Below are 86,690 nucleotides of genomic sequence, written 5' to 3'. Positions count from 1 at the left end.
ACTGAAATTGAGCAAACAATTTTTCTTGGTAATCTTTCTTGCCTTGCATATAACAAAATACGAATTTTATCTATCTTTAGCATGATTTTGTGCAACAGACACAATGGGTACAAGAAGGCTTGTAAAAATAGTTTGAAGTCATGAAAATCAAAAATCTCGAAGTTGTACCTGACTCGGCTCTTTTGTAAGATAGCTTATCTTTCTGATTTTTCGATTTCATGCATAAAGCTCATGGAAAGTTCATCTAAAAATCGGGTTCTACTTTTTTTTCTGGATTTGATTTCGGAATGTATTTTATAAAAATCGCCTAAATCAAAATTGAAGAGTTTTTGAAATGCCATGACAATTTCTCTTTTATCTGTATTTCCATTATTGATGACTCGACTGTAATAAAGAGCATATATGAGCTCAGTAAGTGCAGTTTTGCTTGAAGTCCATTTTAAATTATACTGTTTAACTAAGTCATCTATGTTTATTTTTTGTTCTTGCTTTTCAAATCGGGCTTCCAAATATTTAATAAAACGTTTATAGGCATTTAGTTTACCTAATAGAATATCATGTGATGTATTAAATTCTATTTCTAAAGTATAATCCTGTATAGGGATAATTTTTATTTCATTATTGTACAGTCTAGTAAAATACCATGAGTCTAAATGATTGTGATTTTGTTCTATATAGTTAATAAAATCTAAATGTCTTGCAAAGAAGGTTTGTATTTTATGTTTTGATTTTGTGATGAATTTTTGCTGTTTCTTTTTTCCTATTTTGGGATAATGTATTTCAAAATTGTAACATTCTAAATGATAAATGAGGCTTTTTAAAGGTATTTGTTTAGTGTTTTTAAAGAATTGAACTTCATCACCTATAGAATTAAAGCTATTTTTAGATACTTCTTTTTTAAGATTTGAAAGCACCTTTCGACTTAGTAAAATAACTTTTCTGGATTGTCGTATAGCATCATATTCAAATTGCTCTATGTCTTGTAATTGTCTTTTAAATTCACTTATAATTGAGAGAGTTTCCATTTTATATTTTCCACTTAACAAATAAGGCTTTATATAGATTTGCCATGATTTGTTTAAACCTATTCTTTTTTGTTAAAATTCGTTATAAAATGAAGTTTTAAAAAACAGTCTCTCCCAAGATTTATAAATACAACCTCTTGATTTATAAAATTCTATAGAAAAATTTACTTTTTGTATTTTACAAAAAAATGGAGAATATCAGAATGATACTGATTTACCCATTTTAATTAATATCTTAACCCCTTTATTTTAACTGATAATCAGGATGTCCTGTTTGCCAGAAAATAAATGAGAAGATATTCGCCCAATCTTTGTATATTTTAAGTTCATTTGAGTTATCTCCATGCCCAGTTTCATAATCTGCTAACAATAAAACAGGATTTTTAAGTTTATCATTATTTTGTAATCTAGCAACAAATTTACCTGACATCCAAGGCTGAACTTGAGGATCGTTCATACCTGTAGTCAAATAAACCGCAGGATAATCCTCATCATTCTTGAGATTCAAATATGGATCCATGTTAATTAAAGACAAACATTCCAAAGAATCTTTTGCAGATCCAAACTCTTCAGAATTTGTACCTGCGGAACCGATAACCTCACTTCTAAAAGGATTTAAGTAACCATATTGAGAAATAACAACCTTAAAAAGGTCTGGGCGTTCAATCATTGCTCTTCCGACTGTTATTCCTCCTGCACTTGCGCCATATAGTGCTATATTTTCTTTAATTGTTAATTTTTCTTTCAAAAGATATTCAGAACAAGAAATCAAGTCTTTCCACGAATTAGATTTAGTAGTTTTATATCCTCCCTTATGCCATTTATCACCTTTTTCTCCTCCACCTCTAACATGAGCAATAGCATAGATACCTCCTTTTTTGATAAAACTTAACATTAAACTCGAAAAATATGGACTTTCAATATCTCCATACGCTCCATAACTGTACAAAAAAACAGGAGCTTTATGATTTTTATCAAAATCAGTATTTCTAATGATTGATAGAGGAATTTCTTCTCCATCATGAGCTTTAACAAGTACCTCTTCAGCAATTATATTATTAAATTCAGGATATTCTACACTTGAGGATAGACTATATTTTGAAAATGTATTCGATTTGATATCATAAAAATATTCGATATAGGGACTTGTCCACCCTTCGATAGCTACCCACAATTCACTAGAATATGGTGATTTATTATTTAAAGTTATTCTACCTGCCTTTTTTGGGGTTTTTAATTTTTCTTCATTCCCATCAACCAATTTATATAAATTGGCATCTACTCCATGTTTTAGAGTTGAATAAAATATGGCATCTTTAGTTATTTCAAAATCATCGATAACTTCTTCTGACTTTTCACTTACTAAGGTAACTGCCTCATCAAAATTTAATTCTGAGGTCTTAACTGACATTATTTTTTTATTGTCAGCATCTTTAGCTGATAAAAAAATGAAGTCATTATCAACAAAATATCCTTTTTGAGTTAAAACTTTGTCTTTTTTATCATACAAAGGTTTCCAATCATAGTTTCCAGATTTTATATCTGAAATATTAGCATAATATGCTTTCCAATAATTATCTACTTCTGAAAGGTAACCTATGATGTATTTATCTTTTTCGGAATGAATTTTAGTAGTAGGGTAAAGCGTTTCAGAAATATTTAATTTAGGATGTGTTTTATTACCAAAAATATAATCAACCTTACCATTTTTATCTTTTAGCAAATGCAAAACAGATTGAGAGTTTCGCTTAAATTTTGGATTGGTTATGTCAGTATCTTGAAACCTTAAGTAAGTAAATCCAGAGTTATCAGGTAACCAATTAACTCCTAAAAAACTAGTTGGCCAAGCATTAGCCAAAATCTGTGGCAGTAATTTTTCATTAGTAACGTCTAATACCACTAATTCAGATAAGTCCCTCCCTGAATAAGTAAGTGAAACGGTTACATATTTACCATCCCAACTTGGTTTGATATAATTTATGACGTAATCATTTCTATCATTAATATTTAATTTCTTAGGATCTAATAGAATAACAGTATCAGATTGCAAGTTTTCTTTATAAAATAGTTTATAATAACTTTCATCTGCTTCTTTCTTTAGAAAAAAGTATTTATCATTAGGAGTAACATTAACCCTTCTTATACTAAAAGATTTTCTACTACTTATTTCGTATAGTTCTTTAGTTAAATTATCTCTTCCTGAGATACTATCTAAAATTGATTTAGCAAAATTATTTTGATTTCTATACCAGCTATCAACCAATGAGTCCTTTGTATCTTCTAAATTTCTATAGATGTCATTTACATTTGCACCAAAATATTTTTCCAAAGCTGGTTTTTCCTCAATTTTTAGAGTCAAATATTTTTTATCAAAATTATTTTTTTCAGTACAAGCTACTGTAGAAAATATAGTCAATATAAATAACAGTCTTTTCATATTTTTTAAATTATTTAATCTCTTAAAAGGCTTTTAAATTCCTTTAAGGGATGTAAAGGAAATGATTAAGAAATAATTTTATCCAGCACTAGGTACTTTTAATTTCTTTCTATCTATTGGATCATCAGTTCCACCTATTACTAGTTTAGAATTGTTTAATTTAAATTTAGAAAAATCTCCTAGACTTTTGATGATTTGTTTTTTGTTTTTTTTCATTTTTTTAAAAATTTAATTAGTTATCAAACTTACATCAAAATTCTTCAAACCATCAATGTAACAACCTGATTAATCTCTTAATTTATAAATTTAGACTATTAAATTTATAGTTTTTTTGATGTTTGGTTAAGTTGCTTTATAAAATATGAAGGATAAATACCTGTTTTTCTATAAAATGCTTTAGAAAATGATTCTGAGTTATTAAATCCGATTTCTTTTGCCATGGCCATTACTGTATAATTTCTAAATGTTTTGTTATTTTTCAACTCTTTTATAGCGTATTCTATTCTCAAACTACTCAAATAGCTGGAAAAAGATTCCTTTTTGTAATGATTTATAACTTTAGATAAATAGGCAGTGTTAGTCTTAAATTCTTTGGACAATTTATTCAAAGTAATATCATTTTTTGTAAAATAATCTTTAGATTCAAAAAATTCTAATTGCTTCAAAATATTAGATATTACTTCGTTAGAAATCCCAATTTCATTATTTTCATTATTTAATGTGTTTTTTTGGAGCTTATGATTATTTTTTTTCTGTTGGTTAATAATTTCATTAAATCTCTTTTTATATCGTTTCTGTTTTCTATAAAAGTTTAACAATAAAAAAGTAAAAAACAATGTTGTTATGATTGCAGTATATATTATCCCTTTATTATTTAATTTATACTTAATTAATTCTTTTTCTAATTTAACCTTTTCGTTTTTAAGTTTAGGAACTTCATAATTTTTAATAATCCCATCATTAATATTTTTGAAATCAATGTCCAGTATACTATCTATTTCTATCAATTTGTTAACTGAATTCAATTGCTCTTTTTCAGTTCCATTTTGAGAATAATAATCAAACATTGATTTATACACATCTCTTAATTCAAGAAAAGAAACATTATTTTTTTTATATATTGAATCGATTTTTTCAAAATATTGAATCGATTTTTGTTCATCATTCTTTTGAAAAACTTTAGCTTTATAATACATACAAATTGCCAGACTAGTATTGTCTAACATTGATTCTACTTTGTTTAAGCTATCCAAAGCTTTGGAATTATCCTGTTTATAATAAAAAGAAATAGCACTATTTAATAAAAAACGACTATACATTTCATTATCATTATTTAGACTAAGCTTAATTCCTTTAATAGTATATATGAGTGCCGAATCAGTTTTCTTACCTCTTAAATAAGACTTAGACAAGTCATCTAAAACTAACAAATAATCAGCTTTATTTTTTATTTTAAACTCTGGTTTAGATTCAAAATAAGAATATTGATTTTTAAAAATTTTTATAGCTTCGTTATAATTTCCCGAATTATAATGCATTCCTCCTATGAATTGCTGTATTTCAATTTGTTGATTTATGTTATTTCGTTTTAAGGCATAGTTATAAGCTGCTAAATAATCATCTAATGCCTTTTTATCTTCTCCTATTGAATAATGATGATACCCTCTTATCATATATCCTAAAGCAGGGAACTTTTCATTTAAATAATCTCTGGTCAAAAAAAGAACACTATCTGAATATTTTACGGCTTCTTTATATTCTAAAATATACGACTTATACAAATAAGCACTAGCTAAGTTAAAAGTATCCTTTTCCACTTTAGCTTTATTTATCCATACGTCAACATAGATTGAGGCTAACTTAGGATCATGTTGATTTTTAAAAAATTTCTTTTCTAGGTATTTATAAGTTTTACCTTTTAATGAATCCTTTCTATAACCTTGACAATTAGCAGAGTTACAAATTAAGATCGTAAAAAGTACAGAAAACCAACTAGAGAATAGATTCATAACATTTTTGTAAGCCCAAATTTACAAATTTAGACTCTAAATTTATAAAAACAGAGAAACTTAGTTTGCAAAAACCTTACATACGTTGCAGATTTGACCTGTCCTAAAACTTGTACAGATATGAATCGTTTTGGGATAACTATTAATTAGCTTTTAATTTTTATTAAATCCATTTGGCCAAGTCTAACTATGAAAGAAATATTTTCCTTCCCTGAAATCAGAAAACACATATTGAAGCATTCCAGCCGTAAAACATTACAAGTAATCACCTGATTAAAACATATCTATTTACACTAATACTTATTCAAAAATATTTTATGAAAGCAATAAAAAATTTGTGGTTTATTCTTCTATATATAAACTTTCAGTCAATTTATTCTCAAAATCTTTTAAACACCAACACATGGACAGTTGGTTCAGGCAGTGTGACTGGATTTAGCCAAAATGGTTCAACAACTGAAAACATTAGAGAATTAGGAAGAAACCACGTAGGAGAAAATGTTATTCTATGGAAAGCAATTCCTGATGCCTCTAGTAATGCTGATGGTGGCTGGAATTCAAGCTACCATAATATAAATAATGCTAGAGATTATCGATTCAGCGTTTGGATAAAAAAGACGAATTCTAAATCAGGTAATACGTATTTTGGATGCCAACAATGGCAACCTGATTCAAGTATTCATGACTACACAATCTTAAATTTTGATAATATTGCTATTAGAAATCCTTATTTTTTTGTTGGCGATTTACCCAAACTCGATAGATGGTATCTGTTAGTTGGTTTCATTCGAAGTAAAAACTTTCCTTTTGGTTTTAATGAAGGGGGAATATATGATGGCTTAACTGGTGAAAAAGTACTGAGTACAACTGATTTTAAGTTTAGCCCATCTACCACTCGTTTAAGACATAGAGCTTATTTATATTACGATACTAATACTGCGGATAGGCAATACTTTTATAAACCTAGATTGGAACAAGTCAATCATAGTATTATGCCTTCAGTAAATGACTTATTAAGTTTAAACCCAGATTCTCAACTAACTTTTACTTACGATACTGCAGGAAATCAAACGGAACGTTTTTACTGTCCAGATGCATGTGGTTCAGCAGGAAAAAAAACCAACAAAAAAGAAACAGACGAGATAGTGGAGTCTATAGAACCTGAAGTTGTTAATTTTGAAGAACAACTATCTATCTTTCCAAACCCAACCAAAGGTTTTGTGTCTATAAATATAGGAGTTTCACTACTTAAAAAAATATCTTCAGTAAACGTTTATAGCTCAAATTCTTCATTGATTAGAACATTAAAAGTTAACTCTCAAGACTTAAAAGTTGATTTAACGGATATGCCTTCTGGAATTTATTTTCTTCATATACATATGAATGATGGAAGCAACAGTATTACAAAAAAAATAATCAAAAACTAATAAATTAAAGGGGAATGCAATTAAAAAAATACTTTTTAGGTTTTATATTAACAATCACAAGTTTTTTAGGTTTTTCACAGACACCTAATAATTTATTGGAAGATCCATCAAATACAGTTAAGATGGATTATGAAAAAATTGTCATTAAAAAAAATGATAAAGCAAAGCTTCAAACCCAACTATCAAAAAGTACTCAATCAAAATCAGCAAGCCAATTAACACCAAGACTACCAGATCCATCAATCCCATGTAGGATTGACCCAGATACTGGAGAATGTGTTGAAGAGGTTCTCCCTATTCCTTGTATAGATTGTGATGGGATTTGTGATACTACAACAGGAGAGTGTATTGAAAGAGTAGACCCTCCAGGTGGAGGAACAGCATCTTCTGCAACCGCAGGAACTACTCCTGGTTTATTTAATGTTTCATTAAACGGAGCTGCGAATTATGCAGTTCCCATTAGCTTGCCTCCAGGTATTAAAGACGTTGCTCCAAATATAAGTCTCGCCTTTAGTAGTCAATCTGCTAATGGTTTGGCAGGATGGGGTTGGAATATTGCTGGCTTATCAACAATTACAAGAATTCCTTCTACATTACAACATGATGGAATAATAGATGCTGTAGATTTTGACTCTTATGACAGGTATGCGCTGGACGGTCAACGATTATTGCGTAAAAGTGGCACATATGGAGCAGCAAATTCTGAATATCAAACAGAAAATTATTCAAATTTAAAAATAAGAGCATATGGAACACATCCTTATGGTGCTTCATATGGACCTTCTTATTTTATTGTATTCTATCCTGATGGAACAAGAGCCTATTATAATAGTATAGGTTCTTCTCGCTTAGAATGGGTTTTACACAAAAGACAAGACCCACAGGGAAATTACGTTCAATATGATTATTTGCAGAGTAATGGTTTACTTCGTATTAACACAATTAAATATGGAGCGAGAGCAAGTGCTACTTCCCCAAATGAAATAAAGTTCTACTACAAGACCAGAACACGTCCTGAACTATCATACATTAACGGTAATTCTTTCAAAAGAACAAATATACTCGATCGCATTGAGGTCAAAGGAGGCGGGCAGCTTTACCGCAAATATCAACTCACACATAGCACTACATCTTTAGGATACCAAAGAATAACTTCTATAAGGGAATACAATAGATTGAATCAATCATTCCCTGCTATTTCTTTTTCATATGATTACTCCTCTAGTGGAGTTTCCAGAAATGGTAATTCATTAACAATATATCCTGGAATTGATTATCGAAATGATGCCATGACAGCTGGAGAATTTGATGGTGATGGAAAAATGGACATCATCACATATAACAAAGATTCCAGAAATAAGCTTAATGTATTCATGGATATGTTTAGCAACCAAAATGTTAGTATTGGCTATTCTGTTAATACCGAAAAATTTGATGGCGTTTTTGCGAGTACTATTTTGTCTTGGAATGGAAAAATTTTGCAGCAACAAGGAGTTACCACCGCAAGTGAAACAATAAATAGCTCTAATTCTACAGTACGTTTTAGAACATTTGCAATGGCTGCCTATGGAGCTGTTTTTCAATATGATAAAAATGTTAATTTCCCGATAGGACCAGCACCTTTTGGTACTGGTGCATCAAGTTGTTCACAGCCAGAAGATAGAAAAATAGAAAAAGTCTATATAAATGGAGATTTTAATGGAGATGGTTTAACCGATGTATTGGCTATTCCTAAAAAATACTACAGAAAATTTTATGGCATGAGAAGAAACTGTAACTTCTCATCCAATTCCAATGTCTCACAAGGAAATTCTGAAGTTTATTTTATTAATTTAAAACGTACCGCAAGTACAAGTGCTTTAAATATTGGTTCATTAGCCAATCGCATTGAAGATAGTAAGGATAAATTGTATGGCGTAGATTTTGACGGAGATGGTAAGACTGACCTAATGCATATTCGTGACGGATCGGTAAGAGTTTATTCCTTAAACACGTCTAACAATCAATTAGTACAAATTGCATATTTATCCAATAGCTACATTGATCAAGATAAACCAATTCTTTTGGGAGATTATAATGGAGACGGAAAAACAGACTTCACTATTCCGTCTTCTAACAATAGTTCAACTTGGCGATTCTTTCTATCTAGAGGAAATAGTGTTTATTACTATTCAAAAAATATAGGAGTTACTTATACAGAAAATTACGTACACAACGGAACTCGCAATGTAAATGGTGTTAGCATGAGTAACCCTTTATATGAGTATCACTATATCGCTCAAGACTATAATGGAGATGGAAAAACAGACATCCTAAAACACGAAGTAATATCTCCATATTCTTCAATAACCCAAGTTAGTGATAGAATACAATTGTATGCAAATAAACATAATACCTCCGATAGCACACCTACATTCTCTTTAGTTACAAATTCCGTAAGAACAAATAATGGATTAAGTAAATTTGGTATTCCAATTTTTTTAGGAGCTAACCTTTCTAATAATGCACACCCTGAATATGCATATATTGTAGCTAACGATGTTTACACTTATGAGTTTAACCAGGACCATAAAAAAGATATCTCTTTAAAAAGAATTACTAATGATGGTCTGGTTACGGACATTTTTTATGAGAGATTAAATTCAAGATATGGCTCAGACACTTATTCATTCGACTACAATGAAAACTATCCATATGTAAACGTCAATATAGCTCCTTCTTTAAGAGTCGTAAAAGAAGCTAAAAATACTGGATCTGGTTATACCCAAAGGCAACTATATCAGTATACGGGTGCAGTTTCTCATGCGCAAGGGTTAGGTTTCTTAGGCTTTAAAGTGGTAAAAAAATCCAATTGGTTTGGGACTGACGTTGGGCAACTTTGGAATATATCTAAACATGATATGCAAAAAAGAGGGGCTATTAAACAACAATGGGTTGCTACTTATGCATCCGACTCTCCCCCTTCAAGTTTTGTAACAAAATCTGATTATACATATTCAACACAAACGCTTTCTAATAAGGTATTTATCAATATCCCAACTCGTATTGTAAAAACAGATGGTTTACAAAGTATTAGTTCAACCGAAAACTACACTTATGATGGATATAAAAATCCTTTATCAATAAGCACTACTTTTTCTGGAGGTTCAAAAACCGTAACTTACCAATATGCTAATAACCCCTCCTCAACTAGTCAATATTATCATATAGGAAGACCTACAAAAAAGATTGAAACAAGCGTTATTGGAGGAAACTCTTTTAGTGTAGAGACTCAATATACTTACAGTAATAACCTGCTTACACAAACTAGGAAGAAAGGTGCTGGCACACCTTGGTTAACTGAAAATTTCCTATACGATGCTTTTGGTAATAATACTCGAAAAACTATTAGTGGTAGCGGCATTACCAGTCGTATTGAGTATTTTAAGTACGATTCTAGCGGTCGTTTTATGATAGAAAACACTGATGTACTTGGGTTGAAAACAAAATATACTTTCAATACTAGTACAGGTACTCCCCTTACAAAAATAAACCCCTATAACCAGACGACTAGATTTGCTTACGATGAATGGCAAAGATTACTCAAAGAAACTGATTACTTAGGAAAAGAGACTAATTATTCATATAACAGAGAGAATGTATCGGGGATTGGTTCGTGCCTTACTACTAGTATTGATTACCCTGAAGGAAAAGACACAAAAGCATTTTATAATAGTTTTGGATGGGAGGTCCAAAATCAAATATTAGGTCTTAATAATAAATGGAGAACAAAACGATTTGAGTTTGATGCTATAGGACGTCAAATTAGAGAAAGTGAGCCATATTTCAATGGAGGTAATCCTACTCAATGGAACCAAGTTTATTATGACCAGTATGGCCGTCAAATATCCCAATCACTCTACACGGGAAAAACTATTAATATTAGCTATAGTGGACTTTCCTCAACTGTAAATGACGGTACAAAATCCATAACGACTACTAAAGATGCTTTAGGCAATATAACTAAACTACAAGATATTGGTGGAACCATTAATTATCAATATTATGGTAATGGCGTTATGAAATCTGCTAATTATGGTAGCCATACTGTTACTACAACTATTGATGGTTGGGGAAGAAAAGCATCTTTATCAGATCCATCGGCAGGTACTTACACATACACTTATAATATTTTAGGAGAAGTTACCAAGGAGACAACTCCAAAAGGTTTTACAGAATATACTTATGATAACTACGGTAGAATATCCAATAAAAAAATATCTGGAGACAATACTAATACTAATATCAATTATACTTTTAATGCCACCTCTAAATTATTAGAAAAAATTAGTGGCACTGCTCAAGGAAGAGCTTATGTATATGACTATTTCTATGATTCTAATAAGAGACTTAATAAAGTAAAAGAATCAAATGGGGGATCTGCAGCTTTTGAAAAACAAATGAGCTACGATAGCTTTGGTAGAGTTTCTTCCAATACTTTTATAAGCTCTCGTTCAGGTGTCAGTAGCACTGTCAAAGTCAAAAATATTTATGACCCAGCAGGAATTCAGAAAGAAATTAGAGACTTTAATTCAAATAATCTTCTATGGAAATTAAATAATGAGGATGCACGTGGAAATATATTAGAGGTTGATTTAGGAAATGGCATAACAAAAGCTAGACAATATGACCAATATGGTTTCTTGACTAACATTACAGATAAAGACGATTCTAGTGGAGGTGCTCAAGCCCTAAAAATGGATTATAGTTTTGATGCTTCACGAGGTATTTTAAACAGTCGAAAAAACTACGCTTTTAATAATTGGGATGAAAGTTTCACTCATGATAATTTAGATAGATTAACACAAATCAGTGGTGCAACTTCACATACCAAATCGTATGACGGAAGGGGTCGAATTACAAATAATTCTTTTGTTGGAGATTATAGCTATGACAACAATTCTATTTATCAATTGGATAATATAGATCTAAACAATCAAGGAGATTTATATTACCAACAGCATAGTCTGCAACAAATAACCTATAATGCATACAAAAAGCCTGTAGAAATATACGAAAAAGACAAAGGGCGGGTAACATTTGAATATGGTCCCATGCAAAATAGAACTGTTGCTTTGTATGGTGGTACAGAAGTAGATAAATACTCAAGGCAATACCGCAAAATATATTCTAGTATTATGCCAGTTGAAATCATAGATGATACTGAAAATAATGCGATTAAAATAATTACATATATTGGAGGAGATGCTTACTCAGCTCCAATCACCCATATCAAGCAATCTGGACGAGAACCTATTGATGGATACCACTATTTACATCGTGATTATTTAGGAAGTATTTTAGCCATAACAGATGCAAATGGAATAGTTAAAGAGCAACGACAATTTGGAGCTTGGGGTGCAACGGATAAGTTTATTGATTCTCAAGGCAATACCTATTTTAACCATACTTCTTTAGTAGGCAGAGGCTTTACAGGTCATGAGCATTTCTTTGAGGTCTCATTGATACATATGAATGGTCGTATGTATGATGCTCAATTAGGACGTTTCTTATCTCCTGATAATTATATACAGGAGCCTTACAATACTCAAAGCTTCAATCGTTACAGTTATGTATGGAATAACCCTTTAGTTCTTAATGATCCAAATGGAGAATTTATCATAACTGCTTTAATAGGTGCAGTAGTTGGCGTACTAACAAATGGTATTATTAATACAATAAATGGAGAAGGTTTCTTCGTAGGAGCAGGAAAAGCTGCATTATTTGGTGCTATTGGAGGAGCCGCCAGTTTTGGAATTGGTGAATTGGCTGGTGCAATTTCTTCAAGCTTAACAAGTTCTGGAGTTACAGCCGCAACAGCATCCATAATAACAACAGGGTTTCAAATAACTGCACATGCTATTTTGGGTGGAACAATGTCAGCTGTTCAAGGAGGAAAATTTGGAGCTGGTGCCCTATCTGGCGCATTTGGTTCTGCTTTGGGAGGAGCTACTAACAAATGGCTAAGTAAAGCTAGTAACTTTTTAAGAGCTGTTGGCACAACATTTTCTGGTGCTATGTCTGGTGGATTCGGTAGTGTAATTGCAGGTGGAAATTTTTGGCAAGGGTTTAGAAATGGAGCTATTAGCGCTGGTTTAAACCATGTCGCACATACGATATCTCATAAAATCGAGATAGAAAAGATTATTAAAGAATATGAGGCTAACGAAAAACGAATGATTGACAATACTATAAAAATTAGTGCTTTACAAAATTTCACAGAAATGGGGCAACTAAGAAAGCTTATTGAAGCATATGCCTCGACATGGGCAGATACGGCTGAAACTAGTAGTGTTGACACTATTTGGTCAGAAGTTGAGGCTGCAATGCTTGCATTAGGTGTTGGAGCCAGTGCAGCTTCAGGTGGTTATAGTGATACTATTGCAGGAATCGTAATGACCAGATATATGGCCGAAAACTTCTATCTAACCGCTGTAAATTCAAGTTACAAACCATTAATTGTTAAATACGCCCCTCATTATGCTTTAAATCATAGTATGATGACATATGAGCAAGAACAAAATTATTATAGAGAATGTAATTGTGGTGGCGGTTTTGGCGGCGGCGGTGCTGGTGGTCGATGGTAAAAAATAATCATATATAAACTATACATCATGGAAACAATTCTTTACGCAATTATTATTGCGATTTCAGGTAATTTTACAACAGACATTGAAGTCTCTAAGGAAGAAACCAAATATAAAATGACCGCTACTGCTGCCTCAAAAAAGAAAGGTGGAAAATTTAACGGTAGTGGAGCTTCTGGTAGCTGGTAAAACTTTTAAATCATTAAACATTAGAATGAACTTTTATAAGTTTTAAAACTTATAAAAGTTCATCTAAAAAATTTACATACCTTAGTATTATAAATAATAAACTTACTTAAAAATGAGACGGCTTTTTTTATATCTAGTAATCTTCTTAACACTTATTTCGTGTAAAAAAAATGAAAATTCTAAGCATGAAAACTCTAAAGTCGAAATTATTTTTAGTGAAGATATTAATAAATATAATTACTTAGACAAACCGCATGATTTAATGTTTGTTTATGATTTTGACACACTCTTTTTAAAGAATCAATTAGATAATTTAAAAGATAATATCCTTAAACTAAAAGAAGATCAAAATCTTACTTTCATTGTCGTAACTGACGCTAAACCAAAAAAGAAAACCATAGTTGAAAGTGCTAAAATTACAAATGGCATATTCAATTCCAAATATAATTTGGACAAGGTAGTAACGTTTAAAATTAGTAAAGCTTCGAGAGAAGTTGGAATTGCTTATTCTAGAAACTTAGAATCCAAACTTAACGATAGTATATGCAATATGGTCATTAAAGATATTTTAGTCCCAAGTTTCAAAAACAAGGAATATTATAATGGAGTAAATTTATCTATTAATTCTTTAGTTAATTATATTAATTCAAATTGATGTGCTAGATTTTATTGTAGTGATTTATGACTTAATTAAAAGTATCAAATATATACGCAAGGATAAGAAGCGTAAAAAAACTAGATCCAAAAAAAATAAATAGACTTCTTATCATCAATTAAGCAATCCCAAAAGTATTCTAAAAATGAAAGAAACAATATTAGTGACAATGTTTGTCATTTTATCTGCTTGTAGTTCATCTGATGACTCTAATAAACCGAATGATAACAATTCAAATTTTTTAATTGAATTAACTGGAAAAGCCACAAATGTAATTGATGAAACCATTGCTGTTGATATCAAAGGGAATGAAAATATCATGACCTTACAGGCTTCTCTTGATGATTTTCAGACTACGTTATTAGATCGTACTATTACACCTCTAGGTTTTGGTAGCTCTACAACACTTTATTTTAGTTTTGATAATGTAGGAGAAAAAACTATCTACATAAAAGCAATTAATAACAAAGGGGATGAGACCTTAAAGAGTTTTACAACAAATGTTACAAGAGGCGGTGCTGTTAAAATTAATTCGGTTAAAGTAATTTCCTTTTCCAATATTAATGGTACTTGGGATAGTGAATTTTCAAATAATGATGTTAATCGTTTAGCAGATTTACTATTTAATTTACAAAAACCCGAAGTAGGTATAACTGAAAATACTTTTGGTTTTCAAAATTGGTTTAAGTCTGAAATTAAAGAGAACCAAGGAGACCTTACTTGGGATGTTTCTTCCGAAAACTTGTACCTAGACCCACAATTCTCATTACGTTTTAGTATGGGCGATGATGATGGAGGAGGTATAGCACAAGACATTATGCTAGGTCCTCCTTTTGAAAGAGAAATTACTTTTCAAGAGCATATTGGTAGTAAACCAAATACAATAACTTTGAAAGTGGACGACATAGATTTAGAAGTACAGTTTGCTTTAGAGTGGCCTAATTAAATTGAGTTATTGAAATATAAAATCATTAAAATATTTTTTATAGCCCTACTGCTATCAAATGTTGGTTTCGCACAAAATGAAGCCAACATTTGGTATTTTGGGAATAATGCTGGACTAGATTTTAATAGTGGTAACCCAGTACCTTTATTGGATGGTGCTTTAGATACCGAAGAAGGTTGTGCTACTATTTCAGATAGTAACGGCAACTTACTATTTTATACAGATGGAGTAACTGTGTGGAATAGAAATCATGCTGTAATGTTCAATGGTACAGGTTTAAATGGACATCCATCAAGTACACATTCGGCTATTATTGTTCCGCAACCAAACAATCCGAATATCTACTATATTTTTACCGTAGATGCATTAGAATCTGAAGATACTGTAAACCCTACCCTAAATAAAGGTCTACAATATTCTGAAGTTGATATGTCGTTAGATGGAGGCTTAGGAGGTATAACATCTAATAAAAACATTATACTAAATCAACCTACTACTGAAAAATTAACAGCTGTAAAAAGCTCTTCCTTTGAAGGATATTGGGTGGTTAGCCACAAGTGGAATAGTAATGAGTTTATAGCTCATGTTGTTTCAAATGTAGGTGTTGGTGTTATTCCTGTTGTAAGCAACACTGGAACTGTAGTTAATGATGTCCCATTATTTCCTGGTTTTGCTGTTCCCGCTGGTAGAGGTATTGGACAAATAAAAATATCACCAGATGGCACTAAATTGGCTGTAGCTAGATCTGAAGGTCTGTCTGAAGCACAACTATTTGATTTCGATGCGGCCACAGGTATAGTCTCAAATCCAATTACACTTATTGATTTTAATCCAGATAATGAAGAAGTTTACGGTATAGAGTTCTCTCCTAATAGTAAAATTTTATATATCAGTATAGGAGGTAATGGTGTTTATCAATATAATTTAGAGTCGGGATCTCCAGCTGATATTATTAATTCTCAACTTATTATTACACCACTTCCTAGACCTTACAGCGCTTTACAATTAGCTACTAATGGAAAAATATATGTCGCAAAATTTGGAGACCAGTTAATTGATGTTATTGATAATCCGAATGTAGTAGGGATAGGTTGTAATTATCAATTTGAGCATGTACCATTAGGTGGGAGATTTAGCCAATTTGGATTGCCCCCTTTTATACAATCTTTCTTTATAGTTGGTTTTGAATACGAAAATCTTTGTTTAGGTGAAACCACAGAATTTAAAGCCAATATTTCTCAAGCCTACGATTCCCTTACTTGGGATTTTGGAGATGGTAATACATCAAGCGTTGAGAACCCTGCGTATAACTATTTAAGTGCAGGAGACTATGATGTTACTTTAAGCGTAACTTCTGGAGGGCAAACATCTACCGAAACCAAAACAGTTACCATATATGAACAACCAACAGCTACTCAACCGCAAAATATGTTGGTTTGTGACGATGATAATAATGGTTTTTATAATTTCGATTTAACAACTCAAAGTATTGATATTTTAAATGGACAAAGTAACTCAGATTTCAGTGTTACTTATTACGCATCAATGACTGACTATAACAATGGAAACGCTATTTCATCTCCAAGTAGTTACATCAATTCAGGTGCTTATACAGTTCAAAGCATTGTAGCTAGTGTACGTAATATAGGTAACACCGCCTGTGAAGCCACCACAACATTCAACATTGAAGTATTTGAAACTCCCGTGCCAAGTTTAAACGTTCCTAAATTGTCGTTTTGTGATGACACCAGTGTTGGAACAGACGATGATGGCAGGATTCAATTCGATTTAACTCAAAATGAAACCACTATTTTAAATGGACATCTACCTTCAGATTTCATAATTAACTATTATAGGGATTCAGGTCTAACAGACTTTATAAATACACCATCTGCATATCAAAACACCAATAGACAAGAAACGATATACGTGGAGGTAGTAAATAATAGCAATACTAACTGCAAAGCTCAAACTAGTTTTGATATTGAAGTTTTTGAATTACCAACGGTTTCATCAATTGTAGAACTGAAACAGTGTGATGATGACCTTGATGGCTTTAGCTTGTTTAATTTAACAGAGGTATATGCTGAGCTATCAACGAATCATCAAACCGAAACCATTACCTTTTACGAAACACAGGCAGAAGCAGATAATGGTAACAATCCCATAATAAATGAAACGACTTATACCAATCAAACGGTGAGCACCGATGCTATTTGGGCTAGAATAGAGAGCTCAAATGATTGCCATAGAACGGCACAGGTAAATCTTATTGTATCCACTACCCAAATACCTAATACCTATACAAGAAATTTTTATGAATGTGATGATGGTACGGATATAACCGATGGTATTGCTACGTTTGATTTTAGTTTAGTTAATACGGAAATAGAGGCCTTGTTTCCAATAGGACAGCAACTCATTATCAAGTACTATAGAAATCAGGCTGATGCATTATCAGAAACAAATCCGATTGCAGATATTACCAATTACCAAAATATAGGTTATCCTCATGCACAAGATGTTTTTATACGTGTAGATAGTGCCTTAGATAACGACTGCTTAGGTTTAGGTCATCATATTACGCTTCGTGTAGAACAGCAACCTATAGCATATCCTGTTACAATTTCAGAGCAATGTGATGACAATGGTGATGGAATGTATGCTTTTGATACTTCTTTAGTGGAAATGACATTATTAGATGGACAGAATAATGTAATAGTAACCTATACCGATGAAAATGGAGATGCCTTACCAAGTCCATTGCCTAACCCTTTTCTAACGGCAGCGCAAACTATAACGGCTAGGGTCACTAATCCAACATCTCAAGATACAAATGGTGCTTGTTTTGATGAAACTCAAATTACGTTCAATGTAGATGCAGCTGCCGTAGCTTATCCTGTTAATCCGATCGTAGTCTGTGATGATGACCAAGATGGGCAATACCCGTTTGACACTTCTTTGATTGAGATGACCGTTTTAAATGGACAAAGCAGTATGATAGTAAGTTATATAGATGCAAATGGTAATGATTTACCTAGCCCCTTGCCTAATCCATTTTTAAGCGAAACACAAACCATCACTGTAAAAGTAGAAAACCCGCTTAGTAATATATGCTTTGACACTACAACAATTGATTTTGTTGTTGTAGACAAACCTAAACTATTGATGAACGACACTTGGCTTATCTGTGAAAATGATACTGTGGAGATTGTAGCTGATGTAGGATTTGATGAATATCTATGGTCAACAGGTGAAACCTCACAGTCGATTACAGTCGAAAGCGTTGGAAGCTATGAAGTAACGGTTACTAATATTTATAATTCTGTTAGATGTAGTACTCAAAAAACCGTACGTGTGATCAATTCTGGCATCGCTAAAATTACAGATATAGAAATCAAGGACTGGAGTAGAAGTGAAAATGAAATAACCGTTTTTGTTGAAGGAACTGGAGATTATGAATACTCCCTTGATGATGTAACATATCAAGATTCCAACGAATTTAATAATCTTAGCGTTAATGACTATACAGTCTTCGTTAGAGATAAAAATGGTTGTGGCGTTGTATCTGAGGATATTTACTTGATGTATTATCCACACTTTTTTACTCCAAATGGCGATGGTTATAATGATACCTGGCAGATTATAAATGCAGATAAAGAACCATTAAATAAAATTTACATTTATGATAGGTATGGAAAGCTATTAAAGCAATTAAGTCCTACAGGCAGTTGGGATGGTACTTTTAATGGTTCTAAGCTTTCTTCCGATGATTATTGGTTTGTGTTGGAGAAAGAAAACGGGAAAATTTATAAAGGGCACTTTACTCTAAAATTGTAGTCCATTTAAAGTGTTTACAAATTTGCAATAAAAGTATTTCACTCTTTTTAATTGAATTAATGATTTTATATGTTTACTGATTCTTTTTTTTAAGAAAAACTTTACTTTTGACTTTTCGTAGCTATTATTAAAGATGAAATTCCCGCATTACAAACAATATGATAGTAAAGATTGTGGTCCTACCTGCCTAAAAATTATTGCTAAATATTATAAAAAAACCATTCCTCTACAGGAACTGCGGAATCTGGCAGAAACCACACGTTTAGGGAGTAGTTTAATGGGGTTAGGTGAAGCCGCAGAACGTTTGGGTTTTCGTTCTATAGGTATAAAAATTTCTTTAGAAAAACTATTAGAAGTGCCTTTACCATGCATTGTTCACTGGAACAAGAAACATTTTGTGGTGCTGTACAAGATTGAAAAAGAAGTGTTTTGCGTTTCAGATCCTGCACATGGACGTCTTAAATATTCCAAAGAGGAATTTTTAAAGTTCTGGATTGGCAATAATGCTAATGACCAAACAGAAGAAGGCGTAGCATTACTTCTAGAAACCACCCCTAAGTTTTATAGTTCAAACTATGAGGACAAAGAAAAAAGTTTAGGGTTTTCTTTTCTATCCAAATATGTTTTAAAGTATAAAAAATTCATTTGGCAACTAGTTATCGGCCTTATTGCCGCTAGTATTTTACAGCTTATCTTTCCTTTTCTAACACAAAGTATTGTAGATGTTGGTATAAAAAATCAAGACATTCATTTTATCTATTTGATCCTTTTTGCGCAACTAGCCTTATTTATTGGAAAAACAGCTATTGAAATTATAAGGAGTTGGATTCTTTTACATCTAAGTACACGTATTAATATATCTCTGGTTTCAGACTTTTTTATCAAACTCATGAACCTTCCTATAGCGTTTTTTGATTCCCGAATGACTGGGGATATATTACAACGTATCAATGACCATAAGCGAATTGAACAAGTGCTTACTTCATCGTCTTTAAATGTGTTGTTTTCAGTGGTAAATCTAATAGTATTCAGTTTTGTGTTGGCATTTTACAACTTACAGATTTTCGGCATTTTCAGTTTAGGAAGCATTCTGTATTTTCTCTGGATACTCATATTTCTAAAAAAACGTGCTGATTTAGATTATAAACTGTTTTCTGAAGTGAGTCAAGAACAAAGCAAGGTCATTGAACTTATTAATGGCATGCAGGAAATAAAACTTCATAATGCAGAAAAACAAAAACGCTGGAGTTGGGAGTACATTCAGGCAAGACTCTTTAAGGTCTCTATTGATGGTTTAAAATTAGAGCAATACCAAAGTGTAGGTTCTGGGTTTATCAATGAACTAAAAAATATTTTGATCACCATTTTAGCAGCCAAACTAGTCATTGATGGTAATATAACCCTTGGTATGATGTTGGCCATAAGCTATATTGTGGGGCAGTTAAACTCCCCTATTGCACAACTCATCAACTTTATAAAAGAAGTACAAGACGCTAAAATTTCGTTAGAACGTTTATCTGAAATACACACTAAAGAAGATGAAGACAATTCCAGTGACAGCATAAGTGATATCCCTAAAAATAGCAGCCTTAGTTTGCACAATGTATCTTTTAAATATACTGGTGCCGATAAAAAGGTATTAGAACATTTAAATTTGGAAATCCCTTCAAACAAAACAACAGCCATTGTTGGTGTCAGCGGTAGTGGAAAAACAACGCTCATGAAGCTTTTGTTAAAGTTTTATCAGCCTGATGAAGGAGACATAAAAATAGGGCATCATGACCTAAAACATGTGTCTCATAAACATTGGAGAGATTACTGCGGTGTGGTAATGCAAGAAGGGTATATTTTTAGTGATACTATAGCTAACAACATAGCTGTTGGAGAAGATTATATTGATAAAGAGAAGTTGGCTCATGCTGTTGATATAGCAAATATCAAAGATTTTATAGAAAGTTTACCGCTATCTTATAATACAAAAATAGGAATGGAAGGAATCGGTTTAAGCACTGGTCAAAAGCAACGTCTTTTAATAGCAAGAGCTGTATATAAAAATCCTGATTTCTTATTTTTTGATGAAGCCACAAGTGCTTTAGATATCAATAACGAAAAAGTAATCATGGAGAAACTAAATGCGTTTTTCGAACATAAAACAGTGGTAGTTATTGCTCATAGACTAAGTACTGTTAAAGATGTACATCAAATTGTTGTTTTAGACAAAGGACTTATTGTAGAAGCTGGAAACCATAATACCTTGGTTAAGCAAAAAGGACAGTATTACAACTTAGTTAAAAATCAATTGGAGTTAGGGAAATAAATGGCAGATAATAGTTTAGATAATATAGAATTAAGAAGCGAAGAGGTACAGGACATACTTACCAAAGTGCCCAATTGGATGATACGTTGGGGAAGCACTCTGTTCTTTGTCTTAATTATTTTATTACTGCTTATTTCCTGGTTTATTAAATACCCTGACATTATTCCTTCTGAAGCTCTTATAACAACAGAAATCCCCCCTCAAAAAGAGTATGCGAAAATAACGGGGAAACTGGAAATTATTCTAATTAATGACTATGATGAAGTAACAATAAACCAGCCACTAGCAATTATAGAAAACACGGCTAGTTATAAAGATGTTTTTATATTAAAATCTATTATTGACACCTTAAAAATTGACACAAAATCGTTCAAATTTCCTTTTGATAATCTGCCTGTCTTATTTCTAGGCAATATAGATGCTCAATACGCCCTTTTTGAAAATAGTTATATTCAGTATAAACTTAATAAAGAGCTACAACCTTTTTCTAACGAATCGATTGCTAATAAAATTTCTATTTCAGAACTCAAAAGACGGTTGAAAAACTTAGAATCTCAAAAAGCGATCAGTAAAACGGAATTAGAGTTCAAGGCTAAAGACTTAAAACGCAACGAAACCCTCTTTAAAAAAGGAATCATTTCTGAGCAGGATTATGAAAACAAACAATTAGATTATGCCAGAACCAAACGCAATTACCAAAGTTTTGAAGCTTACATATCTCAAATAAAAGAAAACATAAGTAACGCCAATAAAAACTCCAGAGGTACAGAAATAAATAAAGTGAAAGAAGACATGACCTTGCTTAAGAACGTTATTCAGTCTTTCAACCAATTAAAAAAAGCACTTAAGGATTGGGAGCAGCAATACGTACTACAATCAAATATAAATGGTAAGGTATCCTTTTTAAATTACTGGAACGAAAATCAAACCGTAAATCAAGGTGATTTGGTGTTTACCATTATCCCTAGTAAAAGTTCGTCATTTATTGCCAAATTGAAAGCGCCTGCGCAAAATTCAGGAAAGATTAAAGAAGGACAACATGTGAATATAAAATTAGAAAACTATCCAGAAACTGAATTTGGCATGCTCAAGGGGACCGTTAAAAACATCTCCTTATTACCCAATAAGGAAGGGCTGTACGTTATTGATGTTTCATTGCCAAAAAAACTCATGACCACTTATAATAAAGAAATCGACTTCAAACAGGAAATGAGAGGCGCTGCCGAAATTATTACGGAAGATTTACGTTTAATAGAGCGTTTCTTTTATCAGTTTAGAAGTGCTTTTGAGCGTTAAACCAAATACAATATTAGCTTTTATATTTAGTTAATAGGTTCATGATATAAACGTTGTCCCCAAAGTTGTATGCTTCTTTCTGGATAATTATTATCATAAAAAAGTGTATTGAACTCTTCCTCGATTTTTTTAACCGCTTCTCCATCTGTAGTCCTAATTCTAGTTTCATAGTTGTTTTGCGTCCCGTTTCTGGTAAAGTTCAAAGACCCCAAATAAGCAATCCTAATCATTGATGATATACATTTTACTATGAAAATAAGTATAGCTATCATAATAGCTTTTAGGCGAAAAAAAGACCTTAAAAGGGAACAATTGCTTATAGGAATAAGTGAATATTCGTTTATTTTTAATTTTAACAGATAAGAACCAACCTATCAAAACACCTATACTCATTATTAAAGTTATATGTCGAATGGTTTGAACCTCCTTTGCATTGTAAATATGCCAAACGATAAACCCAGCTAATAAAAAGACTAATAGAAAGACAATAAGCCTTGCTGTTTTCATTCGTTTTCTGGTTAAACGTGCTTTTTCATTGGTATGCTTTTGTTGAATGATCAGTTTGTGAATGTTCTTTTCCTTATCCCTTTGATAGTCTTCTATATCATCTGTGGTAATCAATTCTACATAAATGTCTCTATTATGTAAGTTAATCAATTTTTTGATAAGGAAAGGCGCTAGAAAAGGTGATATAATCTTTACAGAACGTGTTGCATTATCAATATCTTGCATCAATTTTTTGCCTACACCTTTACCAATATATGTCGCATTTCGCATTATTATAAAACATATTTCCATGAAATTAATCGACTTTAAGATACACTTTTTTAATGAGTGACAAGCATTTCATTTACTTAAATATCGATCTTATTTCATCATGGATTTTAACAAAGTTTGCTTCTAGATCTTGGGCCGTCATAACTACTGGGGATGGCAATTCTCTTTGTATTTCTGGGCGTTTAAATCGTACCTTTTTATCCTTACCATCAGCAAAGACCACAAACTCACCTTGTTTCAATTTAAAAAAGATTTCCGCCCTCCGTTTAGGCACTTCCCGTTCGCCTTTGGTAACTCGTGCTTCCAATGAAAACCACGTTCCTTTACTTATACTTCTCGTTGGATTTTTGATGATTTCAAAGAACCGCTCATAATATTTTGCGGTGTCGGGATCGTTTACCTTTCCAAAAAATTGATATGACAAATTACTAAGGATGGCCTTGCTAGCCTTTTCACCATAGAGCATATCGTTCTGTATCTTATCTTGCATCACATAGACCGTTGCTATATCATAGCTTCTTAGTGTTACCAGTACACGGTGCATATTCAATAAACGGATGGTAGGAGCTTCCTCCATAAGTATAAATGAAGGCTCTTGATTGCGTATGCTCATTTGTTTGATAACGGTATGGATTACCGTTGCAATTATTGGTGAGTATGCCGACTCATATTGGGGTTTGTTTACAATAGATATCACTGCCGGGTTTGCTTTACTGTTTATGTTAAGTGGTAGTTAATCCGCTGATAGTATCATAAACAGTTTTTTTGAGCTTATTTTTTTGAAGGCGTTGGTCAAGGTTATTTTCAGCACAAGGATAATCAGCATATTTCTCCAAAATCTCCTTAGCTTTATCTAATAACGGTAACCTTACAGGTGTCTTTGATTTTTGATATGTCCCTTATCAAACACATACCCGTTTGTGTTATGGAAAGATTGTACATTGTATCAATTTCGCACTGCTCTAAAAATGGGTAATCAAACTCTTCAAACTTTAGTTCATACAGAGCAAAAGGGTTAATCTTAATCCAACCATGTTTAAAAGCCAAAATAGTATGCTTTTGCATACGTTCAAGATGTTTCATTATCCCATTATTTTTTAAGGGTTGTGATTTTTTTAATGGAGGGCAGGTTCTGAGGTAATTTTCAAATTTGACAACAAAAGAATAATTGATTTGGGTTAAATGTATATCGGTTGAGTTGAATTGCTTTTTGATAAATCGGTCAAGGTATTTCTCTGTTGAACTATAATTCTTTGTAGTTCCTGGAGCTAATTTTCCCAATTCGTTATCTTTATGATAATCCAAAAGATTTTTGAATGTCAAAACAGCCTTGTCTTTTCCTAAATAACGAAGTTTTACAGCTTTTATTCGTGATTTTACCCGTTTTGCTTCAGAATTCCAGTGTTCCTCAAAAATTGCCTCTTTTGTGCTTAAATCAACAGGGATACTGTCTATCCAAATACTTGCATAAATAGGAATCCTTCCATCACTTTTGATTGAGCTCTTTTTCAACCAAAAATGGACATTGAATGTGTGTGTAGTAGTCATTACTTTCGTTTTAAATTGATAAATCAGTTAAACGAAAGCCAAATCGCTCACAAAAGTCAAATACTGAGCGAACACTAAATTTAGAAATTTATTTTCTAAAAACAGGACACGAAATAGGACACTAATGAATATGCTCCCAAATGGAAACAAAAAAAACCAGTAAAATTTTATTTTACTGGTTTTCATTAATTTACATATTAAAAGTTTTCTTTTAATATCCTATCAGTCGGGATGACAGGATTAACTTAAGATTTTCAAACTACTGTTTATCAGCGCTTTAAACATGTAAATTCAGTGCGATTCACCGAACTGTACACTAAAGTCAAAAAGAACAATTTAAAAACAAAAATTATTTGTCTTTGTTAATATAAAGATACAAATTACATAAATAATAATGAACTTTACTCAGCATAAGTTAAATTATTACACAGATGACACGCCGGTGGAATTGTAATGTTTAGTACTTATCACTCTATTTATAAAAAAATGATAACTATAATTCTATATTATATAAAATGATTAATTCAATTCGGAATATTTGTCACCAATAATAAAGCGATTAGATTTAGTAAATATAGCTCTAGCATAATCATGTATATCAAAATCTAGAAACTCTATTGATTCTTTATCGTCTAATTTATCACTATTTAATGTTAAAATGTATTGAAAAGAATCAGGGTTTTCAATTGAATATAAAAAATTTAAACTCCTCAATAATGTATCTTGGTCGACATCAAATATGTTATCATGAACTAAAAAACCAGGGTGTTTGATTTTAGTATACTCGTTTAATAATAGAGACATGTCATAAATAAAAACTTTTGCTCTCTCCACACTATGACTTCCACCATAATCTATTGACATATTAAATTTGACAATATCCTTATATGAATCTCTATTTATGGTAAGGATATCAAAAGCACAACCTCTATTTCCCATTATATACTCATGTATGTCGGAAATGGTACTATTAAAGCTTCTAATCTTTTCTTCATTAGAAACTATCGATTCATCAATTCTTGTGACAAAAGTGGACTTATTAGATTTTAAAGCATTTTTTTGCTTGTTATTTGAATCATAGCTTTTTAATTGTGCTCGAATTACACTAGACTCTTCACTCCTTTGATGATAAATAGATAGACTTTGTTTCAAGTTTTTAAATATTCCTTGTTTATCAAAAACCTGCATTATTCTTGACCTTTCGTCATCTAAAGTCTTTATTTTTTTATTTATTTTTTTATGTTCTGCTATTAATGTTTTTAGTTTTTCATTTACAATATGGTTTTGAAAATTTTCTATTTTTTCTTTAAATTGGTTTACTTGATCAAAAGACTTCTTTAATTGGCCACCTAAACCTTCTTTAAATTGTTCATATATAAATAATACATCAGTCTCATCAATCTTTTGAATTTCAGGAAGTGATCGAATCTTCTGAATACTAAACTTAAGGTATGATTGCTGTGACCTCATTTCGTTTAGTGCTAAATTTATATCCACTAACTCATCTTCTATCGTTTCAAAAGATTCATATGTTTTTAGCTCTTCTAATTCACGCTCTAATTTTTCTAATTCTCCATCCAAAGAATTTACCTCTGCTCTGACGTCGGTTAAACTTGTCATATTATTACGAGTTAAACTCTTTTTTAAATCACTAATAATTCCAGTTAATTTATCAATTTCCTTTATTGTCGATTTTGCTAATCTATATGAAGCAATGTCAAAATCTAACATGTATAAAGTAGGAGTATAATCAGACGGAACACGAGTTTTTGTGTCAAAATAACTTACAATATCTTTGAATTCAGATCTTTCGTCCCTTATTGAAGGGTTAATTAATTCTCTAAATGAAGGGTTGAGATTAATATTTGATTTGTTAGTATAATATAAATCATTTAAATAGTGCAAAGCATTATTTAAATTATCAAAAGTTACTCTATTATCATAAAAAATTATTTCTGGGTTATCATGATTTTTTGGTGTTCTAATAATCGTTAATTCCTTGTTATTTATCACAAGATCTAAACAAATTTGTGTTTCAGGGTTAAGAATAGTTTTTGGTATTTTTAAAACACGACTACCTACTTGACTTCGTAATAAACAAAAGTTCAGAAATTCAATGGACATGGACTTACCTACTCCATTAGTTTTATTTGAAGATGTATCCTTTTCTCCCAAAATGAAGTTCAAACCTTCCTTGAATTCAATGGGTTTCGTGATTTCTGGATAAGTATATAGTTTTTTTAATCTTATCATTTCACATAGATATATGGTTCTTGAAAATCAACAATATCTGTTGCGTAAAGAAACATTAAAGAATAATTTAATTGTTCACCATTCAATAAGTTTTCTTTTTTTAATAAACCTGCAATATCATAAATAGACATTTTTCCTTCTTTTCTTAAGCTTAACTCTTTTAAGATAACATATCCAATATACACTATTGAGTTTTTTATATTTTCATCTTTAGATATTAAATTCATATTAATTAGGAAATACGTTGCATCTAATCAACTGATGTATCAAATAAAATTTTATTGCCATTTCATCAAAAGGCAAGTTTTCTTTTAAAAAGAAAGAATTAAAATATTCACACAAATTTTCTAATGCTTCTTCAGGGTCATTATTACTACTTCTTAAGTATTTGTTACTAACATCTTTTAAGTAAGTCCCAATCTTTCTAATTTGTACAGATGTAATTTCAGAACTATATTCCGCGATCACTAACGCATAGTTATAATCAATATATAATTCTGCGTATAAATTTTTAAGAAAAGTAGCATAATCTTTAAATCTAGTTTCAATTTTTAATTTAGGGTCTGGTTCATCTTCAATTTCAAACTCTCTATGATTATCTTCATCACTAATAATATCAATTAAAGTCATAAACGTTTTAACTTCATTTGGTTTTGAGTTAATTCTGGCATCATAATGTTTTTGTACTAATTCACCATTTAACCATTTTTCAATTTTTTCTAATCTCTCTACATCGTCTATATCCAGAATATTAGAAGTTATGTTGTTTATATCTATAACATCATCTTTCATCTTAAAAGAAAAATCATCATACTCAAGAACATCATCTCTTTCTGTTTTATCTTTTATTATAAGGATTTTTAATTCGTCATAATCTTTAAAAAGCTCTTTGTTATTAAAAGCTTCTGCAGTCTCCTTTATTTTCTTTTTAGAGTTATTCGAAGTGACTTGAATAGCTATTCTCTTTTTTTTATCTGCTAAATCTATTACTGCAGCATTTTGTTCTACAATATTTATATTTTCTAGATTAAGCTCTAAAATATCGTTCAACAATATCTTATAAAATTGTTCTGCATGGACATTAATATCTTGAAGATTTACTTTACTTCTTAACCCAACTTCCGCTTTTAAAACTGCAAAATGGCTTATGATATTAGTAATAATTAATTCTCTATTCCTCATTAATTAGTTGTACAGATAACCCCAGTTTTTTCAATTTTCATTCAGTTCAAATATGCAAAACACATTTAAATTTCATATCAATTTTGCTATAATTATATTATAATTATTTCTATAAAGGGAGAGTCTAAATATACAAAACTGATGAGCAATTACAACACAAAATTGAAATTATAAATTTGCTTCTGCATCAACTAAATTATCCAATAAACTATCGGTTAAATTAGCACCAATTTGAACTAAAACTTTATTTCTTTCATATTGCATTAAATCTAAATCAATTTTACGGCCATGAAACAAATTATCTCTTATTTGCTTAATAATTGCGAATAATGCGCTAAAACTATCACTAGTCCAATTATCTGCATGTTCAATTTCATTTTCATTAATTTCAATCTCATCATCTTCGAATAAATCCGATCGATATTTCAAAAAATATGTTGCTCTTAAAATATTAGGTGTAGGATTAAAATTATTATTTGACGCACCAACAGGTCTTAATTTTGTCAGCTCCTTTGCTATATTTTTAATATTATCAATTTGCCAATAAAATTCAGCATGATTATTGCAGAATCGTTGATCACCATTATTACCAGCGAATTTTCTTTTCCAGTATGATTCTAACCATTCGTAGTTTTCATGGAATCTTCTTCTTATTTCTTTATTTTCTAAATCTACATTTAATCTCTCTATAAAATCATGTATTTCGTATGATATCATAATTGTTCTTTTGGTTTAAAACAAATATAACTAAATCCATTCCACACATATTACGCTTTTACTCAAGCGTCAATTCTTTATCAAAGATTAAGAGCAAAAATTATTTCAAATTATTCATTATAGTAGTCTTCAAAAGGTCATAATTGCTTTACGAATAATTAAGTTACAAGTTTCATATCGTAGATGAAACTTGTAGGGTAAATTTTTTAAAGAAACTCTGGTGTCATCTTTCACTTTTATCTAAAGCTCAAGTTACGTGACACGGTACATTATATAGTAAACTTTATAACGTATCCATGATTTATGTATTTTTGAGTATTCTTCTAAATTTTACAAGTTCCTCTATAGTAAGTTCCAACTTTAAATAATCTTTCCCGAAGTTGCTTTTTACTGGTTTGACCTTATCCAATACATATTCAAAATCGCTTTTAACAGAATTCATTTTATCCTCCAACCTTTCATATCGAATTCTGGGCACCGTAGTTTCCATATCAAATTCCTTTTGATTCTGATCATTAGCAAATTTTCTCTCGACAAACTCAAAGTCTTCTTCAAAGTCATTACTTTCTTGCTTAATTTGTTGGTCAAATAGAGACTGTAACATGGCAACAGTTGGTAGTGTTTGGCTTTTTTCGATATCCTTGATAATAGCAATTATCGCGTTAGTTCTTTTATTAATCTTACCTTCCAATTTAGCAAAGGAATCTCCTAAATGATCCGTTGGCGCAAGACCGTTGAATTCGAAGAACTGAATCATTTGAAGTAAACACATTGATTGAGATACTCCATTATGCTTGCAGAATATTCTATACTTATTAGCAATTGTTGTTTTTATCTTTATCGTCACAAAAGCTTCTTTTTCACGACCTTTATCCATTTTTTTACTAAAAAATTAGCAGTTTTACTTGTCTAAGAGCATTTTTTAGTAAAAACCAAAAATGACCTAAAATTAGAATTTTCAAAAAACTCTTCATTCATGGGGCTTTGCAGAGCAAATCAAATACGTAGCGTTGCGTTAGCACGCTACCCTCTTGCTTTACAAATCTCGCCACGCTTTAGCTTGGCAAAATTTCCAAACAACCTTATTAAAATCAGTTGCCCTTTTACTAGATAACCAGCTTTATAAATGTATTTTTTTTAATGATATAATAAAAACAGGACTTGATTTCAGATGATATGTTTTGGTAGTAAAAAATATTATTTTACAAAAAGTTGAAGTTTGAAACGCCAGATTTCAAAATTGCGTGCTGTAATAATTCATAAACTGCCCTGAACTATTTAAAAGTGGTTTACTTATTATATCCAGAGTGTTTTCCTTTTTTTTTTGATTTTTTAATGGCACTTCCTTTTAGAGTATTTTGATACGAATACATCCTTGAAAATACTTTGATTTACTTTTCATAGTGCCTTCGTTGTTACCTTTTTTTGATGCCCTAGTGATTCAATATTCAGAGTTGATAAGACTTATAAAAAAGAGCGAAGAATGAGCCTGGTTTATGCAGTCGTTCAAAACTGAATATTGTTTTTTTGCCATTAATAAAAGAGTAATAACGAAAGACTTATAACATGGACTAAAACATCTTGTTTTTAAACTAAGTTCTTTGTTGGCAATAGCGGATATCTTATCTATGAAAATGGCAATTCCCTCTATATGTCTTAATGTCACATGGCTTTCCTGCTAATTCCCTACTTCTACATGGAGCACCACATCTATGAGTCTGTCCCCTTCTGTATGCACTATATAATCCCATTCTTGAGAATACTTCTTCCTCAGACATAAATCTTTCGATTTGTTTATCAGAACCATTCTTTGATTTAACAATAATAATTCCATCTATATCAAGGAATAATGATTTATTTTTAAATTCTTGTTTTTTTTGTTTCGATGAATATTGGTAAAGAAATTCTTCATCTTTTCGGTTGATTGCATCGATGACATCTTTATCAAGACCAATAAAAATTTTAGTTTTTCCTATTTTTTTAGTTAGTGACTTAAAATAACCTTTTGCCGTTCTAGCACTGGAATTTAAATTTTCAATATTGCCTTTTATTAATCTATAATCGAAATATTCTCCTAAATACTCATTGCCTTCAAAAAGATATTTACCAAAAAATTTATTTTCATTTATCTGAACCTTATCTAAAGTATCATTCTGAATTGGTCGAATATATTTGTTATAATATTTTGATTCAAAAATATGACTTAGAAAGGAAGCATAGGTTAGTAGTTGAGTTTTAAAAGTATCATCTCTTTCATTAATTATATTTTCTGGAGGATCATCTACAATTACACATTTAGATGCTCTTTTATCGCCTTTATTACAAAACATTGCAATTGTTCCCATTCGAAGGTGGACTTTCTTTGATTCGCTATCTTTTTTTTTGGAAATTATATCATCTTTAAAAGATGTATAATATTTGTTGGTAGTGCCTTTAGTTTCAATTTCATACTCTTTATTTCCTATAATAGTAGAATAGTCAAGGTATTTACCATCTTTTATTGGCTCAATTTTTTTAAATTTATTCGGATTTGTTTTCAATAATTCCACTGCATATTTTAATCCAATTCCAACTCCCAATGCTTCAGAGACTATTTTTTTAACTCTATCATCCACAGAAAGATTATTTATTTGGTCTTCATCAAAATTTATAAAATCCGTTAGCATTGCTTCCAAATGTGGAACTTTAGATTGCAAGTGGTCAAAATCAGAACCTACAACATGGGAAGGAACTTCCCACATCATAATGGCATATTTAAACAGTTCTGATTTTTCAAGTGTAATACTTTTTAGAGACTTAAATAATTCTACATCCTTTGCAGTTTCATCTATTTCGATTTTTATTTTAGCCATTTTTCTTGAAGATTTTACTGCCAACTTGTTTGTATAAGATTAGTTACGTTATTTAAGCAACTAGTCTTATATGGTGCTCGCAAATGTTTTTTTTAGTCTTTTATATCAAATACACTCAATCCAAAATCATATCTTTCATTATGTATCGTTGGATAAACAGAACTTTCTCTAATTTCAAAAACAGGTAATCCAAAATTGTCAACTGTATTATGAATTGTTGGATAAATATCTTTATCTCTAATCTCATATACAGGCAATCCATAAGAATGAATTTTGTCATTATGTATAGTAGAATATAATTCTTTTCCTTTATACTCATATGCAGGAAAACCGAATTCTTCAATTTCATTGTGTATAGTTGGATATAATTTTAACATATTACTTCAAGATTTTTATTGCATTTTTATAATCAGTCAGACATTTTTCATCTAATTCCACTTTCGGATTATAAGTTGTATTTCCTTCTCTAATAAATTTATTTACATATATTAAATCTAAGGTTTCTAAATCAACTAAGATTTTATAACCATAATTCACATCGTTGTCGTGAATGTTAAAAATCAGATAATATGGCATAATTTCCTTTGAATGATACCAAGAAGCTAAGAAATTTATTTTTGGGTTTTTGTGTTCCTCAAAGTAATAATTCAGACATTTTGGGAAGACAATTTCTTTGTCATTAATTCTCAATTTTTTTTCGTTTAAGCCAAATTTCGCAGGACTAAACTCTTTGGGTAAACCAATTATATTTCCGTTTAAGTCAATTTGCAATGGTGTATCTTGGTGCATTACATTTGAATTGATCAAAAGTAGAAATGATATTAAAATCAAAAATATTTTCATTCTTAACGATTGTTTTTTTAATGTTTGCTCAAGGCTTCTCATAAGAATAGCGCGGTCATGTGTCCAAGTATTTTACTGTGGAAAAACCGAGTGACAAAAAAACCTAACCTTTATATTTAGGAATAAACTTACGCAATATTTTTATACAATGTTGTATGCACTAATTATTACTTCTTGTATTTTCTCCAAATTCTTCTTAGAATATCAGCGATATCAGATAAAATGTACTTTGGTTCGGTATGATCCATATCAAATGTCAATTTTCTATATTGCACATCTGCTAAGCCTGATCCGACTAAGAATTTTAAGTTGCCTTTCGGAGTTTCATTTTCAATTACATCAATTAAGTCATCAGTAAATGAATTATTAATTGTATGACACAAGAGTCGCAAGTCACTTTCAGGGAATTCATTATTAAGAAATGCCTCAAATGCTAATGCTAAATATTCAATTTTGATAAGTGAGTCGCTTTTTTCTATTGTGGTAAATAAAGCGTTACCAAATTTCACTCTTCTTTTTGCATCTTTTTTCGACTCTTCAATTAGTTTGTTTTTTTCTGATTCAGATAGTTCTCCGAGATTATCAATAAAAACTTTTACTTTCTTTAAGTAGGAATTATCGCGAATACTTCGAATTCCGCGAATAATATTTATTGAATTTCCAAGTATCGGAATTTCCTTTAATATTTCATTGTCAATTAGTGAATCGAGAATGATTTCACCATTATCTGTTAATATGTTTGTCAGGTTTTCGTTCATTGCATACAATGGTTTGGCTATGGTTTCGTTGAGGAATCGTTCAGTATCAGTAGAACTATTCCGCCGTAAACCAAAGTTAGCAAACATTCAGGAATTTCAGAGAGGAAATTCAGCCACAATGAATTATAGCCGTTGTTATGGGCGACCATTTAATTCTTTTTCAGTCCGATAATCCAATGGAAATGGATAATAAGTCGGATATTTATTTAAAATGATAGGTAATTTATCCACCATTTTTATTTTTTCGTAATGCTTAAAGTTCGTTATTTCTGATAATTGCATTATTCTTTTCGGATTGTCAATGCTCAAAACAAATCCAAAAGGTCTGTATGTGAATTCGCATACTGTTCCGAAAAGATTCGTAAAATGAATGTGTCCACTTCTATTTTGTCCCTCATTGTTCAAGTACATATAAAATCTAAATCTTTCTGATAATTTTGTGGATTTTTCGTTTTTTACGAATTCTAAAAGTTCTGGATAACTTTCGATAAATGAATGCTTATTCGAGGCTATAAATATTGCTGTTATTTGCTTTAGGAATTTAAGCAGGTTTATGTCCGAAATGTCAAATTCAAATGCTTTAGCGTTATTATTATTCGATAGAATAATATTCATTGCTATTTGCGCAAACTTTTTATAAGTCCGAACATAATTTGAACCTAAAAAACCATTACAATCAAAACAAAAGCTGAATTGTCCAATTCCACCTTGTTCCTTTCGTGATTTAGGTTTGAGATTCTCAAAAGTATACTCTTTGGCTTTTTGATAATATTCAGTTCGGTCAAGAATATAATATTTAGTGTCTTTATTGAAGGCAGAACGCGGTGGAATATGCTCGAAATTCAATTCTTTCGTTTCGAGACATAATTTACATTTTCCAATTTTTATTCCTTTGCTCATTTTTGGTCTGGTTGCACATAACGGTCATCTAACCATCAGTTATAGGTTTTAAGTTACTAATTTTTTTAGTACAGAGTTTAGCAATTCCGGAGGATTCGACTACGCACGAATCCACCCGGAATTGCTGTTATACATCTTTGTTGTGTACAGTACTTTTTCTTTCCATTTTTTTAAGTCTGTTATCTTCAAAATAGACGCGATACGTTTTTGTTTTTTTAGGTTGAATAAATTGCTGAATCGCCACATCGTAATTTTGGTCAGTAAACAGTCCGTAATATATTCCAGTTAATGACTCTTTAATATTTAAATAACAAAAATTGTCTGAAATTATTAATAGTCGTTTTTCATATTCCTTTTTCCAATAATGAGACTTTGAAAGGAAAAGTGCTTCATAATCACGTTTTATATGTTGTTCAATATTTTCTTCTTTAGTCATATTTCTATTCCAATAAACCCATTCATTTTTTTTCGGACTATAATTTATGTTCTGAAATTTGAAAATATCTATTCGGTCATTTTCTTTAAGGAATAGGTCAGTATCTATTTCAAGGCAAACACCTTTATGATTTTCCGAATATTGAGCCCACATCATTTCGTTTTCATATCCTTGATATTTGTCAGAGTAAACAAAACAGGTCGCTTGGATTTTTGATTTGATTTCTTCTCCAAACTTATACATACTATCAAAATGAGCTTTATCCAAATCTGTCTCGTAGTCTAAATCGGCATACAGAGTTTCATATGGAACATTTATTCCACCAAAACTCCATTTCTGATTTTCTTTAGGACCATTCATTTTATTCAAAAAATTCGTCCGTAATGTCATTGATGGCAAGATAAATTCTATTGCTGTACTTAATTTAGTGTAATGGTAAATCTTTGACATTTAATAATTTACAGATTGTTTCTTCGTATTGTACACAACGGTCTTTGCTATGAGTAGTTGCGTGGGTTAGCACTTAACTTTGTCAGTATACACCAAACTGAAAATCCTGATGGATTTTGAGGTTAGGCGAGAACCAGCAATTACTTATAGCCAATATTGTGCTTTAGTTAATTTTTTGTTATCGACTTTATTTTATCAAATTCCTTGTTAATATGTAATTCCAAAATCGATTTTGTTTCTTCAAAATTTTTTGATTGATATTGAAACTCTTCTTCCCCAAAGATTAAAGATAAATTCAAATCCTTATTAACTTCTACTACCATTTCTTCATCCTCCTCATTTAGTATAGAAATCCAAAAAGCTCCGTGTTCCTCGTCCATTTTTTTAATATCTTCTAGAGCCTTTGTAATGTCATTAGAATTTACATCTTCTTTATTGTAACCACCCGCATATTGAATATATGAGTCAGATAGTGAGACTCCTTTAGATTGAGAAAAATATAATTCAAGGCGTTTACTAAATTTATCGAATTGGGGAATTTTTCTTTTTGATAAATATTTTGAAAGTCCAGTTTTATTATTTATCAAAAAATGATAATAAATAGCATAAGTTATACTAAATCCTTTACTCAATCCTAGAGTTTCAGAAGTTTCCTCTGTCGATTGATTTTTGTTTTTATGGTAATTTTTTTCTTGATGATAACTGTAACAAATAAATTTTATCAGATCCTCATTAAACTTTTCAAATACAGATAGTATTGATTCAGAATTTATTCCACTCTGTTTTATTTCTTCATCAGAAAGTCGTTTGATTATTTCTTGGTCAGAGGTAATCAAATCAACCTTTATAAGTCCCGTTATTCTTTCATCCATTTGCGAAACAAGAGGATGATTAAATAAATCTATGTTCTTTTTTCTTTTAAACCACATTTTTATTTTAATGAAGCACAACTTTTTTTATGCAAGAGTTTTATTCATATAGCCAACCATATTATTAGGTTATGAGGAATTTTCTACTAATTTTATGTTTTATAGTTTCCATTCTTTACGATTATAAAATACATATTTTCTCACAATTTACGCAAGTTATATAAATTCCCAAAGTAAAAATGTTTAGTTTTTGCAATCAGATATTTCAATGCAGGCATTCTTTACAAATAAGTTTGCCATACCTCCTTTTGAATAATCCAAAGTAGCACTTCCTGTCAATTGAAGTTCTACTTAAGCGAACTTTAGCCTAAAATGTATCGTAGTAATGTCATGTTCCATTCCAATGTAAACTGAATCGGATAACAATTGAAGAGCACATATTTTAGGCTAATGTTCAAGATCTTTTTAATGAAGCGCTTTTCCCGAAATGGAGTGTTTATGTAATGGAGTGGAATGGGCTAGAATGGATTTATTTGTTTATACCCTTTCTGGCAGCAACTCTATTGGTAATTATGGCTATTTTATTATTTCTAATTTTCTTATCAAAAATCCTTGGTACTTTTAGTATCTTAGTTTCTCAAATCTGAAACCCCTATAGGTTTTCACACAAAAAAACAATTACTTAAAACCTTGAATAGAAAACTGGTAATTGTATAGAATCGAGGAATTAAGTTAATTAGCTTACGCCTCCAGCGTGAGCTGTTTTTTTAATAGCCATTATAAACCTAATATTTTAGCCGAAGATATTTTTTATTACTTTGGTATTCAGTACATACGGCGATTTTACTTTTTTCCAACGAGAAATTTCATCTTGTGTTAGTGGTTTCACAGAAACTATTTTTAATCTTTTCGGAACACCTCCTTTGTCATCCATTACTTGTTTTCGAGTGTTGATATTAAATAAATCTAATTTTATTCTAACCAAATCATTTTTTAAAACTTGTTTAGGGAAGAGCTTGTTGTAAGAATCCAAATCCAAAGCTAAAGCTATACGAGATAACATTCTAGTATTTGCTTTTGATTTATTTTTTATATTTTCAATATTACCTATATAACCTTCCGAGACACCTAACTTCTGGGCTAATTCAACTTGATCAATTTTTGCCTTTATTCTTTGGATTCGAATATTCTCTTTTATCCAAAAGTCAAATTCTGATATTATAATCTCTATAATCATACGTATAAATTATATGACAATGAAAGAATTACAAAATTTATAATCACATACTCTTGAGTGTGTGGTAAATTTTTATATATTTGTCTCATATTCATTTATGAATTGTAATTTTGCGATTCTTCATTTAAAATATTGAAGCATTCGCTTTGAATCTCGTACTGGAAAACTGGTAATTTAATAGAAACGAGATGATAAGTAAGATGCTCACGTCTACCGGCGTGGGCTCACTTATTGTTTCCAGGTATACCAGTACCTCCAGTGCAATAAGCTGAGTTCCACGCCTTTTTGTTTGTAGAAAAAGGTAACTCTTCTCAACCTTTTTCAAAGCTATCTTCTCTTTAATAAATTATAAGAATACGCATCAGCTATTTAATATCAATCAAATTTAATTATGGTGGAAGCTATCACCAGTTTAAACGAGGTCTGTTATGCCACATAGTAATTTTAAATTATTAAAAAAAGGAGATCCCTCTGCTTTAGAACAAATTCATGCTCAATACAACAGAAGTATCTTTTGGGTCGGTAAGCAAATGATTAATGATCATTTTGCTATAGAATCCTTGGTTCAAGATACTTTTTTAAAATTATGGGTTCATAGGGACCGAATAGAATCTCCTAAACATATTTTCTATTTCTTAAGGTTTGTGATGAAAAGAGAATGCATTTCATACTATAGTAAACCTAAAAATAAGTTCTTTAGGAATGTCCATTCGTTAGAGAATTACGACAATTACCAAGACTATATGGTGGGGTATGATCCCGTAAATGCATTTGAAAATCTGAAAGACCATGAATCGGAACAAAAAAACTTCAACCGAATCAAAAACGTATTACCTCTATTGAACGCTGAAAGAAGGCATTTGATTGATCTCTGTTTAAAATATGAGTTTCAATATAAGGCTATTGCTGAGGTTATGGGAACAAGTATTAATGAAACTAGTAACGAAGTGAAACAAGCTATTGAGGATATTAAAACGATTATTAATCAAGGAAGTTCGCTTGAAATTGAACAAAAGCCCACTGTTGAAATTAAGGTTCAAGGTGTTATGACCAAGGAACAAGCAAGAGTATTAAAGCTCCGATGTGAAAAGAAATATTCCTTTACGTCCATTGCTACAGAGCTTAATTTATCCAAAAAGAAAGTTCACAATGAATTTATGATAGCGTATAAACTCATGCAACAATTAGAATCCGCTTGATATGGAAAAGCCTACACTCAAACTAACCCGAAAGGTTCAGATATTGGTCGACCTTCCTACCCAAGAAGAACGCAAGGAAGCCTTGGACAAACTTTATCAGTGGCAAAACAGATGCTTTAGAGCCGCCAACCTTATTGTTTCTCATTTGTATGTACAGGAGATGATCAAGGATTTTTTTTATTTGTCAGAGGAGATAAAGTATAAATTGGCTGATGAAAAAAAAGATGAGTACGGAATCTTGCAACGCTCCCGAATGAATACAACCTATCGTGTAATATCAAATCGCTTTAAAGGTGAAATCCCCACGAACATATTATCCAACCTGAACAAAACTTTAATCGCTTCTTTTAATCAAAATCGTCCTGAATACTGGAAAGGTGAACGTTCCCTTAAAAACTTTAGGAGGGATATGGCTTTTCCTTTTGGTTTGGAAGGCATAAGCAGATTATCATATAATGACGAGAAAAAGGCTTTTTGCTTTCGTTTATTTCAAGTTCCTTTTAAGACGTATTTAGGAAAGGATTATACAGACAAAAGAGCGTTATTGGAGCGCGTAATAAAAGGAGAAATCAAACTTTGCACTTCTCATATTAAATTGAAAGATGGTAAAATCTTCTGGCTACCGGTTTTTGAAATTGAAAAAGAAAAGCATTTCCTAAAACCGGAGGTGATTGCGGAGGCATCCCTGTCTTTAGAATACCCCTTAGTCGTGAAAACTAGTAAAGCCAGACTTTCTATAGGAACTAGGGAAGAATTTCTCTATAGAAGGTTGGCTATACAAGCAGCCCTAAAAAGGGCACAAGTTGGGGCTACTTATTCCAAGTCGGGCAAAGGAGTTAAAAGAAAATTAAAAGCAGTGGACAGGCTTCGCAAAGCCGAAAGTAATTATGTATCCCATCGTATTCATGTATACAGCAGAAGGTTAATCGATTTTTGCATTAAACATCAGGCTGGAACACTAATTCTATTAAATCAGGAAGACAAGATTGGGATAGCTAAACAGGAGGAGTTTGTATTAAGAAACTGGAGTTATTATGAGTTAATGATCAAAATAAAATATAAAGCCAAGAAAGCTGGCATTGAAATTATTATAGATTAACCAATTTGGTTACGAGGGTGCTTGTACACCCGTAAGGTGAGGTTGAAAATGACACTCACTAAATGTGAACAGCATATACAACGCGTGGGCTCTCTTATTTTAATCTCTCTTAATTAGTCTTATAAAATTAGTATTCCTGATTTTTAAAATTTAAAATTTCCTTTCCATACACTTCCGTAATTTTTTGAGAAGCGTATGGAAAGGAAATCTTTTTTAGACCTTAAAAATTTGTTTTTTATTCTCTACTTGAGATTGTTTCTTTTTAGCCTCAAATCGTTTAAGCAAGTTTTGGAAATCCTCGCTGATTTTAGTTTCTACGACTCTAGCATAAATTTGGGTTGTTGACAATTTAGTATGCCCTAATAGTTTTGAAACGGTTTCTATAGGTACACCATTAGATAACATTACGGTCGTTGCAAAAGTATGTCTAGCCACATGAAATGTTATATGTTTATGTATTCCACAAGATTCAATTATTTCCTTTAAATAACTATTTATTTTTTGATTTGAATAAAGAGGTAATATTTTTTTTGACCTTATCGATTCAAAACCATTCTTATACTTATCAATGATTTGTTGTGCTCTTGGTAAAATTGGAATTTTGACCGCTTCACTCGTTTTTTCTCGTTTGGTAAATATCCAATAATTATTATCAATCCCCCTGACTATTTGATTTGGTGTTAGCTCCTTTAAATCAATATAGGAGAGCCCTGTATAACATGAAAATAAAAAACAGTCCTTGACCCGCTCTAAACGTTGTTGACTAAACGACGTGTCCTCTATTAACCGTAACTCTCTTTCAGTAAGATACTGCCTGTCATATTTATTAAACTTTAATTGAAACTGTTGAAATGGATTTTTAATTAACCATTCTAGTTTACACGCAAGATTTATCATTTTCTTAAATCTTTCTAAATGTTTCATAACACCATTATTGGTTAAAACATTTTCATTTTTTGAATTCTTATAATTCCTCAAATACTGTTCAAAATCACAAATGAATCGATAATTTAATTCTTTCAAATAGATATCATCTGCTTCTAATATTTCACTTAAAAATTTATATAAATATTTCTCCGTAGTGTAATAATTCTTCATAGTACCAAACTTCAATACATTAATCATATTGGTATTATGATAGGTAATAATCTCTCTTAATGTTTTCCTGTCATCATCTTCACCGAGAAACCTCCCTTTTATTGCGCTGGCCGAAATCATTTTACCTTCCTGAAATAATTGCTTATGGCAATCGAGTATTTGATTATAGACTTCATCTAAGTAAGCATTTAAAAACCTTACTTTTGTTGTATTTCCCCTACATCTAGCCCTGTTATTGTCCCAATCGTTCACCAGAACGCTTCTTTTTAAACTAATTTCAGAGCGTTGTCCATCGACTGTAATTCGAGCATAGATTGATAATTTATCTGCCTTGCTTGATGATTTTCTTGTGAAGAAAATGATTGTAAATGTACTGTTTGTCTTCATTTCACGAGTTTTAAGTTAAACAAATTGATTTGTAAAACAAAAGTCAAATTGTTCTTAAAAGCTCTTTAAATTTACGACAATTCTATAAAGAAATGACTCACCGAATAGTACACCTTTTAGTTGATTTCATATGATTTCAATTGATATCATAAAAAATTAAAACACTGAAAATCATACAATTAACAGTGTTTTGTTTTTACCTAAACTAGGTTCGTCGGGATGACAGGATTTGAACCTGCGACCACACGGCCCCCAGCCGTGTACGCTAACCGGACTGCGCCACATCCCGTTGAAATTTTGGTTTTCAAAGAAAACACTTTTTTATATAACTGCAAAAAGAAAAACCAAAGCTTTATACTTTGGTTTTTCTTTTTTTATTAATAACTCAGATATTAGTTATATGTTGATGTAGATACATCGAAAGTAGCATCTTTAGCAGCTAAATAGCGTTCTGCATCCAAAGCAGCCATACAACCAGTTCCTGCTGCAGTAACAGCTTGTCGGTATACATGATCTGCGGCATCACCAGAAACAAAAACCCCTTCTATATTCGTTTTAGAGGTTCCAGGTACATTAATTATATATCCTGTTTCGTCTAAATCTAAGAACCCTTTAAAGATGTCCGTATTTGGCTTATGTCCTATAGCCACAAAAAAGCCAGTGGCTGGAATCTCATGTCTTTCATTTGTTTTATTATTGAAAACCCGAACACCAGTAACTACCTGGCCATCTCCTAGAACTTCATCTGTTTCTGTATTATAGAGTATTTCTATATTTTCGGTATTCTTAACCCTAGCGGCCATAATTTTAGACGCTCTAAATTCATCCCTACGAACTAGCATCGTCACTTTTGTACAAAGCTTGGACAAGTAATGAGCTTCTTCACAAGCAGAATCTCCAGCACCAACTATAACAACTTCTTGGTTTTTATAAAAGAACCCGTCACACACTGCACACGCCGAGACACCTCCTCCTAATTTTAAATATTTTTGTTCAGAATCCAACCCTAAATATTTAGCGGATGCTCCTGTAGAAATTATTACAGTATCGCAATGAATTTCTTTGGTTTCGTTAACCCATACTTTATGGGTATCGCCTGAAAAATCGACTTTAGTTACCCAACCATTGCGCACATCTGTTTCAAAACGTTCCGCTTGTTTTTGTAATTCCATCATCATTTCTGGTCCAGTCACCCCTTCTGGATATCCAGGGAAATTTTCAACCTCGTTTGTTGTTGTTAACTGTCCTCCTGGTTGCGTACCCTGATAGAGTACAGGTGACATATTGGCTCTTGCAGCATAAATAGCGGCTGTATAGCCTGCTGGTCCAGAACCTATAATTAAACACTTTATTCTTTCTATCTCTTCTGACATAACCTTAATTGTTTAGTAAGACAAAAGTAGAATTTTTGACGCAAAACTTACATAGAAGTTATTAACAGTTATTATGGTTCTATATCTAAAATCTATAATACTTCAATTCTTTTATAATGAGCAATATGCTTACCTGAAATGAATAATATTCTTTTTAATTAATGAGATTTTATAAAACATTTAAACTACCATTAATAGATTATTTAAGTTTATCTAATTCCTTTTTACGTTTTAATGCTTCTAAAAAGTAGTAATCGGCATAAACAATTGGCACATCCAATTCTGAATTTCTTGGCCAGTTTCCTGTAGAATGATCTAATAGGAAACCTTGCTTATCTCCTACTTTAATGAGATAGTTTTCCGTAGAAAGTGTTTCTATAATCTTATCGGCAGCTTCTTTATACACTTCTTTATTTGCTTTAGAGTGTGTTGAGAGTTCATACAATGCAGAAGCTGTTATAGCTGCAGCGGAAGCATCTCTAGGTTCATCTGGAATATTTGGCGCATGCATATCCCAATATGGAATATGATCTTCTGGCATCTTATCATAAGATAGAACAACATGTGCTATTTTATTAGCTTGATCTAAATATTTTTGATCACGTGTCTCTCGATACATAACTGTAAATCCATATAAACCCCAGGCCTGACCTCTTGCCCAGATCGATTCATCGGCATAACCTTGGTTTGTTACTTTTTTAATTACCTCTCCAGTTTCAGGTGAATAATCTACCACATGATATGAACTATTGTCTTTTCTAAAATGGTTTGTAATAGTGGTATTGGCATGGTTAAGAGCTATCTCTTTAAAGGTATTATCTCCTGTTTCTTTACTTGCCCAAAGCAACAATTCCATGTTCATCATATTGTCTATAATGACTGGGTATGTGTATAGGTTTGTTGTATGGTCCCATGATCTAATACATTTAATAGTATCATTGTATCTACTTGCCAAGGATTTAGCTGTTTGAATAAGTATTTTTTTGTACTCAGGATTTCCAGTCGTACGATAGCCATGTCCATAACTACAATACATCATAAAACCAACGTCATGGGTGCCTGTATTATACTGCTCTTTTTCAAGCAATTTAGTGTATTGAATCGCTTTATTTTTCCATTTTTCATGTCCTGTTAAATCGTACATCATCCACAACTCTCCAGGAAAAAAACCACTTGTCCAATCACTCGAAGATACCATTATAACATTGTCTCCTTTTATTGACCTTGGAAGTATTTTTTTCCCTTTGGTATTGGCTTCAACAACTTTACATGCATGTTCTAATTGTGATTCGGTCTTAGAAATAACGGCATCAATATCATACTGATTCGAAACTTGTTTTTTGCAACTATTGGTTGTTAATACAAGTAAAATCATTAATATGAAGCTCTTAATTAATTTGTTATACGTAATCATATTTTATTATTTTATTTTCTTTGGTTGAATTTATAGTACTTAACCTTCTATTATTTTGGTTCTTCTTCAACTAATTTTGCTGAATTAAAACGTTTTTTTGTCCCTGGGCGACCACTCGGTATACCTTTGAAAAAAGCCTTTACCTCCTTGCGATATTTTTCTTTATCTGGTACTTGACTTCTATACGCATCAATATACAAACCTATTTTATCAAATGGGATTTTTGGATGCTCAGTTTCATTCTTAAACTTAAAATTCATGTTTTTATAATCTTTAAAATCGTCCGGTGACACATGCTTATTGTTTTTCACGCTAGATTTTGCAATAACCTCAGACGGTACACGGTAATCAATAATCTTATCAATGGACCTCTTGTTTTTATAATAAAAATTGTTTTCAATAGTGTGATGTATAGGCCACAGACGACCATACTCCAGTGTATCGCTCAATATGGTATTCATAAGTGGGTATTTATCTTTCCACGGTGATTTGCCCCAGCCATCAACACCTGTATAATCTTCTACTCTTCCAATATAATCTTCTTTTGTTCCGCGTCGGTGATGGTTTGGATCTGCTTTTATTTCTTTTTGAATTCCAAACATCTTATGCCCTAAGCTTACAACATAATAGGCTCCTCTATCGCCTTCTAAAAACACATTATCTTTTAAAGTATGCCCAGCTCCTCCAAACATAAAAATGCCTTTGGATGCAGATTTATAAAATACATTCCCAATACAGGTAGCTCCCGATTGCCCATCGTCCAAATGCAAACCAGCACGCTCTACTTTTTTTGGAACATGCATTAAATGATGAAAAAAGTTATGTCGGTATGTATTTCCAAAACCACCCAAATCGGCTCCTGAATAAATAGCACCTCCATCTCCTTCATCATACCCTATGTTAAAAAGCTCATTAAGTTCAATTAAATGATCGTTTCCTTTAACAATCATGGCCTGACCCAAAGAATTGTGTATTAAGTTATTTCGAAAAATGTTACCAACGCCATTCATACCAATATTTACTTTTTCATGCTCAAAATTCTTTTGATATATATGGCAATTTTCTACGCTATTGTTACCTGCTGTAATTTCAGTTGGTGTTCTAAGTCCACCATTTAGTTTTATATGGGTATCTAAATCCACAAAATCGCATCCTTTAACACTGTTATTTTTTCCATTTATTTCTATACCCGTAGCTGTAGAATTTGTTATTCTGGCAGAAGCAACCAAATTGTGGTCTCCACCAATTTTGTAAACACTTCCGCTACCTACGTTTTTAACAGATAAGCCAATAATATGAACATAACTAGTAGCATCTAACTTTAAGAATCCATCGGCAACCGCCAATCCAATTTCAGTATGTTCAGTCATTGGTTCTGGCGGATAAATAAATAATCTATTTGTAAGTGTATCAAAATGCCATTCTCCTGGCTGATCTAACTCGCACAATAAACCAAATACCCTAAAAGGTTTATCATTTTTCCTCCAAGCCCAGCCATAGCCTAATGCTCTACTCAAGTGAACAGACTCTGTTTTTGCGCTAGCTGCATATATTGGCTGAGAACTTAACAACCAACTAGCTTCTATAAAACCTGTAAGTTGATTTCGAGTATTATTTCTTGCTATTTCATTCTCCCATTGCAACCAAGTACCTGCCATTTGGTCTTTCTTATTTGAAAAATTGGCTTGGGCACCCCTGGGTTCTTGTAAGGAACCTTTCCACGCTCTTGGCTTTCCTTCTTCTAAAAAAGGTACATGTCCAGCTCTTATTCCATACCCTTCTTTTCCTACTGGAATTCCAGGCGGCGAAACTTCTGGAGCTACTGTTTCTTCTTTAAAACTAGCATAGCCTTCATTAGGAAAAACCGACGGTAGGTATTCTTTGCCTTCATAACTTAGATTAAGCATCAGGCTTTTATTGAATCTGGCAATCATCAGTGGATCAGTTATGGTAGTTACTTTAATTTTATCTACAACAGACGCAGCCAGTCTATTTTTTTCTGCAAGGCCTTCAACACTACTAAATACTTGGGGATCTATTAATATACTCCCATCAAATAAAACAGCCTCGCCTTCAACTGCTTTGATAACAATTGGTTTTTTGGCAGTTCCTTTAAACTCACTTCCCAATACAATAGGTTTACTAAAATGGTAAACACCTCCTAGTAAATTAATGTTTATTCCCTGATCTGGGAGCCCCTTCTCTTTTAATAGTTTTGATGCTCGATTTATTGCTGCCTCAAAAGACAAGGGATCTGATTTAGTTCCTGCATTATTATCTCCACCTGATTGGGAAACATAGATTTTTGAGCTTGTACAGCTGGCAAAAACCAATAGAAACACACTAATAATTGAAATTTTTCCGAGTATACTTTTCATGGTAATAATTAATCTATTGTTTTTCTATATTCATCTACATACAATCCCATTTTATTAAACGGGATAGGTTTAAAATCAGGTAATTTTTTATACACTTCAGAATCTTGGCGAAGCGTAAAGTTTTTATTTTTAAAATCTACAAACCCTGGGTCATCGTTCGTTTGAAAATTGTTTTCGTTCTTAAAAACACCATATTTTCCACCCCGAGTCCGTATGGGGTTTTCTTTCCCTCCTATAATAACATTTGTAGATAAAATGTTTCGACGCGAACGCATGCCCTCCCATTCTTTGCCTTCCTCTATAACATCCATATAATTATGTAGTTCTGGGTAGCGTTCGCTATAAGGAGGTTTTAATATATTTAAATCTTTAAACAAGCGTTGTTCAAAAAGTTTACCTTTTCCAAAAACCAATGGTGCTTTACCTTTATACCACGTATAGTAATGTGGGCTCAACACTACGGTATATGAACGCGGATTAATAATAATATTATTCTTCATGGTTAAATCCCATCCTGTGTTACTATATAATACACCGTGTGCTGTTTGCATATTATAAAAAACATTCCCAAAAACCGTTACGCCCGTCGTGGAATCATCACAATAGATTCCCATATTCATACGGTTTTTGTTTCCGCAATCATGAAAGTAATTATAGCGAATCAAGTTTCCTCGATCACTGGGGTCACGCCCCAAATACCATACTGAAACATCATCTGAATGCTGTGTAACATGGTGAATATTGTTATATTCATATACATGCTCGTTTCCATGCGCGTAGATTGCCTGAAAATCGGAATTATATATTTCGCAATGTCTAATTTTGTTTGCTACACCGTCTATATTAATTCCTGACCACAAAAACTTATTTCTACGGTTGTAATCATGAACTTTGCAATTTTCAACGATATTGTTCCCTGGGGTCAATGACTTTTTATCACCTCCACTTAAATAAATACCTCCACTTCCTGTATTGTAAACATCGCAACTTAATATTTTATGGTTTTTACCCGCTTTACGGTTCCAGGTAGTGTACTTATAAATATGTCCCTGAAGGTTCCCTATGTTTCTTGAAATTGGTACGCCTTCGTAGTCATCGTGAGTAATATGTGGAAAGGTTTGTTTAGCGCCTTGCCCCATAAAAATGCCACTTGTACCTACATTGCGTACTGTACATCCCGCAATCGTATTATTTGTTCCGCCTTCTAAATATATTCCTATGCCTCGGCCAACTTCAACAATAAAATCCCTAAACACCACATGGCTGGCATTTTCGAGGCTTACAATAGGTTCTTCCAAAATGGAAATCTCTATCTGGGAGTCTTCAAAATTTGACATGGGCCACATATACAATATCCCGGTTTTTCTATCTAAATACCATTCACCTGGCATATCCAATTCCTCTAAAATATTTAAGGCTACGTAGTGATTGTAATCACGCCCTCCTCTAACACCGTACATATGTGGTGTGGCTAACTTTATTTGCTTTGATATGGTATCTATTTTTTCTACACGGATTTTATCATCTGCATAACCATTCCAAAATGTCCCCTGTAACCAGATATCTGGGTTCTGAAGCCAGTTTTCATGCCTATCATCGGTATATTTAAAAATAGCACCCCGCTCTGAATAATCGCCATTTCTTGGTTTAGAACCACTATCTAAAGTTTCTCCTATAGCAACAAAACCCTTATTTGGATAGCGTGCCAAAGTCATAGGTTCGCCATTAACAAACAGTTCTAAGGGGGCTTTGGTAACCGATAGTGCATGACCATATTGTGTATGTTTCCCAAAATTGGTAATACCGATAGATTTTAGATCTAGTTGGAGTATATTTTGAGACGCCTCCTTAGAAAATCGTTTTTTAACAATACTGTCTTTTAATTCTGAAAATAATTTTGCATCGATAGAAACCCCACCAAGAATAGTTACCTTTTCTTCTTTCACTGCTCTCCAAGTAACCAAAGCATCTTCTGTTCCAGAATCTAATGAATCCAGAACAAAAGAAGCATCCTGCTGATATATTCCTCCAGAAACCCAAACTGTGATTCCACCTTTGGATACTTTATTTTTTGATTTATATGCTCTAACTAAATTTTTTGCGCCAATAAGTGTCGCTACAGGTTGCTCCTTTGTACCTGGGTTATTGTCATTTCCTTTAGTCGACACATAATATTCCACTCTGGTTCCTGAACAACTAAAAAAACTTACTACAAGAACACAAAAAACAGCTATTTGTCTCACTATCACGATATTAATTTGATTTTAAGGTACCTTATTTTTGTATAAAGCATCCACATATTAATTATGGTTATCCCTTTTCTACCACAACGGCACAATCAGCATTGGCGGGCAATTCTATTAGCGCATCATACTTATTGTCCATCACTAAATGATATTGTACTGCTTCTTTTTTTCCGTTATGAATTAAAGCCACATAGCTACCATCTGGTCTTTCTACGGCAGTCATAGTAATGTTTTTACCTATAAATGCAATTCGCGTGTCCCCAGGGCGCAAAAAATGGCTATACAAATGAATTACGGCATAATCTGGATTATAAGTAACCTCTCCTGTTTTCCTGTTAATATTTATCAAACTATTTTGCTTCCACCCCCATGCACTTGTTCCTGTTTCATTAAGAATCATATTCCAATAACAGTAATTAGTCGTTCCAGCATTAATATAAGACACTACCTCCTTTAAACGGGTTGCTGCCTGTTCCCAAGTATTCTCTCCACGAAAACATTTACCTTCGGTGTGCATGATCGGGACTTCTGGAAACAACCTTTTAAAATCACGAATGTGAAAATCTTTTGCATATTGAAAACCGACACCATCAATAACCTTCCTTAAATCTTTGTCTTGCATAATATGATGGCTATGCAATTCATATGTTGTTCTAAAGGTTCCTGCATAAATTTCCGTTTCTAAATGATGCCTTCCAAATTCGGGAATTAGATAGTTTTTTGCAAAATGAGCCATTTGATCCGGTCCCATAAAACACCCAGGGAAACTTGGGTGCGAATCTGTTTCATTTTGAATATTGATACGACTCACATTAATTCCTCTTTCTGCATAAGCTTGAATATATTTCATAAAATATTTTGCATAAGCATCATATATTTTTGGGTCGTTAATTAACACGTTTTCATCTGAATCAATATCCATGCGCTTACAATGTTTCATCCATGCTGGTGGACTCCAGGGTGATGCAAAAAGTTTTAAATCGGGATTTACCTTGAAAGCTCCCTGTATGTAAGGCGTAACAAACTTATCTTCTCGTTTAAAAGTAAAATAATTCATTTCATAATCACCTTCTTTCTCTGAATAAGAATAGGCATCCAAACCGAAATCACTTGCTCCCATGGCTGTACGACAAAAGGTAAAAGCAGATTTGTTTTCTCCAAATAAGTTATTGTAAACCTTAGCTTGTTCTTTTTCTGTCAGCTTAAATAAAGCCTCTCCCCCATGTTCATTAAAAGCACCTCCAATTCCTTCAAGAGTTTGAAACTTATTAGCACCATACAAACGAATTCGTTGCGTTCCTTTTTCTAAGTTCTTGGAAAACTTGTATTCCTTAACTGGGTTTACAGAAACATTTCCTTCTAATTTTACGTAAAATACTTTTGCATCGACTCTTTTAAGTTCGGGCAATTTATGTTGGGTATTTTGTGCTAATACAGTTGTTCCAAAAAAAAGACCAATTAAGTATATGATTGAAAACTTCATTCACTATTAAATTTGTTATTTTAATTAATTTACTTTAAAATTCCATCAATTTTAACCGTCCATGCATATTGGCAAGGCGCAGTAGACGGGCTTAAATAAGGCATATTTATTACAATATTCTTGCCCGATTTCTCCCATTTTAATGGTTTATCATATCCTAATAAGGTAATTTCCGCATTCGACTTTATTTTAACATCTTTTACTATTAATTGCCCTTCTGGATATACTGGACATATACCATAAAGTACCTTATCTTTTTTAGTAAAGAATATTTCTTTTGATGCAAATCCCTTTTCTGGATTTATCGTTAATTTCATGACATCGTATTTTACTTTGTAATGCCCTCTTTTGGCATCCTCTACTTTTCCTTTTGTCCATTGACACGTATTTTTCCAAATTGATGTACCATAAATAGCTTCTCCATTTACTTGTAGCCAATCACCCATTTCTAATAAGCGCTCTTGCATAATTACAGGAATTCTTCCATCGGCGGTTGGTCCTATATCCAAAAGGAAGTTACCCCCACGACTCACAATATCAATGAGCATATATAATAACTCTTGGGTTGAATTATAATCTTTAAAGTTTTCTGTCTTGCTAAACCCAAATGAATGTGCCATACCGCGATTTTCTTCCCAAGGCACATCGGCATTTGGCATTCCAGAACCATATTCGGTAGTATAGTAGCCGCCATGTTTATGACGCGTTTCTTTTCCCCAACGATCATTGATCACAACATCATGTTTACTTGGAGAGTCGTTATATAACCAGGATAGTAGCTCTGTAGCTTTCCAAGTGGTATGTGGGTAATCCCATTCGCCATCTGTAAAAATCAAAGAAGGGGAATATTTCGTGACCACATCTTTAAACTGTGGTACCATATGCTTTTCTACAAATAAATCGGCATTAGCAGTATATAATGGGTTAAACCATTCATATAAAGAATAATAAAGTCCCATTTTCACATTCGTCTTTCTTACCGCCTCTGTAAGCTCTCCTAGCAAATCTCTTCCAGGTCCAGAATTTGTGGAACTCCAGGGTCTTCCCCATGACTTGTCTGCTTCTTTACTAGGCCAAAGCGTATAACCATCATGGTGTTTTGAGGTTAAAACAACATATTTTGCTCCTGATTTTTTAAAAATATCGGCCCACTGATCTGGATCATACATATCTGCCGTAAACAGAGGCACAAAATCAGGGTAAGTAAAGTTTTTTCCATATACCCTATTATGAAACTCATTGGTTTCATGATATCCATTTTTTGCTCTTGATGGATTTACCAAATTCATCCAGTACCACTCTGAATAGGCTCCTACTTTTGAAAAAGCTGGCACCGAGTATGGTCCCCAGTGAATAAATATTCCGAATTTTGCATCTGTATACCAAGAAGGAATTGGACGACTATCTATAGACTTCCAATTTGCCTCATACTTTTTCTCTTGTGCAAAACTATAAGAACCAACACTTATAATTAGCGCTAATAATAATATGATTTTTTTCATTTTTACTTTTTTGAATACTTTATTTAATATTTATTTTAAATAACCAGGAAGCGGATATCTCGCTTTAACTATTTCAGAATTATATCGTCCTCCTTTTTCATCTTTAAACCTCTCATAGATATAGCTTCTATATATTTTTTTATCTAATGGCTTTTTTCTGAAATCGTCTTTAACCAAACCAATTTTATCGAAAGGAATAGGCTTAAAACCATCCATTAACTTAAAGTCTTTTTTTAGATTAAAATCTAATGAACTAATATCTTCAAAAGCATCCAGACTAATTTCTACTGGAGGCTCAAATGATCCTTCTATAGGTAAATCTTTAAAATGTCCTTTTCTTTTACTTTCCATACCTTCTATGGTACCAGACCCTCCATGTATATGAAAAGGCTTCCTTACTTTATATACATAATTTAAATTTACATTGCCAAAAGTTTGAGCCCAAGGATTGGTTTCTATCATGGCTTTTAACTCTGGAAAAGTTTCTTTCCACGGACTTTTAAGCCATCCTTTTTCTCCAATAACTTTTTCTGTAATATAGAGATAGTCTCCTTTATCTCCTTTGGGTAAATCTGTTCCAAAACGAGAAAGTTTGTCCCATTTTTCCTGAATACCTTCTTTCGTAATCGGTTTTTTAAGAGTCCACCAAACCGTATAACAATCTAATGTGATATTATTTTGAAAATCGTTAAGAGGTCCATCAAATTGGGCACTTCCTCTTCCTGGTCGGTAGAACACATTGCCATAAATTTTTAGACCAGCTCCATTATCATCATTTCTAAAAGCTGCTACTGGATGCCCTCCTGGCTCTATTAAATGATGTACAAAATTGTAGCGCACTACATTATTCATAGTGTACCATTGGGCGCCACAATAGGCCACATTAAAATCGCCCATTTCATACCCAATATTATAAAACTCATTATATTCCATTAAAAGGTTTACCGTTTTATACATAATGGCACCATTCATACTATGCAACAAATTATGAGCAAAATAAAGGCCTACTCCAGATAAAGACACAACACCATAACCCCTATATCTGCAATTTCTAATTACATTATTTGTTGCAAAATTATTCGATCTCTCCAACGATTTAAAATCTCCTCCAGAAATACTAAAAGCAGCATATAGATCATAGAAATCACAGCTGGTTATCCCATTATATTTTCCTCCTTTAATTTCTATGCCTTTACCTGCACCATTACGGATAATACTACCTGCCAATAGGTTATACTTTCCTCCTTTAATACTAATGGCCAAACTGCCTGTATTTTCAATAATAAAGTTGCTTAAGGTTACATACGATGTGTTTTTCATGGTAATCAAAGGAAGGGATGCTTTTTGTGCTTTAACATCGCCTGGTTGTGCAAAACTATTATTGATTGATGCACTTTTTGTACCGATAAAACTTACAGTAGATTTTCCAGGTTCGAAGCCTTTTATTGGCCATACAAACAATTTTTGTTCTTTTTTATCAAAATACCATTCTCCTGGTTCATTTAACTCTGCCAAAACATTGAAAAGACGAACTCTTCTTGGTATAGACTTAATTTTGTTAACAATACCATAACGGGTATGATGCAATAATTGAACAACATTGTTATTGATACTTCCCAATGGTTCATGCTGAAAATACCAATCATTATGAAAATACCCTTGTGCATAAATATCTCTCGTTCTTTCAAACTCAGTTTGCACCATTGGGGAAAGGTCTTCTTTAAATGAAAACTTTCCTCCTGTTGGATTTTCTTTACTATAAGGCATTGGTTTTTCTCCTGGTTTAAGCCAACGTGTGGTGGGCCCTTCTTCATGTATTTTGCCTATGTGGTTATATGCTCTGTTTGGCCATTGCGCCAATTGCAGCATATAACCATCCATAGCTATTTGTCCGTATTTTCCATCGCCAGGAAAGTAGGAATCGAGCTTGTCTTTTGATAAATCAATATATATCACTTTTCCTCTAGCTTTAGGGTGTAAACGACTAAGTAGCTCCTCATCAGAAACAATTTTAAATCGCTTTGTATCTACTTGTACACCTCCTGTTAATATCACTTCTCCCTTTTTTTCTCCTTTGTACACAATGGGAGATGTGCTCGTACCTGTATCTTCAGATGTAAATTCTATTGTTGATCCAATATTATAGGTTCCTTTTAAAAGGATAACATCTACGCCTCCCTTAGGCAGTCCTAAATTTGCCTTAAGATTTCTTATGGCATCTCTGGCAGCCTCAATACTTCTAAATGGTGATTTTTTAGTCCCTTTATTTTTATCGTTACCATTAACCGAGATATAGAATGTCTTTCCTGGTTTTGTTACTGGCGAAAAAAGATTTTTTGTATAATTTCCACTATATTCTGGAAAAGTATGAGGTGGTTGATTATATTTTGAATCTTGTGAAAAAACGGTACTTACTATGACCATCATCATCAATAAAACATGAATTTTGCGATTATTTTTGACTATCATTTTTACTTTTATTTTTTTACTTTTTGAATATAGTTTTTTGACAATAAATAGTTAACCATTTTATTTTAAACCTATAAGACGTTTATTATTTTGTTTTTAAATGTTCATCAAACAGATAAGATTTACCAGCTTTAGTTTTTAATGTTACCGTTTTACCACCGTAAACCAAATCACATGTATTTCCAACTTTTGAAAGGATTTTGAGTGTTTCCAGTTTGCCTGCTTTCCATGATAGATTCAATTCAAAACCACCTCTAGTACGTATTCCTTTTATGGAGCCATCTTTCCAGACATCTGGTATAGCAGGTAATAAATCTATAATTGTATTTCCTTTCTTATTGATACGGTGACTTTGCACTAACATTTCATTAAAACTTGCGGCAACACCAAGATTGCCATCGGCCATAAAATATTTTTTGGGATAAAAACTCACAAATAAGTTTTCAAATAAGTTTTTCTCTACAATCTTCTCATATTCATGGTAGGCTTCATTACCTTTATATAAACGTGTCCAAAAATTGGACTTTGTCCCGCTCATCCAACTCCCTACTGATTGCCATACAACCGATTTGGCATCTGAATAGCTCAACGTTTTTTCTGCGGCTGCAGCAAGCTCTGGTGTTTCTATATAATTAATTTCATATCCAGGATGCACACCCCATAAGGATGCATTTTGACCCGTTATCATTTTTTGCTTCGCTGGCCACGCCCATTCCATTAATCTACCTGTATTCGTATCAATTGTGGTTGGTTTTAATCTATTTTTTATCAAACTAAGACTATCTAAAAAAACTTCATCATCCTCTAAAATCTTACCTGCTCTATAACAATTTGTAAATAAATCCCGAAGTATTTGATTATCCATAGTAGGGCCTTCACACAATCTACCATGTTTTCCATTTGGTAATGTATAAGACTGCTCAAATGACACACTTGGTGAAGTAACCAAATAGCCTTGATTTCCTTCCGATAAAAAATCAAAAAAGAATAGTGAAGCATTCTTCATTACTGGATAAACTTTTTTAAGAAACTCTTTGTCTTGGGAATACTGATAACTTTCCCACAGATGTCTGGTTAACCAAGCGCCTCCAAATGTCCAAAGCCCCCAATTGGCTCCATCAACAGGTGCAGCGGCTCTCCATAAATCGGTATTATGATGTGCTACAAAACCTCTTGCTTCATAATGTTCTTTTGCTACTTTAGTTCCTGTTTTTTCCAGATCATAAAGCAATTGAAATAAAGGATCATTCAACTCTTCTAAATTACTAGCTTCAACCATCCAATAATTCATTGGAAGGTTAATATTTAATGTCCATTTACATCCCCAGGGCGGATTCATACTATCATTCCAAATACCTTGTAAGTTTAGTGGCTGTGTCCCTTTTCTTGATCCTGCTATAATTATATACCTTCCCATTTGGTAGAAAAGAGCATCTAAAAGTGGTTCTTGCTGACTCTTTGCCTGCTCAATTAATTTATTGGTAGGTATGTCATAAGATTTTGAATTTCCAAAATTGACTACAACTCTATCAAACAAGGCCTTATAGTCTGTGAAATGTCTTTTAAACAAACTCTTATAACTTTTACCTTTTGCATCTGCTAAAATATGATCGCACTTCTCTTCTGGATCTCCTGAAACATCTTGGTAACTTTTGTAGTTGGTAGCAGCCGTATACAACAAAACCAATTCTTTTCCGCCTTTTACTTCTAGACTACCTTTTTCATCTGTGTTTAAATTAAGGGTTCCTTTTCCTAAAATTTCTATTCGGGATTCAAAACGAATATCAGGTTTTATATTTTGACCTTCGCTTCCTTGTCCTTTTAAAATATAGGTATCACCCCTTAATTGCCCCACCGATTTGTGTTCTGAAGTATGCTTTAATTTGAACTTGATTCCTTCGCTGTTATTCGTAGTAAAGCGCATTACTATGACGTCATCAGGATGTGATGCAAAAATTTCACGAGTATATGTATAGCCTTTATTTTTGTATGATACACTTACTAAAGCTTTATTTAAACTTAAACTACGTTTATAATCGGTCGTATTTGCTTTCTCGTGTCCGAAATCAAAGATCAATTTCCCTAAAGGCTGGTAACGCTGTAATTTCCGTGGTGTACCAATCATATGTTTATCTCCCAACTTGAGAGCTTCATCATACTTTCTATCTAAAATTAATTGACGAATCTCGTCCAAATATTGATTTGCTTCAACATTAATATAGTTATGAATACCTCCTGTCCACACAGTTTCCTCATTCATTACAAGGGTGTCCGAAGTAATATTCCCTGCTATCATAGTACCCATTCTACCATTACCTATGGGCAAAGATTCTTTCCATTGCGCAGCAGGTGCTGTATACCACATTTCTAAATTTTCTTGAGCCAGTAAATCTGGACTACTACCCATAACAATAAGAATACTAACCACTTTAAACCCTAACACTTTATATCGATTAGCTATTCTTCTATTTCTAAGCATTCTATTTTCAATTTAAGTAAGCTTCTTTTACATTTATTTCAATCAATACGGATTAGGGACAAGAATAATTATCATTGCTTATCTTTCATGCTTTCGTCCCATTGTAAGCAATATATTCCCTAAGACCATCTGTAATCGAGATGGTACAATCACTTGCGTGAAACAAAAAAAATGAAATTATTTATGTCTTACATTTAAAATAGTCTCATTTTAATGTAAAAATGTTTTCGTTCTCATGTAGATTTACTAGTTACTACTCTCCCCCTGTAACGGCTATTTTATTAACCAAACTAATCTAAAATCTCAATACTTTGTTTTAAACGGATATCTTCTGAAGAGCTTCCAACCATAATTTCAAATACTCCAGGTTCGAAAACAAAATCCATATTTTGATTATAAAGTGACAAATCATCTTGATTTAAAACAAAGCCTACCGTTTTAGTTTCCCCTGGTTCCAAAGAAATTCTCTCAAAGCCTCTTAATTGTTTCTCATAAACGGTAATACTTGAAGTTTTATCCGAAAAGTATAGCTGTACAACTTCATCTCCCTTTCTTTGACCTGAATTTGTAACATCTACAGACACAAATACTTTTCCGTTATTATTTCTAATTTTAGATTTCACACTTAAATTAGAATAGTCGAAAGTCGTATAACTTAGCCCATAACCGAAGGGATATAAAAACCCGCCAACTCGTGTTTTTCCAGAACCATTAGGGCCCTTAGCTGGCTGATTTGCCTGTGCCCCTGGCTTTGATGGGAAATTCATAGGAATCTGACCAATTGTTTTTGGAAATGATATTGGTAATTTTCCCCCTGGATTATAATTACCAACCAACACATCTGCTATGGCTGCACCTCCAAATTTTCCTTGAAACCACCCTTCAACTACTGCTGGAACATATTTGTTTATCCAGTTTATTGTTAACGGACGCCCATTTATTAAAACTATAACTACTGGAGTCCCAGTATTATAAATAGCCTCTACTAACTGTTGTTGATTTCCTGGAAGATCTAATGAAGTTCTTGATCTTGACTCGCCTACAGTTTCTTCATCGTCTCCAACTACCACAATAGCCAACCCGACAGTCTTCGCCATTTCGACAGCCTTATCAATCTCTTCTTGATCTGAAATACTAGGCAGTGTTGGAATAATTTCACTATCAGGCCAATTTTCATCAAAAAAATCACAGCCTTTTGCATATTTTATATGGACATCTTTCGGGAATTTTTGCTTTATACCTTCGTAAACGGAAACAACTTCTATATTAGAAGGCCCGTACCTACTTACCGAATGATTTATTGCCTTGGCATTTGGTCCAGTAACCAATACTGATTTATATTTACTAAAATCCAGAGGCAACATATTATCTGAATTTTTTAATAATACGATAGATTCTAAAGATGAACGGTACGCTACCTTCTGAAAATCATCATTGGATACGATCTTATCAGCCTTTTTAAATTCTTCTCCATAAGGATTATCAAAAAGACCCTGCCAAAATTTAACTCTTAAAATGTCACGCACACGATCATCAACCGTTTCCATACTTAATTTACCTTCTTTTACTAATTCTCTAATAGGAATAATATAATCCTCAGGCATTGTAAAATCAGTTCTAATATTTAATCCAGCATTCACAGCTTTCAAAACAGCTTCTTTATGATCCTTAGCGATATGATGTTTATCTGCTATAAACTCAACAGCTCTACTATCTGAAACAACGTAACCTCTAAAACCCCAAGAATCTCGAAGAATATCCTTTAAAAAATATCCCGAAGAGGTAACAGGTACACCATTATAATCATTGTAGGAACTCATAACACCTAAAGCTCCAGCATCTTTTATAGCTCTTTTAAACGGATGCAGGTATAATGAAAATAACTCTCGTTCTGTGATATGTGCGTCTGTTCTTGCGTCACCGTCACGTCCACCTTTAGGCGCACTATAAATAGCAAAATGCTTAGGGGTTGCTACGACGCCTTCATCTTGTATGGCCCTGACCATGTTATAGCCTAGCTCTCCTACTAAATAAGGATCTTCTCCATAACATTCAACAGTCCTACCCCACCTAGGGTCTCTTGCTATATCTAAAATAGGCGCATACACATTGGTATAACCTAGTAATTTTGCCTCTTTTCCCGTAATGCGTCCAATTTGGCTTACTAAATCCTTATTCCATGTCGATCCTACTCCAATTTGAGATGGAAAACTAGTTGCCTTTTCATGACATAAGCCTCTAATACCTTCATTTGTAAAGTCAACAGGAATACCAAGACGTGTATTTTCCACAAAAAATCGCTGGATTTCATTCAATGCCTTTATGTGATTTGATGGTGGCCATGCCTTATCTGTAGCCGATTTTGGATGATAGGCCAAATTATTAAGCTGCTCATCTATATTCCCTATACCATCTTTCCATATTTCTTTTTTCCAACTAGAAGTGGGCAATTCATCCTTTAAAACCCTTCCAAAACCATAAAGCGTTGCCATTTGGCAGCTTTTTTCCTCCAAAGTCATTTTGGATAATAAATCTTCAATTCTTTTATTAACTGGTTTTGATGAATTTTCAAATACATCTTTTACACCATTTTTATTGAAATCTATCCAATTACCATGATAAATGTTCGCTTCTTTAGATATAATGATACTATTTTCAGGTTGCTGAACTGGCCTTACATAAGTTATTTGGGCCTGAATAAACGTTGGAATAATCCCTATTAATAAATAACAAAAAAACAAATATGATCTCATAAAAAATTCAGGAATGACCCTGGGTTAGATTTAATTATATATAAAAATGTCTTAAAATGTTTTAAAAAGAGCTTTTGTATTTTCTTTTAAAACAACCATATTAATTGACCTTTGAAGCATATAAATACGTATCATTATTTTATAAAACATGTCCTAATTAATTTTAGGTTTAGGAATTAGATAGGATTTCTACTTTAAGATTATAAACTAATGATATTATAAATTTTGTTCTTCTTAACTATTAATATGTAAGCTTCAAATTACTTGATTAATCGTTGATTACAGGTAGAATTAATGCCTTAAATAGTGCAGGAATTGTTCACGTATAGCAAAAAGTAGATAGAATGTTCAAAAAGACGACTATTTTGAACTATAAATACACCTATAATAATGACATATGCAGTAGATTGTTAAGTATTAAAAATAATCATAACAACTTTAAACAAAAGCGTTTAATAAAAAGTAAAACAGATTAGGACACCTAATTACAGGTAGACAAATTCGTCATAATTAGTTTATTCGCAGGCTATTCCAAATCAGCATGCATCTTAATTATTTGCCTAAAATTTGTACATTTATACTTAGTGTTATTTAATATTTAACCTTTTAGGTTATTAATAAAATAAACTAGTACTAGGTTTTAGATATTTTACTTTTATTAACAGCTTAGTTAAATCTCATTTGTAAAATGCTTAATAAAACGATTTTTCTGGTTTTTTTCTCTTTTTTTTATACGAGCTTAAACGCACAGTATATTGAAGATCAGTCTTCTAATGATTTTTCTATGCTCACAACAACTAATGGGCTCTCTCAAAATACCGTTAATACTATTTTAAAAGATAAGACAGGCTATCTTTGGTTTGGTACTGACGATGGTTTAAATAGATACAATAGTTACGACATAAAAGTTATAGATATAAACCAAAATAAATCTGAAACTTCAAATGGAAAGAAAGTACTCGATTTATATGAAGATGATAAAAACATGCTATGGATTGGGACAGATAACGGCCTTAAAATTTACAATCCAGTTACAGAGACAGTAAAAAAATATAACCTATTCGAAAATTTTAATACGCCTATAAGGGTTAATTGCATAAAAAAAGAAAATGATTCCCTGGCTTGGCTTGGGACTTCAGAAGGGTTGGTTTTATACAGTCTTAATCGAGGCATTGTTGAGCACCACAGATATAACTCAGAACGTCCAAATTCATTATCTAATTCTGAAGTCCTATCGCTAGCCAATGATTCCAATCATGTATGGGTTGGCACCAAACATGGACTTAACTATTTTGATAAAAAAAGCAAACGATTTGTCAATTACTTTTATGAGGAACATAAGGAAAATTCTGTTTCGGGAAACACCATTACGGCACTTTCCATAAACGAAACTGGAGATTTGTGGATTGGTTCATTAAAAGGAGGTATTTCCTTTCTCTCCAAAAAAAGTAAACGGTTTAAAACATACAATACAGAAAACAGCCTGCTTCCCCATAATGAAATCTTTGATATTTTTCAAACTTCTGAAGGTTATCTTTGGGTTGCAACCAATGGTGGAGGTATTAGTAAGATAAACGAAAAGAATCATTCTTTTACAAATTTCACACATGACTCCAACCATACCCAAAGTTTACCTACTAATTCTGTTTATTCTGTTTATGAAGACAGTGAAGGTATTTTATGGGTAGGCACTTATGCTGAGGGTGTTAGTTTTAATACTTCTAAAAACAGTTTATTTAAGTTGGTAAGACACCAGGTTCATGATGACAACAGTATTATAGAAAGCCGCATACGAAGTGTATTTCTTGACAGTAAAGATAATTTATGGTTTGGAACATGGGGCGGTGTAAGTGTATATAACGCCGATAACAAACAATACAAATCTTATTCGTACGAGCCTAAAAATCCTGTTTCCTTAAGTTTTAATACCGTAACTTCCATATTTGAAGATTTTAAGGGCAACATGTGGTTTGGAACTTATTCTGGAGGACTCAATTTGTTGAAACCAAATAAGCAAAGTTTTATCCACTACAAGCACAATATAAATGACACCAATAGTATTAATGATGACAAAATATACTGCTTTGCTGAGGATACATCAAATAATTTATGGATAGGTACACAAACAGGATTAAATCTTTACGACCCCATTAAAAATGGTTTCAAGACCTATGGACATGTAGATGTTAGGGACATAAAAGTTGCAAAAAATAATTCCTTGGTCATAGCAACCATGGGAGGCATTGCTATTTTTAATCCTGAAACAAAAACCTTTAAAGATTTCTATTCAGATAAACTAATTTCCTTTCCTTTGAGCGAAGTCTATTTAGACGATAATGAAGAACAGGTTTGGTTTTGCTCACAAGGTAGAGGTATGGGATATCTGGATTTAAGTAATGCAAAATTCACTTTTTTTACCGAAGATGATGGTTTGCCCAGCAACTTTGTATCAAGCATATTATCTATTGATAGTAATACGTTTTGGGTTAGTACCTATAAAGGTTTGGTGAAATTTGATAAGACAAGTAGAACTTTTGAAAACTTTGGCGATTCCCACAAACTTCCATCAAAGCAATTCCAACCAAAAGCTTCTGTTATTTTACCTGATAATTATATTGGTTTTGGAGGTTCTAAAGGCTTAGTGATTTTTCATCCAGATAGCATTTATAACATTAAAAAAAACCCGATTATAGTTTTGTCTTCTTTGAAAATAGACAATAAAGATGCAAGTATAAACACCAAGGATTCGCCGTTAAGCGAAAGCATTTCCAAAACCGATCATTTATTACTCAAAGCCAATCAAAATGACTTTTCTATTGAGTTTACTGCATTAGACTTTAACAATCTTGAAGGAAACAAATATGCTTATACACTTGAAGGCTATATGGATGAGTGGGCCAACATAGATTCGAGAAGATCAGTAAGTTTTACAAATCTTAATCATGGTGATTATACATTAAAGGTAAAAGCACTTAATAATGCTTCAGATGGAAATGAAAAGTCTTTAAACATCTCTATTGCGCCTCCATTTTATGCTACTTGGTGGTTTACTTTTTTAATGTTAATTATTTTTACGACATTAATTTACTATTATAAAAAGTATACCATAATAAGTACCAAACAAAAAAATGAAAATGAATCGCAACGCTTAAAACTAAAGAACGAAGAAGATTTTAATAAAATGCGATTTCGCTTTTTTACTTATGTATCACATGAATTACGAACGCCTTTAACCTTAATCTCTGAGCCCGTTTCTCAATTGCTAAAAAGCGGAAGAGACAGAAACGATCATGACTTTAGATTACTGAAATTAATCAACAAAAATGTTTTTCGCCTTTTAAGGTTAGTCGACCAAATTTTAGATATCAGTAAACTTGAAGGTGATACCTTAAGCTTACAGGTTTCCAATCAAAACATTACTAAGTGTATTGAAGATACTGCCAGTGCTTTTAATGAATTTGCCATTCAAAATGAAATCACATTTAAATTTATTAGTAAACAAGATGTTTTAAAAGGGTGGATTGATGAAGATAAAATTGAAAAAATTGTATATAATTTACTTTCCAATGCTTTTAAATTCACTCTAAAAAGAGGCATTATTACTATTCATTTGGATTATTCTCATGACTCTGAGGATTATGTAACTATTAGTGTTAGGGATAATGGTATAGGCATTTCTGAAGATAAACTTTCAAAAATATTTGAAGGTTTCTATCAGGTAAGATCTGAGTCCGCCAAATCTTTAAACCCTAATGGAGCTGGTATTGGTCTCGATTATGTTAACCGATTGGTAAAACTGCACCAAGGGACTATAAATGTTGAAAGTAAAGTTGATTTAGGCTCAACATTTTCTATAACCATTCCAATAAAAGAAACATTTTATAAGCCTGAAAATATTAGAAACAGTGTACAAAAAAGAGCCCCTATAAAGCCTATAAGTTTAGATAAAGAAAAACCATCTGAAATTCAAACCGATACGAAACAGCATACCAAAAATACACCTAGAATTTTAGTTGTTGAGGACGATTTGGATATTAGAACCTATGTCGCTCAATCGTTATCCGAAAAGTTTAGAGTCGTAGAAGCTGCTAATGGTAAGGAGGGACTAGACAAAGCCATTAAGCATACTCCAGATTTAATCTTAAGTGATACGTTGATGCCAATTATGGATGGTATTGAGTTTTGTAAACGTGTTAAGGACCATGAAAAAACCAGTCATATCCCTTTTCTTTTCCTCAGTGCCTGGACCTCTGATGAATTTAAACTAAAAGGCTTAAGTATTGGTGCCATAGATTATATTAAAAAACCGTTTAGCTATCATATTCTCGAATCGAGAATCACCAATATTATAGAAACTAATAAGAAAATATCGGAAAAATCTAAAACCAAAGTCAACTTTATACCTAAAGATAAGAGCATCGATTCTATTGACGATTTGTTTATAAGAAAGGCTTATGATGTTTTGGATAAGAATTTTGATAACCCTGAGTTTACGGCTCAGATATTTAAAAAAGAAATGAATATGAGCCATTCGGGGTTATATAGAAAACTAAAACAGCTTACAGGAAAATCATCCAACGAATTTATTAGAGACTACCGGCTAAAACGAGCCTCACAAATAATAAAACAAAACTCTGGTTTGTTAATCTCTGAGGTGTGCATAAAAACAGGGTTTAACGACCCAAAATATTTTAGTAAATGTTTTAAACAGGTATATAAAATGTCACCTTCAGATTTTGCTAAAAAATATGAAAATCTGGAAAAGGTTGATGCAGACAAATAGTTGTGTTATAAACTTAAAACGAGATAAAAAGCTACATGTTTTCCAGGGAAAGCATGTGGCTTCTCTTTTTACTTCTTATTTATCATGTCTTTAGCGTGACTCATACCACTACTAAAAATGCTAGAGGTAGCCGTTATTTTGATAACAAACTAGGGTGACCTGGACCAAAAAGTATGAGTATTTGGAAAGGTGTAGATGTAAACGATTAATCATAATTAACTAGAATAGCCAGAATAGGGAATTCTCGTAAATCTTTTTTGTAAGTAGGCTTGATTAATGGTTAATTAATTTATTTTGTTCTCTGCTGTTTTTCCAATACTAGGTATATTCGTTCCCATTATTAAAAGCCATAAACAAATTCCAATTTCTCCTATAGACGCTGGTATTCCAATAATAGTCGAAAAAGTTGTTTTATAGAAATCTGAATACAAAAACCCTCCAAAAAACGTAATTAAATAACCAAAACAGCCAACCATCAACAGTATTCCTAAAATTTTTGGTAGAAAACCAGACTTGTATACTAAATATCCGAAAGGAAATAACCAAAGCCCCCAAAATATTTGTAAGATTTCAATTCCGTTATTATAGTAACCAAGATACAACATCACTTGCGCATACAATTCAGCTCCTCCTATATGTTCAATATATTCACTATTGATTAATGATAAAATAGAGAATTTATTGAGAATAATCGTAAATGAAATGGGTACGCTTATCAATGCGAAAAGCACCATGAGTTTAGCATGAACTTCACTTATTTTATTTAAGAGTTTGTATAAAATTAGTGGCAATAATAAAAAAATAAGATATGTGATTATACCACTCACAATTCCCAATCTAAATAGCAGTTCGGATTTTTTTATGTTTTCAAAAGCCTCTGAGGCACTTTCCCAAACTACCAATTGAGATGGAATATATTTGAGGTTAATTATTGCACTTATAACAAGCATTAGATAAAGTAAGCCAGCAAATCGCGCTGTTTTATTTATTGCGGTCATATATTATTTTAAATTATTGATTATTTAGAGCTTGCCCAAACCTGGACGCCTTTACTTATAGAGGCGCAAAAATTTTGGAAATGGTTGCTTCACCATTAGGTCAAAAACATCTATTATACTAATCTAAAGGCTTAAACATCGAATTATGGATACAAAACACAAAAGCTACTCTAATTATTTAGAAATAGCTTTTGCTTATTATTAAGCTTTGTTTTGAAACGCAATACAACTGCATACCTACAGAGGTTATCCATTACCTTTTTAAAACTTACAGTAATGTACCTATTTAAGGATCATTAATAGAAAGAAGTCTTCTTACTCTAAGATATATAATTTGAATTAAAAAAGAAAGACCGCCTTAAAAGACAGTCTTTCTAACACTAAACTAAATAATAATCAAATAGTTATTAACACTAATTCAACGATGTATATGATTCATTTTTATAAAATATAGTAATAAACAAAGTATTAATTACCAGGGAATCCTTCCCATCGCCATTCATTAATACCGTCTCTTACTCTATTTCTAAATGTAAGTACTTCTTCTACTTCAAAATCCTTACCGCCATCGCTATATTTATACTTTAAAGTAAACCTTCTTTTTACAGGATCCCATAAACTAAAACCATTTTCTTCAACTTGATAATCTGAGGATGGATCTGCTATAATAGTTACAGAATTATCTTCTGGGTTTACTTTAAGCTTCATAGAATAATTATCTCCTGTACGATTAGCTACACCATTAATTTTAACTGTATCCATCATAATAGACCTTAATTCACGTATCGGTGTACTAGGACCATCTAAGTGGTCTCCATAAACATAGGCGGTATCCAATACTTTATCTACGGTGAAAAACTCTTTTAAGCTTCCTACTTGATAAAAATTACCCTCGTATGTATTCATTAATTTTATAGGGATAATCGTTTCTTCTTTACCTTCTAAAATAGAATCTGTAGATGTTGATAGTATTCTAAAAGGAAGTGCGTAGTTATAATCCAATAACTGCATGTCATTTGCCATTCTTAAAGAATCAAACTTTACCGACAACAACCCTAAAAACTCGCCTTGATCGATGGTTATTTTATCAGGACTTCCTAAAGTATAATAATCCTCTGGTAACAAAGTGTAAGCCGTACCATCTAACATGGTAGGGTCTATCTCAAAGGTTAAATCTTCTACATTATTATTATCCTTAACACCTCCCAGGTAAGCACCAACCTTAATTTCAAGCCCTTCACCTGCAACAGCTGACCTTTCTATTTCTGCATGTGGAAAATATACAGCTGTAAAGCCTATGGTATCAACAATATAATCCTCGTAAGGGTCACATGAAAACATCATTGAAAGCAACAATATTAACAATAAACAACTTTTATATTTCATAATTTTCATAATTTTATACAATTAATTAGTTTACTATTCCCATCCAGCATTTTGGATAAGCGCATTAGATTTTAGTACTTCATTTCTAGGTATCGGGTTGTAATACATTCTGTCTGTAAAGACTCTAGATTCTACTTCTTTATTCTCGTACGTGAATGAATCATCTGGATTTTTAGTCACATGAGTTCCCATTACAGGTTGACTTAACTCATCAACTGGTAGCATCCATCTTCTAACATCATAATAATACTCGCCTTCAAAAGCAAATTCTATACGTCTTTCATTTTTTATTAATGCTTTATAGGTTGTTAAAATATCGTCTGCTTCATCTAAATAAAGATCATTAGTTATTCCAGCTCTTTCACGAATTTCTTCAAGGGCATCTTTAGCAGAAAAAGCCATACTACCAGCTTGTCCGTTAACCCCATAAGCTTCTACAGCCGCTTCAGCAAAATCTAAATAAAGACCTGCTCTGGTAAAAATAGGATAGACTTTTATATCATTCCCAACCTCAGTTCCTTGGTCTCTATCAAAGTTTACTTTAGAGCTCAAATACTTCTTCATATAATAACCTGTACGGGTCGATTTTTTACGAAGTCCGCCATTGGCATCCTTTCCGCCATCAAAAACTTCAATAAAGACATTTCTAAAATCATTTTGTCCATTATAAAACACAAAACGCTCAAAACGCCCCTCCCTATTATCATAAGGGGTAACAGCATTATATATTGAGCTTGGATGACTTATGGGGTATCCATTAATATCAGGAAATGCGTCTATTAAATTTTGGCTCGGATTGGCTTCACCTCTACCATACATTGATATTGGGTAATGCGCGCGCTCTAGATTTCCATTGTTACTATAAGACCTTCTCCATAAATGATCTATGTTATCTGAATTATTAAAATCACCATAGTCTTGAAGCTCTAAAATACTTCCATCTATGGCTTCTATAGCTGCATAAGCCGTTTGGGCTGCTTGATCCCAGGAAATCTGATTATAAGCTGGACTCGCAGAAAAAAGATCCAATCGTGCTCTTAAAGCCCAAATCATCTCTCTAGAAATTCTACTCACATTCTGTTCTCCGTTTATATCATCATTCCCGTCATTATAACGGAAAACATCTATATATCTGTAAGCACTATCTAAATCCTTCTTTATACTCTCATAACTTTCCATGTAGGTACTTCTACTCACATTATTTACCTCTTCAAAAGTTAACAATTCGTCAATTATAGGAATACCCAACATGGTTCCATCGGTTGCCGAAGGCCCTGCAAAATTCTTAAGTAACAGCCATTTATAATAAGCTCTTAAACCAAACGCTTCCCCTCTAAAACGTCTTTTCAATGCCTCACCGCGCTCTGCGTTTAAAGGATCGTAAGTAATATCAAATCCGTATTTAAAATACTCATTAATTTTAAATATTTGGTTCATAGAGGCTCCCCACTGACCACTTACTGGTGAAGATTCTGCTGTAGATCCAGAAGCTGCTTGTCTTTGAACCCCATTAATTGAAACCGCATTATTTGTATGATATTCTAAAGAAACCCATGGCGTATTTCTAACACCTGAATAAGCTGGGTTTAAAAAAGTAGACGTGCTACTGATATCCCTAAAGACATCTTCAAACTCATTCCTTGTATTTGGTACTATTTGATCAAACTCATTAGTGCACGAGAAACTCAAGCCCAAAGTTATCACTAATAAAGGTATAATTATATATTTTCTCATTTCTTATAATTTTTTTAATTAAAATGACACTTGTATTCCCAGCTCAAAAGCTTTTAAGACTGGATGTTCGGAATACCCTTTATTTCTGCTAGGCATAAACCTTTCTTTATTAGATGATATAACGAAAGGGTTTTTTACCGACCCAGATAACGAAAACTCTTTCACACCGATATCCTTTAACAAATTTTGCGGTAATGAATAAGCGACCATAATGCTTCTCACATTAAAATAGCTGGCATCTTTTAACCAAAAAGAAGACGTTCTATAATTGTTAGAATTTGATAATGTGGTTAATCTAGGTAAGCTATTACTAACTGGCCAACTATTGGCTAATTCTTGTGTATAGTCATTAATGCCTCGGTTCCAATTCAATTGCTCAACATACTTACCACCAAGTACACCATCACCATGAATACTAAAGCTCCAGTTTTTATACTGCATCATATAATTTAAACCGAATGAAACTCTTGGTGATTTTCCAACCTCATGGTAATCCTTCTCATCAATAACGCCGTCATTATTGAAATCTACATATCTAATGTCTCCAGGTTTCACCTCTCCAAATAATTGTGGCGTTGCACTGGCTATTTCTGCATCGTTTTGAAAAATTCCTGCTGCTTGTAAACCGATAATACGGCCTCCTTGATTACCTATAGCATTTCTCTGTTCTTCTCCTCTTGGGTAGGTAATACTATTGGATAGTGTGTTATAACTAACATTATACATGGCATTAACACCTAATTTATAAGCAAAATCACCAATCTTGTTATTATATGAAATATTTGCATCAACACCACGTCTTCTTGAATCCCCATAACTCATTAATGGTGTATAGTTAGATGGTATTATAGCATATAGATTAGATGCTACTGTTATTTGATCGTAATTACGGATATTGAAGTAATTTAATTGACCATTAACTTTAGAATTAAACATTTGGAAATCCAAACCAACACTTAGGTATTCTTGTTTTGGTGTTACTAAATCTGAAGCTGTAAAAACTCTATTGGAACCACCTGCCCCAGCAGTTTCACCACGAAAAACTCCAAAAGTACCAGCTCCACTACTACCATACTGATGTTCTGATATAAAAAACTGACTTACAGGTCTTGATTGTACACCAAAATTAGCTCTAAATTTCAAAAAGTTCAACCAATCAGCGCTATCAAGAAAAGACTCTTTGTGCAGCAACCAGGCAATACCTGCATCATAGTTTATCTTGTCTCTTTCATCCTGTGACAATTGACGTATTGGCGAGTTTAGAAGTTTTCCTTCTAAAACATATTTTTCATTTAGTAAGTAATTTGCTCTCAGTCCTATATTTCTATAAATCGTATTTTGCTGTAATTGGCTACCAGTTAACTTTTGGTTTGTAAAAAACACATCTGCAATTACTTTATGATTCTTACTAAAATCTCTATTATAATGTAGATTGGCTTGAATATATTGACTACGATCCACACGGTCTCCCAATTTCGAGAAATTAAATGATATTTTCTCAGGGCTAAACTCTCTAAAACTAGTCTCATAAGTACCATCTCCATTTGGCGTAAACACAGGCTCAGCCGTATGCGGTCTAAGATCTAGAAAAGACGATAAAACATTTAATGTATACATACCAACCAATCCTTTAAGAGTCAAGCCTTCTGTTACTTCACTTAAATCTAAATCTAAACCAATTCTTGCAAAGGCATCTCTTCTTTCATCTTCCATAATGTTGCCATTGGCCAAATCTACAAGTAAATTAGTACCAAATTCTTGCGTTCTACCAAAAATAGTATCATTTATCTTATAAGGAATGGCATTGGCTGGGTAATTATACATGGTATTAAATGCACTGTTAGCATTTAAACGTGGTTCATTTCTTTTATTGAAACTTCCACCAATACCTACGTTAACATGGCCTGTATTACCAAATTTAATTTGAACATTGTTATTCAACCTAAGTCTGGTTAACTTTCTTCCCTCTCCTACATTTTCTATACCGTCTGTTGTATAATAACCCAGATGGGAAAAATACTGAACATCTTCATTACCTCCTGAAAAATCACCTGTAAGATGCGTATATGTTGAAATACCGTTAGCAAAATCTTCATAATAATCATTATTAGGATTCATTACGGGATTTGTGCCATTCGTATAATCATCAATATCACTTTGCGTATAGATTGGTGAAAGACCATCATTACTCAATGCTATATTGTAATTTCTTGCATAATCCTGTGCATTCATCGTATTAGGCAAAAATGTAGGCGTTCTCACCCCAGTTCTAGATTTAAATCTAAACAAACGGCCTCCAGGTAATCCATGTTTTGTATTTACAATAATGGCACCAGGAGCTCCCAGAGTACCATACATAAAAGACGAGCCATAATCTTTTGCTATAACAACATCATCTATCTCGGCAGGTGTAAGTACGATGTCAACGGATGGTATACCATCTACGAAAAGTTGACCAACACCTTGACCTCGTATACTATTTCCAAAGCTTTCAGCAACTGTAGACCCATTATTATAAGATGTTTGTAGGCCGGATAACCTACCAGCTAAAGCCTCTCGTGTAAAAGCTGTTGGAAAATCATTTAGTTCTTCTCCTGTTATACGTTCAACAGAACCTGTAATTCTCTCAAAAGGCATGCTTCCCAGAGCGATATTAGTATCTTCCTGAGGTTCAATAACACCCCATTGTTTTAACACAATGCTCTCACTTTCTAAACTGCCATTGTCTATGTACACAACCATTCTCTCATATCCCAATCGGGTAAGAACAAGAATATCTTTAACTTGAACTTTTATACTAAAAGAACCGTTTTCGTTGGTCACCGCTCTATTTCTAGATTTCGACGCTAGGATATGAACACCTTCCAGCGCATCTCCCGACTTATTGGTTATGGTAGCAGATACTGCATTCAGGGCACTTTCTTCCTGAGCTTCTACTCCAAAAGGTAATATATAAAATATAACTACCAATACTAAATATAATGTCTTTGTTTTTATCATTGTAAAATCATTAACTGTTAATATATTACCATCCAGGGTTTTGGGTTAATTGAGGCACCTCAAACACTTCCAGGTCACTTTGCCTTAATGGGTATCTGTACATTCTATCGTCGAAAACTCTTTCTCCTTGACCGATTAAAAATCTTTCGTAACGAACACCTGTTGGTTGCGTGGCATCATCGATAATTAAAACACCATGGAAATCTTTTCCATCTAATTCCTCTTTTGCCGTTCTCCAACGCAGCATATCAAACCAAGAGTGGTACTCAAAACACAGCTCAACTCTAAATTCATTTCTAACAACTTCGCGGAATGATGCCTCATCGGCTGTAAATTCTGGCCTAACATCAACATGTCCAACCCTATTACGAATCGCATTTAAAGCATCAACAGCTGTTAGGGATGCTCCTGGAGCTGTGGCATTTGGATTCCCATAGGCTTCATTAACAGCTTCTGCATAATTTAAATAAATCTCCGCCATTCTTATATAAGGTGCATTTACATACAAGGTTCTGTTATAAGCTTTATTATTATATTTCTCAGGAATAATTTTTCTTGCGAAATAACCTGTTGCTGAATTACCATAAGTTGAACTATTAGGCGCTGTACGATCTTCACCTAATGGGGTCGTTCTCATATCCATTCTATCATTTTCAGATACCTTTGGGAAAGGCGCATCATGATATAATATATCTTTATAAAAACGGGGGTCTCTATTGGCATATGGATCTTGATCATTATAATTTGAATTCGCGTGATTGATTGGCCAACCATCTGCTGTTTCAAATCTATCAACAAGTTCTTGCGATGGCGAATAACCTGCATCGCCATTTATGTTTCTCCAAAGCCAGCTAAGTCTATATAAATCTCTACTTGCCGAGATTGGCACATTATATCTAGGCCATACCCCTTCAATAGTACCTGGTTCTGTATGAAATATATTGCTATAATCTCCTTGGTATAAACCAACCTTATCTGAAGTTTGAGACAGACTTATTAAATCCCAGGCAGCAGCAGCAGCCATCTCCCATAACTCAGTATCCTTTTGGTTATTGGCAGTATAATTGGGGCTAGCCGCCGTTGTTAATGCTCTAGATTTTAATGCCATGGCAGCCGCTTTACCCATGCGCCCCATATGAACAGGGTCGTTAAGATAGCTTACCTCTGGTAAAACTTGAATAGCCGCATCGCAATCTGCAACAATATCTGTAATCAACTCGCGATATGTTGGTCTAGGAAGGTTTAAATCTGTTTCTGGTACAATTTTAGTTTTGATGTAAGGCAATGCGCCCCATCGCTTAGACAATTCATGATAAGCAAACGCTCTAAATAGAAGCGCTTCTCCTTTTACTTGATCAATTTCATTCTGGGGCATGATGTCTGTAGTTACCTCATCAATTCGATCAAGAATATTGTTAGTTACATAAACAAGTTCCCAATTGGAAGACCAAGCATCATAAAAATCTGGGTTAGCAAAAGCTTCATTAATTATTCCCATATAATCTCCTGCCAATACCGAACTGTGTACTTTAAGCGGTCTTTTAAAAATGATATCTCCTGAAAAGACCTCTACACATCCATAGTTCTTTCCTCTCCCTGCTCTAAATCTATCAGGGTGAGTAATTCTAGTCTCAAATATCCAACCCAATGTATCATAAAGTCTAAATGCAAAACTATTTATTGCAGCTCTATCTCTCCAAACCTCATCCTCTGTAGAAAACCCAGTACCTTCTTCCGTTCTATCTAAATAATCTTCACAACCTGCCAATAAAAAGACAGATAAAAAAAGTAATATGTATTTATTATATTTTATCATAATCTATATTTTAAAAATCAATGTTTACACCAAAAATGAATCGTCTAACCAAAGGATATTGACCGTATCCACCTGAAACGCCATTCCCTCCCTCAGGATCTCCAAAAGGAACTTTAGACCAGGTGTATAAATTTTGACCAGATAAACTCAACCTCATAGCCTCTATTCTTAAGGCCTTTTTCAAGAATTCAGATTTAATACTATATCCTATACTAACATTTTGTAGTTTAAGATAGGATGAATTTATCGTTGTTTTGTTACTTCTTACTTCATATCCCTGAGAAGTAGGCGTATGTCCCAATGCTGGAAATGCTGCATTAGGGTTTCCTGGACTCCATCGGTCTAAATGAATTGTTTTTGCCTCTAACAATGTAGAATTGAAATTAGGAAATAGATTGCTGGAATGATAAGTCACACCTTCTTTTCCAAAGAAACGTACACTAAAGTTAAACCCTTTATATTTCAAACCACTATTAAAAGCATATACAATTTCAGGTTGGCTTGTTCCATCAAGCGGTATATTATCGTTAACATCTATTCTTCCATCAGCATTAAAATCGGCATAAGAGTAATGCCCAGGGATTCTTAAGTTACTAATTTCTGGCGAATTAATGGCTTCTTCAAAATTATCTATAAAACCATTACTCTGATAACCTGATAACCAACCTATGGGCTTTCCAGCGTTTTTTCTATAGTCTGGTGTCAACACTCTATCTCCTCTATATATCATTCGGCTATCAGCCAATGTTACATGACCACCGAAAGAATATTCTAAACCACCTGCAGTAAGATGTCTATAGTTAGCCTCAAACTCAAGGCCATGGCTTTTAGCTGATCCCTGATTTACTTGCGGTAAATCTACCTTACCTTGATCCCTTGTTCCTAGACTAGGCTGAAAATAGGATGGTACTGGCAGTGTTATAGCAATACCTTCTCTATGTTCTTTAAACAAATTAAGACCTAAAGTTAAATCGTAATCAAACAATTGTACATCAAAACCTAAATTATGCTTTACAGAAGTCTCCCAGGTTGCATCTGGGTTTGCTATTTTAACCTCTGCCCATCTTGGTACTTCCGAATTTGCTGGAAATCCGAACACCGCTTCACTTAAACGCAAAGATGTCGTGCTATACCCGCCCAAGAAATCAAATCTAGGTGAGTTTTTATAAACCCCTGTCTCTCCATAACTATACCTCACCTTAAAAGTATTTAACCAAGGTAAATTATCTTGTACTATTTTTTCTTTTGCTATGTTCCAACCTGCAGCAAATGCTGGATAGAAACCATAACGCTTACCAGGTGCAAAACGTTCTGTACCATTATAACCTGCTGTGAATTTAACTAAATACTTATCGTTATAGTCGTAATTAAATATCCCAGCTACATCTTCACTATACTCAGGCAAACTACCAACACTTCTCTCTCGTTCTGTACGGTTAAAAACTCCAACAAGTGCGACGTTATGATCTCCAAATTTACGTTGGTAATTTAATTTAAACTCATAGTATATGTTTCTTGCTACCCCACTAAAATTTTCACCACCTGAACTTCTAAATCTCGGGTTAGCTCTATAATAAGATTGGTTTTTTTGACCTCTCCATGATCCATCAAGTGGATCATACAACCATAATTGAGGCGAAAAACCTTCCGCTTTATTATAAGAAAAAGAGGTACTATAATTAAACTTTCCTGAAACATTTAACCCTTTGGTAATGACATCCAAATTCTGGTTCAAACCAATTTGAATATCTACCACATCTCTCTTAAAACGTCTCATACCAGAGTAATTAAGCGCTTGATATGGGTTTTCCTGAAATGGTGTTTCTGCAATGGCTGAACTCAAACGAAATTCTTCTGGAAATGGCGCCAATGGATCTGGATGTGACAGCAAAAATTCTTTTGGATAGTACAATGGAAATAGGTAAGGCGTCGCCTCATCTATAAACTTAAATAGGTTACTGAAATCATTTCTACCAACGTTTGTATTAGGCGTTTTTCTTATTTCTGAACGCCCAGAAATATCAACAGATAATTTGGTTGATTTACTAATGTTAAAATCTAAATTTGTTCTAAAGTTAATTTTATCAAACGTAAACTCTGGATCATAATAACCATTAAAATCTTCAGATTTTAAAATATCTCCTACATGATTGATACTAAGCGAACTAAAATACTTAACAAATTTAGTACCACCTCTTACATTAATTCTGGCATTAGACTCCCAACCGATATCTCTTATTAAAGCATCGTACCAGTCTACATCAGGAAATTCATAAATATCCCTATTTGGATCTAAAAAAGTATTTATATAACGCTGTGGTCTTAAATCACTGTACTGTCCAGAGTTTTTTATGGCTTCTTGTCCTAAAGTCAAGACCTCGTATGAAGATAATTGATCTGGGATATCTGTAATAGACTTCGCGGTTACACCTCCTCCAACACTTACTTTTGGAGCGCCTTCACGACCTCTGTTTGTTGTTATTAATATAACACCATCTCCCCCACGCACACCGTAAACGGCTAAAGATGCAGCGTCCTTTAATATGGATATGGAAGCGATCTCACTAGGATCTAGTTGTGAAAATCCTCCTGTGGCCTCCACACCATCTATCAATATAAGTGGTGAGTTATCTCCTCTAAAACTGGTAACCCCACGAATTGTTATTTTAGCATCATCTGCACCTGGTTGCCCTGAAGGTATCTCTGTATAAACCCCTGGTAACCGATCTTGAATAGCCTGAGACATATTAGTAAGACCAGTTTCTTTTAAATCGCCTCCAGATACGGTCGCTACAGCACCAACAACATTTGCTTTTTTAACTTTATTATATCCTAAGATAACCACTTCTTCCAAAGATTCTAAATCTGGCATCATAGTAACATTAATCACCGTTTGTCCATTAACAGGTATCTCTTGGGTTACATAACCAACGTAAGAAAAGATTAATTTGTTTTTAGAATCTACGGTAATGGAATACTTTCCATCAAAATCTACAACAACACCATTCACCTCACTACCAGATGTAGATGAAGCCACTATAGTAGTCCCTACTAAAGGCATACCCGTTTCGTCTAATACTTCTCCGGAAACCTTAATATTTTGTGCCTCCAATAGTTGCCCCATGAAAATGACACAACAACTTAAGAAAAATTTTATTCTATAATTCATATGTTTTAATTAGTTTGTTTTAAAATAAATTTCATTTTCCTAATCATTTTTCACCAGTCGAATACCAAACATTCTAGTATGCGCATTACCTTGATTGAACGATCTATATTTATCTGGATATACTTCCCATGCATTATTACTGCCCGAATTATCAAACCAAAATGTAGTTCTTCCTTCTTCGACAACATAACGGAAACCAGCTGGTCTTCCTGCATTAAAATCGTTATAACGATATCCAGCCATAACAAAATTGGCCCCATAAGGATCTGTACCCCCATACCATTCATCTAGTAAGTCTCCTGCCTGAGGTATATAATTTTGTAACGTTGAAATATCAGATCCCTTAGGAACATGCCAACCATCTGGCGCTATATCTGCTTTAGGTACAAGGCTTGAATATACGCGTCCATTATCACCATCTGCCCAAACATCGGGGAATCCAGGTACTGGTAAATCATGATCATCATAATACAGTTCGGTAGACGATGCTGTAATAGGATACGCATCACTTGAAGGTTGAATAACCTTTATCAAATCTGTTCCATCTCTTAGCTTTTTAGTACGTAAGTTTTGAGACATCCAAACTTGTGTCCCCAGTCTCACCCAATTATAATCCAGTGACTCCGTAACCCTAACATCGGTATAAATACCCGTCATTTGAGGTGTGAAAGCTACTGGGAAGGAGTTTGTTTCACCACCACTGCCGTCTTTTGCTACAACAAGAGCATAGTATGTTTTTACATCTGTAAGATCACTTGGTATCTCACTGTTCTTCACTTTATACTCTGTTTCTGTTATATCGCTAGCTACAATATTAACTGGCGGATTCACCGTGTCTATGTATACATCATACGATGTTGCTCCTGCCGCTGCATCCCAAACCAATACTTCATCCAACGACAAAACATCTTCAACGGCAAATTCATGAATAGCTGGAAAACCAGGACCAGCCCCTATTACTGTAAAACCAGAAATTTCAGATTCTGTAAAATTGCCAGATGGGTCTTTTGCTACAACATACCAATAATAAGCTGAGTTAGCATCTAATGCAGTTGTCGTAAACTCGCTAGTAGTTACTGTAGCCACCAAGGTAGCTGGTGTGTTTTGCTTATCTAAATAAACATCATAACTTACAGCATCACCTTCTGGATCGGTAACATCTGTCCAATCTAGTACTACACCAGACATAACACCTGTTTTATCGACTGGTGCTACAATTAGAGGTTCATCTGGAGCACCCGTTCTTAATTTCTTAAATGAACGCACTTCACTTGAAGAATCGTTAATTAAATCTGAAGCATTAACCTGCCAATAATAAACCTCTCCTATTTCTAAAGTAGAAGCATCGACAACAAACGATGTGCTACCATCATCAATAGTAGCTATAACGTCTGTTGGTGGATTTGTTTTTCCCAACAATACTTTATAACTTATTGTTTCTCCTTCTCCAGCTGTTACAGCTTCCCATTCAAAAGTTAGAGCGTCACGTACAAAAACATCTGTGTCTGGGCTTGTTAAGTTTGGTGCATCGGGAGCAGGAATGGATGTAAATTCCCAAATATCACTTTCCCTTGACTCTAGGCCATTCTTTGCAACAACCCTCCAATAATATACTTCATCTTTAAGAATCTTATAATCTGTTAGGCTGTAGTTTGTTTCTTTTAAGTTTTCCGCCTGCAAAAACAACTTCGTGCTGTCCAACCCCATATAAAAGTCAAACTTTAAAGGCCGTGCATTTGGATCTGATGCTTGCCATTCAAATGACGGCGCTATATCTATTCCATTAGCTTTATCTGTTGGAGAAATTAGCGATACGCTTGGTTTTTTTTCTACAAAAGCACCATCATCATCTTCACAAGATATAAGCGTCGTGAAAACCAAGACCACTGTTAATAAAAGGATCTTATTTATATATTTCATAATGTGTATGTTTTTTATTTTAAAGTTCATTTTTTGACTTAATCTTTAACCAATCGGATACCAAACATTCTGTTATGCTCATTACCCTGATTAAAAGTTCTATAGTTACCATTAGGATATAATTCAAAAGCATTATTAGATCCTGAACCATTAATCCAAAAAGCGACCCTTCCTTCTTCAACACCATACCGGAAACCAAAAGGTCTTCCTGCATTAAAATCATTATAGCGATAACCTGCGATAACAAAGTTAGCTCCGTAAGCATCTGAGCCTCCATACCACTCATCTAATAAATCGGATGCATTGGGGAAATTACTTCTCAAAGTTGATATATCACTATCATTTATAACATGCCAACCTTCTGGAGCTATAAGTGGCTCTCTTCTTACTCTACTAGAATAAGCTCGCCCGTTAGATCCATCACTCCATGGTGAAGTAAAAGTAGGATGTCCAGCTATAGGACCGTTATCTACTGGGTGTTCATCATAAAACAACTCCGTAGTAGAACCTGTAATGGGGTAATCGCCACTTGTTGGCTGAACAACCTTTGTCAAATCGTCACCATTAGTTAATTTTTTAGTTCTTAAGTTATCAGACATCCAAACCTGTGAACCTAATCTAACCCAATTATAGTCCAGTGACTCCGAACCTCTCACATCGGTATAAACACCTGTAAGTTGAGGTGTAAAAGATATCACAGAAGATTCTGCTTCACCATCCACATTTTTCGCAACAACACGTGCATAATATGTTTTTGTCGCTACAGTTATATCACTAGGAATATCTCTAGGGCGAACTATATAGCCTTCACCTGTTACATCACTAGCCACTTTAGTTGTAGGCGGGTTCATTTCGTCTATGTATACATCCAAAGTAGCAGCTCCCACTACTTTACCCCAAACTATAGATTCATCTAGTGACATCGTACCATCTACAACTTCTTCACTAAGCGTAGGCGTAGCAGGTCCGCTAGAGCCGACGTAATCAAAATTAAAAGTCTCGGTGCTATAGGAATTTCCAGAAGCGTCTTTAGCAACAACATGCCAATAGTAGGATGTATTTTCCACTAAATTGGATGTTACATTATATTCAGAATCACCAGAGAAACTAGCGACTATATTAACTGGCGGATTTGCTGTATCTAGGTAAACATCATAAGTAACTGTATCTCCCTCAGGGTCTGTTGAATCTGTCCAATCTAGAATAACATCGCCATCTCTTTGAAAAAGAAGTGTATTATTTAAAGGAGCTACTATAGTTGGTAAATCTGGATAACCTCCTAACAGTTTTTGGAACGTACCGACTTCACTCATCGACGCATTTAACATATCCGAAACTTCTACTCTCCAATAATAAGTATCAAATTCGGTTAATTCAGGACCATCGTAAGTAAAGGTTCCTGTACCTTCAACGGTTCCAACAAGTTCTGTTGGCGGATTATCTTGCCCTAAATATATTTTATAAGTTAAAGCTTCATCTGTAGCCGCCGGCAGTGGTTCCCATTCAAAATTTAAAGGATCTCTACCAAAACCAATAGGGCCAATTAATACGGGCTCAGATAATGCCGGCGATGTTGTAAAACTCCAAACATCACTCTCCTTTTCATAGATACCATCTTTAGCTACTACTTTCCAATAATATTTATTCCCTTTTAATACCGTATTATTGGTTATTCTATATTCAAGAGCAGTAATATTTTCTGCCCTTAAACCTAATTTATTTTCTTCCGTTCCAATATAAAAGTCATACTTAAATGCATCCACATTATCACCAGATGCTGCCCAAGTAAATGTTGGATTAAAACCTACAGATTGCGTATCGTCAGCAGGAGACTGAATCGCTACATCAATGTTAGGTATTACAACAGTATTATTATCATCATCTTCGCAAGAAATCACAAAAAAGGACAATGATAACATTGTTATAAGAAAAAGATTCTTGATATATTTCATAGTTGTTTTAGTTTAAATTATGTTCATTTTGTTAGTTGTTATTTTTAATTTCTTTGTACGTATTTTAAATTTTATTAATACATTCTTAACATCATAAAATAAGATAGTCTTTACATTTGTTAATATTTTAATGTAGGTGTTTGAGGTAGAATTTAAAAGGGCACAAAAATTAAATATAAAAACTACTTTTAGGGAGACACATTGAGAGACTTTAAATTTAGTTTTTAGATTGAAATGTTTTTCAAATATGATATTAATACTGTTATTTTATCGGGTACATATATTCCTTTTTAGTAAATATTTTGTTCATAATGTCTTGGAAAGCATTTAATACACTCGTTAGATCGCATTTTTAACTTATTAAGAACAATTTTAATTTCAAATTAATATCACTAAAATTCCCTTTATAAATTATATGATCATCTTGATTTTGAAATATTAAAAATCAGTTTTTTTACTGATAGTTCGATTTAATATATAATGGTTTTTCTTCCTTGTATAAAATTCACATCATTATTATCAAAGCAATTATTTTTTGCTTGAATTCATTCCTTTCCAAATAAACCCTTTTTAAGTAAATAAAGGAAAACGAATAGCTATTATCGTAACACAAATAGCCATCTCATCCTTTATTTACTAAAGAAGGCAAGGTGTTATTATATTATTTATAAAAATATGGTATAGGCCGATTGAAAAAATGTCTATTTAATTATAACTTTGGATACAAAAGAGCCTATTTTGACTAAATAAAGACCTGCAGATGGAAACACATTATAGTCTATAGACACATCACTTCCCCCCATATTAGTCTTATAAATTTCTTTGCCTATTACCGAATACACCTGTACCAATTTATTAGAGTCATTACTAATATTAGTTAATGAAATCTTTAACTGGTTCCCTGCTTGTAAAGGATTTGGGCTAACAATTAGTTTATTAGCTTTTAAATTGTTAGTAGACAACGTAGAAGTTCCCGCTAAACGGATTTCCATAAACTCAAGAAAAGTGTTAGCTCCGTCACTTGCTTGATCTATTCTTATTGAAGTCGCATTTTGCAACATTGTTGCTGAAAACCCTTGAGCTTCGAAATCCATTCTGGCATGGTTATTATCATCAATCCCATCGTTATAAATTGATTCTGGTATCCCCACCCAAGTGTGTGTCTCGTCTGGACTAACTCCATCAGATAAGGTTATTTTCAAATTAGTAAACCTGTCAAATATACCAGAGTTTGTTCCATTATAGTTTCTTCCATAAAAATCCATATATTTTATAGTAGTATTGGCTGGTATAACCAAATCACAAGACCACCAATTATCTGCTGCAGTTTCCTTTGGCAGGTAATAATTATCACTATGACTAGCATTGGTATCTGGCCAAGGGTTTGTTGGACTATCTGGATTATAAGCAAAATTATCATTACGATTATACTCTGGATCATTTCTTTGAGATGCATAGTGTGCTTCTCCCGACGCTGCTGTATCTGCAGTTAAAGGCACTACAACCAACTGTCCAAAAGACATTTGGCCCATTAGTAACGCCGCTGTTATAAAAGTTAATTTGCGTAAAGTTTTTTTCATAATTTTAGTCTTTTAAGATTAGTTTAAAAATTCATTTCACAATAAAAAAGGTACTTTCTTTACTTTATTGTTACTGTAAATATCACAAACTTTATAACAGACTTTAGTATCTAAAATGTTCTAAAAGGGGTTTAAAATGTTCAAAACGATACAATTATCAAAATTGACTTATTTTTCTTTCTTTATACTTCGTTAAATAACAACTATAACCCCCTTTAATATGCTTCAAAATGATATTTAGCCAGAAGTTCTATCGTTTACTCGAATAAAATATATGCTTTTGCATATAAAGATTAAAAAAGAATGAGCAAATAAAGTACTTTAAATATAATGTACAATATAACTGCTATAGTTTACGTATAAAAAAACTGAAAGACTAAGTCTTTCAGTTTTTCAAATTTCATTGATAGTCGTCAATATCTTTTTGGTAAACACTAAATCAAGCGATCCTTATTTTAGGTAATGAAATTATAATTATAGTACTATTTCTTTATTATTTTCAAAACCTTTGGCTTGCCTCCCCCCATTTCTATAGCAGCAAAATAGATCCCAGCAGGTGCGCCATTTATATCCAATGATACCTGGCCGTTGTTGACTGGGTAAGCCTTTGATGAGACCAATTGCGAAAACACATTGTAAACAGACACCGTTACATTTTTAAGGGGCATGGATAACGCTATAGCAAACTCCCCTTTTGTAGGGTTGGGGGATACTGAAACGATACCGTCTATGGTCTTGCTAAGTACACCCTCACAGGCCTCACTTGTTTTTACCTCCACAACATCACCATATCCTGCGTTTACAGAAAAGGAAGTCGAAGAAGTCTGAAAGACCATTTCGTTGTTTACATAAACATCGAAAGGAGCTGTACCCTCTGTAATGTTAACAGCTACTTTTCCAGAATCTGTAATTGCCTTACCTGTTACCGAAGTACCAGCCTCTACATCTAGACCATAACACTGGGTGATGCTACTCGTTGTATTGGTAATGCAAAGCTCGTAAGTACCTGCAGAGAGATTTTCTATAAGCCATTCGCTAGTAAAGTTGATATCGGCTCCCCCATCAAGATTGGCAATGTAGCTTCCAGCATCCCTTGCCTGGATCTTTATCTGGCCGTTAGCCTTGTCTAGACAGGTCTCCCCAGTGGCTTTTACCGTATAGCTGTCATCGCCTGTTTCCTCTATGGCTCCTGAACATGGTACCGATTTATAGATTTCTGCTCCTGAATTATAGTATAAACGATCGTTAATGGTATTAAAATCGTAAGCAACACTATTATCATGTGCTGGTTGTCCATCAAATCTTTGCTTTACTTTTTGACGATACTCATTCTTGTCTGGTACAGCACATCTATATGCATCCAGATACAATCCAATATTATCAAACGGAATATTTGGAGCATAACTAGGCCTTGGCTCTTTAAATTTTAAATTTAGTGTGCTTGGGTTTTCAAATATAGCTAATGATACGTCTTGGTTTCCAGATACTGTTTCAACACTACCACCAAGGATGTTTCGAGAATTCCCATAAAACATATTATCTTCATAATTAGATGCATATGGTTTAAATGAATTATTATTATTAGATGTTTCTAAAAGACTTTTCAACTTTGGGTAACGTTGATACCAAAAATCATTTATCAAATCTGACCAATTATCAGTTGTAACAGTACTTTCCCAGCCTGTAACACCAATCTCTTTTAACATTCTACCTATGTAATTGCTTTTATCGTTTGAGGTGGGGTTTGTAGATAAATAATTCATAGCCGTAGTATAAAAACTCGTAGATGCATCACCATTTCTAATTCCCCTATAGCCTTCAAGCACGACATTTCTAACAACAGAATGCCCCCCTCCTTTATTCATCTTAAGTACTTCCCATCCTCCTTTATACGTCACGTTTTCATAGACTTCTTCTCCAGCATCTAAATCATCAGAGAAAAAAGAAGCTCTCCCCAATAACTTAGGCACACTCATAATATGATGTACAAAATTATGTCTTATTTTATTTCCGAAAGACCACATCGCATTACCTGTGTAAAATGCACCACCATCACCCTCTTCTATACCTACATTAAATGCTTCATTAAGCTCTATAATGTGGTCTACACCCGTATGCGTTACTGGCTGTCCGTTCATGTTATGGATCAAGTTGTTTCTAAATATATTTCCTGCTCCTGTTATACCACATGCCTTCCCGTAAAAATCTTTTGAATACACCTGAGTAAAGTGACAGTTCTCTATAACATTATTACCATATTCGACCGATGTTGGTGTTATTTTACCACCATACAACCTACTATTGTTAGGCACATCGTAAAAATCGCAACTCTGTACCTTACTGTTCCTTACATCATGCCAGAAATTTACCGATGTAAGTGGAGCTGCTATAAATCTAAATGTAATGCCAGCTACCAATATATTCTGACTGGTACCCTTAACATTGATAGCTCCTTGTCCATTATTTCCAGATCCAATATTCTGGATCGTCATTTTTTTTATCTCGATATCTTGCCCATCATTTATTTCAAAACATTGCGGTCCTGCCCAAACACCGATTGACGTGTTGTTGTTGATTGTTTCAATTGGCCAGATATACAACCTAGAATCCGTAGGATCGTAGTACCATTCCCCTGGCTCGTCCAGTTCGCACAAAAGGTGATAAAAAAACAAACGGCTTACTTCTGCGGGGCTCCCCGCCCCCGTTCCATATCTAGAACCGTTTCTCAATTTTATACTGCCAGACGCACTTACACTATGAACTATATTGTCTTCCTTAAGCCAGTCGGCTGAAATATAACCCCTTGTCTTCATTTTTTTCAATCTGCCCAATTCGACACCCCACTTTGAAGCATCTATGGTTTCTCTAAGCTGAAATTCTGGCCCCTTAGGAGCACTCTCTGTACCCGACTCAGCTATACTCTCTCCTGTAACCGTACTACGGTTCATATGTGCAAACCCTATATTAGGAAACCGGGCAACCGTACCCATTTTATCATTTATTGAAATCTGGGCACTGGGTTGATCCAAAAGGGTCTGCAATTCGGTATCTGTAATCACTCTTGAGAAAACTTTACCCTTAGCATTATTATGTAATTTAGCCAATAAATTATCTTCGGTTACAATCTGAAACTGCTCTGGATTTATAAATTTACTGCCATCGAAGATTACTTTTTCATCTTGAAAGCCACTAAAAGAGACTCCATTATCCTGAGAACCCAGCTCGCATGTTGTATCAAAATAGTAACGCCCTCCTCTAATAAATATATTTTTGGCTCCCGTACTTCTTGCTTTGTCCCTTGCCCCTATTAAAGTAGCTAACGGATTATTGATCGATCCGTCATTACTGTCATTACCATTGGTAGCAACATATAGATCCTGAGCAGTAACGCCTATGCTCACACAAAACATAAACAATAAAAGCAGGAAACGTGATCGTATTTCTTTTTCTATATTCATAAAATTTAATTTTAACATAAGTTAATAGTCACATTATATTTTGCAGTCTATCTTAGACTGATTATTATATTGTATTATAGATTTTATATATAAAACATTTGATTTTATATTTTCCACGAACCTCATCATTCTAAAATTCATAGGAAACCAATGAATCAAAGAATTTTACATGCTCTCGAGAAATTCTTTTTATAATTATCTATGATTCATACTAATTTGTTGTGAAGCTCCATACCTGTCCAATGGTTATGCCCCCCTTGCCATCCTTTGCAACGACCTTCCAGTAGTAAGTGGTCGCGGCCGCCAGTGAGGAGGCCACATAATCCTTGCTCGGGTGGTCTGCCACCACCTTGGTGGTCGGTGACGGGTCGGTGTCCAGATAGATATCGAAGGTCAGGCTGTCGCCGTCCACGTCCGTTGCACCCCACATCAGTGACGCCGAGGTCCCCTGTACGGTCCCGTCCATTTCTGGCTTCTGCAGCGAAGGGGCGAAGGGCAGGTGGTTCTCCTCCCCAAAGCCTTCCGTGTAGAGCTGGAATGCCGACGAAAAGTCGCTCGAGGCATTCTTGCTGTCGCTCGCCCTCACCCGCCAGTAATAGGCCTGGTCCCTGTCCAGAAGGATGGTCCTGCTGGTAGCGGTTATGTTGTTGACGCTGTGTGTTATCTGTGTGAAGGCGGCATCCAGGGACACCTCAATGGTATACTTTATGGCATCCTCCTCCGCATCGCTCGAGGCCGACCAGCTGAACTCAAGGTTGTTGTCTATGCACAGCAGGTTGTTCTCGGGGGCCGACAGCACGGGTACCGTTGGCGCATTGTTGCCTGTCGGTCCCGGGTCTGGTCCTGGGTCTGGGCCTGGCCCAGGGGCATCACTGCCGCCGCCGCAGGCCGTTACTAAAATTCCGATCATCGTAATAAACAAATACTTTTTCATGGTTGTTCTTCTTTTTGTTGTCTTTTTCATCATTTCTTGATTATTTTTAAAACCTTTGGTCTGCCGTCCCCCATCTCTATGGAGGCAAAATAGATACCAGCAGGCGCGCCGTTTATCTCCAGTCCCACTCGGCCGTCGCTCACGGGATAGCTTCCCGAGGAGACCAGCTGGGAATAAACGTTGTAGACGGACACCGTAACATTTTTGAGTGGTGCGGGCAGCGCTATGGAGAGCCCTCCCTCTGTCGGGTTGGGGGACACAGAAACAATACCGTTCATGGTCTTGCTGAGCACGCCCTCGCAGGCCACACTTGTTTTTACCTCCACCACGTCGCCATAGGAGGCATCAACGGAGAAGGCGGGCGAGGATGTCCGCAGGACCTTTGCGCTGTTCACGTAGACATCGAAGGGCGCCGTGCCCTCGGAGATGTTCACGGCCACCTTGCCAGAGCCCGAGGTCGTCTTGCCCGTTACCGAGGTACCCGCCTCTAT

The 86,690-nt window shown here is 33.3% G+C and carries 53 protein-coding genes, 1 tRNA gene and 1 pseudogene; 11 read left to right on the top strand and 44 right to left on the bottom strand.

What is annotated here, in order from left to right:
- Positions 1 to 194 precede the first annotated feature (194 nt).
- From HHX25_RS20550 to HHX25_RS20535, 4 genes are all read right to left on the bottom strand, one after another.
- A complete protein-coding gene (locus HHX25_RS20550) occupies positions 195 to 1,025 on the bottom strand; it encodes an RteC domain-containing protein (RefSeq protein WP_169677302.1) in 831 nt (276 codons plus the stop codon).
- A 244-nt stretch (positions 1,026 to 1,269) separates the two neighbouring features.
- Positions 1,270 to 3,462, bottom strand: coding sequence for a prolyl oligopeptidase family serine peptidase (locus HHX25_RS20545; protein WP_169677301.1), 2,193 nt, complete (start codon positions 3,460 to 3,462; stop codon positions 1,270 to 1,272).
- A gap of 78 nt (positions 3,463 to 3,540) precedes the next feature.
- Complete coding sequence (locus HHX25_RS20540) at positions 3,541 to 3,678, bottom strand: hypothetical protein (RefSeq protein WP_169677300.1); 138 nt, start codon at positions 3,676 to 3,678, stop codon at positions 3,541 to 3,543.
- A 104-nt stretch (positions 3,679 to 3,782) separates the two neighbouring features.
- Positions 3,783 to 5,471: a helix-turn-helix domain-containing protein gene (locus tag HHX25_RS20535; protein ID WP_169677299.1), complete on the bottom strand. Its 1,689-nt coding sequence runs from the start codon at positions 5,469 to 5,471 to the stop codon at positions 3,783 to 3,785.
- 317 nt (positions 5,472 to 5,788) lie between these two features.
- On the opposite strand from HHX25_RS20535, the gene HHX25_RS20530 reads away from it, so the two are divergent.
- From HHX25_RS20530 to HHX25_RS20495, 8 genes are all read left to right on the top strand, one after another.
- Complete coding sequence (locus HHX25_RS20530) at positions 5,789 to 6,898, top strand: T9SS type A sorting domain-containing protein (RefSeq protein ID WP_169677298.1); 1,110 nt, start codon at positions 5,789 to 5,791, stop codon at positions 6,896 to 6,898.
- 14 nt (positions 6,899 to 6,912) lie between these two features.
- Entirely contained in the window at positions 6,913 to 13,524 is a 6,612-nt protein-coding gene (locus HHX25_RS20525; protein ID WP_169677297.1) for an RHS repeat-associated core domain-containing protein, read from the top strand.
- A gap of 27 nt (positions 13,525 to 13,551) precedes the next feature.
- Complete coding sequence (locus tag HHX25_RS20520) at positions 13,552 to 13,713, top strand: hypothetical protein (RefSeq protein ID WP_169677296.1); 162 nt, start codon at positions 13,552 to 13,554, stop codon at positions 13,711 to 13,713.
- Positions 13,714 to 13,825: 112 nt separating this feature from the next.
- Positions 13,826 to 14,368, top strand: a complete 543-nt coding sequence (locus HHX25_RS20515; RefSeq protein ID WP_169677295.1) for a TPM domain-containing protein — start codon at positions 13,826 to 13,828, stop codon at positions 14,366 to 14,368.
- A 145-nt stretch (positions 14,369 to 14,513) separates the two neighbouring features.
- Positions 14,514 to 15,314: a hypothetical protein gene (locus HHX25_RS20510; protein WP_169677294.1), complete on the top strand. Its 801-nt coding sequence runs from the start codon at positions 14,514 to 14,516 to the stop codon at positions 15,312 to 15,314.
- A gap of 9 nt (positions 15,315 to 15,323) precedes the next feature.
- Positions 15,324 to 19,154 (top strand): T9SS type B sorting domain-containing protein, encoded by a 3,831-nt coding sequence (locus tag HHX25_RS20505; protein WP_169677293.1) that lies wholly within the window; start codon positions 15,324 to 15,326, stop codon positions 19,152 to 19,154.
- A 133-nt stretch (positions 19,155 to 19,287) separates the two neighbouring features.
- On the top strand, positions 19,288 to 21,471 hold the full coding sequence (locus HHX25_RS20500; protein ID WP_169677292.1) for a peptidase domain-containing ABC transporter: 2,184 nt from the start codon (positions 19,288 to 19,290) through the stop codon (positions 21,469 to 21,471).
- Positions 21,472 to 22,767, top strand: a complete 1,296-nt coding sequence (locus HHX25_RS20495) for an HlyD family secretion protein (RefSeq protein ID WP_169677291.1) — start codon at positions 21,472 to 21,474, stop codon at positions 22,765 to 22,767.
- Between the two features lie 26 nt (positions 22,768 to 22,793).
- On the opposite strand, the gene HHX25_RS20490 is transcribed toward HHX25_RS20495, so the two are convergent.
- From HHX25_RS20490 to HHX25_RS20410, 17 genes and pseudogenes are all read right to left on the bottom strand, one after another.
- Entirely contained in the window at positions 22,794 to 22,997 is a 204-nt protein-coding gene (locus tag HHX25_RS20490; RefSeq protein ID WP_169677290.1) for a phospholipase D-like domain-containing protein, read from the bottom strand.
- Positions 22,990 to 23,565: a hypothetical protein gene (locus tag HHX25_RS20485; RefSeq protein WP_169677288.1), complete on the bottom strand. Its 576-nt coding sequence runs from the start codon at positions 23,563 to 23,565 to the stop codon at positions 22,990 to 22,992. Before HHX25_RS20485 ends, HHX25_RS20490 begins: the two co-directional genes overlap by 8 nt.
- Positions 23,566 to 23,617: 52 nt before the next feature.
- Positions 23,618 to 24,352 (bottom strand): annotated as a pseudogene (locus HHX25_RS20480) (type IV secretory system conjugative DNA transfer family protein); the annotation flags it as partial.
- Positions 24,353 to 24,393: 41 nt separating this feature from the next.
- A complete protein-coding gene (locus tag HHX25_RS20475; protein WP_169677286.1) occupies positions 24,394 to 25,092 on the bottom strand; it encodes a phage integrase SAM-like domain and Arm DNA-binding domain-containing protein in 699 nt (232 codons plus the stop codon).
- 519 nt (positions 25,093 to 25,611) lie between these two features.
- Positions 25,612 to 27,345 (bottom strand): DUF2326 domain-containing protein, encoded by a 1,734-nt coding sequence (locus tag HHX25_RS20470; RefSeq protein ID WP_169677284.1) that lies wholly within the window; start codon positions 27,343 to 27,345, stop codon positions 25,612 to 25,614.
- Positions 27,342 to 27,572, bottom strand: a complete 231-nt coding sequence (locus tag HHX25_RS20465; protein WP_169677282.1) for a hypothetical protein — start codon at positions 27,570 to 27,572, stop codon at positions 27,342 to 27,344. The genes HHX25_RS20470 and HHX25_RS20465 overlap by 4 nt, the downstream gene beginning before the upstream one ends.
- A 1-nt stretch (position 27,573) precedes the next feature.
- Positions 27,574 to 28,527 (bottom strand): SMEK domain-containing protein, encoded by a 954-nt coding sequence (locus HHX25_RS20460; protein WP_169677280.1) that lies wholly within the window; start codon positions 28,525 to 28,527, stop codon positions 27,574 to 27,576.
- 168 nt (positions 28,528 to 28,695) lie between these two features.
- Complete coding sequence (locus HHX25_RS20455) at positions 28,696 to 29,244, bottom strand: hypothetical protein (protein ID WP_169677278.1); 549 nt, start codon at positions 29,242 to 29,244, stop codon at positions 28,696 to 28,698.
- Between the two features lie 301 nt (positions 29,245 to 29,545).
- Positions 29,546 to 30,121 (bottom strand): BfmA/BtgA family mobilization protein, encoded by a 576-nt coding sequence (locus HHX25_RS20450; protein ID WP_169677276.1) that lies wholly within the window; start codon positions 30,119 to 30,121, stop codon positions 29,546 to 29,548.
- Positions 30,122 to 30,866: 745 nt separating this feature from the next.
- Entirely contained in the window at positions 30,867 to 32,096 is a 1,230-nt protein-coding gene (locus HHX25_RS21125) for a hypothetical protein (protein ID WP_205958083.1), read from the bottom strand.
- Positions 32,097 to 32,188: 92 nt separating this feature from the next.
- Positions 32,189 to 32,473 (bottom strand): hypothetical protein, encoded by a 285-nt coding sequence (locus HHX25_RS20440; protein WP_169677274.1) that lies wholly within the window; start codon positions 32,471 to 32,473, stop codon positions 32,189 to 32,191.
- A 1-nt stretch (position 32,474) separates the two neighbouring features.
- Positions 32,475 to 32,981, bottom strand: coding sequence for a hypothetical protein (locus tag HHX25_RS20435; protein ID WP_169677272.1), 507 nt, complete (start codon positions 32,979 to 32,981; stop codon positions 32,475 to 32,477).
- A gap of 125 nt (positions 32,982 to 33,106) precedes the next feature.
- Positions 33,107 to 33,784: a hypothetical protein gene (locus HHX25_RS20430; protein WP_169677270.1), complete on the bottom strand. Its 678-nt coding sequence runs from the start codon at positions 33,782 to 33,784 to the stop codon at positions 33,107 to 33,109.
- A 48-nt stretch (positions 33,785 to 33,832) separates the two neighbouring features.
- Positions 33,833 to 34,597 (bottom strand): hypothetical protein, encoded by a 765-nt coding sequence (locus HHX25_RS20425; protein WP_169677268.1) that lies wholly within the window; start codon positions 34,595 to 34,597, stop codon positions 33,833 to 33,835.
- 127 nt (positions 34,598 to 34,724) lie between these two features.
- Complete coding sequence (locus HHX25_RS20420; RefSeq protein ID WP_169677266.1) at positions 34,725 to 35,483, bottom strand: DUF2971 domain-containing protein; 759 nt, start codon at positions 35,481 to 35,483, stop codon at positions 34,725 to 34,727.
- 167 nt (positions 35,484 to 35,650) lie between these two features.
- A complete protein-coding gene (locus HHX25_RS20415) occupies positions 35,651 to 36,412 on the bottom strand; it encodes a hypothetical protein (RefSeq protein WP_169677264.1) in 762 nt (253 codons plus the stop codon).
- Positions 36,413 to 37,145: 733 nt separating this feature from the next.
- On the bottom strand, positions 37,146 to 37,589 hold the full coding sequence (locus HHX25_RS20410) for a helix-turn-helix domain-containing protein (protein ID WP_169677262.1): 444 nt from the start codon (positions 37,587 to 37,589) through the stop codon (positions 37,146 to 37,148).
- 428 nt (positions 37,590 to 38,017) lie between these two features.
- Between HHX25_RS20410 and HHX25_RS20405 the strand changes: the two genes are divergently transcribed.
- Both HHX25_RS20405 and HHX25_RS20400 read left to right on the top strand, forming a co-directional pair.
- Positions 38,018 to 38,788: an RNA polymerase sigma factor gene (locus tag HHX25_RS20405; RefSeq protein WP_169677260.1), complete on the top strand. Its 771-nt coding sequence runs from the start codon at positions 38,018 to 38,020 to the stop codon at positions 38,786 to 38,788.
- Position 38,789: 1 nt separating this feature from the next.
- Entirely contained in the window at positions 38,790 to 39,887 is a 1,098-nt protein-coding gene (locus HHX25_RS20400; RefSeq protein ID WP_169677258.1) for a hypothetical protein, read from the top strand.
- A 213-nt stretch (positions 39,888 to 40,100) separates the two neighbouring features.
- Here the strand turns inward: HHX25_RS20400 and HHX25_RS20395 are convergent, their stop codons facing one another.
- From HHX25_RS20395 to HHX25_RS20345, 11 genes are all read right to left on the bottom strand, one after another.
- Positions 40,101 to 41,372, bottom strand: coding sequence for a site-specific integrase (locus HHX25_RS20395; RefSeq protein ID WP_169677256.1), 1,272 nt, complete (start codon positions 41,370 to 41,372; stop codon positions 40,101 to 40,103).
- A gap of 214 nt (positions 41,373 to 41,586) precedes the next feature.
- Positions 41,587 to 41,661: transfer RNA gene (locus HHX25_RS20390), tRNA-Pro, on the bottom strand.
- Positions 41,662 to 41,764: 103 nt separating this feature from the next.
- Positions 41,765 to 42,745: a thioredoxin-disulfide reductase gene (gene trxB, locus HHX25_RS20385; protein ID WP_169677254.1), complete on the bottom strand. Its 981-nt coding sequence runs from the start codon at positions 42,743 to 42,745 to the stop codon at positions 41,765 to 41,767.
- A gap of 199 nt (positions 42,746 to 42,944) precedes the next feature.
- Positions 42,945 to 44,120 carry a glycoside hydrolase family 88 protein gene (locus tag HHX25_RS20380; protein WP_205958082.1) on the bottom strand — a complete coding sequence of 392 codons (1,176 nt, stop codon included), beginning with the start codon at positions 44,118 to 44,120 and terminating at the stop codon, positions 42,945 to 42,947.
- 89 nt (positions 44,121 to 44,209) lie between these two features.
- Positions 44,210 to 46,537 carry a right-handed parallel beta-helix repeat-containing protein gene (locus HHX25_RS20375; protein WP_169677252.1) on the bottom strand — a complete coding sequence of 776 codons (2,328 nt, stop codon included), beginning with the start codon at positions 46,535 to 46,537 and terminating at the stop codon, positions 44,210 to 44,212.
- Between the two features lie 8 nt (positions 46,538 to 46,545).
- Positions 46,546 to 48,786: a right-handed parallel beta-helix repeat-containing protein gene (locus HHX25_RS21495; protein ID WP_169677250.1), complete on the bottom strand. Its 2,241-nt coding sequence runs from the start codon at positions 48,784 to 48,786 to the stop codon at positions 46,546 to 46,548.
- A gap of 61 nt (positions 48,787 to 48,847) precedes the next feature.
- The gene (locus HHX25_RS20365) at positions 48,848 to 50,266 is read right to left on the bottom strand and encodes a glycoside hydrolase family 30 protein (protein ID WP_169677248.1); all 1,419 of its coding nucleotides are present in this window, start codon (positions 50,264 to 50,266) and stop codon (positions 48,848 to 48,850) included.
- A 29-nt stretch (positions 50,267 to 50,295) separates the two neighbouring features.
- Complete coding sequence (locus tag HHX25_RS20360) at positions 50,296 to 51,768, bottom strand: alpha-L-fucosidase (RefSeq protein WP_169677246.1); 1,473 nt, start codon at positions 51,766 to 51,768, stop codon at positions 50,296 to 50,298.
- A gap of 30 nt (positions 51,769 to 51,798) precedes the next feature.
- A complete protein-coding gene (locus HHX25_RS20355) occupies positions 51,799 to 54,237 on the bottom strand; it encodes a right-handed parallel beta-helix repeat-containing protein (protein ID WP_205958080.1) in 2,439 nt (812 codons plus the stop codon).
- Positions 54,238 to 54,322: 85 nt separating this feature from the next.
- Entirely contained in the window at positions 54,323 to 56,716 is a 2,394-nt protein-coding gene (locus HHX25_RS20350) for a glycoside hydrolase family 95 protein (RefSeq protein ID WP_169677244.1), read from the bottom strand.
- A 290-nt stretch (positions 56,717 to 57,006) separates the two neighbouring features.
- Positions 57,007 to 59,469 carry a glycoside hydrolase family 3 N-terminal domain-containing protein gene (locus HHX25_RS20345; RefSeq protein ID WP_169677243.1) on the bottom strand — a complete coding sequence of 821 codons (2,463 nt, stop codon included), beginning with the start codon at positions 59,467 to 59,469 and terminating at the stop codon, positions 57,007 to 57,009.
- Positions 59,470 to 60,157: 688 nt separating this feature from the next.
- Between HHX25_RS20345 and HHX25_RS20340 the strand changes: the two genes are divergently transcribed.
- Positions 60,158 to 64,252, top strand: coding sequence for a hybrid sensor histidine kinase/response regulator transcription factor (locus HHX25_RS20340; RefSeq protein WP_169677241.1), 4,095 nt, complete (start codon positions 60,158 to 60,160; stop codon positions 64,250 to 64,252).
- Positions 64,253 to 64,536: 284 nt separating this feature from the next.
- Here the strand turns inward: HHX25_RS20340 and HHX25_RS20335 are convergent, their stop codons facing one another.
- The 12 genes from HHX25_RS20335 to HHX25_RS20280 all read right to left on the bottom strand — a co-directional run.
- Entirely contained in the window at positions 64,537 to 65,250 is a 714-nt protein-coding gene (locus tag HHX25_RS20335) for a DUF4386 domain-containing protein (RefSeq protein ID WP_169677239.1), read from the bottom strand.
- Positions 65,251 to 65,718: 468 nt separating this feature from the next.
- Positions 65,719 to 66,636 (bottom strand): BT_3987 domain-containing protein, encoded by a 918-nt coding sequence (locus HHX25_RS20330; protein ID WP_169677237.1) that lies wholly within the window; start codon positions 66,634 to 66,636, stop codon positions 65,719 to 65,721.
- A 33-nt stretch (positions 66,637 to 66,669) separates the two neighbouring features.
- Positions 66,670 to 68,370: a RagB/SusD family nutrient uptake outer membrane protein gene (locus HHX25_RS20325; RefSeq protein ID WP_169677235.1), complete on the bottom strand. Its 1,701-nt coding sequence runs from the start codon at positions 68,368 to 68,370 to the stop codon at positions 66,670 to 66,672.
- Positions 68,371 to 68,388: 18 nt separating this feature from the next.
- Entirely contained in the window at positions 68,389 to 71,370 is a 2,982-nt protein-coding gene (locus tag HHX25_RS20320) for a SusC/RagA family TonB-linked outer membrane protein (RefSeq protein WP_169677233.1), read from the bottom strand.
- A gap of 25 nt (positions 71,371 to 71,395) precedes the next feature.
- Positions 71,396 to 73,186: a RagB/SusD family nutrient uptake outer membrane protein gene (locus HHX25_RS20315; protein ID WP_169677231.1), complete on the bottom strand. Its 1,791-nt coding sequence runs from the start codon at positions 73,184 to 73,186 to the stop codon at positions 71,396 to 71,398.
- Positions 73,187 to 73,196: 10 nt separating this feature from the next.
- Positions 73,197 to 76,355 (bottom strand): SusC/RagA family TonB-linked outer membrane protein, encoded by a 3,159-nt coding sequence (locus HHX25_RS20310; RefSeq protein ID WP_169677229.1) that lies wholly within the window; start codon positions 76,353 to 76,355, stop codon positions 73,197 to 73,199.
- 39 nt (positions 76,356 to 76,394) lie between these two features.
- Positions 76,395 to 78,275: an FISUMP domain-containing protein gene (locus tag HHX25_RS20305; protein WP_169677227.1), complete on the bottom strand. Its 1,881-nt coding sequence runs from the start codon at positions 78,273 to 78,275 to the stop codon at positions 76,395 to 76,397.
- 38 nt (positions 78,276 to 78,313) lie between these two features.
- Positions 78,314 to 80,227, bottom strand: coding sequence for an FISUMP domain-containing protein (locus HHX25_RS20300; protein ID WP_169677225.1), 1,914 nt, complete (start codon positions 80,225 to 80,227; stop codon positions 78,314 to 78,316).
- Positions 80,228 to 80,928: 701 nt separating this feature from the next.
- On the bottom strand, positions 80,929 to 81,807 hold the full coding sequence (locus tag HHX25_RS20295) for a T9SS type A sorting domain-containing protein (RefSeq protein ID WP_169677223.1): 879 nt from the start codon (positions 81,805 to 81,807) through the stop codon (positions 80,929 to 80,931).
- 482 nt (positions 81,808 to 82,289) lie between these two features.
- A complete protein-coding gene (locus tag HHX25_RS20290; protein ID WP_169677221.1) occupies positions 82,290 to 85,265 on the bottom strand; it encodes a T9SS type A sorting domain-containing protein in 2,976 nt (991 codons plus the stop codon).
- A 211-nt stretch (positions 85,266 to 85,476) separates the two neighbouring features.
- Positions 85,477 to 86,232, bottom strand: coding sequence for a fibronectin type III domain-containing protein (locus HHX25_RS20285; protein ID WP_169673983.1), 756 nt, complete (start codon positions 86,230 to 86,232; stop codon positions 85,477 to 85,479).
- A partial coding sequence (locus HHX25_RS20280) for a T9SS type A sorting domain-containing protein (protein WP_169675207.1) occupies positions 86,229 to 86,690 on the bottom strand: 462 nt, incomplete at its 5' end. The genes HHX25_RS20280 and HHX25_RS20285, both read right to left, overlap by 4 nt.

The sequence above is a fragment of the Flavivirga algicola genome (genome assembly GCF_012910715.1).
GTDB classification, from domain to species: Bacteria; Bacteroidota; Bacteroidia; order Flavobacteriales; family Flavobacteriaceae; genus Flavivirga; species Flavivirga algicola.
Note: the sequence above shows the minus strand (reverse complement) of the source record. Positions and strands in the feature narration are given on the sequence as shown.

Excerpts from the sequence above, each read along its gene's own strand:
- HHX25_RS20365 (WP_169677248.1), bottom strand. The coding sequence starts at position 50,266 with ATGAAGTTTTCAATCATATACTTAATTGGTCTTTTTTTTGGAACAACT.
- HHX25_RS20350 (WP_169677244.1), bottom strand. The coding sequence starts at position 56,716 with ATGCTTAGAAATAGAAGAATAGCTAATCGATATAAAGTGTTAGGGTTT.
- HHX25_RS20455 (WP_169677278.1), bottom strand. The coding sequence starts at position 29,244 with ATGATATCATACGAAATACATGATTTTATAGAGAGATTAAATGTAGAT.
- HHX25_RS20310 (WP_169677229.1), bottom strand. The coding sequence starts at position 76,355 with ATGAATTATAGAATAAAATTTTTCTTAAGTTGTTGTGTCATTTTCATG.
- HHX25_RS20420 (WP_169677266.1), bottom strand. The coding sequence starts at position 35,483 with ATGTCAAAGATTTACCATTACACTAAATTAAGTACAGCAATAGAATTT.
- HHX25_RS20465 (WP_169677282.1), bottom strand. The coding sequence starts at position 27,572 with ATGAATTTAATATCTAAAGATGAAAATATAAAAAACTCAATAGTGTAT.
- HHX25_RS20330 (WP_169677237.1), bottom strand. The coding sequence starts at position 66,636 with ATGAAATATAAAAGTTGTTTATTGTTAATATTGTTGCTTTCAATGATG.
- HHX25_RS20545 (WP_169677301.1), bottom strand. The coding sequence starts at position 3,462 with ATGAAAAGACTGTTATTTATATTGACTATATTTTCTACAGTAGCTTGT.
- HHX25_RS20315 (WP_169677231.1), bottom strand. The coding sequence starts at position 73,186 with ATGATAAAATATAATAAATACATATTACTTTTTTTATCTGTCTTTTTA.
- HHX25_RS20495 (WP_169677291.1), top strand. The coding sequence starts at position 21,472 with ATGGCAGATAATAGTTTAGATAATATAGAATTAAGAAGCGAAGAGGTA.
- HHX25_RS20415 (WP_169677264.1), bottom strand. The coding sequence starts at position 36,412 with ATGTGGTTTAAAAGAAAAAAGAACATAGATTTATTTAATCATCCTCTT.
- HHX25_RS20520 (WP_169677296.1), top strand. The coding sequence starts at position 13,552 with ATGGAAACAATTCTTTACGCAATTATTATTGCGATTTCAGGTAATTTT.
- HHX25_RS20460 (WP_169677280.1), bottom strand. The coding sequence starts at position 28,527 with ATGAGGAATAGAGAATTAATTATTACTAATATCATAAGCCATTTTGCA.
- HHX25_RS20340 (WP_169677241.1), top strand. The coding sequence starts at position 60,158 with ATGCTTAATAAAACGATTTTTCTGGTTTTTTTCTCTTTTTTTTATACG.
- HHX25_RS20440 (WP_169677274.1), bottom strand. The coding sequence starts at position 32,473 with ATGTTAAAATTATATCCAACTATACACAATGAAATTGAAGAATTCGGT.
- HHX25_RS20550 (WP_169677302.1), bottom strand. The coding sequence starts at position 1,025 with ATGGAAACTCTCTCAATTATAAGTGAATTTAAAAGACAATTACAAGAC.
- HHX25_RS20345 (WP_169677243.1), bottom strand. The coding sequence starts at position 59,469 with ATGAGATCATATTTGTTTTTTTGTTATTTATTAATAGGGATTATTCCA.
- HHX25_RS20395 (WP_169677256.1), bottom strand. The coding sequence starts at position 41,372 with ATGAAGACAAACAGTACATTTACAATCATTTTCTTCACAAGAAAATCA.
- HHX25_RS21125 (WP_205958083.1), bottom strand. The coding sequence starts at position 32,096 with ATGGCTAAAATAAAAATCGAAATAGATGAAACTGCAAAGGATGTAGAA.
- HHX25_RS20430 (WP_169677270.1), bottom strand. The coding sequence starts at position 33,784 with ATGTTTGCTAACTTTGGTTTACGGCGGAATAGTTCTACTGATACTGAA.
- HHX25_RS20360 (WP_169677246.1), bottom strand. The coding sequence starts at position 51,768 with ATGAAAAAAATCATATTATTATTAGCGCTAATTATAAGTGTTGGTTCT.
- HHX25_RS20540 (WP_169677300.1), bottom strand. The coding sequence starts at position 3,678 with ATGAAAAAAAACAAAAAACAAATCATCAAAAGTCTAGGAGATTTTTCT.
- HHX25_RS20500 (WP_169677292.1), top strand. The coding sequence starts at position 19,288 with ATGAAATTCCCGCATTACAAACAATATGATAGTAAAGATTGTGGTCCT.
- HHX25_RS20285 (WP_169673983.1), bottom strand. The coding sequence starts at position 86,232 with ATGATGAAAAAGACAACAAAAAGAAGAACAACCATGAAAAAGTATTTG.
- HHX25_RS20405 (WP_169677260.1), top strand. The coding sequence starts at position 38,018 with ATGCCACATAGTAATTTTAAATTATTAAAAAAAGGAGATCCCTCTGCT.
- HHX25_RS20490 (WP_169677290.1), bottom strand. The coding sequence starts at position 22,997 with ATGATTAGGATTGCTTATTTGGGGTCTTTGAACTTTACCAGAAACGGG.
- HHX25_RS20450 (WP_169677276.1), bottom strand. The coding sequence starts at position 30,121 with ATGGATAAAGGTCGTGAAAAAGAAGCTTTTGTGACGATAAAGATAAAA.
- HHX25_RS20515 (WP_169677295.1), top strand. The coding sequence starts at position 13,826 with ATGAGACGGCTTTTTTTATATCTAGTAATCTTCTTAACACTTATTTCG.
- HHX25_RS20525 (WP_169677297.1), top strand. The coding sequence starts at position 6,913 with ATGCAATTAAAAAAATACTTTTTAGGTTTTATATTAACAATCACAAGT.
- HHX25_RS20535 (WP_169677299.1), bottom strand. The coding sequence starts at position 5,471 with ATGAATCTATTCTCTAGTTGGTTTTCTGTACTTTTTACGATCTTAATT.
- HHX25_RS20380 (WP_205958082.1), bottom strand. The coding sequence starts at position 44,120 with ATGATTTTACTTGTATTAACAACCAATAGTTGCAAAAAACAAGTTTCG.
- HHX25_RS20375 (WP_169677252.1), bottom strand. The coding sequence starts at position 46,537 with ATGAAAAGTATACTCGGAAAAATTTCAATTATTAGTGTGTTTCTATTG.
- HHX25_RS20325 (WP_169677235.1), bottom strand. The coding sequence starts at position 68,370 with ATGAGAAAATATATAATTATACCTTTATTAGTGATAACTTTGGGCTTG.
- HHX25_RS20485 (WP_169677288.1), bottom strand. The coding sequence starts at position 23,565 with ATGGAAATATGTTTTATAATAATGCGAAATGCGACATATATTGGTAAA.
- HHX25_RS20305 (WP_169677227.1), bottom strand. The coding sequence starts at position 78,275 with ATGAAATATATAAATAAGATCCTTTTATTAACAGTGGTCTTGGTTTTC.
- HHX25_RS20320 (WP_169677233.1), bottom strand. The coding sequence starts at position 71,370 with ATGATAAAAACAAAGACATTATATTTAGTATTGGTAGTTATATTTTAT.
- HHX25_RS20435 (WP_169677272.1), bottom strand. The coding sequence starts at position 32,981 with ATGAGAAGCCTTGAGCAAACATTAAAAAAACAATCGTTAAGAATGAAA.
- HHX25_RS20410 (WP_169677262.1), bottom strand. The coding sequence starts at position 37,589 with ATGATTATAGAGATTATAATATCAGAATTTGACTTTTGGATAAAAGAG.
- HHX25_RS20510 (WP_169677294.1), top strand. The coding sequence starts at position 14,514 with ATGAAAGAAACAATATTAGTGACAATGTTTGTCATTTTATCTGCTTGT.
- HHX25_RS20295 (WP_169677223.1), bottom strand. The coding sequence starts at position 81,807 with ATGAAAAAAACTTTACGCAAATTAACTTTTATAACAGCGGCGTTACTA.
- HHX25_RS20475 (WP_169677286.1), bottom strand. The coding sequence starts at position 25,092 with ATGACTACTACACACACATTCAATGTCCATTTTTGGTTGAAAAAGAGC.
- HHX25_RS20290 (WP_169677221.1), bottom strand. The coding sequence starts at position 85,265 with ATGAATATAGAAAAAGAAATACGATCACGTTTCCTGCTTTTATTGTTT.
- HHX25_RS20530 (WP_169677298.1), top strand. The coding sequence starts at position 5,789 with ATGAAAGCAATAAAAAATTTGTGGTTTATTCTTCTATATATAAACTTT.
- HHX25_RS20425 (WP_169677268.1), bottom strand. The coding sequence starts at position 34,597 with ATGAGCAAAGGAATAAAAATTGGAAAATGTAAATTATGTCTCGAAACG.
- HHX25_RS20470 (WP_169677284.1), bottom strand. The coding sequence starts at position 27,345 with ATGATAAGATTAAAAAAACTATATACTTATCCAGAAATCACGAAACCC.
- HHX25_RS20400 (WP_169677258.1), top strand. The coding sequence starts at position 38,790 with ATGGAAAAGCCTACACTCAAACTAACCCGAAAGGTTCAGATATTGGTC.
- HHX25_RS20335 (WP_169677239.1), bottom strand. The coding sequence starts at position 65,250 with ATGACCGCAATAAATAAAACAGCGCGATTTGCTGGCTTACTTTATCTA.
- trxB (WP_169677254.1), bottom strand. The coding sequence starts at position 42,745 with ATGTCAGAAGAGATAGAAAGAATAAAGTGTTTAATTATAGGTTCTGGA.
- HHX25_RS20300 (WP_169677225.1), bottom strand. The coding sequence starts at position 80,227 with ATGAAATATATCAAGAATCTTTTTCTTATAACAATGTTATCATTGTCC.
- HHX25_RS20355 (WP_205958080.1), bottom strand. The coding sequence starts at position 54,237 with ATGATAGTCAAAAATAATCGCAAAATTCATGTTTTATTGATGATGATG.